Source organism: Candidatus Pelagibacter sp. IMCC9063, from assembly GCF_000195085.1.
Lineage (GTDB): Bacteria > Pseudomonadota > Alphaproteobacteria > Pelagibacterales > Pelagibacteraceae > IMCC9063.
The window spans coordinates 507,654-622,722 of the sequence record NC_015380.1; the positions used below are offsets into that span (position 1 = coordinate 507,654).

The 115,069-nt window shown below is 31.6% G+C and carries 120 protein-coding genes, 4 tRNA genes and 5 pseudogenes (2 of these 129 only partly in view); 67 read left to right on the top strand and 62 right to left on the bottom strand.

Features of this window, described 5'->3' with window-relative positions; translation table 11 throughout:
* The 6 genes from SAR11G3_RS02680 to SAR11G3_RS07270 all read left to right on the top strand — a co-directional run.
* Positions 1 to 1,214: the 3' portion of an FAD-dependent oxidoreductase gene (locus tag SAR11G3_RS02680; RefSeq protein ID WP_013695215.1), read on the top strand. The gene continues 130 nt to the left of window position 1, outside the view; the window shows 1,214 of its 1,344 coding nt (coding positions 131-1,344); its start codon lies off the left edge, out of view; it ends in the stop codon at positions 1,212 to 1,214.
* A gap of 185 nt (positions 1,215 to 1,399) precedes the next feature.
* Entirely contained in the window at positions 1,400 to 2,320 is a 921-nt protein-coding gene (rmuC, locus tag SAR11G3_RS02685) for a DNA recombination protein RmuC (RefSeq protein ID WP_013695216.1), read from the top strand.
* A complete protein-coding gene (locus SAR11G3_RS02690; protein WP_013695217.1) occupies positions 2,320 to 3,741 on the top strand; it encodes an exonuclease domain-containing protein in 1,422 nt (473 codons plus the stop codon). Before rmuC ends, SAR11G3_RS02690 begins: the two co-directional genes overlap by 1 nt.
* A 55-nt stretch (positions 3,742 to 3,796) precedes the next feature.
* Positions 3,797 to 4,120, top strand: coding sequence for a thioredoxin (gene trxA, locus SAR11G3_RS02695; RefSeq protein ID WP_013695218.1), 324 nt, complete (start codon positions 3,797 to 3,799; stop codon positions 4,118 to 4,120).
* Positions 4,121 to 5,470, top strand: coding sequence for a hypothetical protein (locus SAR11G3_RS02700; protein WP_013695219.1), 1,350 nt, complete (start codon positions 4,121 to 4,123; stop codon positions 5,468 to 5,470).
* 41 nt (positions 5,471 to 5,511) lie between these two features.
* Entirely contained in the window at positions 5,512 to 5,715 is a 204-nt protein-coding gene (locus SAR11G3_RS07270; RefSeq protein WP_013695220.1) for a hypothetical protein, read from the top strand.
* Here SAR11G3_RS07270 and SAR11G3_RS02710 read toward each other — a convergent pair.
* A complete protein-coding gene (locus SAR11G3_RS02710; RefSeq protein WP_013695221.1) occupies positions 5,708 to 6,400 on the bottom strand; it encodes a glycosyltransferase family 2 protein in 693 nt (230 codons plus the stop codon). The genes SAR11G3_RS07270 and SAR11G3_RS02710 overlap by 8 nt on opposite strands.
* A gap of 20 nt (positions 6,401 to 6,420) precedes the next feature.
* Between SAR11G3_RS02710 and SAR11G3_RS02715 the strand changes: the two genes are divergently transcribed.
* The gene (locus SAR11G3_RS02715) at positions 6,421 to 7,104 is read left to right on the top strand and encodes a methyltransferase domain-containing protein (RefSeq protein WP_013695222.1); all 684 of its coding nucleotides are present in this window, start codon (positions 6,421 to 6,423) and stop codon (positions 7,102 to 7,104) included.
* On the opposite strand, the gene SAR11G3_RS02720 is transcribed toward SAR11G3_RS02715, so the two are convergent.
* From SAR11G3_RS02720 to aroA, 10 genes and pseudogenes are all read right to left on the bottom strand, one after another.
* A complete protein-coding gene (locus tag SAR11G3_RS02720) occupies positions 7,094 to 7,651 on the bottom strand; it encodes a histidine phosphatase family protein (RefSeq protein ID WP_013695223.1) in 558 nt (185 codons plus the stop codon). The genes SAR11G3_RS02715 and SAR11G3_RS02720 overlap by 11 nt on opposite strands.
* Entirely contained in the window at positions 7,648 to 8,931 is a 1,284-nt protein-coding gene (locus SAR11G3_RS02725) for a bifunctional folylpolyglutamate synthase/dihydrofolate synthase (RefSeq protein WP_013695224.1), read from the bottom strand. The genes SAR11G3_RS02720 and SAR11G3_RS02725 overlap by 4 nt, the downstream gene beginning before the upstream one ends.
* Positions 8,882 to 9,823: an acetyl-CoA carboxylase carboxyltransferase subunit beta gene (locus SAR11G3_RS02730; RefSeq protein ID WP_013695225.1), complete on the bottom strand. Its 942-nt coding sequence runs from the start codon at positions 9,821 to 9,823 to the stop codon at positions 8,882 to 8,884. The genes SAR11G3_RS02725 and SAR11G3_RS02730 overlap by 50 nt, the downstream gene beginning before the upstream one ends.
* Positions 9,820 to 10,619: pseudogene (gene trpA / locus SAR11G3_RS07880) on the bottom strand (tryptophan synthase subunit alpha). Before trpA ends, SAR11G3_RS02730 begins: the two are co-directional and overlap by 4 nt.
* Positions 10,616 to 11,830 (bottom strand): tryptophan synthase subunit beta, encoded by a 1,215-nt coding sequence (locus SAR11G3_RS02740; RefSeq protein ID WP_041862342.1) that lies wholly within the window; start codon positions 11,828 to 11,830, stop codon positions 10,616 to 10,618. Before SAR11G3_RS02740 ends, trpA begins: the two are co-directional and overlap by 4 nt.
* 12 nt (positions 11,831 to 11,842) lie before the next feature.
* A complete protein-coding gene (locus SAR11G3_RS02745) occupies positions 11,843 to 12,454 on the bottom strand; it encodes a phosphoribosylanthranilate isomerase (protein WP_013695229.1) in 612 nt (203 codons plus the stop codon).
* Complete coding sequence (pyrF, locus tag SAR11G3_RS02750) at positions 12,455 to 13,156, bottom strand: orotidine-5'-phosphate decarboxylase (protein ID WP_013695230.1); 702 nt, start codon at positions 13,154 to 13,156, stop codon at positions 12,455 to 12,457.
* Positions 13,153 to 13,458 carry an HU family DNA-binding protein gene (locus SAR11G3_RS02755; RefSeq protein WP_013695231.1) on the bottom strand — a complete coding sequence of 102 codons (306 nt, stop codon included), beginning with the start codon at positions 13,456 to 13,458 and terminating at the stop codon, positions 13,153 to 13,155. Before SAR11G3_RS02755 ends, pyrF begins: the two co-directional genes overlap by 4 nt.
* Before the next feature lie 64 nt (positions 13,459 to 13,522).
* The gene (locus SAR11G3_RS02760; RefSeq protein ID WP_013695232.1) at positions 13,523 to 15,220 is read right to left on the bottom strand and encodes a S1 RNA-binding domain-containing protein; all 1,698 of its coding nucleotides are present in this window, start codon (positions 15,218 to 15,220) and stop codon (positions 13,523 to 13,525) included.
* Positions 15,217 to 17,190 (bottom strand): 3-phosphoshikimate 1-carboxyvinyltransferase, encoded by a 1,974-nt coding sequence (gene aroA, locus SAR11G3_RS06965; RefSeq protein WP_013695233.1) that lies wholly within the window; start codon positions 17,188 to 17,190, stop codon positions 15,217 to 15,219. The genes SAR11G3_RS02760 and aroA overlap by 4 nt, the downstream gene beginning before the upstream one ends.
* A 48-nt stretch (positions 17,191 to 17,238) precedes the next feature.
* Here aroA and SAR11G3_RS02770 point away from each other — a divergent pair, with 48 nt between their 5' ends.
* Positions 17,239 to 17,526 carry an FYDLN acid domain-containing protein gene (locus SAR11G3_RS02770; RefSeq protein WP_013695234.1) on the top strand — a complete coding sequence of 96 codons (288 nt, stop codon included), beginning with the start codon at positions 17,239 to 17,241 and terminating at the stop codon, positions 17,524 to 17,526.
* Here SAR11G3_RS02770 and SAR11G3_RS07145 read toward each other — a convergent pair.
* Positions 17,523 to 18,158, bottom strand: a complete 636-nt coding sequence (locus SAR11G3_RS07145) for an ATP-binding cassette domain-containing protein (RefSeq protein ID WP_237697309.1) — start codon at positions 18,156 to 18,158, stop codon at positions 17,523 to 17,525. The genes SAR11G3_RS02770 and SAR11G3_RS07145 overlap by 4 nt on opposite strands.
* Between SAR11G3_RS07145 and SAR11G3_RS07495 the strand changes: the two genes are divergently transcribed.
* Complete coding sequence (locus tag SAR11G3_RS07495) at positions 18,100 to 18,237, top strand: hypothetical protein (protein ID WP_237697298.1); 138 nt, start codon at positions 18,100 to 18,102, stop codon at positions 18,235 to 18,237. The two genes, SAR11G3_RS07145 and SAR11G3_RS07495, sit on opposite strands and share 59 nt — an antisense overlap.
* Before the next feature lie 58 nt (positions 18,238 to 18,295).
* Here the strand turns inward: SAR11G3_RS07495 and SAR11G3_RS02780 are convergent, their stop codons facing one another.
* Genes SAR11G3_RS02780 through SAR11G3_RS02795 form a run of 4 tightly spaced genes read right to left on the bottom strand, consistent with a single transcriptional unit; the run spans position 18,296 to position 20,681 of the window.
* On the bottom strand, positions 18,296 to 18,490 hold the full coding sequence (locus tag SAR11G3_RS02780; RefSeq protein ID WP_013695236.1) for a hypothetical protein: 195 nt from the start codon (positions 18,488 to 18,490) through the stop codon (positions 18,296 to 18,298).
* Positions 18,487 to 19,086: a hypothetical protein gene (locus tag SAR11G3_RS02785; protein ID WP_013695237.1), complete on the bottom strand. Its 600-nt coding sequence runs from the start codon at positions 19,084 to 19,086 to the stop codon at positions 18,487 to 18,489. Before SAR11G3_RS02785 ends, SAR11G3_RS02780 begins: the two co-directional genes overlap by 4 nt.
* Positions 19,087 to 19,090: 4 nt before the next feature.
* On the bottom strand, positions 19,091 to 20,062 hold the full coding sequence (locus tag SAR11G3_RS02790; protein ID WP_013695238.1) for a KpsF/GutQ family sugar-phosphate isomerase: 972 nt from the start codon (positions 20,060 to 20,062) through the stop codon (positions 19,091 to 19,093).
* A 1-nt stretch (position 20,063) separates the two neighbouring features.
* Positions 20,064 to 20,681 (bottom strand): ribonuclease D, encoded by a 618-nt coding sequence (locus tag SAR11G3_RS02795; protein ID WP_013695239.1) that lies wholly within the window; start codon positions 20,679 to 20,681, stop codon positions 20,064 to 20,066.
* Positions 20,682 to 20,723: 42 nt separating this feature from the next.
* Here SAR11G3_RS02795 and SAR11G3_RS02800 point away from each other — a divergent pair, with 42 nt between their 5' ends.
* Positions 20,724 to 21,674: a complex I NDUFA9 subunit family protein gene (locus tag SAR11G3_RS02800; RefSeq protein WP_013695240.1), complete on the top strand. Its 951-nt coding sequence runs from the start codon at positions 20,724 to 20,726 to the stop codon at positions 21,672 to 21,674.
* Here the strand turns inward: SAR11G3_RS02800 and SAR11G3_RS02805 are convergent.
* A complete protein-coding gene (locus SAR11G3_RS02805) occupies positions 21,664 to 22,443 on the bottom strand; it encodes an undecaprenyl-diphosphate phosphatase (protein WP_013695241.1) in 780 nt (259 codons plus the stop codon). The two genes, SAR11G3_RS02800 and SAR11G3_RS02805, sit on opposite strands and share 11 nt — an antisense overlap.
* Before the next feature lie 214 nt (positions 22,444 to 22,657).
* On the opposite strand from SAR11G3_RS02805, the gene SAR11G3_RS02810 reads away from it, so the two are divergent.
* From SAR11G3_RS02810 to SAR11G3_RS02820, 3 genes are read left to right on the top strand one after another with little or no spacing between them, the layout of a single operon-like run.
* Positions 22,658 to 24,100: an NAD(P)-dependent oxidoreductase gene (locus SAR11G3_RS02810; protein WP_013695242.1), complete on the top strand. Its 1,443-nt coding sequence runs from the start codon at positions 22,658 to 22,660 to the stop codon at positions 24,098 to 24,100.
* Positions 24,100 to 28,611, top strand: a complete 4,512-nt coding sequence (gltB, locus tag SAR11G3_RS02815) for a glutamate synthase large subunit (protein ID WP_013695243.1) — start codon at positions 24,100 to 24,102, stop codon at positions 28,609 to 28,611. Before SAR11G3_RS02810 ends, gltB begins: the two co-directional genes overlap by 1 nt.
* Positions 28,612 to 28,666: 55 nt before the next feature.
* A complete protein-coding gene (locus SAR11G3_RS02820; protein ID WP_013695244.1) occupies positions 28,667 to 29,458 on the top strand; it encodes a sugar nucleotide-binding protein in 792 nt (263 codons plus the stop codon).
* On the opposite strand, the gene SAR11G3_RS02825 is transcribed toward SAR11G3_RS02820, so the two are convergent.
* Entirely contained in the window at positions 29,429 to 30,187 is a 759-nt protein-coding gene (locus SAR11G3_RS02825; RefSeq protein ID WP_013695245.1) for an alpha/beta hydrolase, read from the bottom strand. The two genes, SAR11G3_RS02820 and SAR11G3_RS02825, sit on opposite strands and share 30 nt — an antisense overlap.
* Positions 30,188 to 30,217: 30 nt before the next feature.
* On the opposite strand from SAR11G3_RS02825, the gene SAR11G3_RS02830 reads away from it, so the two are divergent.
* The 8 genes from SAR11G3_RS02830 to lepA are packed head-to-tail and all read left to right on the top strand — an operon-like array spanning position 30,218 to position 39,752.
* Positions 30,218 to 31,351 carry a glycosyltransferase gene (locus SAR11G3_RS02830; protein ID WP_013695246.1) on the top strand — a complete coding sequence of 378 codons (1,134 nt, stop codon included), beginning with the start codon at positions 30,218 to 30,220 and terminating at the stop codon, positions 31,349 to 31,351.
* Between the two features lie 31 nt (positions 31,352 to 31,382).
* Positions 31,383 to 33,299 carry a threonine--tRNA ligase gene (gene thrS, locus SAR11G3_RS02835; protein WP_013695247.1) on the top strand — a complete coding sequence of 639 codons (1,917 nt, stop codon included), beginning with the start codon at positions 31,383 to 31,385 and terminating at the stop codon, positions 33,297 to 33,299.
* A 4-nt stretch (positions 33,300 to 33,303) separates the two neighbouring features.
* Positions 33,304 to 33,849 (top strand): translation initiation factor IF-3, encoded by a 546-nt coding sequence (gene infC / locus SAR11G3_RS02840; protein ID WP_041862345.1) that lies wholly within the window; start codon positions 33,304 to 33,306, stop codon positions 33,847 to 33,849.
* Positions 33,850 to 33,906: 57 nt separating this feature from the next.
* Positions 33,907 to 34,113 (top strand): 50S ribosomal protein L35, encoded by a 207-nt coding sequence (gene rpmI, locus SAR11G3_RS02845; protein ID WP_013695249.1) that lies wholly within the window; start codon positions 33,907 to 33,909, stop codon positions 34,111 to 34,113.
* Between the two features lies 1 nt (position 34,114).
* Positions 34,115 to 34,471, top strand: coding sequence for a 50S ribosomal protein L20 (gene rplT, locus SAR11G3_RS02850; RefSeq protein ID WP_013695250.1), 357 nt, complete (start codon positions 34,115 to 34,117; stop codon positions 34,469 to 34,471).
* 21 nt (positions 34,472 to 34,492) lie between these two features.
* Complete coding sequence (gene pheS / locus SAR11G3_RS02855) at positions 34,493 to 35,560, top strand: phenylalanine--tRNA ligase subunit alpha (protein ID WP_013695251.1); 1,068 nt, start codon at positions 34,493 to 34,495, stop codon at positions 35,558 to 35,560.
* Positions 35,557 to 37,947, top strand: coding sequence for a phenylalanine--tRNA ligase subunit beta (pheT, locus tag SAR11G3_RS02860; RefSeq protein ID WP_013695252.1), 2,391 nt, complete (start codon positions 35,557 to 35,559; stop codon positions 37,945 to 37,947). Before pheS ends, pheT begins: the two co-directional genes overlap by 4 nt.
* Positions 37,944 to 39,752, top strand: a complete 1,809-nt coding sequence (lepA, locus tag SAR11G3_RS02865) for a translation elongation factor 4 (RefSeq protein ID WP_013695253.1) — start codon at positions 37,944 to 37,946, stop codon at positions 39,750 to 39,752. The genes pheT and lepA overlap by 4 nt, the downstream gene beginning before the upstream one ends.
* Positions 39,753 to 39,767: 15 nt before the next feature.
* On the opposite strand, the gene SAR11G3_RS02870 is transcribed toward lepA, so the two are convergent.
* A complete protein-coding gene (locus SAR11G3_RS02870; RefSeq protein WP_013695254.1) occupies positions 39,768 to 40,436 on the bottom strand; it encodes a hypothetical protein in 669 nt (222 codons plus the stop codon).
* Positions 40,426 to 40,995, bottom strand: a complete 570-nt coding sequence (locus tag SAR11G3_RS02875) for a hypothetical protein (protein ID WP_013695255.1) — start codon at positions 40,993 to 40,995, stop codon at positions 40,426 to 40,428. Before SAR11G3_RS02875 ends, SAR11G3_RS02870 begins: the two co-directional genes overlap by 11 nt.
* Before the next feature lie 47 nt (positions 40,996 to 41,042).
* On the opposite strand from SAR11G3_RS02875, the gene SAR11G3_RS02880 reads away from it, so the two are divergent.
* The 4 genes from SAR11G3_RS02880 (at position 41,043) to SAR11G3_RS02895 (ending at position 43,930) form a co-directional block, all read left to right on the top strand.
* Positions 41,043 to 41,909, top strand: a complete 867-nt coding sequence (locus SAR11G3_RS02880; RefSeq protein WP_013695256.1) for an NAD-dependent epimerase/dehydratase family protein — start codon at positions 41,043 to 41,045, stop codon at positions 41,907 to 41,909.
* Positions 41,910 to 42,833, top strand: a complete 924-nt coding sequence (locus SAR11G3_RS02885; protein WP_013695257.1) for a glycosyltransferase family 2 protein — start codon at positions 41,910 to 41,912, stop codon at positions 42,831 to 42,833.
* 23 nt (positions 42,834 to 42,856) lie between these two features.
* Positions 42,857 to 42,946: transfer RNA gene (locus tag SAR11G3_RS02890), tRNA-Ser, on the top strand.
* Between the two features lie 15 nt (positions 42,947 to 42,961).
* Positions 42,962 to 43,930, top strand: a complete 969-nt coding sequence (locus SAR11G3_RS02895; protein WP_013695258.1) for an NAD(P)/FAD-dependent oxidoreductase — start codon at positions 42,962 to 42,964, stop codon at positions 43,928 to 43,930.
* Here the strand turns inward: SAR11G3_RS02895 and SAR11G3_RS02900 are convergent.
* Genes SAR11G3_RS02900 through aceE form a run of 4 tightly spaced genes read right to left on the bottom strand, consistent with a single transcriptional unit; the run spans position 43,912 to position 49,699 of the window.
* Positions 43,912 to 44,904 (bottom strand): serine hydrolase domain-containing protein, encoded by a 993-nt coding sequence (locus tag SAR11G3_RS02900; RefSeq protein ID WP_013695259.1) that lies wholly within the window; start codon positions 44,902 to 44,904, stop codon positions 43,912 to 43,914. The genes SAR11G3_RS02895 and SAR11G3_RS02900 overlap by 19 nt on opposite strands.
* Positions 44,889 to 45,032, bottom strand: coding sequence for a hypothetical protein (locus tag SAR11G3_RS07320; RefSeq protein WP_013695260.1), 144 nt, complete (start codon positions 45,030 to 45,032; stop codon positions 44,889 to 44,891). Before SAR11G3_RS07320 ends, SAR11G3_RS02900 begins: the two co-directional genes overlap by 16 nt.
* A complete protein-coding gene (locus tag SAR11G3_RS02905) occupies positions 45,033 to 46,355 on the bottom strand; it encodes a 2-oxo acid dehydrogenase subunit E2 (RefSeq protein WP_013695261.1) in 1,323 nt (440 codons plus the stop codon). It abuts the gene before it with no gap.
* On the bottom strand, positions 46,355 to 49,699 hold the full coding sequence (gene aceE / locus SAR11G3_RS02910) for a pyruvate dehydrogenase (acetyl-transferring), homodimeric type (RefSeq protein WP_081456284.1): 3,345 nt from the start codon (positions 49,697 to 49,699) through the stop codon (positions 46,355 to 46,357). The genes SAR11G3_RS02905 and aceE overlap by 1 nt, the downstream gene beginning before the upstream one ends.
* 113 nt (positions 49,700 to 49,812) lie before the next feature.
* Here aceE and SAR11G3_RS02915 point away from each other — a divergent pair, with 113 nt between their 5' ends.
* Positions 49,813 to 51,255 carry an NAD-dependent succinate-semialdehyde dehydrogenase gene (locus SAR11G3_RS02915; RefSeq protein ID WP_013695263.1) on the top strand — a complete coding sequence of 481 codons (1,443 nt, stop codon included), beginning with the start codon at positions 49,813 to 49,815 and terminating at the stop codon, positions 51,253 to 51,255.
* A complete protein-coding gene (locus SAR11G3_RS02920; protein ID WP_013695264.1) occupies positions 51,256 to 52,140 on the top strand; it encodes an NAD(P)-dependent oxidoreductase in 885 nt (294 codons plus the stop codon).
* A 3-nt stretch (positions 52,141 to 52,143) separates the two neighbouring features.
* Here the strand turns inward: SAR11G3_RS02920 and SAR11G3_RS02925 are convergent.
* Positions 52,144 to 52,219 (bottom strand) — tRNA-Thr (locus tag SAR11G3_RS02925).
* Positions 52,220 to 52,336: 117 nt separating this feature from the next.
* Between SAR11G3_RS02925 and SAR11G3_RS02930 the strand changes: the two genes are divergently transcribed.
* The 17 genes and pseudogenes from SAR11G3_RS02930 (at position 52,337) to SAR11G3_RS03005 (ending at position 61,574) form a co-directional block, all read left to right on the top strand.
* Positions 52,337 to 52,552: a hypothetical protein gene (locus tag SAR11G3_RS02930; protein WP_013695265.1), complete on the top strand. Its 216-nt coding sequence runs from the start codon at positions 52,337 to 52,339 to the stop codon at positions 52,550 to 52,552.
* A 118-nt stretch (positions 52,553 to 52,670) separates the two neighbouring features.
* Complete coding sequence (locus SAR11G3_RS02935; protein ID WP_013695266.1) at positions 52,671 to 52,877, top strand: cold-shock protein; 207 nt, start codon at positions 52,671 to 52,673, stop codon at positions 52,875 to 52,877.
* A 35-nt stretch (positions 52,878 to 52,912) separates the two neighbouring features.
* A complete protein-coding gene (locus SAR11G3_RS02940) occupies positions 52,913 to 53,113 on the top strand; it encodes a hypothetical protein (RefSeq protein WP_041862485.1) in 201 nt (66 codons plus the stop codon).
* A 111-nt stretch (positions 53,114 to 53,224) separates the two neighbouring features.
* Positions 53,225 to 53,779 carry a dCTP deaminase gene (gene dcd / locus SAR11G3_RS02945; protein WP_013695269.1) on the top strand — a complete coding sequence of 185 codons (555 nt, stop codon included), beginning with the start codon at positions 53,225 to 53,227 and terminating at the stop codon, positions 53,777 to 53,779.
* A gap of 6 nt (positions 53,780 to 53,785) precedes the next feature.
* Positions 53,786 to 55,048, top strand: coding sequence for a UDP-N-acetylglucosamine 1-carboxyvinyltransferase (gene murA / locus SAR11G3_RS02950; RefSeq protein ID WP_013695270.1), 1,263 nt, complete (start codon positions 53,786 to 53,788; stop codon positions 55,046 to 55,048).
* On the top strand, positions 55,041 to 55,487 hold the full coding sequence (locus SAR11G3_RS02955; RefSeq protein WP_013695271.1) for a DUF2948 family protein: 447 nt from the start codon (positions 55,041 to 55,043) through the stop codon (positions 55,485 to 55,487). The genes murA and SAR11G3_RS02955 overlap by 8 nt, the downstream gene beginning before the upstream one ends.
* Positions 55,487 to 56,785 (top strand): histidinol dehydrogenase, encoded by a 1,299-nt coding sequence (hisD, locus tag SAR11G3_RS02960; protein WP_013695272.1) that lies wholly within the window; start codon positions 55,487 to 55,489, stop codon positions 56,783 to 56,785. Before SAR11G3_RS02955 ends, hisD begins: the two co-directional genes overlap by 1 nt.
* A 5-nt stretch (positions 56,786 to 56,790) precedes the next feature.
* Positions 56,791 to 57,009, top strand: a complete 219-nt coding sequence (gene infA / locus SAR11G3_RS02965; protein ID WP_013695273.1) for a translation initiation factor IF-1 — start codon at positions 56,791 to 56,793, stop codon at positions 57,007 to 57,009.
* Between the two features lie 4 nt (positions 57,010 to 57,013).
* A pseudogene (locus tag SAR11G3_RS07150) lies at positions 57,014 to 57,591 on the top strand (Maf family protein).
* A gap of 45 nt (positions 57,592 to 57,636) precedes the next feature.
* Positions 57,637 to 57,712 (top strand) — tRNA-Phe (locus SAR11G3_RS02980).
* Between the two features lie 163 nt (positions 57,713 to 57,875).
* Positions 57,876 to 57,952, top strand: a tRNA-His gene (locus SAR11G3_RS02985).
* A 5-nt stretch (positions 57,953 to 57,957) separates the two neighbouring features.
* Positions 57,958 to 59,394: a histidine--tRNA ligase gene (gene hisS / locus SAR11G3_RS02990; RefSeq protein WP_013695276.1), complete on the top strand. Its 1,437-nt coding sequence runs from the start codon at positions 57,958 to 57,960 to the stop codon at positions 59,392 to 59,394.
* An 11-nt stretch (positions 59,395 to 59,405) separates the two neighbouring features.
* Entirely contained in the window at positions 59,406 to 59,687 is a 282-nt protein-coding gene (locus tag SAR11G3_RS07325; RefSeq protein WP_013695277.1) for an ATP phosphoribosyltransferase, read from the top strand.
* 32 nt (positions 59,688 to 59,719) lie between these two features.
* Positions 59,720 to 60,082 carry a histidine--tRNA ligase gene (locus SAR11G3_RS07330; protein WP_013695278.1) on the top strand — a complete coding sequence of 121 codons (363 nt, stop codon included), beginning with the start codon at positions 59,720 to 59,722 and terminating at the stop codon, positions 60,080 to 60,082.
* 29 nt (positions 60,083 to 60,111) lie between these two features.
* Positions 60,112 to 60,480, top strand: a complete 369-nt coding sequence (locus SAR11G3_RS07335; RefSeq protein ID WP_013695279.1) for an ATP phosphoribosyltransferase regulatory subunit — start codon at positions 60,112 to 60,114, stop codon at positions 60,478 to 60,480.
* Position 60,481: 1 nt separating this feature from the next.
* Positions 60,482 to 61,150, top strand: coding sequence for an ATP phosphoribosyltransferase (hisG, locus tag SAR11G3_RS03000; protein WP_013695280.1), 669 nt, complete (start codon positions 60,482 to 60,484; stop codon positions 61,148 to 61,150).
* 37 nt (positions 61,151 to 61,187) lie between these two features.
* Positions 61,188 to 61,574 (top strand): MAPEG family protein, encoded by a 387-nt coding sequence (locus SAR11G3_RS03005; RefSeq protein ID WP_013695281.1) that lies wholly within the window; start codon positions 61,188 to 61,190, stop codon positions 61,572 to 61,574.
* A gap of 1 nt (position 61,575) precedes the next feature.
* Here SAR11G3_RS03005 and SAR11G3_RS03010 read toward each other — a convergent pair whose 3' ends face one another.
* From SAR11G3_RS03010 to groES, 3 genes are all read right to left on the bottom strand, one after another.
* Positions 61,576 to 62,265: a gamma-glutamylcyclotransferase family protein gene (locus SAR11G3_RS03010; RefSeq protein WP_013695282.1), complete on the bottom strand. Its 690-nt coding sequence runs from the start codon at positions 62,263 to 62,265 to the stop codon at positions 61,576 to 61,578.
* A gap of 294 nt (positions 62,266 to 62,559) precedes the next feature.
* Complete coding sequence (groL, locus tag SAR11G3_RS03015) at positions 62,560 to 64,227, bottom strand: chaperonin GroEL (RefSeq protein WP_013695283.1); 1,668 nt, start codon at positions 64,225 to 64,227, stop codon at positions 62,560 to 62,562.
* Between the two features lie 27 nt (positions 64,228 to 64,254).
* Positions 64,255 to 64,545, bottom strand: a complete 291-nt coding sequence (groES, locus tag SAR11G3_RS03020) for a co-chaperone GroES (protein WP_013695284.1) — start codon at positions 64,543 to 64,545, stop codon at positions 64,255 to 64,257.
* Positions 64,546 to 64,665: 120 nt separating this feature from the next.
* On the opposite strand from groES, the gene SAR11G3_RS03025 reads away from it, so the two are divergent.
* From SAR11G3_RS03025 to SAR11G3_RS03050, 6 genes are read left to right on the top strand one after another with little or no spacing between them, the layout of a single operon-like run.
* Positions 64,666 to 65,541 carry a TIGR01459 family HAD-type hydrolase gene (locus SAR11G3_RS03025; RefSeq protein ID WP_013695285.1) on the top strand — a complete coding sequence of 292 codons (876 nt, stop codon included), beginning with the start codon at positions 64,666 to 64,668 and terminating at the stop codon, positions 65,539 to 65,541.
* Positions 65,532 to 66,434 carry a bifunctional riboflavin kinase/FAD synthetase gene (locus SAR11G3_RS03030; RefSeq protein ID WP_013695286.1) on the top strand — a complete coding sequence of 301 codons (903 nt, stop codon included), beginning with the start codon at positions 65,532 to 65,534 and terminating at the stop codon, positions 66,432 to 66,434. Before SAR11G3_RS03025 ends, SAR11G3_RS03030 begins: the two co-directional genes overlap by 10 nt.
* Positions 66,431 to 69,184: an isoleucine--tRNA ligase gene (gene ileS, locus SAR11G3_RS03035; RefSeq protein WP_013695287.1), complete on the top strand. Its 2,754-nt coding sequence runs from the start codon at positions 66,431 to 66,433 to the stop codon at positions 69,182 to 69,184. The genes SAR11G3_RS03030 and ileS overlap by 4 nt, the downstream gene beginning before the upstream one ends.
* 52 nt (positions 69,185 to 69,236) lie before the next feature.
* A complete protein-coding gene (gene lspA, locus SAR11G3_RS03040) occupies positions 69,237 to 69,659 on the top strand; it encodes a signal peptidase II (RefSeq protein ID WP_237697299.1) in 423 nt (140 codons plus the stop codon).
* Positions 69,656 to 69,979 (top strand): DUF3035 domain-containing protein, encoded by a 324-nt coding sequence (locus tag SAR11G3_RS03045; RefSeq protein ID WP_013695289.1) that lies wholly within the window; start codon positions 69,656 to 69,658, stop codon positions 69,977 to 69,979. Before lspA ends, SAR11G3_RS03045 begins: the two co-directional genes overlap by 4 nt.
* Positions 69,980 to 71,209, top strand: coding sequence for a glucose-6-phosphate isomerase (locus tag SAR11G3_RS03050; protein ID WP_013695290.1), 1,230 nt, complete (start codon positions 69,980 to 69,982; stop codon positions 71,207 to 71,209).
* On the opposite strand, the gene rsmD is transcribed toward SAR11G3_RS03050, so the two are convergent.
* On the bottom strand, positions 71,199 to 71,762 hold the full coding sequence (rsmD, locus tag SAR11G3_RS03055; protein WP_013695291.1) for a 16S rRNA (guanine(966)-N(2))-methyltransferase RsmD: 564 nt from the start codon (positions 71,760 to 71,762) through the stop codon (positions 71,199 to 71,201). The two genes, SAR11G3_RS03050 and rsmD, sit on opposite strands and share 11 nt — an antisense overlap.
* The gene (locus tag SAR11G3_RS03060) at positions 71,737 to 72,477 is read right to left on the bottom strand and encodes a pseudouridine synthase (RefSeq protein WP_013695292.1); all 741 of its coding nucleotides are present in this window, start codon (positions 72,475 to 72,477) and stop codon (positions 71,737 to 71,739) included. The genes rsmD and SAR11G3_RS03060 overlap by 26 nt, the downstream gene beginning before the upstream one ends.
* Here SAR11G3_RS03060 and SAR11G3_RS03065 point away from each other — a divergent pair, their 5' ends adjacent.
* Positions 72,478 to 72,936, top strand: a complete 459-nt coding sequence (locus tag SAR11G3_RS03065; protein WP_041862347.1) for a nucleoside deaminase — start codon at positions 72,478 to 72,480, stop codon at positions 72,934 to 72,936. It abuts the gene before it with no gap.
* Between the two features lie 3 nt (positions 72,937 to 72,939).
* Here SAR11G3_RS03065 and purD read toward each other — a convergent pair whose 3' ends face one another.
* Complete coding sequence (gene purD, locus SAR11G3_RS03070) at positions 72,940 to 74,202, bottom strand: phosphoribosylamine--glycine ligase (protein ID WP_013695294.1); 1,263 nt, start codon at positions 74,200 to 74,202, stop codon at positions 72,940 to 72,942.
* A gap of 23 nt (positions 74,203 to 74,225) precedes the next feature.
* On the opposite strand from purD, the gene SAR11G3_RS07340 reads away from it, so the two are divergent.
* From SAR11G3_RS07340 to SAR11G3_RS03085, 4 genes and pseudogenes are all read left to right on the top strand, one after another.
* Positions 74,226 to 74,582, top strand: a complete 357-nt coding sequence (locus SAR11G3_RS07340; RefSeq protein WP_013695295.1) for an exodeoxyribonuclease VII large subunit — start codon at positions 74,226 to 74,228, stop codon at positions 74,580 to 74,582.
* A gap of 47 nt (positions 74,583 to 74,629) precedes the next feature.
* Positions 74,630 to 75,421: pseudogene (gene xseA, locus SAR11G3_RS03075) on the top strand (exodeoxyribonuclease VII large subunit); the annotation flags it as partial.
* Positions 75,418 to 75,600 (top strand): DUF2093 domain-containing protein, encoded by a 183-nt coding sequence (locus SAR11G3_RS03080; protein WP_013695297.1) that lies wholly within the window; start codon positions 75,418 to 75,420, stop codon positions 75,598 to 75,600. The pseudogene xseA and the gene SAR11G3_RS03080, both read left to right, overlap by 4 nt.
* Positions 75,593 to 76,393, top strand: coding sequence for a M23 family metallopeptidase (locus SAR11G3_RS03085; protein ID WP_013695298.1), 801 nt, complete (start codon positions 75,593 to 75,595; stop codon positions 76,391 to 76,393). The genes SAR11G3_RS03080 and SAR11G3_RS03085 overlap by 8 nt, the downstream gene beginning before the upstream one ends.
* Here SAR11G3_RS03085 and SAR11G3_RS03090 read toward each other — a convergent pair.
* From SAR11G3_RS03090 to SAR11G3_RS07885, 7 genes and pseudogenes are all read right to left on the bottom strand, one after another.
* Entirely contained in the window at positions 76,390 to 77,268 is an 879-nt protein-coding gene (locus tag SAR11G3_RS03090; protein WP_013695299.1) for a lysophospholipid acyltransferase family protein, read from the bottom strand. The two genes, SAR11G3_RS03085 and SAR11G3_RS03090, sit on opposite strands and share 4 nt — an antisense overlap.
* Positions 77,255 to 78,187, bottom strand: coding sequence for a tetraacyldisaccharide 4'-kinase (gene lpxK, locus SAR11G3_RS03095; protein WP_013695300.1), 933 nt, complete (start codon positions 78,185 to 78,187; stop codon positions 77,255 to 77,257). Before lpxK ends, SAR11G3_RS03090 begins: the two co-directional genes overlap by 14 nt.
* A complete protein-coding gene (locus SAR11G3_RS03100; protein WP_013695301.1) occupies positions 78,187 to 79,422 on the bottom strand; it encodes a 3-deoxy-D-manno-octulosonic acid transferase in 1,236 nt (411 codons plus the stop codon). Before SAR11G3_RS03100 ends, lpxK begins: the two co-directional genes overlap by 1 nt.
* Before the next feature lie 5 nt (positions 79,423 to 79,427).
* On the bottom strand, positions 79,428 to 81,161 hold the full coding sequence (locus SAR11G3_RS03105) for an ABC transporter ATP-binding protein (RefSeq protein ID WP_013695302.1): 1,734 nt from the start codon (positions 81,159 to 81,161) through the stop codon (positions 79,428 to 79,430).
* Positions 81,161 to 82,480 carry a TldD/PmbA family protein gene (locus SAR11G3_RS03110; protein ID WP_013695303.1) on the bottom strand — a complete coding sequence of 440 codons (1,320 nt, stop codon included), beginning with the start codon at positions 82,478 to 82,480 and terminating at the stop codon, positions 81,161 to 81,163. Before SAR11G3_RS03110 ends, SAR11G3_RS03105 begins: the two co-directional genes overlap by 1 nt.
* Positions 82,473 to 83,330, bottom strand: coding sequence for a 4-hydroxybenzoate octaprenyltransferase (ubiA, locus tag SAR11G3_RS03115; RefSeq protein WP_013695304.1), 858 nt, complete (start codon positions 83,328 to 83,330; stop codon positions 82,473 to 82,475). Before ubiA ends, SAR11G3_RS03110 begins: the two co-directional genes overlap by 8 nt.
* 19 nt (positions 83,331 to 83,349) lie before the next feature.
* A pseudogene (locus SAR11G3_RS07885) lies at positions 83,350 to 84,023 on the bottom strand (haloacid dehalogenase type II).
* A 16-nt stretch (positions 84,024 to 84,039) separates the two neighbouring features.
* Between SAR11G3_RS07885 and SAR11G3_RS03125 the strand changes: the two are divergent.
* Entirely contained in the window at positions 84,040 to 84,756 is a 717-nt protein-coding gene (locus SAR11G3_RS03125) for an RsmE family RNA methyltransferase (RefSeq protein WP_013695307.1), read from the top strand.
* Here the strand turns inward: SAR11G3_RS03125 and tldD are convergent.
* Entirely contained in the window at positions 84,753 to 86,165 is a 1,413-nt protein-coding gene (gene tldD / locus SAR11G3_RS03130) for a metalloprotease TldD (protein WP_013695308.1), read from the bottom strand. The two genes, SAR11G3_RS03125 and tldD, sit on opposite strands and share 4 nt — an antisense overlap.
* Positions 86,166 to 86,267: 102 nt before the next feature.
* On the opposite strand from tldD, the gene coxB (SAR11G3_RS03135) reads away from it, so the two are divergent.
* Together coxB (SAR11G3_RS03135) and ctaD are read left to right on the top strand one after the other, a co-directional pair.
* Complete coding sequence (gene coxB, locus SAR11G3_RS03135) at positions 86,268 to 87,077, top strand: cytochrome c oxidase subunit II (RefSeq protein ID WP_013695309.1); 810 nt, start codon at positions 86,268 to 86,270, stop codon at positions 87,075 to 87,077.
* Between the two features lie 11 nt (positions 87,078 to 87,088).
* Positions 87,089 to 88,699, top strand: a complete 1,611-nt coding sequence (ctaD, locus tag SAR11G3_RS03140) for a cytochrome c oxidase subunit I (protein ID WP_013695310.1) — start codon at positions 87,089 to 87,091, stop codon at positions 88,697 to 88,699.
* A gap of 10 nt (positions 88,700 to 88,709) precedes the next feature.
* On the opposite strand, the gene SAR11G3_RS03145 is transcribed toward ctaD, so the two are convergent.
* Positions 88,710 to 89,339, bottom strand: a complete 630-nt coding sequence (locus tag SAR11G3_RS03145) for a CBS domain-containing protein (RefSeq protein WP_013695311.1) — start codon at positions 89,337 to 89,339, stop codon at positions 88,710 to 88,712.
* 70 nt (positions 89,340 to 89,409) lie between these two features.
* Between SAR11G3_RS03145 and SAR11G3_RS07240 the strand changes: the two genes are divergently transcribed.
* Entirely contained in the window at positions 89,410 to 89,655 is a 246-nt protein-coding gene (locus tag SAR11G3_RS07240) for a hypothetical protein (RefSeq protein ID WP_148225696.1), read from the top strand.
* A gap of 16 nt (positions 89,656 to 89,671) precedes the next feature.
* Here SAR11G3_RS07240 and SAR11G3_RS03150 read toward each other — a convergent pair whose 3' ends face one another.
* From SAR11G3_RS03150 to coxB (SAR11G3_RS03170), 5 genes are all read right to left on the bottom strand, one after another.
* Positions 89,672 to 90,007, bottom strand: coding sequence for a cytochrome C oxidase subunit IV family protein (locus SAR11G3_RS03150; protein WP_013695313.1), 336 nt, complete (start codon positions 90,005 to 90,007; stop codon positions 89,672 to 89,674).
* Between the two features lie 8 nt (positions 90,008 to 90,015).
* Entirely contained in the window at positions 90,016 to 90,720 is a 705-nt protein-coding gene (locus tag SAR11G3_RS03155; protein ID WP_013695314.1) for a heme-copper oxidase subunit III family protein, read from the bottom strand.
* 9 nt (positions 90,721 to 90,729) lie between these two features.
* Entirely contained in the window at positions 90,730 to 91,365 is a 636-nt protein-coding gene (locus tag SAR11G3_RS03160; protein ID WP_013695315.1) for a cytochrome c oxidase subunit 3, read from the bottom strand.
* Entirely contained in the window at positions 91,365 to 93,203 is a 1,839-nt protein-coding gene (locus SAR11G3_RS03165; RefSeq protein WP_013695316.1) for a cytochrome c oxidase subunit I, read from the bottom strand. The genes SAR11G3_RS03160 and SAR11G3_RS03165 overlap by 1 nt, the downstream gene beginning before the upstream one ends.
* Positions 93,204 to 93,363: 160 nt before the next feature.
* Positions 93,364 to 94,161 (bottom strand): cytochrome c oxidase subunit II, encoded by a 798-nt coding sequence (gene coxB, locus SAR11G3_RS03170; protein WP_013695317.1) that lies wholly within the window; start codon positions 94,159 to 94,161, stop codon positions 93,364 to 93,366.
* A gap of 310 nt (positions 94,162 to 94,471) precedes the next feature.
* On the opposite strand from coxB (SAR11G3_RS03170), the gene cyoE reads away from it, so the two are divergent.
* The 5 genes from cyoE to thrC all read left to right on the top strand — a co-directional run bounded on the left by cyoE (position 94,472) and on the right by thrC (position 98,905).
* Positions 94,472 to 95,392: a heme o synthase gene (cyoE, locus tag SAR11G3_RS03175; protein WP_013695319.1), complete on the top strand. Its 921-nt coding sequence runs from the start codon at positions 94,472 to 94,474 to the stop codon at positions 95,390 to 95,392.
* A gap of 116 nt (positions 95,393 to 95,508) precedes the next feature.
* Entirely contained in the window at positions 95,509 to 96,048 is a 540-nt protein-coding gene (locus SAR11G3_RS03180; RefSeq protein WP_013695321.1) for a cytochrome c oxidase assembly protein, read from the top strand.
* 2 nt (positions 96,049 to 96,050) lie between these two features.
* Complete coding sequence (locus tag SAR11G3_RS03185; protein ID WP_013695322.1) at positions 96,051 to 96,842, top strand: cytochrome c oxidase subunit 3; 792 nt, start codon at positions 96,051 to 96,053, stop codon at positions 96,840 to 96,842.
* A gap of 6 nt (positions 96,843 to 96,848) precedes the next feature.
* On the top strand, positions 96,849 to 97,499 hold the full coding sequence (locus SAR11G3_RS03190; protein WP_013695323.1) for an SURF1 family protein: 651 nt from the start codon (positions 96,849 to 96,851) through the stop codon (positions 97,497 to 97,499).
* 2 nt (positions 97,500 to 97,501) lie between these two features.
* Positions 97,502 to 98,905: a threonine synthase gene (thrC, locus tag SAR11G3_RS03195; protein ID WP_013695324.1), complete on the top strand. Its 1,404-nt coding sequence runs from the start codon at positions 97,502 to 97,504 to the stop codon at positions 98,903 to 98,905.
* Here thrC and rnhA read toward each other — a convergent pair.
* From rnhA to crtI, 8 genes are read right to left on the bottom strand one after another with little or no spacing between them, the layout of a single operon-like run.
* Positions 98,898 to 99,323, bottom strand: a complete 426-nt coding sequence (rnhA, locus tag SAR11G3_RS03200) for a ribonuclease HI (RefSeq protein WP_013695325.1) — start codon at positions 99,321 to 99,323, stop codon at positions 98,898 to 98,900. The genes thrC and rnhA overlap by 8 nt on opposite strands.
* The gene (locus SAR11G3_RS03205; RefSeq protein WP_013695326.1) at positions 99,323 to 100,282 is read right to left on the bottom strand and encodes a homoserine kinase; all 960 of its coding nucleotides are present in this window, start codon (positions 100,280 to 100,282) and stop codon (positions 99,323 to 99,325) included. Before SAR11G3_RS03205 ends, rnhA begins: the two co-directional genes overlap by 1 nt.
* Positions 100,282 to 101,244 carry a 4-hydroxy-3-methylbut-2-enyl diphosphate reductase gene (gene ispH, locus SAR11G3_RS03210; RefSeq protein ID WP_013695327.1) on the bottom strand — a complete coding sequence of 321 codons (963 nt, stop codon included), beginning with the start codon at positions 101,242 to 101,244 and terminating at the stop codon, positions 100,282 to 100,284. Before ispH ends, SAR11G3_RS03205 begins: the two co-directional genes overlap by 1 nt.
* On the bottom strand, positions 101,228 to 102,139 hold the full coding sequence (locus tag SAR11G3_RS03215) for a Brp/Blh family beta-carotene 15,15'-dioxygenase (protein ID WP_013695328.1): 912 nt from the start codon (positions 102,137 to 102,139) through the stop codon (positions 101,228 to 101,230). Before SAR11G3_RS03215 ends, ispH begins: the two co-directional genes overlap by 17 nt.
* Positions 102,140 to 102,186: 47 nt before the next feature.
* Entirely contained in the window at positions 102,187 to 103,323 is a 1,137-nt protein-coding gene (locus tag SAR11G3_RS03220) for a lycopene cyclase family protein (protein ID WP_013695329.1), read from the bottom strand.
* A complete protein-coding gene (locus tag SAR11G3_RS03225; RefSeq protein WP_315861712.1) occupies positions 103,310 to 103,945 on the bottom strand; it encodes a squalene/phytoene synthase family protein in 636 nt (211 codons plus the stop codon). Before SAR11G3_RS03225 ends, SAR11G3_RS03220 begins: the two co-directional genes overlap by 14 nt.
* The gene (locus SAR11G3_RS07675; protein ID WP_013695331.1) at positions 103,888 to 104,160 is read right to left on the bottom strand and encodes a squalene/phytoene synthase family protein; all 273 of its coding nucleotides are present in this window, start codon (positions 104,158 to 104,160) and stop codon (positions 103,888 to 103,890) included. The genes SAR11G3_RS03225 and SAR11G3_RS07675 overlap by 58 nt, the downstream gene beginning before the upstream one ends.
* Before the next feature lie 2 nt (positions 104,161 to 104,162).
* A complete protein-coding gene (gene crtI, locus SAR11G3_RS03230) occupies positions 104,163 to 105,629 on the bottom strand; it encodes a phytoene desaturase family protein (RefSeq protein WP_013695332.1) in 1,467 nt (488 codons plus the stop codon).
* Positions 105,630 to 105,661: 32 nt separating this feature from the next.
* On the opposite strand from crtI, the gene SAR11G3_RS03235 reads away from it, so the two are divergent.
* The gene (locus tag SAR11G3_RS03235) at positions 105,662 to 105,898 is read left to right on the top strand and encodes a CDGSH iron-sulfur domain-containing protein (protein ID WP_013695333.1); all 237 of its coding nucleotides are present in this window, start codon (positions 105,662 to 105,664) and stop codon (positions 105,896 to 105,898) included.
* Between the two features lie 4 nt (positions 105,899 to 105,902).
* Here the strand turns inward: SAR11G3_RS03235 and SAR11G3_RS03240 are convergent, their stop codons facing one another.
* From SAR11G3_RS03240 to SAR11G3_RS03275, 8 genes are read right to left on the bottom strand one after another with little or no spacing between them, the layout of a single operon-like run.
* A complete protein-coding gene (locus SAR11G3_RS03240) occupies positions 105,903 to 106,391 on the bottom strand; it encodes a F0F1 ATP synthase subunit B family protein (protein ID WP_013695334.1) in 489 nt (162 codons plus the stop codon).
* Complete coding sequence (locus SAR11G3_RS03245) at positions 106,391 to 106,963, bottom strand: F0F1 ATP synthase subunit B family protein (RefSeq protein WP_013695335.1); 573 nt, start codon at positions 106,961 to 106,963, stop codon at positions 106,391 to 106,393. The genes SAR11G3_RS03240 and SAR11G3_RS03245 overlap by 1 nt, the downstream gene beginning before the upstream one ends.
* A gap of 9 nt (positions 106,964 to 106,972) precedes the next feature.
* Positions 106,973 to 107,200: a F0F1 ATP synthase subunit C gene (locus tag SAR11G3_RS03250; RefSeq protein ID WP_013695336.1), complete on the bottom strand. Its 228-nt coding sequence runs from the start codon at positions 107,198 to 107,200 to the stop codon at positions 106,973 to 106,975.
* Positions 107,201 to 107,214: 14 nt separating this feature from the next.
* The gene (locus SAR11G3_RS03255; RefSeq protein ID WP_013695337.1) at positions 107,215 to 107,949 is read right to left on the bottom strand and encodes a F0F1 ATP synthase subunit A; all 735 of its coding nucleotides are present in this window, start codon (positions 107,947 to 107,949) and stop codon (positions 107,215 to 107,217) included.
* A gap of 13 nt (positions 107,950 to 107,962) precedes the next feature.
* Positions 107,963 to 108,250 (bottom strand): AtpZ/AtpI family protein, encoded by a 288-nt coding sequence (locus SAR11G3_RS03260; RefSeq protein ID WP_013695338.1) that lies wholly within the window; start codon positions 108,248 to 108,250, stop codon positions 107,963 to 107,965.
* Positions 108,251 to 108,258: 8 nt separating this feature from the next.
* Positions 108,259 to 110,904, bottom strand: a complete 2,646-nt coding sequence (locus tag SAR11G3_RS03265; protein WP_013695339.1) for a chromosome segregation SMC family protein — start codon at positions 110,902 to 110,904, stop codon at positions 108,259 to 108,261.
* 4 nt (positions 110,905 to 110,908) lie between these two features.
* The gene (locus SAR11G3_RS03270) at positions 110,909 to 111,511 is read right to left on the bottom strand and encodes a thioredoxin domain-containing protein (protein ID WP_041862350.1); all 603 of its coding nucleotides are present in this window, start codon (positions 111,509 to 111,511) and stop codon (positions 110,909 to 110,911) included.
* Positions 111,486 to 111,950 carry a DciA family protein gene (locus SAR11G3_RS03275; RefSeq protein ID WP_013695342.1) on the bottom strand — a complete coding sequence of 155 codons (465 nt, stop codon included), beginning with the start codon at positions 111,948 to 111,950 and terminating at the stop codon, positions 111,486 to 111,488. The genes SAR11G3_RS03270 and SAR11G3_RS03275 overlap by 26 nt, the downstream gene beginning before the upstream one ends.
* A 2-nt stretch (positions 111,951 to 111,952) precedes the next feature.
* Between SAR11G3_RS03275 and SAR11G3_RS03280 the strand changes: the two genes are divergently transcribed.
* Together SAR11G3_RS03280 and SAR11G3_RS03285 are read left to right on the top strand one after the other, a co-directional pair.
* A complete protein-coding gene (locus SAR11G3_RS03280; protein ID WP_013695343.1) occupies positions 111,953 to 112,990 on the top strand; it encodes an A/G-specific adenine glycosylase in 1,038 nt (345 codons plus the stop codon).
* A complete protein-coding gene (locus SAR11G3_RS03285; RefSeq protein WP_013695344.1) occupies positions 112,980 to 114,125 on the top strand; it encodes an FAD-dependent monooxygenase in 1,146 nt (381 codons plus the stop codon). Before SAR11G3_RS03280 ends, SAR11G3_RS03285 begins: the two co-directional genes overlap by 11 nt.
* Here SAR11G3_RS03285 and SAR11G3_RS07890 read toward each other — a convergent pair.
* Positions 114,115 to 115,069 (bottom strand): annotated as a pseudogene (locus SAR11G3_RS07890) (site-specific DNA-methyltransferase) (it continues 130 nt past the right edge of the window). The gene SAR11G3_RS03285 and the pseudogene SAR11G3_RS07890 overlap by 11 nt on opposite strands.

Below are 115,069 nucleotides of genomic sequence, written 5' to 3' on the forward strand. Positions count from 1 at the left end.
TCAGAGGTTGTGTGCCTAAAAAGCTATACGTATATGCCTCTAATTTTAAAGATTATTTCTCTGATGCTACAAGCTTTGGCTGGAGAATTTCAAAAGAGCCAACACACAATTGGAGTAAATTATTTTCTAGCAAAAATAAAGAAATAACAAGACTCAATAAAATTTATATTAAAAACTTAGAAAGAGTAGGAGTAACTATCATTCAAGAAGAGGGTAGTTTTTACAATTCCAATTCTATTGTTTTAAAGAAAAGTAAAAAAATTATTTCAGCAAAAAAATTTATTATTTCAACAGGTTCGACTCCATCCATGCCAAATATCCCAGGAAGAGAATTGGCTATTAATTCAGACCAATTTTTTGAAATGAAAAAAATTCCTAAAAATATCAGTATTGTAGGAAGTGGCTATATAGCCTTGGAGTTTGCATTTTTATTAAAAAACTTAAATTACAATGTGAATTTGATTGTGAGAAAAAAAACAATTTTAAATGAATTTGATAAGGATATCGGAACAAAAATTTTACAATCAGCTATTCGTAAGAAAATTAATATCTATGATGAGTCTTCTGTCCAATCCTTAACCAAAAAAGGAAAATCTATTGTTGTGGTGACTAATAAAAAAAAGATAACCACAAATTTAGTAATATTTGCAACGGGAAGAGTTCCCTGCATTCAGAGCCTGGGGTTAGAAAAATCTAAAGTGAAGTTGACTAAGCATGGTGCTATTAAAGTTAATGCTTTATCACAAACTTCTAATAAAAATATTTTTGCCTTAGGAGATGTAACTAATAGAAAAAATTTAACCCCAGTTGCTATTCGTGAAGCTGTATATTTGGTTAATTATTTAACTACCAAAAAGAAACAAACTCTAAATTATGATAAAATTGCCTCCGGCATTTTTACCCAGCCAGAAGTGGGCCACATTGGCCTTGGAGAAAATGATCTACAAAAAAGAAGCATTAATTACAAAATCTTACAAACTGAATTTAAGCCATTAAAATATGCCTTTTCTAATAAAAATAATCCTGTGTTTATTAAAGTTTTATACCAACCAAAAACAGAGAAAATTTTTGGTATTATCTACATTGGAGAGTCTGCAGCTGAAATCATTCAATCATTAGCCATCTCTTTTGCCAAAACATTTACCCTTAATGATTTAAGAAATACGGTCCCTGTTCATCCCACTTCATCAGAAGAGTTAGTTACCCTTGTGTGACAAACGAACCCAAATTATCCTTATTTAACAAGGCCTTTTTTTCTAAAAAGCCAAAAAAAGTCCCTTTATTATCAAGATAGAGAATCATGTTAAGCTCTAGTTAACTAAAATTAGTAAACATTGCATTGGGAAGCTAATTGTTAGAGATGATTTAATCTCCACTATTTTTCTCATGTATTTTATTTATGACAGATACAGTTCTTATTTTAACTTGCGTTGTTGTCTTAATATTTATTATTTACTCTTCTTTATCCAATCGAAAAAGTGCTTCTGGATCAGAAAATGAAGTTCTAAGCACACAGCTATCAAGTTTAATGGAGCGTTTTGTGAAGTTGGAAGAGGCTGCAAAAAATATGAATACCATGCAATCCTCAATTGATAGTACATTTAAAAATTTTCAAGGAATGTTAAATGACAGACAAGAACGTGGTGCTTTTTCTGAGGTGGAATTAGAAAAGCTATTGCGAGATCGTCTTCCTAAGCAATATTTAAAGTTTCAGGAAACCCTTTCCAACAATAAACGAGTGGACTGCTTAATTGATTTTGGAGACCCTAATTCTAGAATTTGTATTGACTCAAAGTTTGTTCTTGAAAACTTCAAAAATTATGTAGCTGCAGAAAACGATGAAGACATTAAGCGTTTTAAAAAATTGTTTGAAGAAGACGTAATGAAAAATGTAAAAAAAATATCAGAGGATTATATTATTTCGGGAGAAACGGCTCCTCATGCAATTATGTTCATAAGATCAGAATCTGTATACCGGTCTGTTATGGATAGCGATGTAGATTTGATGCAAAAAGCAAGAGAAAAAAATGTTTTAATTGTTTCACCCTCTTATCTGTGGGGATTGTTAAATACTTTACGTGTATTTTTAAAAGATTCAGAAATGACAAAAAAAGCTCAATTAATTATCAAAGAAATAGGATTGATCGGTAAAGATGTTGGAAGATTAGTTGAGAGAACAGAGGACGTTGAGAAAAAATTCAATCTAGTTGCAGATCAGTTTAGGAATATAAAAGTCTCTGCAGAAAAAATTCAACGTCGGGCTGACAAAATTGAAGAAATTGATGGAAACAATATAGAAAAAATAGAAGGAGATAAATAATGAATTATGCATTTTACGATTTTGAGACAACAGGCCGTTCTGGAACTTGGGATCAAATTATTCAAGTGGGGGCAGTTTTGGTAAATGCCGAATTTCAAGAGTTAGATAGATTTGAAGCAAAGTGTGGATTAAGGCCAGGATTGGTTCCAGAACCAGGGGCTCTTTTAGTCAATAAAACAACACCTGATATGCTCAGAAAGACAAACCTTTCTCACTATGGGTTGGTAGATCAAATGTTACAGACTTTTAAAAAATGGACGCCTGCTATTTTTATTGGATACAATTCTATAGGATTTGATGAAGAGTTTTTAAGAAAAACTTTATTTAAAACTTTAAATGATCCCTACCTGACGCAATTCAATGGAAATAAACGTGGAGACATTTTAGGATTGGCTCGCACTGCGCATTTGTATTATCCTGATTGCATAAAAACTCCCACCAGTGACAAAGGGAACCCTGTTTTTAAATTAGACCAGCTTGCACCCATGAATGGCATTGAGCATGGCAACGCACATGATGCTATTGGAGATGTATTGGCAACAATTGGGATCGCAAAAATTATTTCAGATAAAGCTCCCGCTGTTTGGAAAGCAAGCTTGATGACCACTAGCAAGGCGGAAGTAAATACCATCGTCCAAAATGAAAAATTATTTTGTTTTAACGAATATTTTTATGGAAAGGCAAGACCTTATGTAGTTACCTTTTTAGGCTTTCATCCAAAATATAGTTGGCCTCAATGTTTTGACCTTAAGGAAGATCCCAATACTTATTTTAATATGAGTATGGAAGACTTGAAAAAAGCAATGAAAAAAAGTCCTAAAATAATTAGGTCTGTCAAAAACAATAAGCATCCAATTATTATGAATCCAAAATTTGGAGAAAATTTTGAAGGATACAAACAATTAGGGATGGCTAAATTAATAGAGAGGGCAGAATTAATAAAAAATAATGAAGAATTTAAAAATAAAGTGGCAAGAATCTTAGAAGAAGAAGCCCAAGAAAAAGAAGATTTAGATTCTCAATTAGACGTTCAGGCAGAAGAGTCTATTTATTCAGGTGGGTTTGCATCAGAGCAAGACAAGTCAACTATGAAAACATTTCACCAATCTGACTGGAAAGATAAGTTATTAATTGCAGATAAATTTAAAGACCAAAGATTTAACTATTTTGCAAAACGTTTAATGTATGAAGAGAATCCATCTATTTTACCCAAAGATATGCATGATGAAATTCATCGTGCAATAGCAAAGCAAATCTTAAGTACTAATGATGAAAAATGGAATACCATTCCAAAAGCTTATAATGAACTTGATAATTTAAGAGCAAAATATGAAGAAGAGAATGACACAGAGCGCTTAGCTATGATGAATGATCTTAATAATTTTTTAGAAGAGATTGAAAAAAAATATCAAGACGCATAGTTGACAAATTAAGGTAGATGTTTAACTTTGTTTTTTTAACCTTAGGAGATTCTTTATGGCAACAAAACAAGTAACCGACGACAATTTTGAAAACGAAGTATTAAAATCAGAAAAGCCGGTATTAGTAGATTTTTGGGCTGAATGGTGTGGACCATGCAAAATGGTAGGCCCTGTTTTAGAGGAACTGTCAGATGAAATGGCAGATAAGCTTGTGATTGCAAAACATAATATTGACGATTCTCCCAACACACCAACAAAATATGGTGTTCGAGGAATCCCAACTATGCTTTTGTTTAGTGGTGGTCAATTAATTGACACTAAGGTAGGCGCAGCAAATAAATCAAATATTAAAGAGTGGTTAGATAGTAAAGTAAGATAATTGACTAAAATTATTTTAGATCTAATTTTATTTTATCTATTTTATTTATTTTTTTTTATTTCCTCTTCAGGATACGGAAAAATATTAATAAGTTTTTTATCCACTCAAAGCAAAAATGTTAATTATTTTGAGTTAAACTTATTTGGAAATATATTTTATTTAATAATAGGCTATTGTTTATATTTAACTTCTTCTTTTAATCCTATATTTAATATTATCCTGTTTTTTTTAGGAATTGGTATTTATTTTTTTTTCGAAAAAAATTTAAATATTATTTCATTAAAAAAAATTATATTTTATTTATCATTATTTTTTTCAGCACTTCTTATATCTAAACTGCATGAAGACTTTCTAACTTATCATTTTCCTGGGCTTCAAGAAATTTTTCTAAACAAACTAACTGTAGGATCTGGAAACATAAGCTTAAGGTTTGTTCATGTATCCTTGTTTAGCTATATTCAAGCTCTCTATATATTTCCCTTTTTTGAATATAAATTAATTAATATTCCAGTTTTTCATATATTTATTTCTACAGTTGGATATTTTTTTTTGAACTTTAAAAAATTAAACACTTCTAAAATAGAAAAGTTTTTTTGTTTTTTTATTTTAACATTTCTTATTATCAAATTTACTAGGCTGAACGAGTATGGTTATGATTATATTGCTCAATTTCTTTTGTTAATAATTTTTCATAAATTATTTTTTTTAAAAAAAAAGAGATGTGAAATATTTAAATCTATTGTTCTATTTATTTTCTCTATTTCTATTAAAAAAATATCACTATTATTTAGTCCATTATTTTTGCTACTGTTTTGGAGTAAAAATATTTTCGAGTTAATTAAAAGCAGTTTTCAGAAGAAATACTTGTTTTTAATTTTTTTACTGTTGATGATTATTTTCTCTAACAGTTTTATAAGGTCAGGGTGTATATTTTATCCAATAAATTACACCTGTTTATCTAAAGTACAAATTGACTGGGGAGTGAAAGAGGAGCTTAAAAAACATTCTGTTGAGATTGAATCGTGGGCCAAAGGTTTTTATCACCAGAAAATTTCAAAATATAAAAATATTAAAAATCAAAAAAAATACTTATCAAATTGGCATTGGTTCAAAGTTTGGATAGATATTCATTTCTTTTATAAAGTTTTTGAATTTCTATTAATTATCATCTCATTATACTTTGCGATGTATTTCATTATCTCAAAAAATAAAAAAATAATTTCATTTAAAACTAAAGAATTATTATCTATTTTAGCTTTAAGCTTAACTAGTATTTTTTTCTGGCTTGATACTGTTCCCCAATTTAGGTTTGGTTTTGCAAGTATAATAATTTTTTCTTTTTTTTATTAGTTCTTATTTGTCAAAAAGATTTTGAACTAAAAAAAAGAGGAGTGCTGGTAATAATTATTATTTCAATTATATTTTTTAATCTCAAAAATTTTAATAGAATCAATTCTGAGCTATCAAGGAATGACCTGTATCAATATAATAATTTTCCTTGGTTTAATGACGATGTTACTCAAAAAAATTACAAGAATGATAAATTGATTATTAAGGACAAAAAGTTTTATAGAATTGTTAGAGGCATTAATTAAAAAAGCTGTATCTAAAAATACATCTTAAGGCACTAAATGCATCCTTTAGGCCTATTTTTTTTCCTTCTGCGTAGGTTCTTCCTGAATAACTAATGCCCACTTCATATATTTTAACTTTTAATTTTGCAATTTTTGCTGTTATCTCTGGTTCAAAGCCAAAACGATCCTCTTTTAAAACAATTTTTTTTAATTCACTTTTTTTAAAAACTTTATAGCAAGTTTCCATGTCAGTTAAGTTCAAGTTTGTCATCATATTAGACAAAAGAGTTAAGCATTGATTTGCAAGAGTATGCCAAAAATACATAACCCTTCTTTCTTGGCCTCCAATAAAACGGGAACCAAACACCACGTCAGCTTTACCGTCCACAATTGGAGCAATAAGATGCTTGTAATCATCAGGATCGTATTCCAAGTCAGCATCTTGTATTAAAATAATGTCTCCCGATGACGAATCAATTCCTTTTCGAACGGAATATCCTTTACCTCGGTTTGTGGGGTTAAAAATTATTTTATCAACTTGATCGGAAATAGTGTTTAATATTTCCTTAGTACCATCAGTCGATGCGTCATCTATAACAATAATTTCAATTTGACACGTGCCTACATTTGATTTTTTTACTTTATCAATAATAGTTTTGATTGTTACTATTTCATTGTAAACAGGAATTATGATACTTAATTTCATATATTAAAAATATCATTTAAATGAAAAGTATCAAAGAAAAATCTTATTGGAGAAATTTTTATTTTTTAGACAAATATTTTGTTTCACAAGTAAAAAATAATAGAAAAAAATTTTTAAAAATTTTTCGAAAAACTGTATTTTACAACAAAGAATCTACTTTACTAGATGTGGGAACAACACCAAGTCTCGATGAACATGAAAATTACTTAATAAGAAAATTTCCTTACAAAAAAAGTATTACCTGCCTGTCCAATTTTGATTGTAAAATTTTAACAACAAAATTCCCACAATTGAAATGTGTGGTAGGAGACGGGTGCGCAATGTCTATAAAAAATAATTTATTTGATATTGTACATTCGAATGCCACCATTGAACATGTGGGTAGTTATAAAAATCAAGTCAATTTTATAAGAGAGTGCGTGAGAGTATCTAAAAAATATACTTTTATTACAACTCCGAACAGATTCTTTCCAATGGATTTTCACTCAAAAATTCCATTAATAAACTTGTTACCAAAAAATATCTTTCGAAAAATTCTAAAATTATTTGGAGATAATTTTTTCTCCAAAGAAGAGAATCTTAATTTATTAAGTAAAAATGAAATCAAAATGATGCTTAATGAACTCCAGATTAAAAATTTTAAAATTATTGAAAACCGATTCTTAGGTCTCGTTTCTAACTTTTTGCTAGTGGTTATAAAGTAGGTATCTTTGCTAGTACTTGAAATTTTTTATCTGTTATTACCATCTCTCCAGATGAGACAGTTTCTCCAATGGAGTTGCTGATAACTACTTGGTGGGTGATAAACACTAGGTTCTTGGTGCTGTTCCAATTTTTTACAAAGGATTTTATTTCTGCAAGCTGCTTTTTTGCATCCGCTCCAATTCCTTGTCTAAAAAAAGAATTAAGAGCTGGAAAGTCCTTATAATCTCCAAAAGCATACTTAGCTGTATCACGACATCTTTCAAACTGACTAGTCAACACTTGATCAATCTGAATACTATTTTTTTTAAACATATGACCTATTTTTTTACTTTGTTTTATTCCTTCATTGCCCAAATTTCTTTGAGTGGATCTATCGTCAATTTTTAGATTGTTAGGATCTCCACAACAAGAAGGAGTGGTAATTGCATGTCTAATCCAAACTATCTTCCCCCCATCTTCCAACAGATTCCATGCTTCATGTTCATTACGAGCATTAGAAATAGTTGATATAAAAAGCAAGAATAAAAAAATAATTATTTTTTTCATATATTTAATTCCAAAGCGGAGCCAGACAAATACAAACTGCCACAAACTACAATTATACTTTCAGGATCTTGAAGTGCAAGTTGCGCTAGCCCACTTGCGACATTTTTTGTTGGATTGGCATGAATGCCCAATTCCTTTGCTGCTTTTAGTACATCTGTTATTTCGTAGAAATTTTCTCTTAGTTTAACTACTTTGATTTCAGTTATAAGAGATGAAAAATTTTCCAAATAATCTTTCAAATTTTTTGAAGTTAACATTCCAAACACAAAATAGATTCTTTGTTTTCCTTGAATTTTTGACAGAAAATTGGCAAGTTCTTTGCCACCCTCTTTATTATGAGAGCCATCAATAAATAGTCTATTTTCATCGTGGACATGATTTCTTAAATTACCTTTAGTTATTTCTTGAATACGCGCTGGCAACTCTGTCTTGCTGATTGCATCAGAAGTTTTTTTATTATTTAAATCCAAACCTAAAGACCTCAGCGTTTGTATGGCGACTGCCGCATTCTCTAATTGGAATTTTCCTTTCATTTTAGGAAGGCTTAAATCCATTAGCCCTATATTGTCTTGATAAATCATATTATTGTTTTCCTCACTTACCTGAAAGTCTTCCGATAAAATAAATTTTTTAGATCTATTCCTTTTTAACTGCTCATCCATAAACTTCATTGCTTCCGATGATTGTTTGGAAATTATAATATTTGTTTTTTCTTTGATGATTCCACATTTATTTCTTACAATATCCTGAAGAGTTGGACCTAGATATTCTAAATGATCTAAAGAAATCGAAGTAAGCACTTGAGCTACTGGCTGCTCAAATACATTGGTACTATCTCCAATTCCTCCAAGCCCAGTTTCAATAATATGATAATCTGTTTTATGCTTTGAGAAAGCCAAAAATGCTAGCGCCGTAGTAAATTCAAAAAAAGTAATATCTTGATGGTTATTAGCTCTATCTACTTCATAGACTAACTGTTCAAATTCATCATCACTAATAAAATTTTCATTTAAAAAAATTCTTTCATTAAATCTTACTATATGAGGGCTCGTATAAACATTTACTGAATAGCCATGCTCTTTTAAAATATTTTTTAAATATTCGCAGGTACTACCTTTGCCATTAGTTCCAGTTACAGTAATTACATTAGATAGTTGTTGTTCAGGGTGCTTAAGATCTTTGAGTAATCTTTGTATTCTATCTAAAGTTAGTTCAATCCGATCAGGCGGGTTAAGCTGATATAATCTGTTGAGGAGAAACTGTATTTTGTTCGGCTGCATCTGTTGTATCTTCTGCCTTCTTAATTTCTAAGTTGAGCAGTATCGATAACAAATTACTTAACTCTTCTCTATGATTTTTTCTATGAATTATTCTATCTACAAAACCTTTTTTTAACAAATATCCCGCTGTTTGAAATCCGCTTGGCAAATCCTCGCCAATAGTTCTCTTGATAACACCAGGACCAGCAAACATAATTTTAGTATTCTCCGATTCTGCAAAAACAAAAACAGATGGTCCGTAAAACCAACTTGCAGTAACTCCACCTGCCACTGGACTAGTTGCCATTATAATAGCAGGAAGCCCTTTTTCTTCCAGCATCTGCAACCCAATAATAGACTTTGGCATCTGCATCAAAGCAAATGCGGAATGCTGCATCTTTTGTCCCCCTGTTTGAGGAAATGCAATAAAGGGTAGCTTATGTTCAACTGCATATTTGCAAGCAAATACAAAAGCTTCTCCTTCTTCAATTCCAACAGATCCGCCTAAAAATTTTTGATTCATACAATATACAACCGCTTGCATTTTATTTATAGATCCAACAGCTACTAAGGCTGCATGTCTTTGATTGAATTTTTTTCTGGCCTTTTTTACCTTGTCTTTATAAGAGCTAATATCGGACCAGTTTAAAGGATCAGAACTTAGTCTTGGTGTTTCCAGCTCTTCATATGTTCCCTCATCAAATAAAATCTCAAATCGTTTACGAGGAAGAATTTGTTGAGGTTCTTGGCAGTTAGTGCAACAATAAAGATTATTTTCAATGTCTTCTCGGTAAATAATATTGGAGCATGAAGCGCAATTAGTCCAAAGATTGTCTGGCAAAGTAGATTTTTTATTAAATAGATTCTCTAACTTCGGTTTAAGTTTCTTTGTGAGATCCTTGATCCAATTCATATAATTTTAGCTTTTAATTTTTTTACCACGTTCAGCACAGCCTGAACAGGGTTCTTTCTCTGCTCTAAAGAGCTTGATATTGCTTTACAAAGTGCTGAACCAACTACTAATCCGTCCGCTTTTTTTAAAGAACCAATCGTTTTTTCTGTTATTCCAAAACCAATTACTACAGTTTGTTTTGGATTAATTTTTTTAATTTTAGAATAATTTTTTAAGATTACTTTAGGAGACACCTTTAGTTTTTCACCTGTCGTAGATAGCATACTAATATAGTACACCATATCGTGCGAATCTTTTAAAATCTGTCTCATCCTTGTAGCTGATGTAGTGGGAGATAAAAGTTGAATAAAATTAATTGATTGTTTTTTGCATTTAACAGAAAAGACTTTGTTTTCAGGCCAAGGTAAATCAACTACGATTAATCCATCCACACCTGATTGTTTACATTCACGTAAAAAAGTATTTTCTCCTTGCTGGTAAATATTATTATAATATCCCATTAATATTACAGGCTTTGTGTTTTTGTTTTTTTAAACTGTTTTACGATTTGAAAAATATCTTTGATTTTAATCCCGTTTTTAATAGCTCGGTATGCACTACTTTGTATTTGTCCGCCGTCTGCTACAGGGGTATTATGCGGAATTCCAACTTCAATAATATCTACAAATGGTGCGATGGCATTTAAAATTTCTAATGATTTTTTCTTAGTATTGTCACCTGCCACCGTATAAGTGAGCAAAGCAGGTCTTTTTTCATTTTTGCATTTCTCAAAAGCTATCCTAATGTTTGATTTCATTTAAAAAACCCAAGTCTCTTTTTAATAATAGCCCTATCTTTTTTGGCATCTCCACAGCTATTTACACAAATGATTGTATTTTTGTTTAGTTTGGGAGCAATTTTAATTGCTTCTGCGAAAGCATGAGATGGCTCTAAAGAAGGGGATAGATTTTCTAATTTTGAAACTAGCTTATATGCCTGGAGTGCCTCTTCATCTGTTGCGGAAGTATACCTCGCTCTTCTGGCATCTTTTAAAAAACAATGCAGTGGGGAAATACCAGGATAGTCTAGACCCGCACTTATAGAAGATGTTTCCCCAATCTGCCCATCTTTATCTTGAATTACATATTGAGCAGCGCCATGCAAAATTCCAATTTTAGAACCATTGGTGAGAGGTGCTGCATGAAGCTTACTTTTCTTTGGGCCACCAGCCTCCACCCCAACAAACTCTACTTGTTGTTTGTTATAGTCCATAAATTCATTCCAAAATCCAGCAGCGGAGCTTCCACCACCTACACAATTAATTAATTTTAATTTTTTTGGAATCTGTCCAAATTCTTTATTCATTTGAATAATAAGTTCTCTTGATATTTGAGCCGTACTCCAAGCGCATATTTTAATAAAAATATTAGGCCCAACGGTGCTTCCTACTGCCATATGAGTAGTGTCACAATTAGAAACCCAATATCTCATACACTCGCTAACGGCATCAACTAATGTCTGGCTGCCTGAATATACTGGAATTATTTCGGCACCATTTTTTCTGATAGCATCACAGTTTGGTTTTTGACGTATAATATCCTTAGCTCCCATAAAGATCTTACATTTAAGACCAAATTTCTTTGCAGCCATACTAAGCATTTTCCCAGCATACCCAGCACCAGTATCTCCAACAATATATTTTTTACCAGCACGTTTGCAAATAAGAGCATGCACTACCGCATTGTAAATTTTATGAGCACCACCATTCGCTTCAGAAACTACCTTTGCATATATTTGAGCTCCACCTAGATGATTTGTTAAATGATTTAATTTGACAAAAGGAGTAGGGGCACCAACGTAATTTTTAAAATAAAAATCCCGCTTTTGAATAAATTTTTTATCATAACGCAGTTTTGCAAACAGGTTAGTAAGATCCTCAATTGGTTTTTTTAAAGTTTCCGGTATGAAATTTCCACCAAACTTTCCACCATATAAGTAATGCTTATCATGCTGATCTATGATGGGAATTTTTTTTTTATTTTAAGCATATTTTTTAACTTCTTCCATAAACTTTTCAATTTTCTCTAGATCTTTTATTCCCGGTTCAGATTCTAATCCACTTGAAATATCTAATTTAGATGTAAATTGCAAAGCTTGATGAGCATTATGAATATTAATTCCCCCTGCTAAAAAATAAGATGTAATATTTCGATTATCTAATAAATTGAAGTTAAATAACTCAGAATTCTCCATTGCAGGGGTATCCAGTAGCAATTCATCTGCATCCGGGTAGGAGTCAAGTTGTTGTAAATCCTCCTCTGACCCTATCTTAATTGCTTTAATTATTTTTAGATTAGATCTTTTTTTTATTTCTAGTATTCTTTGATTAGTTTCAGATCCGTGTAATTGTAAAAAGTCGATACTACCTTTGATAATATCAATTACAGTATCGTCTGGATTGACTGTTACCGCAACTTTGTATGCTTCAAAATGAGATATTTCTTCCATTAATTCTACTAGTTTGTAGGGAGAAATATTTCGGGGGCTTTTTGAATAATCACAAACAAATCCTAAATATTTTGCACCAGAATCTACAGACATTTTAATTGCATTGTAATCTCTCAATCCACATATTTTAATAGTAGATGTCATTTACTGTAGAGAGGTAATTAATTTTTGAATATTTTTTTTGATATTGCCATTGGTTATACTTCTTCCAATTACAATTTCTGTTGCACCGTTTTGAAAAGCTTGAGAGGGTGTCATAATTCTTTGTTGATCCCCCTTAGAATCTCTTTCTAATCGTATCCCAGGAGTAACGATCTGCATTTTTTTACAGATAGTTTTTATAGATTTCACTTCATGGCCCGAACATACAATTCCATCTAGTTTAGCCTTTTTTGCCAGAGACACTTGTTGTATGACAATTTTTTCAATTGATTTGGTATGCCCTGTTTGCTTAATGGATTTTTCAGAAAACGAAGTAAGGACAGTAACTGCTAAGATTTTTAATTTTTTATTAGTTTTTGCCGCCGCTTGTTTTGCAGCTTGCATCATTTTCATTCCACCTGAGGCATGAATAGTTAAATAGCGCACATTAGTTAAATCCTTAAGGGAGTGGATAGAAGATGCCACCGTATTTGGTATATCTTTCAATTTTAGATCTAACCAAATCACATGATGCTTTGGTAATTTAGAGATAAAACCTCTTCCATGCTTAGAATTAAAAAATTCAAGACCAAATTTATAGCCAATATTTAATGGGGTATTTTTAGTTAATCTTATTATCTTTTTTATCTTAGATAGACTGGAAGTATCGCAGGCAATAAAGATAGTATTATTTTTTTTGATCAATTATTAATCTCTTCGTTGATATTAATGTTTAATAGCTTGGAGCTTTTCCAACTTATCTTTCGTTTAGCAGGGACTTCAACAGATTCTCCAGATTTAGGATTACGTGCTGTCCTTGGCTTTGTAGCTTTAGTTTTTAACATTCCAAAACCTCTTATTTCAACATTGTGCCCAGAAGCTAATTGATTGGACAGATATTTAAAAATCCCTTCTACAGTTTTTTCTATATCAGCGTTTAAAATTTTTGGATATTTAGATTGTAACTCTTGAATGAGTTCTTTTTTAACAAAAGTCTTCTTTTCCATTAAGACTAGAATAGCCTATTGATTATAAAGAATAAAGTAAGAAAAAGGAGATTGGTTAAGAAGTTTACTTATCTTCTTTTTTCTTAAGAGCAGTTCCAAGAATATCAGCAAGAGAACTTCCTGAGGTAGCCGATCCATACTTTTCTACCGCTTCCTTTTCTTGCTGCTTTTCAAGTTCTTTAATAGATAGCTTCAATTTCCTTTGACTTAGATTAAGATCTGCAATCATTGCATCTAGAGAATCCCCAGGAGCAAAACGGTTTGGTCTTTGGTCTGCCTTATCTAAAGCAATGTCTGCTTTTTTGATAATAGTTTGAAATCTTTCTTCTCCAACATTTACTTTAATAGCATTGTCTAACACTTCAGCAACACGAACCGTAAGAACATCTCCTACTTTCTTGTCATCAAAGAAGTTGAAAGGATCTTTTTTAAGAGCTCTTATAGAGCCGTTTATTTTGTCATCTTTAATATCTATAATTTTTACCTTAACCTCATCTCCTTTGTTGTAATTCTCAAGATCTTTAGAGGTCTCAGCAAATGATATTTGTTTATAGTGTACAAAAATATCGATATCGTTATCTCCTGTATTCAGGAATAAACCAAAGTCTTGTTTGTTCACTACTTTTGTATCCGCAATGGTACCAACTGGATATTTGGAAAGAAAGCTTTCCATCGGATTTGGCTGCGTATCTTTATAGCTAAAACTAATTTTTCTCTTTTCTGTATCTACTTCTTTTAATCTAACTTTAGCAACATCACCCACTTTAAATATTGATTTTGGATTTACATTTTTTTGCATATGCTTCATTTCACTAGAATGAATTAAGCCAACCACTCCTTCATCAATTTCAGCGAAAGCACCAAAGTCAGAAAGTTTAGTAATTTTCACATCGTAGTCCGATCCTACTTGGTACTTTTCACCAATAGTTATAAATGGATCTGGCAACATTGCTTTAATTGAAAGACTAATTCTTTTTGTCTCTAGGTCTATGTCAATGATTTGAACCTTGACCGTATCACCCACACTAAACATTTCATTTAAGTTTGATATTTTTAAATGACTAACTTCACTGGAGTGAAGTAAGCAGTCTAAGTTTTCAATACTAACAAATAGTCCGTAGGAAGTAATTGCTTTAACATTTCCTTCAACGATATCGTTTAATTTGTATTTTGAAATAACCTGATCTTTATTTTGATTCTTAACTTCTTCTAGGATAGCTCTTCTAGAACTAATCACGTTCATTCTAACGTTATCAATTTTAATGATATAAAATTCTAAAGGTTTGTTAATAAACTCACTTGGACTTTTGATTGGGCGGTCACTTAGTTGAGAAGAAGGACAAAATGTGAATATTCCGAAAATCTCTACTATAAATCCACCCTTAACAGAATTTTTTACTAAGCCAGAGACTTTTTCCTTATCGGTAAATGCATCTTCAATTTTTTTCCACGATTTAGCTCTTCGAGCTTTTTCAACACTTAGTACAATGTCTCCAACCTTATTTTCTACTCTTTCAACATAAACCTCTAGCTCGCCATCAACTGCCAGATTATCCAGCTCTTCCTTAGAGAGTTCGGACTTGTCAATCATTCCAGACGACTTTCCTTTTACATCAATGGTAATAAATTTATCTTCAATTTTCTCAACTCGACCTTTTATAATAGTGTTTTCTTGAACAGTTCTTTGAGATAAGTCGTCGTTTAGCAAGGCTTCTAATTCAGCATTACTTTCGTTGTAAACTTTTAGCGGTTGTTGTATCAATATTTTTTACTCTGAACCTTTCTTATTAATCTTTGTATTTTTACAAAGGTAGATCTTATATTGCGTCCTGTATTATTAATCAAGACAGAGTCTTTAGTTTTAACTAAAGGACTATTAGACCTGTTTTTGTCTATATAGTCTCTATTAGCAACAGTTTTTAGCACTTCCTTAAAAGTAATATCTTTGTTTTTTGATTTTAATTCTAAGAATCTTCTCTGAGCCCGCATTTTTAATGGAGCATCTATATAAATTTTTAGATCTGCACTTTGAGCAACTTTCGAGTTAATGTCTCTACCGCTTACGAATACATGTTGGTAAGGATTATTAAAAATTATATTCCTTTGAACAGGCAATAGAGCGGACCTGATTTTTGGTATTTTTGCAATTGTAGATACAAGTTTATTTATTTTTTGACCATGTAAACTCGGAGATTGTAGCTGCTTTAACGTTATTGTTTGAGCAATTGCTATCAATTTTTTTACATTTATTTTCTTACTATTTTGATCAAGATGTTTTTTTGCAAGAAATCGATATAGCAAACCAGAATCTAAAAATAAGCTATTTTTTATTTTAGAAACTGCATATTTTGCTACAGAAGTTTTTCCGGACCCTACCGGACCATCCATACCAATAACAATTTGTTTAAATTTTTTATTTTTTATTTTTTGAATATCATTCAAAAAACTAGGATAACTGACATTGGCAGAATCAAAATCTTTAATTAAAATTCTTTTTGTAGACACCATGGCCAAGATAGCAAAACTTAAGGCAATCCTATGGTCTTTGTAGCTATCAATTGTAATTAGTTTGTTCGAGTAAAACTCTTCACCAAGGCCCAAGATAGTCATGTCATTATTTTTTCTTTTAGTTGTTATGCCAATTTTTTTTAAGTTGTTTTCCATGGCTAAAAGTCTGTCTGACTCTTTAATTCTTAATTCTTCAAGATTAGGAAAAAAAGTCTCTCCATTCGCAAAAGAAGCGGCAATCATTAAAATAGGAACTTCATCAATAATATTAGGAATAATTTTTTTATTCACTTTAATTCCTTTTAGCAAAGAGGACTTTATTTGTATTGTTCCCACTGTTTCTCCATGCTGTTTTTTTTTATTTACTATTTTAATAAAACCACCCATTTTTTTTAATATATTTAAAAAACCAATCCTTTTAGGATTGAGCAAAACATTAGGCAGGGAAAGACTGCTATTTTTGCTTAGCAAGGCAAGAACAATTAAAAATGCAGCAGAAGAAGGATCTCCTGGAACTACATATTTTTTTTCTGCTTTGAGGAATTGCTTTCCTCGAATTTTAATTATTTTAGAATTTTTTTTATTTTTTATTTTAATAGGGTATCTTAAGTATTGAAGCATCAGTTCTGTATGATCTCTTTGAAGATTGGGAGCCTTAATAGTTGTTATGCCATGACTATTCATTCCAGCCAAAATACAAGCAGATACCATTTGTGCAGATGGCTTATTGACCATCAGTTCAGATTGAGCAGAATCTGGATATCCTGTGATTTGTATAGGTAAATAGTTTTTATTTTTTGGATGAAATAGTGCAAAAAATTTTTCCATTAAAGGAATAATTCGCATAGGTCTTTTGGATAAAGACTGATCACCTATTAGTTTTACATCCACTTCTGACGTTGCCAGCAAGCCAGTGAGCAATCTTAATGTAGTTCCGCTATTATTAAAATTAATAATTCCTTTAAATTTTTTAAAACCAATGCCAAGTCCGAAAATACGATAATGGTTATGGTTTATTTTGTGAATTTGAACTTTAAGTTTTTTTATAGCTGCAATCGCAGTTTGGACATCCTCTCCACCGGAGATATTGTGTACATCTGAAATTCCATAGCTTTGTGAAAGAATTATAACTGATCTGATCCCAATGGATTTGTCACCGGGCAAATGTACTGTTCCATTAATAGAAATGTTATTTGAAGGTAAAAACCACTTTTTATTTGCCATTTAGAGTAGAATTATATAAACGCACAGCTAATAATACAAATTAATAATATGGCAGATAAAAATTGGGGAATAAAAATATTTTGCGAGTGTGGAGCTAAATATTATTCCATGAATAAAAAAGATAATATTGCCTGCCCAACTTGTTCTGCCACGTATGTCCCAGAAGATATAAATGCAAAACCAAGCCCAGCAATAATACCGAAGCCAGAAGTTAAGAAAACTGATGAACTTGCAAATATAGATGATGCTCCAGACGATTCATCAGATGATGACATTATAAGTTTAGATGATCAAAAAGAGATAGAGGAATCTGACGAAGAAAAAAAACCTGATTAAAACCTAAAGTTTCCGCCTAAATAATATTTAATAGCATTTTTATCTTTAGAAATTTTTTCAGTTGTTCCTTCAACTAATATTTCACCACCTTTTATAATATAAGCTTTATCCAAAATATTTTCTATTGCCCAATAGTTATGATCAGTGATTAAAATAGAAAGGCCTGCCTTTTTTAATTCAAGAATAAAATCTTTTAAAGAATTGATAGACAGCGGGTCTAAGGCCGCACATGGTTCATCTAAAAGCAAAGTGGTTATATTGGGATTGCATATTCTTTGAAGGATAGAAACTTTTTTATATTCTCCTCCAGAAAGCAAATCTGCCTTAGTGTTTTTTAAATAAGATAGATCAAAATATCCAAGTAAACTCTCAATTTTTTGATTAATTTTTTCTTTATCTTTCATATGAAGTTCTAAAATTGCGTACAAATTATCTCCAGCGGTCATATTTCCAAAAAGCCCCTTATGCTGTTCTAATAAGCTTATTCCACCTAAACTTCTTAGGTGGATCGGAATATTATGTATCACGTTGTTATCAAAAATAATGCTTCCATGGTCTGGAAATATTTTTCCAATGATCAAATTAAATAAAGTTGTTTTTCCTGATCCGTTAGGACCTAGTAAACCTACGATTTTTCCAGCTTCTAAAGTTAAAGAAATATTTTTTAAAATAGGTCTGCTCCCAAGGGATTTAGAAACTCGCTTAACTTGAAGTGTTTTATTTTTACTTTTATTTAAATCAAATACATTATTTTTATTTTTTTTGTTTTCTATAATACTAAATTTTTTTTTAAAATAAAAGGCTTACTTTTTAAATTCTGTGTTGGTGTATTTTTAATTATTTTTTGCACAGGTAGTACAAATTTTTTTTCTAATATTAATATATTAGAATTTGTTCTTTTATTTATTTTAACAAAATTATTTTTTGTCTCTATAGTGGCTTTAATAGATATTTTTTTTTTCATTTAATTTTTTTTGCGATTACTCTATCTTTTGATGAATTCATAGTTGCTATAGTATTATTCGTTATTGTATCAATTTCTATCTTATCACAATAAACAACATGAGATAAACCCATAGTTAAATCTTTCATCACTACAGATCCGGAAATAATAATAATATTTTTTGAAGAAAAATGTACTGCTTTATTTGAGGTTATTAAGTAATTTTTATTCTTTATAGTCACATTTTTTTTATACGTTACTATATTTTTTTTTTTATCGAATATCCCGATTTTAGATTTAATTTCAATTAATGAGTTATCTTTTTTTAGTTTTGTTACAGAGTGGGGAGCAATTAAATTAATTAATTCTGGCTTATTTGAATCAAAAAAAGACTTTTTAGCTTTCGTAGTAAAAATTTGTCCCTGAGTATTCTGACTTTTGTATTCAACATTTGTGAAAGTGTTCTTATTTTTAATTTCTTGCTCTGTTTCTTTAAAAGGTAAGCTCTTTACTTTTATGGATCCTTCATTTTTCCCTGGAAGATAATAGTAGCTATAGAAAAAAATAAGAGAACTTAAGCAGAGTAGAATGATTTGAATTTTTCTACCAAATCTCATGGGTTTATGAGTTTAGAAAAGACAAAATATCATGCATGTGAACTAAGCCATAAAGTTTTTTATTTTTTGCAACTAAAAGAATTGTAATTTTTTTTCTATTCATTATTGCTAGCGCTTCAGTAACCATGCAGGTATTAGAAATATAGGTCGGTTTTTTGGTCATAATATCTTTTGATTTTTTAAGAAATATGTTTTTAAATTTTTTTATTGCTCTATTGATGTCTCCATCTGAAATAAAACCACACACTTGCTTTCTTTTGTTTGTAACCACAACACCACCGAGCCTACCTGATGAAATCTTTATTACTGTTTTTTGTAGAGAAGAATCTTCATGGACAAAAGGAATGCTTTTTCTTGCAATCATTATTTGGGAAATATCAGATAAGTTTTTACCTATAGAACCGCTTGGGTGAAGCTTGCCAAATTCTTTTTTATCAAATTTGTTTTTAGTAGCCAGTGCAATAGCCATACAATCGCCAAGTGCAAGTAGATTAATGGAACTGCTAGTTGGGATCATATTTAAATGTTTATTACCTGCTTCAGCAACTTTAGGAATTAAAATTTTTACATTACTTAATTTTATTAAATTAGATTTTAAATTTGAGCTAATTCCAATTATTTTTATTTTATTTTTTTTGGCATAATCTAAAATACTGTTAAGCTCAGAGCTGTTACCGCTAAAAGATGCTATTATTAAAACATCCCCTCCGCAAATTGCACCTAGAGACCCATGTCCTGCATCCGTAGGATCTAAAGTAAAACTTGCAATACCAATTGAAGAGAGAGTACTTGATATTTTTTCTAGAATTTTAGCAGATTTTCCAACCCCACAACAAACAATCCTACCTTTGCTATTGTTAATTGTGTTTACGGCTTGAGCAAATGAGATATTTATAGATTTGGAAAGTTTTTTTAAACCTTCAATCTCAGTGCTAATTACTTTATTTGCAATATTTATAATATTTTTTTTATTCATATTAATGGCTGAATATATCCTCATCCCATCCATTAAGATCAAGCTCAGATCTGGTGCTTAAAAAATCAAAGCAATACTTTGCAAGCTGATCTCTTTTTTCTCGCCTTAACATTAAATCTAGTTTTTCCTTGAGCTTATGTAGATACAAAACGTCTAGGGCCGCGTATTGTTTTTGCTCTTCACTCAAATCTTTTAAACCCCAATCGGAGGACTGTTGTGACTTATTAAGAGTAATATTTAACAGCTCTTTAGTTATGTCATAAAGACCATGCTTGTCAGTGTACGTTCTTCCAAGCTTAGAAGCAATTTTGGTACAGTAAATGTTTTCTATTTTTGCATTTAGATAGTATTTAAGTATTCCCATCTCAAATCTTGCAAAATGAGCAATTTTTAAAATATTATTATCGTTAAGAATTTTACAAAGGTTAGGGCTTTTGTAATTATTTCTGTCAAACTGAACTATATAAACCTCATCATCACCAGAGCAGAGTTGAAGTAAGCAAAGCTTATCTCTACCTTTGTAATTAAGTCCTAAGGATTCAGCATCAATCGCTACACTTTGTGCATTAGTTAATTTGTGATTTTCAGGTAAATCGTTTTGATATAATGTAATATTCATTGTTATTGAAATCTAAATGTTCAATTGGAGATTGTATATAGTATGATTGAAAAAAATTACAGAAAAACCGTGGCTATATTTGGCGGAACAGGTTTTATTGGAGAAGAAATAGTTCAACATTTATCAAAGAATAGCTACAGAATAAAAATTGCTACAAGAAACACTTATTTAGCACAAAATTTGAAAGTTTTTGGAGATATAGCTCAAATTGAATTGCATCAGGTTAATTTAAAATCAAAAGAATCTATCGAAAAATTTCTAGAGGGCTGTGACGTATGTGTCAATCTGGTAGGGATTTTATTTGAAACAAGGTCACAAAAATTTAAAGAACTGCATACAAATTTTCCAAAAATGTTAGCAACAATTTTCTCGAAAAGTTCTAGCTCTAATTTACTGGTTCATTTTTCTGCGCTAGGAGTTAATTCCAATTCAAATTCAAGCTACATTAAAAGCAAATTTTTAGGAGAAGAAGAGGTTAAAAGCAATTTTTTAAATAGCACAATAATAAGGCCTAGCATTGTCATAGGAGCAAAAGACAAGTTCTTTAATATGTTTGCAAAGCTTGCAGGATTATTCCCTCTAATTCCGCTGGTTGGCTCTGAGGTAAAATTCCAACCTGTTTACGTTGGAGATGTTGCCAAAGCAATTGATAAAATTATTACGAACAACATTTCTAAAAAAACATACGAGCTAGCCGGAAAAAATATTTATACATTTAAAGAATTAATTGAATTACTTTTAAAAGAAATTAGAAAAAAGAGAATTATACTCCCCATTCCTTTCTTCGCAGGAAGAATTCAAGCAATGCTTTTTCAGTTAATGCCAAAACCTCTTTTGACACTTGATCAAATTAAAATTCTTGAGGAGGGAGATAATATTTTATCTGGTAAAAATAAAACACTTAAAGATTTAAATATTGAAGCTAAAAGTATTGAGACTATTCTTCCCACATACTTAAAAGTATACAGGCCAGCAGGACAGTTTACTGATTAGAGTAATAATAGATTAATAAAGCTACACCCAAGCATATTCTAAAAATTACAAATATATTTAGACTAAATTTTTTTAAAAAAATTAAAAAATATTTAATCGTCGTAATTGAAAACATAAAACTAAAGAAAAATGCAAATAGAGACACTAGGTTAAATGCCTCTTCATTTAGTTTAATAATTTCATAAGAGCTTAAAATAAATGCTGCAGATAATGTTGGAATGGATAATAAAAAAGAAAACTTTGCAGCATCTACTCTATTAAATCTTAAAAATCTTGCACCTGTAATAGTAATACCGCTTCTTGATGTTCCTGGAATGAGTGCTAAGACCTGATATAACCCAATAATAAATGCTTCTTTATTAGAAATCGAAGATATTAATTTTTTTTCTTGTTTGTTTTTGTCACTAATAAAAAGAAGAATACCAAAAAAAATAGTTGCATAACCTATCACGGCAATATTCATTATCTGTTCAATCACCTCAAAATATTTTAACAGCCCTCCAATTACAATCACAGGAAGGGTTGCTATAATTAAATTAATTAGCAGACGATGGTTTTTCCAAAGACCTAACAAATCTTTATAAAAAAAAATTACTACAGCCGCTAAACTACCACCATGCATGGTCGCATTAATTAATAGGTTGTTGTTTTTAATTTTTAAAATATTTTCAAACACAATCAGAAGGCCAGAGCTTGAGACTGGGATGAACTCAGACACTCCCTGAACAATAGATAAAAATAAAATCTTAATAAGGTAAATTTCAGTCATTAATTCATTCTTATGCTTTGCTCGATGTTTTGACTATTTCTAACTGTTTAAATCTAGTAAACTTATGCGACTTAATTGTGCATAAAATAAAAAAATATAGTATTTATTGAGATAAATGTAAAAAATAGGTATCAAAATGGTACTAAAAATCATTTTATTTATGCTATTTTTTTGGTAATTGTTGTAAATAAAGTGTTTAATCAAGAAGATTATTATGACAGAAAAAATGTTAAAATTTGTTGATATTTCCAAAGAAACACCGGGAAAAATAAAATCTTCTGAAAGAACTGAAAATTTTCATGAAATTTATAAGGAATTTATTGAAAATAAAGCTTCGGAGCAAGCAAGCCGATGTTCGCAATGCGGGACCCCCTTTTGCCAGGTCCATTGCCCTTTACATAACAACATTCCTGATTGGCTGAAACTTACAGCTGAAGGTAGATTGGAAGAGGCTTATCGCATTTCATCTTCTACAAATTCTATGCCAGAGGTTTGTGGCTCAATATGTCCCCAAGACCGTTTGTGTGAAGGAAATTGTGTAATTGAAAAGTCTGGACATGGAACGGTTACCATTGGTGCTGTAGAAAAATATATTACTAACACCGCCTGGGATAATGGTTGGGTCGAAAAAATAAATCCTCCTAGAGAATTAAAAGACACAGTTGGAATTATTGGTGCAGGACCAGCAGGATTAGCTGCTGCAGAACAATTAAGACAAAAAGGATATCAAGTAACAATTTATGACCGTTATGACAGAGCTGGGGGACTCCTAATTTATGGGATTCCAAATTTTAAACTAGAAAAATCAGCAGTACAAAGAAGAACAAAACTTTATGAAGATAGTGGCATAACCTTTGTTCAGAACTTTGAAGTGGGAAAAGATTCTACGCTAGAAGAATTAAAAGAAAAGCACGATGCTATTTTAATTGCAACTGGAGTTTATAAGCCTAGAGAAATTAATATTCCAGGAAAAAATTTAAAAAATGTTTTTCCTGCGATGCAATTTTTAACTGCATCTAATAAGAAAGGTTTAGGAGATAATGTTCCGGAATTTGATAATGGCACCTTGAATGCTGAAGGAAAAAATATAATCGTTATAGGTGGCGGTGATACAGCAATGGATTGTGTACGAACTGCTATCAGACAAAAAGCAAAATCTGTTTCGTGCCTATATAGAAGAGATAAGGTGAATATGCCTGGATCAGCAAGAGAGGTTCAGAATGCAGAAGAAGAAGGAGTTAAATTTATTTGGCTATCAAGTCCCAAAGAATTTGCAGGAACTGAAAAAGTTAATAAAGTTATTTATGATAAAATTAAACTAGGAGAGCCAGATTCTTCTGGTAGACAATCTCCTAAAATAATTGAAGGGGCTCAAGATGAGTTACCAGCAGATATAGTTATAAAATCTCTAGGGTTTGATCCTGAAGAAATTCCAAACTTATTTTCAGAGCCAGGACTTGAAGTTTCCAAATGGGGTACTATCAAGATAGATCTAAAAACTATGAGAACCAATATTAGGGGTGTGTTTGCCGCGGGAGATATAGTCAGAGGAGCATCTCTTGTTGTATGGGCAATTCGAGATGGACGAGATGCTGCTCAAGAAATTCATAAATATTTAAAAATAAAGAGCCAACAATTTCAAACTAAAGTCGCATAATGAAAAATTTATACCTAAAGAATAGGCAGTTTCTTCAAAATAATCATGTCAATATCGAAGAGCATGATGCTTGCGGTGTTGGTTTTGTTGCCTCTATGAATGCCAAGCCTAGAAGGGATGTAGTTGTTAATGGAATTAATGCTCTTAAAGCAGTTTGGCATAGAGGGGCGGTTGATGCTGATGGTAAAACAGGAGATGGAGCTGGCTTAAATATTGAATTCAATAAAGACTTCTTTGAAGATAAAATTGCTTCTACTGGACATGACATCAAAGACGATCAAACTCTTTGTATTGGAATGATTTTTTTACCAAGAAATAATTTTAGTGAACAGGAGCGTTGTCGAACGCTTATGGAGCAAGAGCTTCTTAAAAATGATCTTTATATATTTGGATGGAGGCAAGTTCCTACAAATCCAAAAGTACTAGGCCAGAAAGCCAACGATACAAGACCTGAAATTGAACAGTTGTTGTTTGCTACAGATAAAGATCTGTCTCCTAAAGAGTTGGAACGAACTTTGTTTTCTGTAAGAAAAAAAATTGAAAAAAGAGCAACCGAGGAACAGCTTAAGGATTTCTATATTTGTTCCCTAAGTTCTAAAACTATTATTTATAAAGGAATGTTTTTGGCTGAAAATATAAGCGATTTTTATCCAGATCTTTCAGACGAAAGATTTGTTTCACGATTTGCTATCTTTCATCAAAGATTCTCAACCAATACATTTCCATCATGGGAGCTTGCGCAACCTTTTCGAATTTTGGCTCACAACGGAGAGATTAATACTTTAAGAGGAAATGTTAATTGGATGAAGACTCATGAAGCTGGCATGGAAACAGATTTAATTGAAAATATAGAGGACTTAAAACCCATAATTAAATCTGGAAATTCTGATACAGCATCATTGGATGCGGCATTTGAACTTCTGGTAAGAACTGGAAGGTCTTTACCAATCGCAAAAATGATGTTGATACCTGAGGCCTGGTCTAAAAAAAGCAAAATTATTCCAAAAGCCCATAGGGAAATGTATAATTATTTAAATTCTTTAATTGAGCCTTGGGATGGGCCAGCAGCTATAGCGGCATGTGATGGTAAATGGTTAGTGGCAGCCTCTGATCGAAATGGTCTAAGACCCCTTAGATACACCATAACAAAAGACAAACTTTTTTTTGCAGGTTCAGAAACTGGAATGATCCCCGTATCTGAAGATAATATTTTATTTAAAGGTAGGGTTGGTCCCGGACAAATGATTTCCTTAGATTTGGATAAGGGGAAATATTATAATGATAAAAAAACAAAAGATCATTTATCAGCAAATCCTATTTATAAAAAATTTGCATCCAATCATATTGAGTTAAGCAAAACTTTAAATGAAATTAAAGAGAAACATTCATTTGAAGGATCAGATTTAAGAGAAAGACAGTTTCTAGCAGGATTTACCATTGAGGATTTGGAAAGCATATTGCACCCAATGGTAGCAGACCAAAAAGAAGCAATTGGTTCTATGGGGGATGATACCCCAATAGCGGTTTTGTCTAGTAAATTTAGGCCTCTTTCTAATTTTTTTAGGCAAAATTTTAGCCAAGTAACCAATCCTCCCATAGATTCTTTGAGAGAAAATAGAGTTATGTCCTTAAATACAAGATTCGGAAATCTGGAAAATATTTTAGATGATAGACTTACTGAGCAAAAAAGCTTTGTTTTGGAAAGTCCCGTACTATCAAATTCACAATTTAAAAAATTATTCGAATTTTTTGACCAAGACCAAGTTCAATTAATAGACTGTACCTTTGATAAAAATGATAAAAACTTAAATCTTAAATCAGAAATTGACCGAATTAGAGAAGAGTCAGAAATTTCTATAAGGTCAGGAAAAAAACATTTAATTATATCCGATAAAAATATTTCCAAAGATAGAATAAGCATTCCTGCCATTCTTGCTGTGGGAGCGGTTCAATCTCATTTAACACAAATAGGTTTGAGAAAATTTGTATCTATTAATGTTCAATCTTCAGAGTGTTTAGACACTCACTACTATGCAGTCTTGATTGGAGCAGGAGCCACTACTGTGAATGCTTATCTAACAATCGATTCTATTTATCAAAGATTTCAAAAAGGATTGTTTGATAAGTTAACTTTTGAAGAATGTGTTCATCGATATATTAAAGCCGTGAATGATGGGCTATTGAAAATAATGTCTAAAATGGGAATTTCTGTAATTAGTTCATACCGTGGGGGTTTGAATTTTCAATCATTGGGTCTTAGTCGGGGATTGGTAGCTGATTATTTTCCAGGGTTAGAATCTAAAATATCAGGAATTGGTTTGTCAGGAATTGAAGATATGATTAAAAAACAACATGACAAAACATATTCAGAAAATGTTATAACTTTGCCAATAGGTGGTATTTATAAATACCGTCATGGAGGAGAGACCCATGCCTATCAAGCAAAAACTATTCATCTTTTACAGACAGCAGTAGGAAAAGATTCTTACGAACTATTTAAGAAGTATTCTAATTTAATAAGTGAACTACCTCCAATTCATCTTAGGGATCTTTTAGATTTTAGAAAAAATAATAAAGCAATTCCTCTAGAAGAAGTGGAATCTGTAACTCATATTAGAAAAAGATTTGGTTCCGGTAGTATGTCTATGGGTGCACTATCAAAAGAAGCACATGAGACTTTAGCTATTGCTATGAATAGAATAGGAGGAGCCTCTTGTAGTGGAGAGGGCGGAGAAGATGAAAACAGGGCAATATTAAGAGAAAATGGAGATAATGCTAACTCTAGAGTTAAGCAAGTAGCTTCAGCAAGATTTGGTGTCACTGCGTCCTACTTAAATAACTGCAATGAAATTGAAATTAAAATGGCTCAAGGAGCAAAACCTGGTGAGGGCGGTCAGCTACCGGGATTTAAAGTTACAAAAGAAATTGCAAAATTAAGACATTCAACTCCAGGAGTTACACTGGTTTCTCCACCACCTCATCACGACATCTATTCTATCGAAGATTTAGCTCAACTAATTTACGATTTAAAGCAAATCAATTCTAAAGCCAGAGTTGGAGTTAAGCTGGTATCTTCCAGTGGGATTGGAACTATTGCAGCAGGTGTTGCAAAAGCAAAAGCAGATATTATTTTAATTTCAGGACACAATGGTGGAACAGGTGCTACACCTCAGACTAGCGTCAAGTACGTGGGCTTACCCTGGGAGATGGGTTTAACGGAAACTAATCAAATTTTAACCCTCAATAGCTTAAGACACAAAGTTGTTCTGCGAACAGATGGAGGAATTAAAACAGGTAGAGATGTAGTAATTGCTGCCATGATGGGAGCAGATGAGTTTGGTATAGCCACCACTAGTTTAGTGGCCATGGGATGTATCATGGTTAGACAGTGCCATTCCGATACTTGTCCAGTAGGGATTTGTACGCAAAACGAAGATTTAAGAAAAAAATTTACTGGCACACCAGAAAAAGTAGTTAATCTTTTTACATTTGTTGCAGAAGAGGTAAGAGAAATTCTGGCAGAACTAGGATTCAAATCATTAGATGAAGTTATTGGTAGAACAGATTTATTGAGACAGGTATCTAGAGGAGCTTCCAACCTAGATGACTTAGATTTTAATCCATTATTAGTCCAAGCAGATCCAGGTGACAATCCGAGATTTTGTAAAGACAAAATTAGAAATGAAGTTCCAGATACTTTAGATAAGCAAATTCTAATTGATACTTTGCCTCTAATACAGAGCGGTCAAAAAATAGAGATGAGTTACACAATTAAAAATACTGATAGAACCGTAGGAGCAAGACTGTCTTCTTACATCGTGACTGATTTTAAAAATAATAATTTTCCTGAAAATCATATTAAAATTAAATTAAGAGGGTCAGCTGGACAGTCTCTGGGAGCTTTTGGGGCAAAAGGAGTTAAGTTCGAAGTCATTGGAGATTGTAATGACTATGTTGGAAAAGGTCTTTCAGGTGCTACTATATCAGTAAGGCCTCCAAAAAGTAGTAATCTTGAAACTAACAAAAACACAATTATAGGAAACACCGTTTTGTATGGAGCAACATCAGGAAATTTATTCGCTGCAGGAGAAGCGGGGGAAAGATTTTCAGTTAGAAACTCAGGCGCTACAGCAGTGGTAGAAGGAGCTGGTACTAATGCGTGTGAGTATATGACAGGCGGATGCTCTGTCATACTTGGTGAATTAGGTGATAATTTCGCAGCCGGAATGACAGGTGGGATGGCATTTGTTTACAATCCGGAGGACAATTTAAGCGATGTAATCAACTCCGCTTCGGTAGTTTGGCAAAGAATTGAAACGAAATATTGGGATGATTTTCTTTATTCTCTTATTCAAAGACATATAGAAGAAACGCATTCAGACTATGCTAAAAAAATATTAGATGATTGGGAGCTGGCTAAAGAACAATTTTACCAAATTTGCCCTAAGGAAATGCTAGATAAGCTAGACAATCCTATTTCTTTAAGAGAGCCAGAAAAAAAAGCTGTTTAAAGATATTAAACTTTTTTGTTTTGGTTTTGGATTAACTGCTAAGCATTTAACCAAATTGCTAATAGATAGAAATATTAATTTTGATATATCAGGAACTTCTAGGTCTACAATTAAATTTTCTGACAAAACAATTGAATCTTATTTATTTGATAGTAGTAATTTTGATCCAGAGATTGAGAATAAGTTAAAAAATGTTACTCATGTTTTAATTTCTACTCCTCCGGAAGTAGAAAAGATTATAATTAAGAATTTCTTAACTACACTGAAGAATAATCAAAATTTACAATGGGTAGGTTATCTATCATCAACCAGTGTTTATGGAGACCACAAAGGTAATTGGGTTGAAGAAACTTCCAATACACAACCAACCTCCGAAATGGGACTGAAAAGAATTGAGGCAGAACAACTATTGTTAAATTCTAATTTGCCGGTGCGTATTTTTAGATTAGCTGGTATTTATTCTTTGGAGAGGAGCGTGTTTTCACGATTAAAAAAAAAGAAAGTAAAAATTGTTAATAAGAAAGACCAAATTTTTTCTAGAATTCATGTGGAGGATATTGCGCAGGTTCTGTTCTCATCTTTTTCCAAATCAAAAGATAAAGATATTTTTAATGTTAGCGATGATGCACCTTGCTCATATAAAGAAGTGGTACAATATGCAGCCGCACTTTTGCAAATAGAGATGCCAAAAGAAATCAATTTTGAAGATTTGGAAAATTCAAAAATGAAAGATTTCTATAGAGATAGAAAGAAAGTACAAAATTCAAAAATAAAATCGATGGGAGTTAAGTTAAAGTATCCAACTTTCAAAGAAGGATTAACAGCTATCTTTAATCAAATTAGTTAGTTGGTTTTTTATTTTTTTTAAATCTTCAGTTTGGGATAGGCTGTGATCACCATTCTTTTGAAAAGTTATTATAGTGTCATTAGATAGCAATGTTTTTGTTAATCGAATGGAAAAATTTACATCGACAACTGTATCTTTAAGCCCATGAAATAATCGAACAGGAAAATTGCATTTAATCTTTTTATTTAGAACTAAATACTTACTTCTATCGAATATTAATTTTTTTGATATAGGGTAAGGGTTTCCATAAGAGCTTGGCATATAATAAGTTTTTCCACTTTTGATCATGAATTTTGTTTTCTTAGAAAAATTTTTCCACATTATTTCTTTAGTAAAATCTGGAGCAGAAGCAATTCCAACAAAACCTTTTACAATTTTTTTTAACTTTGAGATAAGGGCAATGCCAATCCAGCCACCCATTGACGAACCTACTAAAATAATTTTTTTTGTTTTTACAACTTTTTCAATCAACTCTTTTGACTGATTAATCCAATCATCAATTCCATAGTCACTTAATTGACCAGAGGACTTTCCATGACCTGTGTATTCAAGAGTTAAAAAAGAAACCTGTTCTTTCTTAGATAGTTTACTCAGAACTTGAATCTTCTTTCCGGTCAAATCAGACATAAAGCCATGAAGAAAAATTATAGTTACTGGTTTTTTGCCTTGAATTAATTTATATCTAATTTGTTCTTTGTTTTTACTTAAAAAGAAATTAATTTTGCTCATAATGAATACTTAATTTTTATCACAAGTTGAATGAATAAAAAAATAAGATTACTTCAAGTGATACCAGACATGGGAACTGGAGGTGCTGAGACAGGTTGCAAACATATTGCAGAATACATTTCTAGTACATGTGAATTTTCTTCTATTATGACCTCTAGAGGTTCTCAATTAGATTCTATAAGCAAAAGCGTAAAAATATTTAAGTGGCCAACATCTAAAAATATTTTTTTTATTATATTTAATATTTTTTATATTTTATTTTTAATATCTAAATATAAAATTAATATTGTACATACTAGAAGCAGAGGTCCTGCTTGGTCTTGTTACTTTGCTTGCAAACTATCGAATACTAAATTAGTTAGCACTTTTCATGGAACGTACAACTTTAGATCTGACATTAAAAAATTTTATAATTCTATTATGATCAGATCAGACCGTGTTATTGCAGGATCAAATTTTATTTTTAATCACATTCACTCAAACTATAATTCAAAAATCAATATAGATCTTGTCAAAAGAGGAATTGATGAAAGTTATTTTAGTCCATCTCAAATACAAGAAATAGAAAAAGACAATCTAAGAAAAGAAATGGGATTTTCAGATAAGAATTTTTTAGTTTTGCTCCCAGGACGATTAACGAATTGGAAGGGACAAAAACTTTTTATTGAATCTGCAATTACTCTTAAGAAGCAAGATCAACTTTCAAATATTTTTTTTATCATTTTAGGTGATAGCCAAGGCAGAATTCAATACGAGAATAGCCTAAGGGATTTGATAGAATCTAATAAAATGATAGACAAAATTAGAATTGTGAAGCCGATGCAAAACATGCCCTTGGCTTATGCATTTAGTGATCTAATTGTTTCTGCATCCATAGAACCAGAGACCTTTGGCAGAGTTAGTGTAGAAGCCCAATCAATGGAAAAGCCAATACTTTCTAGTGCAATTGGAGGTTCTTTGGAAACAATAAAGCCTGAAAAAACAGGTTGGTTATTTGATCATAATAGCAAAGAAGATCTTGCAAAAAATATTTACAATATTTCTAAAATGAGCAAAGCGGCTCTTGAATCTTTAGGCAAAGAGGGAAGAAAAAATGTAATAGAAAACTACACTAAAGATAAAATGTGTCTGAAAACACTAGAAATTTACCAATCATTAGTTTAATAAATTCCTCAATGAGATCAGTACAACTTATATGCCAATAGTACAGCTACCAGACGGCAAAGAATTAACTTACAAAAATTCAGTAACTGGATTGGAAATAGCAAAAGATATTAGCATTTCTCTATCCAAGAAAGCCTTGGCTCTAAAGGTTAATGGAGAATATAAAGATTTAGACACTGAAATTGTCAAAGATTCAAAGATAAAAATTATTACTCTAGAAGATGAGTATGCTCTGGAATTATTGAGGCATGACGCAGCGCATGTTTGTGCGATGGCTGTACAGGAGCTTTTTCCAGGAACGCAAGTTACTATTGGGCCTGTCATCGAGAATGGTTTTTATTATGACTTTGCTCGAGAAGAGCCATTCACTGACGACGATTTAATTAAAATTGAAAAAAAAATGATTGAAATCGTTGATCGTAATGACAAGACCACTAGAGAAGTGTGGGATCGAAAAAAGGCAATTGATCACTTTAAGAGTATGGGAGAACATTATAAAGCTGAAATCATAGATTCAATTCCTGGGAATGAGGATATATCCATTTATTTTCATGGGTCTTGGCACGATTTATGCCGAGGACCACACCTTCCTAGCATTGGAAGAATCGGCAAGTCATTTAAATTAATGAAAGTTGCAGGTGCTTATTGGAGAGGAGATTCTAACAATGTCATGTTGCAAAGAATTTATGGAACATGCTGGAAAACAAAAAAAGATTTGGATGAATATCTTCATAACTTAGAAGAAGCGGAAAAAAGAGATCATAGAAAACTTGGAAAAACTATGGACCTGTTTCATTTTCAAGAAGAAAGTCCAGGTGCTGTTTTTTGGCACCAAAAAGGATGGGCTTTATTTCAAACGTTAGTTGATTTTATGAGACAAAAACAATTAGAAGCAGGATACCAAGAGGTAAACACACCCGAAATTATTGATAGAGTTTTATGGGAAAAGTCTGGTCACTGGGAAAAGTTTCAAGAATACATGTATACCACCTCTACACCTGACGAGAGAACGTTTGCAATTAAACCAATGAACTGCCCAGGGCATTGCCAAATATACAATCAAGGTTTGAAAAGTTATAAAGATCTTCCTTTAAAGTTATCTGAGTTTGGAAAAGTCCATCGATATGAGCCCTCGGGTTCTTTACATGGGTTAATGCGTGTCAGATCCTTCACCCAAGATGATGCCCATATTTTTTGTACAGAAGATCAAATCACGGAAGAATCTGTTAAGGTTACAAAACTTATATTGGATATTTACAAAGCATTCGGATTTGAGAATATAACTTTAAAGTATGCGGATCGTCCTGCAAAAAGAGTTGGAGACGATTCAGTATGGGACCAGTCTGAAAAGGCATTGCTAGAAGCCATTAAGGCTTCCAAAGTTGACTATACAATTAATAAAGGTGAGGGAGCATTTTATGGACCAAAAATTGAATTTGTCTTAAGAGATGCTATTGGTAGAGATTGGCAGTGTGGAACTTTGCAGGTCGATTTAAATTTACCAGGCAGATTAGATGCAACGTATGTTGATAAAGATGGTAAGAAAAAAACTCCGGTCATGTTGCACCGTGCATTATTTGGCTCATTAGAAAGATTTACAGGAATTCTAATTGAACATTATGCTGGCAAATTACCTCTTTGGTTATCTCCAGTTCAAGTTGCCATATTACCAATCAATGATGAGCACCATGACTATGCAAAAGAAATATTAAATCAGCTTGAAAAAATTTCAATAAGACCTATTATTGATTTAAGAAATGAAAAAATTAACTATAAAATTAGAGAACACTCCGTTGGAAAAATTCCCATCTTAATGATTTGCGGTTCAAAAGAAGTTCAAAATAAAACAATTACTTTAAGAAGGTTGGGTCAAGAAGACCAACAAACCGAAAGCTTAGAAAAAATAATTTCGAGTTTATCTAAAGAGTCTCAAGCTCCAAAAATCTAGAGGTATTCTTATTAATAAAAATTTTCAATATAATAGAAAGCCTAGAGATCGCGGTCCAAAAACTAACAACAATATTAGAGCTTCAGAAGTCCAGCTCATTGGACATGATGGAGATAACATAGGAATTGTTCCTTTAGGAGAAGCCATCAATAGGGCACAAGAAGTAGGACTGGATTTAATTGAAATTGCAGCAAATACAAAGCCACCCGTCTGTAAAATCATGGATAGTGGTAAGTATAAATACGAGCTACAAAAAAAAGCTAATTTAGCAAGAAAAAAACAAAAAGTTATCTTATTAAAAGAAATTAAATTAAGGCCTGTAACAGATGTGCACGATTATGATTTTAAAATTAAAAATGCAGTAAAATTTTTAACGAATGGAGATAAAGTAAAATTTACAATCAAATTCAAAGGTAGGGAAATGGAGTTTATAAAAGCTGCTTACGATTTAGTTAGAAGAATAATAGAAGATGTTAAGGAAGTAGGTAAGGTTGAGCAGTCTGCAAAGATGGAAGGTCGTCAAATGACCCTAATAATTCAGGCCTTATAGACAATCGATTTCTGTTGTTTTCAAATCACAATCTTTGTATAACCCCGTTACATTTTTATGGCAAAATTAAAAACTAAAAGCTCTGCAAAGAAACGTTTCAAATTCACGGCTACTGGAAAAGTAAAAGCTCCACAAGCTGGAAAAAGACATGGAATGATTAAAAGAACAAATGCGCAGATTAGAAAATTAAGAGGCACTACGGTTTTATCGAAGCAAGATGCCAAGATAATAAAATCCTTTATGCCCTATGGTGTAAGAGGATAGTATGGCAAGAGTCAAAAGAGGTCAGGCAAGTCACCAAAAGCATAAAAAGGTTTTTAAACAAGCTAAAGGCTTCAGGGGAAGAAGAAAAAATACAATTAGAGTAGCAAAACAAGCTGTAGAGAAATCTCTTCAATATGCCTACAGAGATAGAAGAAGAAATAAAAGAATTTTTAGATCTTTGTGGATTCAAAGAATTAACGCTGGAGTTAGAGCGGAAGGTTTAACTTATTCTAAATTTATAAATGGTTTAATTAAGTCTAAAATTAAAATTGATCGTAAAGTATTGGCGGATATTGCCTACCACAATCCCGAAACCTTTAAATCTATTGTAAAAAAGGTACAATCACATCTAAATTAAATTAAAACTTTTAATTTTTAGATGAACAATCTGACCACACTAGAACAAGAAATTTTTGCTAAATTTTCTCAATTAGAATCTAAAGAAAGTTTAGAAAAGTTAAAAATAGAAATTCTTGGAAAAAAAGGCACTCTTTCAAAACTGTTCCAGGACTTGGCAACTATTGATAAGGAGAAAAAAAAGGAATTTGCCTCCCAACTAAATATTTTAAAAACCAGGGTTCTAGAGCAATTTAGTATTCTTCATACAAAATTTGAACAAGAGGAGATTCAAAAAAAATTAGAAAACCAGACTATAGATATTAGTTTATCAGCACCAACAAAACCTCAAGGAAAGATTCATCCAGTCTCACAAGTAATTGATGAGCTGACTTGTATATTTGCAGAGTTAGGTTTTTCAGTGGCGGAAGGGCCGGATATTGAAAATCAATACAATAATTTTACAGCCTTAAACACACCACCCAATCATCCAGCACGCGATATGCATGATACTTTTTATTTAGACGAACAAAAAGAATTATTGATGAGAACTCATACTTCGCCTGTTCAAATTAGAACAATGTTAAATGAAAAGCCGCCCCTAAAAATTATTGCACCCGGAAGAACCTACCGATGTGATAGTGACCAAACACACACTCCAATGTTTCATCAGTTAGAAGGTCTGTATGTTGACCAAAACATAACCATGGCAGATTTAAGAGGATGTTTGGATTATTTTCTAAAAAAATTTTTTGAAGTAGATCAAATTAAAATGCGTTTTAGACCTAGCCATTTTCCCTTTACAGAACCTTCTGCTGAAGTGGATATTGGATATGAAATCAAAAATGGAAAGATCACCATAGGACAGGGTGATCAATGGTTAGAAATTTTAGGTTGTGGCATGGTGCATCCAAATGTTTTAAAGAATGCAAAAGTAGATACCAAAAAGTACCAAGGCTATGCTTTCGGAGTCGGAATTGACCGATTGGCAATGTTAAAATATGGCATAAACGATTTAAGATCATTTTTTGATAGTGATGTGAGATGGTTAAAACACTTTGGATTTAATGCAAATGATGTACCCACTAATTACAGGGGTTTATCAAAATGAACATCACCCTAAATTGGTTAAAAAAATATTTAAAAACAAAATCTACCACAGAACAAATTGGGGAAAAACTTACATCTATTGGTCTTGAAGTTGAAAGTATTAGCTCAGCTAAAAGTAATTTATCTAATTTTAAAATTTGTAAAATATTAAAGGCCATTAAACACCCAGATGCAGATAAGTTAAAAATTTGTGACGTGGATATTGGAGATGGAAAAATTACTAAGGTTGTGTGTGGAGCCACCAATGCACAAGATAATTTAATTACAGTTTATGCTTCTCCTGGCACGGTTATTCCTTCCAATGGTATGAAGCTTTCTGTTGCAAAGATTAGAGGAGTAGAATCTTTTGGAATGCTATGTTCAGAATCTGAACTAAACATCTCAGATAGTAGTGATGGAATTATGGAGCTAGATTCCAAACGCAAAATAGGTAAAAATTTTTTTAAAGAAAATTTAGATCCCATGATTGATATTTCCATAACCCCCAATAGGTCTGACTGCCTTGGAGTAAGGGGTATTGCTAGAGATTTGGCAGCATCTGGAGAAGGTACTTTTCTTAAATCTAAAAAGGAAATAATAAAAGTTACATCAAAAAAAGCTATTTCAGTTGAAGTTAAAAAGGATTCTGGGTGTTACCAATTTGGGAGCTGTTATATCGAGGGTGTTCAAAACAAAGAAAGTCCAGACTGGTTAAAAAAAGATTTAGAGTCAATCGGTCAAAAGTCTATTTCTGCAATTGTAGATATTACCAACTATGTAATGATAGACATGAATAGGCCGCTACACGCTTATGATGCCAATAAGATATCTGGCAAGATTATTGTCAGAAGGTCAAAAAAGAGCGAACATTTTGAAGCACTAGATAATAAAAAATATGAACTTTCTGCTGAAGACTGTGTTATTGCCGATCAATCAAAAGTTCTTGGACTTGGAGGAATTATTGGAGGAGTCTCTACTGGTACAGAGATGTCAACAACTGACATTATTTTAGAAGCTGCAAGCTTCGATCCAATCACTATTGCAAAATCTTCTAAGAAACTTGGATTGTTAACAGATGCAAAATATAGATTTGAAAGAGGAGTTGATCCTATGTCTATAGAAGAAGGGCTGGTCAAAGCTTCAAAGCTAATACATGAAATTTGTGGTGGAAAAATTAGTTCCATTAAAGTGGCTGGAAAGTCTAATTATAAAGAAAAAAAAATTGTTTTTACCATTGCTAACTTCAAAAAATTAATAGGTTTTGAGATTTCTAGCACAGAAAGCAAATCTATTTTAGAGGATTTGGGTTTTGGGGTAAAGAACAAAAAAAATACATTAGAATTGATAGTACCTAGTTTTCGACCAGATATAAATCAAGAAGTAGATATTATTGAAGAACTTATTAGAATTAAGGGCTATGATAATATTCCTCTTACCGAACCTGACAGAGACATTTTAAAACCTACTTTAAACTTCCATCAAAAAATATTTCACCACACTCAAAGATCTATTGCTTCTTTAGGATATTTAGAGACAGTTACCTGGTCTTTTACCAACTCAAAAATAGATGATTTTTTTTCAGATAAGAAATTACGATTGATAAATCCAATATCTTCAGATCTTGACACTTTAAGAACATCTATATTTTCTAACTTATTAATTCATGCAAAGAACAATGTAGATAGGGGACATAAAGACTTAATGCTTTTTGAGGTTGGCCCTGTGTTTAAAGGAAAGCAGCCAGGACAACAAAATATTTTTGCTTCAGGTATTGTCATGGGAGATAAGATAGAAAAAAATTGGATGATGAAAATCCAACCTTTTAATGCTTATGACTCTAAGTCCGATGTGGTTCAAATTTTGATAGATCTTGGGATAGATAGTTCTAATCTTATTGTTGAAAGCAAAAGCAATTCATCTTTTCATCCTGGTAGATCTGGTTCTTTTTATTTAGGATCAAACAAAGGACCATTACTTGCAAGCTTTGGAGAAATTAATCCAATTATTGTCAATCAATTAGAGTTGGATCATTATTCGCCCTGTGGGTTTGAAGTTTATTTAGACAACATTTCCGAACCAAAAAGAAACCAAAAAGATGCAAAACAAAATTATGTAGTATCAAAGTTTCAAGCGGTTGATAGAGACTTTGCTTTTATTGTCGATAAGAGCATTAGTGCCAATGAGATCATCAAAGAGGTTAAAAAGTGTGACCCATTATTAATAACCAATATTAATATTTTTGATGTATATGAGGGCGAGAATATTGAACAAGGAAAAAAATCAATCGCTTTTAGTATCAAACTGCAATCTATGGAAAAAACTTTAGATGAAAAAACAATCGAAGAAACCAGTCAAAAAATTATATCTGCAGTTCAATCTCATGTAGGTGGTACTTTAAGGAGCTCATGAGCTCTACAGAACTAATAAGAAATTTTTCTATTGTAGCTCATATAGATCACGGAAAATCCACTCTTGCCGATCGACTTATTCAAACCTGCGGTGGATTGCAATCTCGAGAGATGAAAGAGCAAGTTTTAGATTCTATGGATATTGAGCGTGAAAGAGGAATTACCATCAAGGCTCAGACAGTTCGCCTGAATTACAAGCATAAGGATGGAAAAACTTATATTTTAAATATCATGGACACACCAGGCCATGTAGACTTCAGTTATGAAGTTAGCCGTTCATTAGCAGCGTGTGAAGGTTCTTTATTGATAGTAGATAGTACTCAGGGAGTAGAAGCCCAGACACTTGCAAACGTTTATCAGGCCATGGATAACAATCATGAAATCGTAGTCGTTTTAAACAAAGCTGATTTGCCAGCCTCTGAACCTGAATTAGTTAAGCAAGAGATTCAGGATGTTATTGGTCTAGACACCTCTAGTGCAATTTTAGCATCAGGAAAAACAGGGATAGGAATTGAAGATATTTTAACTGCTATTGTTGAAAAATTACCGGCGCCAATAAGTGAAAGCAATGATCAGCTAAAAGCTTTACTGGTAGATAGTTGGTATGACAGTTATTTAGGTGTCGTAATTTTAGTGAGAATTATAGATGGCTACATTAAAAGAGATGATGAAATTCTTATGATGTCCAATAGTGCAAAATATAAAATTGACAAGGTTGGAGTTTTTACTCCGAAGCCTATAAATAAAGATGCTTTAGGTCCTGGAGAAATGGGTTTTATAGTTACAGGAATTAAAAGCGTTTCAGAAACAAAAGTAGGAGATACCATTACATTGTCAAAAAATCCTATTACAAAAGCGTTACCAGGATTCAAACCAAGTAAGCCAGTTGTGTTTTGCGGTTTATTTCCCGTAGACAGCTCAGATTATGGGTTGTTAAGAGATAGTTTGGGAAAACTATCCCTAAATGATTCTAGTTTAATTTATGAAGCAGAATCTTCCTCTGCCCTTGGGCTTGGTTTTAGATGCGGATTTTTAGGATTGCTACACCTTGAAATTGCAGTTCAAAGATTAGATAGAGAATATAATTTAAATTTAATAACCACTACACCGGGCGTGGTTTACAAATTAGAAAAAACAGATGGAACTAAATCAGATTTGCAAAATCCTAGTAGCATGCCAGAGCCTAATTTTATTAAAACTATTAAAGAGCCTTGGATAGATGCAACATTAATTACACCGGATGAATATTTGGGTTCTATAATCAAGCTTTGTGAAGAAAAAAGGGGCTTACAAAAAAATCTATCTTATTCTGGAAATAGAGCAGTTTTAAAATATGAACTACCATTAAATGAGGTGGTTTTTGATTTTTATGATCGTTTAAAATCTATTTCTAGCGGTTATGCTAGTTTTGATTATGAAATTAACGATTATAAAGATGGAGATTTAATTAAACTTTCAGTTCTAGTAAATGCAGAGCCTGTAGACGCATTATCTATGATTATCCATAGGGAATTTGCAGTAAGACAAGGAAGATTAATATGCGAAAAATTAAAAGAGCTAATCCCAAGACATCAATTTCAAATACCCATTCAAGCAGCTATAGGAGGAAAAGTTATAGCTAGAGAAACGATACAAGGTTTCAAAAAAGATGTTCTAACCAAAATTCATGGTGGCGGAGCAAGAGATAGAAAAAGAAAATTATTAGATAAGCAGAAAAAAGGAAAGTCCAGAATGAAGCAATTTGGCAATGTGGAGATACCTCAAGAAGCCTTTATTGGAGTATTAAAGATTAACAAAGATACATAAAAAAATTTAAATTTTTTAGGAATAAATTTGAGCTACCAATGAATCTTTTTGAATTTTTAATTTATAATCAGTAGAAACTTTTTTCATTTCTTTTAAAATTTTTTCATAATTATTGCAAATATAGACAATTTCCTCGGCATATTCTTTTATTGTTGATGCATCTCTGTACGAATTAGAAATTAAATATGATTTTAATTGAGAGGCTTCTCTTGGAATAATCATAGGTATTTCGTGAGTGATGCATGAAAAAAACAATCCTGAACCTACATGATTTACTTGATCAGAATCATATAAAATTGGCATAATATTAATTTTTTTTAAAAGATTTCTATAAAATTGAAAATCAAGATATCCTTCAAATATATCAATGTCAGAATACTGTTTTGCCAATTCTAAAATTCTATTCTTTGCATTTTTTGTATTTGGGTATGTTTCTTTTGAAAACTGAATTGTAAAGGAAATATTTTTATTTATTTTTTTTAAAATTTCTATTAAGTCAGGAATTTTGTTAAAACCTTTATTTTCTCTAGATTCACCCAAAAAACCAACATTAATAAAGCTTGGAGTTTTGCGTTCATGAAAACAATAAATTTGAGTAAAGTTTTTTACTTTTAAATCAGAGGTATTGGAGATTATATTTTTTACAGAATCTACTTCAGTAAATAAATGCAATTTATTTTTCATGGACGCATTTTTTAATATGCTTTCGGTAAAATAATAAAAATTTTTTTCTTTTTTTTTTAGGGGGGTATAAAATTCTTATGATAATTTTTGGCAAAATTCCTTCAATTGACAATAAGAAATTAATTAACTCAACATCTTTGGGTCTACAACTTTGAATTATAATAATGTCATTAGGATTTATTTTTAATTTTTTATAGCAATTGTAAAAATTAAAAAAATATTCAGGTATGGAAAAATAATTTTTAAAGAATGCTAAAAAATATTTTTTTAATATTTTCTTTTTAAAAAAAAGTATAGATAGTTTAAAAAAATTTAAAATCTCAATAAACATCTTCATAATTTTTTCGAAAAGATTTTTTGATTTATAAGAATCTATAATTCTAAAATTTTTAACAAAATTAGGTAGCCACAAATTGGGGGCGTCAAACTTGTTATTAACAAGCCAGATTATTTCATGATTTTTTTCAAAATATATTGACGATTCAATTAAATTATCAAGATGATGACCCTTACCACCCATCATTTCTGGTTCAAAAAAAATTATTTTCTTTTTGTTCATCAAATATCTACCTGTACTTGTTTGCAATATTAAACTATATAAAAAATATGAGAAAAAAAGTACTTATATTAGGTTCTGAAGGGCAGGTTGGGGCTCATTTAAAAGACTATTTAAAGAATAAAAATTATTCTGTTTTAGAGTTTGATATAGCAACATCCAAATTCCAAGATCTTAGAAAGTTTAGAAACAAAAAACTGGCTAACTTGATTAGACAGTCCAGTTTTATTTATTTTTTAGCTTTTGATGTGGGTGGTTCTCGCTATTTAAACAAATATCAAAATACGTTCGGCTTCGTATCCAATAATATTTTACTTATGCAAAATACTTTTGAATTAATCAGAAAATATAAAAAAAAGTTCATTTTTGCTAGTAGCCAAATGTCAAATATGAATCATTCTAATTATGGTGTTCTCAAGAGCGTTGGTGAAAAATATACCAAAATCTTAGGTGGTATAACTGTAAAGTTTTGGAATGTTTATGGAATTGAAAAAGATTTAACCAAGTCACACGTTATTACAGATTTTATTATTAAGGCATTAACCAAGAAAAAAATATCAATGCTCACAAATGGTAATGAAGAAAGGGAGTTTTTGTATGCAGAAGATTGCTGTAGAGGATTAGAAATTATTATGAAAAAATTTGATAGTATTATTAAGCAAAAAAATTATATTGATTTAACAACATTTAAGTCAACTAAAATTATTAATATTGCAAAAATTATCAAAACATTGTTAAAAAAAATGAACTTGGAGATTTCAATCGTACCTTCAAAAAACAAAGATATTGTTCAAATGAATAAAAAAAATAAAGCAGATAAGTATTTTCTAAAATTTTGGAAACCTAAAAACTCTATCCAAGAAGGAATTGAGGAAGTTTTAAAATACTATATTACGCAATATAAAAAAAATATCTAATTGCAAAATTTAACTAACAAAAACTGCACTGTAGTTCTACCCACTTATTTTCCGGGTGATGAAATATTTGATAATATTAAAAGTATTCCTAAAAATATTAAGATTTTAGTTGTAGATAATAGTTTTGACGACCGACTTTTACATAAGATTAGTAAATTTTCTAATTGTGCATACTTTAATATTGGTGATGTTGGCTTAGGGAAAACTTTTAACTTCGCATTGGAGAAAATAGAAACAGATTATATGTTACTAACACAACCAGATGTTGTTTTAAGAGAGAATTGTTTAAGCAACTTAATTTTAGGAATGCAAAAATACCCAACTGCAGGAATGGTTGTGCCAATTGTCTATGATCTAGGAAATTATAGCCAATATGATTTTTATGACTTAAAGTATTCTAAAAAAAATAAAAAATTCAATCAGGACAAATTGAAAAATAAAATAAATATAGAGCCGGCAGGAGATTTTTGCGTAGATGCTGTTAATGCCACTACCATGCTTATCAGAACTGAAGTTATGAAAAAGATTGGTGGATGGGATAGTAAAATATATGTTTATTTAGAAGATATCGATATATGCCTAAGGCTGCATCTTAACAACTATTCTGTAATTAAAATAAAGAATGCAGTTGTAGACCATAAGGGCTGGAGTTCACATTTTTCAGAAATTAAAGATACTATGAACGTAACAAGAATATGGCATTTTGCATGGTCATCAATGTATTTTAATTTTAAATTCTGCAATAAATTGATCGCTCTCAGTTTTTTATTTAAGATGATTTTAAAATCTTCAGTCAAACTTTTGTTTAGCCTCATTACGGCAAACAAAGAAAAGTATAAAGTAAATAGGACTAGGCTATCTGCGTGCCAATCTATAATTTTTAAAAAAGGTTCTTATTTTAGAATAAAACATAAAGTTGATTAGTTTTTTGTGATTTTTTTACTTATGGAGAGATGTGAGAGTGGTTTAATCAGCACGCTTGGAAAGTGTGTAAACTGTCAAAAGTTTCGAGGGTTCGAATCCCTCTCTCTCCGCCATAAATATAAACAATTATGATTAAGACGATAATTATTGGGTCTGGGTTTTGTTCCGCAGTACTAACTAAGGTATTAAATCCAAATAATAACTTTTTGATATTTGACAAAAGTAGAGGTCCAGGTGGAAGATCATCCACGAGAAGAGTTGATGATGTGGGGTTTTTTGATCATGGTCTTCAATACATCTCTCCAACAACAAAAGAATTTGATTTTTTTTTAAATCAGTATTTAAAATCTTCAATTAAGGAGTGGAGTGGGGACTTCCGTTGTTTTGAAGATGGCAAAACAATGGATAGCAAAAAGTACATTGGAAAATCAGGAAACAATTGTTTTGTAAAAGATTTGGTGACTACAAAAGTAGAATATTTAAAAGAATTAGTGACAATTGACAGAAAAAATAGCAAATGGATTTTGCGATTTAAAGATAAGGAAGTTCAAGAGTGTGAAAGGCTAATTCTAACTATACCTTTGGAGCAATGTCAAAAGGTCACGAACTCTCTGAACTTAGAGCTAAATTTTGAAGGTTCAATGGAGCCAAACCTTACTGCAATGATTGCATTTAATAAGCCTTTAAAGCTCTCATCTTGTGGAATAAAGTTTCAAAACAATTCTACCTTGAGGTGGGCTGGAAATGAGAGTTCCAAGCTAAGAATAGGAAACAATGATAATCTTGAGCTATGGACCCTGCAAAGTAGTTTAGAGTTTGCAAAAAAATATTGTCACACTTATAGAGATCAAAAAGAAGAGGTTTTAAATTTTATGATACAGGAATTTACTACTTTACTTGAGATTCAAAATGTAGAAATATCTCATAAAGATATACATGGTTGGCTTTATGCATTTAAAAACAAAGATTTTTCAAGAAAATTTTATTGGAACAAGGATATTAATCTAGGTATTTGCGGGGATTGGATGTGTGGGCCAAAAGCGGAAGACGCTTGGAGAAGTGCAACATTGTTAGCCAATCAAATTAACAACTCATAGAATTTTTTAACTAAGGCCAAAGCTCTTTGATCCATTCCCATGGTAGGGTTAATTTCTTTTGTTACGTAAGATATGCCTAACCCATTGATCGGATCTGCAAACCCCAATGATCCACCCCAACCGTTATGTCCAAAGGATTCTTTGTGTTTTCCAAACATCCACCCACCCCTCAAAATGAATCCTAGGTTGGTCCACCTAATTGGAAAATTTAAACTTAAATCTATTCTAGATTCTGTCTCTTCTAAACATTTAGTTAACAAATTATGGCTAATAATATTTTTTTGATCACTTCTAAAATCATTAGCTAGATAATCATAAATAGAGGCAATAGCATCTGAATTGCCATGACCGCCCATTGATGGTATTTCAGCTTTTCTCCAATCTTGGCTATTATAAAATTCAATGTTTTGTTCTGGATTATTAAAGGCGTTAAAATCTTCATTGTCATATTTATTATTTTTTTGATTAGATTTTTGTAAAGAAAGGTCAGCAATATTTTTTATTTGAGAATTGTCCACACCAAAATAAAAATTTAAATTCTCCTGTTTTGTAATATTTTTTCTTAAAAATTGACCAACACCTAGTCCGCTTACAATTCTAATTAAATTTCCTATTAGATAACCATGAGTTTTTGCATGATAATATGTTTTTTCCCCAGCATTATGGTCTGGTTCTTGGTTTTCTAAAATAGAAATAATTTTTTTCCAGTCTAATAAATCTTTATTTTCTAATTTTGTTTTAAAACGATACATCCCAGATTGATGAGAAAAAATATGCTTAATTAAAATAGAGGACTTGCTTGAGTGTTTAAAAGAGGGCCAATAATAAGAAACTGGTTTTTCCAAGTCTAGCAATTGTTCATTAATTAGTTTTGCAGCACAAGCCTCATAAATTCCCTTGCTCGCAGAAAAGGTGTTAACAATTGTCTTTTCATTCCATGGACTATTTTGAGAATTAGTTACTCCGCCATACAAACTAATAATTTTTTTTTATTTTGAACGATCGAAAATGCAGCTCCTGTTTCTGCAAGGTCTTCAAAGGAATTGTTAAAAATTTCCTTAATCTCTAAGAATTTTTTCTCACAAAATCCTTTTACCAACATCTAGATAGCCAGATTCACAGCAAAGTTTCTTCCAAGACTAATCTTTAAGTCCTGACAAAATTTTGCAGCTTCAGCACCATCAATTATTCTGTGATCGTAAGATAAAGAAATTGGCATCATCATTCTTGGCTCGAATTTTCCATTAATAAATACTGGTTTTATCTCGGATTTTCCCATTCCTATTATTGCGACTTCAGGAGAGTTAATAATGGGTGTAAAAAAACTTCCTCCGATACCTCCTAGACTAGAAATCGTCATCGAACCTCCAAAAAATTCCTTTTTATCAATCTTTAATTCTTTACAAAGTTTACTTACGGACCTCACTTCTTTACTCAAGTCGGAAAGGCTTTTTGTGTTCACGTCTCGAATTTTTGGTACCATCAAGCCATGTGGAGTATCAACAGCAACTCCAATATGAAAATATTTTTTATAAACAACTTTATCTTGGTCTAGGGAGCTATTGAAGTTTGTAAATCTTTGCATACCATTAACCAAGGCTTTCATCATAAAAGCTAATGGTGTTATTGAAATTTTCTCTCTTGTATTTAAATTTACCAATCCTTTTCTAAAGCTTTCCATTTCTGTAATATCTAGCTCGTCGTGTTGAGTTACATGTGGAATTGTATTCCAGGCCCTAACCAAGTGTGGACCGGACATTTTTTTAATTCTAGGAATCGTTTGAACATCAACATCACCAAATTCATTATGTTGATATGGAAGAGCATCTGAATCTACTTTTTCAGTTTTTGAGCTCAAAGTGTCATTTTCTTCAATTTTGTTTTTGTTTAAATTTTGGCCAACATAATTTTTAATATCCTGCTCTAGAACTCTTCCTTGTCTACCACTTCCAGAAATATCATTGACAGAAATTCCCAGCTCTCTTGCAAACTTCATAATTTTTGGACTTGCTCCAGAAACACCTACACCATTATTAGAGAATACAACTGATTGGGCAGAAACTGTTCCCCCCCCAATCACATTTGTGGTAGGCTGGGTAATAATTGAATTTTTTAACTCATCTACTTTATCTTTATCTTCTATATTTTTTTTATTTTCGGAATCGGGTAGATTTATTTTGGTAGATTCTATAGTACCTTCTAGCGAAGCTACTAAACTTCCTTCAGAAACCTTGTCACCAATTTTTATATGAACGACTTTGACAATTCCAGAAATATTTGAAGGAACCTCTACACTTGACTTGTCACTTTCAAGCGTAATAACAGTATCTCCTTTTTCTATTTCTTGACCTTCTTTAATTAGAACCTCAATAATTTCAACATTATTAAAGTCACCAATATTAGGAACTAAAATATCATTAGACATTATAATTTTGTTGGTATCGGTTTTGTTTGATCAATATTATATTTTTTGAAAGCGTCTTGTGCAACTTTAGATGCTATTTTTTGTTCTTTTGCTAAAATACTCAAGGTATTTGCAACTATATATTCTTTATTAACCTCAAAGAAATCTCTTAATTTTTTTCTAGTATCACTTCTGCCGTATCCATCTGTTCCAAAAGCATAGTAACTTTCTTTGATATAAGGACTAATCTGTTCTGCATGAATTCTCATATAATCTGTTGCAGCAATGACAGGACCCGATCTTTCGTCCAAACATTTTTCTACAAAAGATTTCTGCTTTTCTTCAGTGGGGTTAAGTAGATTTTTTCTTTCAATTTCCATTCCATTTTTTTTCAACTCATTGAAGCTAGTTACGCTCCATACATCAGAATCGACCCCATATTCATTGCTAAGAATTTCAGCTGCTTGCAACACTTCATTAAGAATAGTACCTGAACCCATGAGTTGAACTTTAGTTTTTCCCTGATTTTCGAATTTTTTTAACAAGTACATTCCTTGTAATACATCCTCTTTTTTTACATGATTTGGTAATTCAGGATGAATATAGTTTTCATTCATGGTGGTAATATAATAAAAAATGTTTTCTTGTTTTTCATGCATTCTCTTCAAGCCATCTTCAACAATAATTGCAAGCTCATAAGCATAAGTGGGGTCATAAGAAACACAATTTGGAATCATGGATGCCATAATTAAACTATGTCCATCTTGGTGTTGCAAGCCTTCTCCTGCTAATGTAGTTCTTCCAGCAGTTGCTCCTATTAAAAATCCTCTTGCTTGAGAATCTCCAGCAGCCCAAATGAGATCCATAACCCTTTGAAATCCAAACATAGAATAGAAAATATACAAAGGTAGCATTTCAATATCGTGATTAGTGTAAGCTGTACCAGCTGCAATAAAAGAAGACATTGCACCGGCCTCATTAATACCCTCTTCTAAAACTTGTCCTTTTTTATCTTCCCTATAAGAACTTATTTGCTCAGAATCTACAGGTTCATATTTCTGACCTTCACTTGCATAAATTCCAACTTTTTGAAAAAATCCTTCCATACCAAACGTTCTTGCCTCATCAGGTATAATGGGAACTAATCTAGCAGCTGTGTTTTTATCTCTTAATATTTTAGTAAGAATGGCGACCAAAGCCATGGTGGTTGAAATTTGTCTTTCTCCAGACGACTTGTAAGAAGACTCAAATACAGATTTATCAATTTTAACAGGAGTAGCATTGGAAGATCTAGAAGGTATAGAGCCACCTAGAGATCTTCTTCTTTCTTTTAAATATTGAATTTCTTCTGATTTTTCATCAGGTTTATAAAATTCTAAATTCTCAACCTGCTTATTAGTCAATGGAATATCAAACCTATCTCTAAAGTAGAACATGTCATCTAGTCCTAATTTTTTTTGTTGGTGAGTGGTATTGATACTCTCTCCAGATTTACCCATCCCATAACCTTTAATTGTCTTTGTTAAAATTACAGAAGGTTGTCCTTTATGTTTTGTGGCAGAGTCGTAAGCTGCATATACTTTGTTTGGGTCATGTCCTCCACGATTTAGACGCCATATATCCGAATCTGACATATTGGAAACTAGATTCGTTAATTCAGGGTATTTACCAAAAAAATTTTCTCTCACATAGGCACCACCCTTTGCCTTAAACGCCTGGTATTCACCATCAACACACTCGTTCATTCTTTTCATTAGAAGACCTGATTTGTCTGCTTTTAACAAAGAATCCCAATACGATCCCCAAATTACTTTAATAACATTCCAGCCTGCACCTCTAAAAGTACCTTCTAGCTCCTGAATAATTTTTCCATTTCCACGGACAGGACCATCTAATCTTTGCAAATTACAATTAACAACAAAGATTAAATTATCTAATTTTTCTCTAGTGGCTAAACCAATTGCCCCTAAGGTTTCCACTTCATCCGTTTCTCCATCTCCAATAAAACACCAGACTTTTCTATCTTGATGTGGAATCAGGCCTCTGTTTTCTAAATACTTCATAAACCTTGCTTGATAGATGGCTGTGATTGGACCAAGACCCATAGAGACAGTTGGAAACTGCCAGTAGTTTGGCATTAACCAAGGATGTGGATAGGAAGACAAGCCTCCACCTTTAGCTTCTTGTCTAAAGCCAATTAATTGTTCTTCAGAAATTCTTCCTTCAAGAAAAGATCTTGCATACATCCCAGGAGCAGCATGACCTTGATAGTAAATCATATCACCTAAAAAATTTTCATTTTTAGCTCTCCAAAAATGATTGCATCCAACATCATACAAAGTGGCAGCTGAAGCAAAAGTTGCAATATGCCCACCAAGTTCAGAAGAGACCTTGTTTGCTCTTACTACCATTGCAGCAGCATTCCATCTAACTAGAGATCTTATTTTTTTTTCAATTTCTTGGTTTCCTGGAGACTTTGCTTCTAGCTCTGTGGGAATAGTATTTACGTAAGGTGTTTTTTGAGTAAATGGAATAGTGGATCCAGCAATATACGCCTGATCAATTAATTGGGTTAATAAATAGTGAGCTCGTTCTGCCCCATCTCTTTTAACCACTCCTTCCAAAGACTCAATCCATTCATTTGTTTCTTCAGGATCAATATCTTTACTGTTGGGTATTCCAGTATAAATTTTTTGGTTTTTAATTTCAATTCTTGGAGCTCTAGCTGTAGTTTTAGTCGAGACTGGATCAATCAATTTCTCTTTTTGATTATGTTCTACTTTTAAAACTTGATCTCGGCTTTCTGCAGTTCCTATTATACTTCCTTTAGAAACCTTATCTCCAACTTTTATTTTTATTTCTTTAACAATTCCAGAAATTGGAGACGGAACTTCCATGCTTGATTTGTCACTTTCTAGTGTAATGATAGGATCGCCTTTTTTAATTTCATTTCCCTGTTTTACAAGAACTTCTATAATTTCAATCTCTTTAAAGTCACCAATGTCCGGCACTTGAATTTCAACAATTCCAGATGAAGATTCTTGCGTTAAATTTTCTTCAGCATCTCTAATAATTCTTTCTGTTTCGGGTAAGACCTTCTCTGCGAGTGTAGACTTGCTTTCAGCTTCACCCTCAATACCCATAAAGCCAACTAAATCACCTTGAGAAATTTTATCTCCAACTTTGATTTTTAGCTCAGATATTGTTCCAGAAAAGGGTGAGGGTACTTCCACACTTGATTTATCACTTTCAAGAGTGATGATAGGATCATTTTTATTAATTTGATCGCCTTCTTTCACCAACACTTCGATTATTTCTACATTTTTAAAATCACCAATGTCAGGAACTCTAATTTCAGTACTCATAAGATCATGGTTGTTTATTAATTTATTAAGCAACTGTAAATGCTTTAAAAGCTACAGCTATATTAGCAAATTTACTTTGAGTTGGGTATTAATTGCTTATATATAAGGCATTCATGTATCAAAATTTTGGACAATTTATAGATGGCAAATGGACACCTTCTTCGGATGAGGGCGTTTATGAAGTGGTAAACCCTTCGAATGAAGAAATTTTAGGTAATGCCTCAAAAGCCACAAGCAAAGATGTCGAGCAAGCCCTGCATTCTGCAAAAAAAGGATTGGAGATATGGAAAAAGACTCCTGCTTGGGAGCGTTCTGCAAAAATAAGAAAAATTGCCGATTTAATTAGAGACAAGAAAGATATTATTGCCAATTGGATCGCATTAGAAGTGGGGAAGCCTTTTGCCCAAGGACAGGGCGAAGCGATGGGAGCAGCAGATATTTTTGAATGGAATGCGGAAGAAACAAAAAGAATTTACGGGCAAATTGTAGAAAGTAGGTTTGCAGATACTAGAGTTCAAATTAAATATGAACCTGTAGGAGTAGTTGCTGCTTTAACACCATGGAATTTTCCAACTATTTTAGCTGCGAGAAAAATATCTACAGCTTTGGCTGCTGGATGTTCAGTTATTTGCAAGCCTGATATGGTTACCCCAGGCTCTGTCATGCAACTAGTTGATATAGCAAGAGAAGCAGGAATTCCTGCTGGTGTAGTAAATTTGTTGTCAGGAGATCCTGCTTCTATTTCTTCTCAGCTTCTATCATCAGATATTGTAAAAAAAATATCGATCACAGGATCTACAAGAGTGGGAAAAATAATTTTAAAACAAGCTGCAGAAAAAGTACAAAGAGTTACGATGGAACTTAGTGGTCACGCACCTTTTATTGTTCATGATGATGCCAATATACAAAAAGCAACTGATATGGCCATCATGGCAAAATACCGAAATACTGGACAGGTTTGTATTTCTCCTAGTAGATTTTTTATTCACGAAAGTAAAAAAGAAGAATTTACAAAATTATTTGTAGAAAAAACATTAAAACTAAAAATAGGAAGTGGACTAGATAAGAATACCGACCTAGGTCCAATCACTACCCAAAAAAGATTAAACGAAATTGAGGAGCTAGTAGAGCATACTAAAAAAGAAGGGGCTAAAATTTTGTGTGGAGGGAAACGACCTGCAGAATTTAACAAAGGTTATTTTTATGAAGCTACAGTTTTTGATAATGTAAAAGATGATTTTAAAATTATGACCACTGAACCTTTTGGCCCCCTGTCTCCAATTCTTTCTTTTAAAGATTTTGATGAAGTAATTGAAAGGGCTAATAATCATGACGCAGGCTTAGCCGCTTATGTAGCTACTAGCTCTATGGAGAAAGCACACAAAACTTCAGATGCCCTGGAAACAGGAATGGTTGCAATCAACACTCCATTTGTTGCTTTTGCAGAAACTCCATTCGGAGGAATTAAGCAAAGTGGCTACGGCAGAGAAGGTGGTTCGGAAGCAATTAAGGATTATCTTAACATCAAGTATACACACCTAGGTATTTCAGGCTAAATGCCAGATCCAAAAATCAATGTAGCGTTTATCGGTACAGGATTGATGGGCTTGCCTATGGTTAAAAACCTTTCTAAAGGCGGCTATAAGATTAAGGCTTTTAATAGGACTCTATCTAAAATGGATGAGCTAAAGAATAACAATAATATTATTATCTGTAGTTCTTTAAATGAGGCAATAACAGATGCTACTGTAATTATAACATCATTACCGGACGATGATTCTGTTGAAAAAATAATTAACGAAATTATTAACAAAGACCTACTGAATCAGGAAAGTATATTTATAGACACAAGTTCTACAGAGTACGCGAGTGCAAAAAAATTTTATAATATTTTAAAAGAAAAAAAAATAAACTTTCTAGATGCCCCTATTTCAGGAGGACCTGAGGGAGCCAAATCAGCTAGCTTAGCAATTATGGTTGGAGGTGATAACGAAATATTTGATAGAGTAAAAGATATTTTAAAAACTATGGGCAATCCTACATTAGTTGGACCAGCAGGAAGTGGGCAGGTAGCAAAACTATGTAACCAAATTATTGTCGGAGTAACTATAGGAGCTGTTGCAGAAGCTATTATTCTTTGTGAAAAAGTTGGAGCCAATCCAGAAAATTTTATTAAAGCAGTAGCGGGAGGATTTGCAGATAGTAAAATATTGCAAAATCATGGTTCAAGAATGATAGAAAAAGATTTTGCGCCAAGAGGAAAGTCTATTACTCATTTAAAGGATATGAATAATATTTTAAAGTGCGCAGAAGATGTAAGTGTGAATCTTCCTATCTCCAAACTTATTCAAAGTATGTATCAAAGCATAGTAGATCGAGGGCTAGGCAACGATGATCATTGTGCTCTTTATAAAGAAATCCTAGAAAAGAATAAAAAATAGTTTTGGTGCCCACAACCAGAATCGAACTGATGACCCCGTCCTTACCATGGACGTGCTCTACCAACTGAGCTATGTGGGCTTCTTTGTGACTTTTTAAATTTATAATAGGTTTTTACAACTTTTTTATTTGAGAGCGCCTGAAATAAGTCTTTTTTTAAGCTAATGCTGATCGCATTTGTATTTTAAATGTACATCTATGAAAAAAATATCACTTATATTTGTTATGTTTGCTCTAATTGCGCTAACTAACTGCACAACCCATACTGTTAAACTAGGAAAAAAATGTACTCAAATTGCTAGTGACAGTACATATGAAAAATCATTTGTTTGGGTTGTTAAAAAAGAAACCGTTTCTGCTTTTGACAAGAAAATAAACAAAAGCAATTGCTCAAAAATTGAAGGAAAAGCGTAGGAATTTTTTTAATAAAAAAAACAAAACAAGAATTCTTGACAAAAATAGTGCTCATCTATTAAAATATTACCAACATTTAGATTGTATTTAAATGTCTTAATAATAATAGAAAGTTAAAATGAGCATAAAAGGAAAAGTAAAATGGTTCAATGGCTCAAAAGGTTATGGATTTATTGAAAGAGATGACAAAGAAAAAGACGTTTTTGTTCACATGTCAGCAGTAAAAGATTCTGGCGTTGATTATTTAGATGAAGGAGATGTTCTTTCTTTTGATATCGAAGATGGGCAAAAGGGTCCATCTGCTGTAAACTTAAAAAAAGAATAGTTTTTTAAGAAATATTAGTTTTGGGAGGCTCTGCCATGGGTATTCATTATGATTATAAATCTAAGCGTGGTGAGAGAGCAATGTTAAAAGAAGCAAAGAAAAAAGACCGTCTTGCTTTAAAAAAGGCAAAAAGAGCCCCTACTAATATTGTAGAAAAAAAAATTGAAGAATCTTCTGAAATGCATGATATTAGTAAGCCAATCACTCTTGATGATTTAACTAACCCTAATAAATAATTAATAATATTTTTCTGATGGTTAATGAGACTAAAAATAAGAAACTTGCTAATGCGTTAAAAGAAAACTTAAAAAAAAGAAAAGATTTTCAAAAGAAAGAGAAAGAAAAAAATGAGCGTACTGTCGGATAAATGGATTAAAAAAATGTCTCTTGAAAAAGAGATGATAGCCCCATTTGTAGAAAATCAAAATAGAGGGGACAATATTTCTTTTGGACTTTCTTCTTATGGTTATGATGCTAGAGTTTCTAATGAATTTAAAATTTTTACCAATGTGCACTCTACGGTAGTAGATCCCAAAAATTTTTCTCAAGAAAGCTTTGTTACTAAAAAAGAAGATGTTTGTATCATCCCTCCTAACTCTTTTGTTTTGGCGAGTACTGTAGAGTATTTTAAAATACCAAGAGATGTCCTTGTCATTTGTCTTGGCAAAAGTACATATGCAAGATGTGGAATTATTGTCAATGTCACTCCTCTTGAGCCAGAGTGGGAAGGTCACGTTACATTAGAATTCTCTAATACAACGCCTTTACCAGCTAAAATTTATGCAAATGAAGGTGCTTGTCAGTTTATCTTTTTAAAAGGAGATCAATCCCCAGAAGTTTCATACGCCGATAGGAAAGGCAAGTACATGAAGCAACTAGGAGTTACCCTTCCAAAAGTTTAACCTTCAATGAAACAACTAATTATTCAAGGGGGTAAAAAACTCTTTGGCACTATTAATATTTCAGGATCTAAAAATGCTTCCCTGCCCATTCTGGCAGCTACATTGCTCGTAGACGAAAAGATAACTTTAAAAAATATCCCGGATGTAAAAGATATTTCAACTATGATTAATTTATTGGAGAGTATTGGTAAAAAAATAAAGTTTTCAAATTCTAGAAATCAGATTGTTATAACTTCTAAAAAAAATAAAAAATTAATAGCACCATACAATCTCGTTAAAACTATGAGAGCAGGTGTCTTGGTGTTAGGACCTTTGCTAGCAAAATATGGGCAGGCTAGAGTTTCTTTGCCAGGAGGATGCGCTATCGGATCTAGGCCAGTTGACTTGCACATAGAGATGTTAAAAAAAATGGGTGCAAAAATTAAAATTGACAAAGGATATATCGTTGCAAAAGTAATTAAAAAACTAAAACCAAATAAATTAAAATTTGAATCTATATCGGTAGGAGCAACAGAGAATTTAATTATGGCTGCTACATTGTGCAAAGGAAAAACAACTATTAAAAACATTGCAATTGAGCCTGAAATTATAGATTTGATAAATTTTTTAAACAAATCTGGGGCAAAAATATTTTTTAACTCAAAACGAATTATAACAATTGAAGGTGTTGAAAGTCTTAAGGGTAGCACTCACTCCATTATTCCAGACAGAATAGAAGCAGGAACATATGCGGTTGCAAGTCTTATTTCTAATGGAAAAATTACATTGAATAGAATTGACACAAAGGCAATGAAAAATATATTTGATGTTTTAAAATTATCAGGAGCCAAATTAAATTCTAATAAAAAAAACTCCGTCACAGTTTCTAGAAAAAAAATAAAATCATTAAACGCCAAAACGATTCCTTACCCTGGCTTTCCAACAGATATGCAAGCTCAGTTAATGAGCTTATTGTGCTTAGGTAACGGGAAATCTATTATCAAAGAAGATATTTTTGAAAATAGATTTTTGCATGTATCTGAGCTTAAAAGAATGGGTGCTAATATTAAAATAAAAAATAAAAGCGCATATATACAGGGTATAAAAAATTTCACAGGAGCTGAAGTTATGGCAACAGATTTGAGAGCGTCTGTTTCCCTTGTTTTGGCTGGATTGGCTGCAAAAGGAATTACCATTGTGAATAGAATTTATCATTTGGAAAGAGGTTATGAAGATTTGGTAAAAAAATTAAAGAAATGTGGAGCATCGATTATTACAAAGAATGTCTAAAATACAATCTAACTTAAAATTATTAGCTAATGACGAAAAAGACCTCTCCGTTTTTTCTGCTTACCTTCAAGATGCTATAATTATTGCGCAAGATATTAAATTCCTATTAAAGAATAAAACATTTGCTTGTATTTTTAATCGGTTCATGTGGGAAGATGCCGAACAGGGAGTATTTAGAGACAATCGAAGAATTAGGTCTGCTCTAGTCTTTAAAAATGTACTTAATGTTAAATCTCAAAATATTAATGTAAAAAAAAAATCAACAATACTAGAGTTTTTGGCAATTAAGATTAGTAAATTAAAAAACGATAATTACAATTTGAAGTTGATATTTTCTGGTGGAGGAGTAATTTCATTGGAAATAGAATTTATCGAATCAACTCTTGAAGATTTTTCTAAAAGTTGGACAACAAAGCACAAACCAAAACATAAGATTTAATGAAATATATATTAAGCACTAAAGATAAAAATTTTCAAAATAATTTTAAAAAAGTACTAAATTCAAAACGCCGGCAATCAGAAATAAACAGAGCTGTAGTTTTAAAAATTATAAAAGATGTTCAAAAAAATGGAGATCAGTCTTTAATTAAATATTCAAAGAAATTTGATAAAATTTCATTAAATAAAAAAAATATTCAATTAAGTCAAAAAGAAATAGTTTCAATAACGAAAAAACTAGATCCTAAAATTAAACAAGCTATTAACCTTGCGTACGCTAGAGTTAAGTCATTTCACTTAAGGCAAGTTAATAAGTCTTTTAAATTTAATGATAAATATGGAAATCAATTAGCTTACAAATATACACCACTAGACAAGGTAGGAATTTATGTTCCAGGTGGAAAAGCTAGTTATCCAAGCACTGTAATTATGAATTCGGTTCCAGCGATTGTGGCGGGTGTTAAAAATATTTATGCAACCGTACCAGCTCCTAACAATACAATTAATGCTGGAGTGATTTATGCTGCTAAAGTATGTGGAATTAAGAAAATTTTTAAAGTTGGAGGAGCACAGGCTATTGCTGCCTTGACTTATGGAACTAAGACTATTGATAAAGTTGATAAAATTGTTGGTCCTGGCAATATATTTGTAGCAACGGCTAAAAAAGAAGTATTTGGACAAGTTGGAATTGACATGATTGCAGGACCGTCAGAAATAACTGTAATTGCAGGACCAGAAAATAATCCCACATGGACAGCCCTTGATCTTTTATCCCAAGCAGAACACGATGAATTATCTCAAAGTATTCTGATAACTAAAAACTCATCATTTGCAAATAAAGTAAATAATGAAGTTAAAAAAATTATTCAAATTTTACCTAGAGCTAAAATTGCAAAATTAAGTATAAAAAATTATGGAACAATCGTTGTCTGCAAAAGTGACAAAGAAATAATCGATATTACTAATCAAATTGCTCCTGAGCATTTAGAGATAAAAGTTAAAAACTATAATTCGATTGAAAAAAGAATTATTAATGCTGGATCTATTTTTTTAGGAGACTACAGTCCGGAGGCAATCGGAGATTATATAGCTGGTCCAAATCATGTACTACCCACATCGGGAACAGCCAGGTTTGCATCGGGGTTGTCTGTTGCTGACTTTTATAAAAAAACATCTGTAATCAAGTGTTCTAAGCTTGGTATAAAAAAAATAGGACCAGCTGCTATAAGACTTGCAAATTATGAAGGCTTGCAAGCCCACGCTCTTTCAATTAAGACACGTATTATTAATAATAAGTAAAATTTATGGCAAAAGAAGAAATGTTAGAATTTAATGGGGTAGTTACAGAGCTACTACCCAATGCTACATTTAGAGTAAAATTAGAAAATAATCATGAGATCCTAGCACACAGTTCAGGAAAACTTAGAAAGAACCGAATAAGAGTTTTAACAGGAGATAAAGTTTTAGTTGAAGTTACCCCTTACGATTTAACTAAAGGTAGAATTACTTTTCGACTTAAATAAGCAAATGGTTGAAATCACCAAGGGACTCATTTTAGCTAGCGCATCCCCTCGAAGATTAGAGCTTTTAAAAAAGATTAATATTATTCCAGAGAGAGTTGAGCCTGCAGAAATAGACGAAACCCCAAAAAAAAAGAAAAACCAACTGAATATTGCAAAAGACTTGCAAAAGAAAAAGGAGAGTTAATTTTTAAAAAATTTCCTGAAAAGACTATTCTTTCAGCTGATACGATTGTTATTTGTAGAAATAAAATTTTTGGAAAAGCTAAAACAGAAGATGAGGCAAGAGAGTTTTTAACGTTTTTTTCTGGAAGGAAGCATAAAGTGTTAACCTCCATTTATATTAAAAACAAAGATAAGAGTAAATTGATACAAGCTACTACCAAGGTTACTTTTAACAGACTTGAAAAAAGGGATATTGATCTATACTTGAAAACAAAAGAATGGGAAAATAAAGCAGGGGCTTATGCGATACAAGGCTATGCCGATAGGTTTGTTAAAACTATAAATGGATCTTATTCAAATATTGTTGGATTATCTCTCAATCAGGCTTTCAATTTGCTCAAAACTGTAAATTTAGTTTAGTTTTTAATTGATTATTCAAATAAATTGTGGAAAAAGACTGTGCGTGGTCTGATAGCTCAGTTGGTAGAGCAGAGCCCTGAAAAGGCTTGTGTCGGTGGTTCAAGTCCACCTCAGACCACCAGTTTTTGTTTGCATTTTTATTGTCGAATTGCTAATCAACCTGAAATTGAAATGAAATATATATATATATCTACACACAGATACCATCCTCATGCTAGGCATGTGCTTAGCTAATTGAATTATATATTTAAAACAAAAATACTATTATAAACAAAAAATATTATGCAGCTGTAGCTCAGTTGGTTAGAGCGCTGGTTTGTGGAACCAGATGTCGGTGGTTCGAATCCACCCAGCTGTACCAAAACAATGAATAAAAAATTTTTTAAACCCACTTGTGAATTACCCAATGGGTTTACAGATAGACAAGAAGAAGAGCTTTTAATTCGTGATCTTTTAATTTCGAATATTAAAAAAATCATGTCTAAATATGGATTCCAATATCTCGAGACTCCGAGCTTTGAGTATACGGATAGTATTGGAAAATTTTTGCCTGACAAAGATAGACCGTCCGAAGGAGTATTTTCGTTTGAGGATGAAAAAAAATGGCTTTCTTTAAGATATGATCTAACAGCCCCTTTAGCTAGATACGCCGCTAAAAATTTTGATAGTCTTCCAAGACCCTTTAAGAGATTTCAATTAGGAACTGTTTGGAGAAATGAAAAGCCAGGTCCAGGTAGATTTAGAGAGTTTTTACAATTTGATGCAGATTATATAGGAACTAGTAATTTATTTTCCGATGCCGAACTTTGCTTTCTTATTTCAGAAATTTTAAAAAGCTGTGGTTTAGGGACAAGTGAGTTTAATATAAAAATTTCAAATCGAAAACTTTCTAAAGGGCTATTAGAAAAATTAAATATTACCGACGAACAAAAGCAATCAATCACGCTAAGAGCGATAGATAAGCTAGATCGAGTAGGAGCTGAAGGTGTTCAGTATTTATTAGGAAAAGGAAGAAAAGATAAGTCAGGTGACTTTACCAAAGGAGCCGAATTAGAAGAGGCTCAAATAAAAGAAATTATAAACTTTTTAAATATTAAAAATCTTTCAGAAAAAAATTTTGAGAGAATAAGGGAAATTGCTGCAGATAATGAAAGTATGAATGATGGAATTAAAGAACTTGAATTAATGGAAAAATATTTTTCATTATTTAATTTTACAAATTATATTTTTGATCCTACGGTGGTTAGAGGGTTGGAGTATTACACTGGGCCTATCTTTGAAGCTAATTTAACTTTTGGAGTAAAAAATAACAAAGGACAAGAAATTGAATTTGGATCTGTCGGTGGTGGGGGTAGATATGACGATCTAGTCAAGAGGTTTAACAACCAAGACTGCCCTTCCACAGGAATATCTGTTGGATTAGACAGATTAATTTATGCAATTTTACAAAAAAATACAATTAAAGCAGAGAAGAAAAGTCCAGTTTTAATATGTGTATTCGATGAAAAATATATGGATTTTTATATAAAAATTCTAAATATGCTTAGGTCTGAAAATATTAGTGCTGAAATTTACTCAGGATCTTCCAATATTAAATCACAATTTAAATATGCAGACAAAAGAGGCTGCGACTTCGTAATTTTATGCGGAGATGACGAGGTAAGTAAGAATGTTGTTACTATCAAGAATTTAAATATTGGAAAGCAGATGTCTGAAAATATTAAAGATAGAAGTGAATGGAAGCAATCTACAGACGCTCAAAAAACAGTAGCTTTTGATCAGCTTTTAAACGAAATTAAATAATGAAGGAGGGCTTGGAAAAAAAGAAATTAAAAGAGAACTTTTCTAAAGAAATTTTAAATTTTTTTAGAAAAAGAAAATTTAACTTTACTGATCTAGATTTGCTTATTGACACCAATCTACTAACCGAAAGATCAGGAGAGCAATTTAAAAAATCTGCTTTAACTTATAAAGATTTATTAGGTAAAGAAATCAGCTTAAGACCAGATCTTACCGTTTCAACTGCTTTAAAATATATCCAGGAAAAAAAGTCAAAGAAGAAAAATATTGTTATTATGGAGCAGCGTATCGACTAGATAAGAAGGGAGACCTGAATGTATTCGATCAATTGGGTTGTGAGATAATTAATCCATCTAATAACAACTCTTCATTGCTTTTAATTGATTCAATACTAGAACCAATAAAAAAAATTAAAAGGTTAGAAATTATTGTAGGTGATATTGGTTTGTTTAAAATTTTAATAGATGGATTGGATCTCCCTGAAAGATGGAAATTAAGATTAGTCAGACACTTTTCAAGAAGAGAATATTTTATAGATTTGTTAAAAAGATTAGAAACTAATTATGATTTAGATCAAGAGACAATCGATGTTGATACTAAAAGACTTCAAGATCTAATCAAAATAGACCAAAGTAAGATAATTGGAGGGCGAACTGTTGCTGAGATAGTAAAAAGGTTTAAAAAAAATTAAAAGATCCCAGAGATGACTATAAAGGAAAATTGAACGTTAAAATTATTAAGAATTATTTAAAAATAAACCTTCCCTTACAAAAAGCAGAAAAAACGATCATTGCATTTTTTAATAAAAACAAATTACCTACTAAAAATATTAAAAACTATTTTAAAAAAATTATTTTAATTGATAAAAAAATTGGAAAAAAGTACTCTATTTCTTTCAAAACTGATTTCGGAAGAAATGCAGAATATTACACAGGAATCGTTTTCTTGGCTTATACAAAGAAAAAAGGCCAAGTAGTTGAGCTAGCTAGGGGAGGTGAGTATAGTAACTTACTTAAAACCCTCGGCTATAAAAAAGATATTCCTGCACTAGGTGGTGCAATTAACCTAAATCAATTAATTAATTTATAAAATGAATAAAATTAAAATAGGCTTGCCTAGCAAAGGAAGATTAAGAGATGATTCTATCAATTTTTTTCAAAGTAAAAATCTAAAAGTAGTAAACTCTTTTGGTGATAGAAATTATTTTTTTAACATTGAAAAAAATAATGAAGCAGAAGGAATTTTTTTACATGCCAGAGAAATCATTGAAAGAATTAATGATGGAACCCTAGATATGGGAATATCTGGACTAGATCTACTAAAAGAGTTTCCAGAAGTTTATTCTGAGAATGTAAAAACTTTTCAAAAATTAGATTTTGGTTTTGCTGATTTGGTAGTAGCTGCGCCAAAAGATTGGTTAGATGTGCAAAATATGGCTGATCTTGAGGAGGTTAGTTTTGATTTCAGAGAAAAGTATGCCCGTAGAATGAGGGTCGCAACTAAGTATCCAAATTTAACGGAAAGTTTTTTTCTGTCTAAAGGAGTTAGTCAATTCAGAGTAGTACCAAGTTTAGGAGCAACAGAATCTTATCCATTTACAGGATCTGCAGAATTAATTACGGATATCACTTCAACAGGATCCACTTTAAAAGCTAATAATTTACGCATTATTAATGATGGAAGTATTCTCAAAAGCTCTGCCTGTATTTTTGTTTCTAAGAAATTTTTAAAAAATAAATTTCTTAGAAATTTTAATTAATTGCGATTAATTTTTTTTTTGTTAAAAGATTGTTATAATGACATCTTTTTACGCTTCTTTAATTTCTATATGGTTAATTATTTTGTCCACCAGAGTAATTGCACTAAGGGGGAATCCCATATTTAAATTTTTTAAATTTGAAAAAGATGATGAAAATTCGACGGAAAGAGCAATTAGAGGTCATTCTAATTTAATTGAATATTCACCAATATTTTTAATACTTTTCTATCTAGCAGAAATAAGTAGTTTTAATATTATCTATATGCATTGCTTAGGTTCTGCCTTTTTTTTAGGTAGATTAATGCATGGTTTTTGTTTTGCTTTTTTAAAAAGTAATATGTTTTTAAGAGTGGGCGGAACAGCTATTACTTTGGGAACACTTGGAATAATATCAACTCATTTATTGGTCAATTATATATTTTAAATTATTCAAATCTATGCTCATAATAATGGGTAAAATATTTTGACAATAATTGATCTATTTTGTAAGCATTTGGAACTTTAAAAGGTCTTCTTGCATGAATTCTATCATTAACCCAATAAGGCGACCATTCTTTAGTAGTCTCAATGCATTGATTTGCAAAATTTTTAATTTTATATTTTGTTTGAATTTGAATGCATCCATTCATAAAAATATCTACATATGATTGTGCAATAGGATGGTTTTGGCTTGGAATCTTTAATCTTTTAGGATTAGCTGCATAAACCCAAAAATTAGAATTATTTATTTTAATTTTTTTATTATAAAAATTCAAATCTTTAGGAAGAACTTTTATCCTACAATAACTACTCTCTCTTTCATCTAATTTTTTTAATCCCTTGATAGATATTGGATAATAAACAGCATTAACCTTTGAATTTTTTCTTTTGATAATTGTTAAGAAGGTAATTTTGTAATTTCCACCATTATGACCCCAAGTTCTTTGGAATCCCTTAACCATTATAGGCTTTGCGATGTAAGCTGTTGGATTAGTTCTTGTTCTAGATTCTTTCTCCATTAAGGACCCATAACCGATAATGTAGTTCTTTGATCCTTGAAGTGGGTCTAAATTACAATTATCTGCATATGCAAAAGATGCATTAAGAAAAAAGATAAAAAAAAATATTTTTTTCATTTCCTTAATTAAATCATATATCGGTGTGAAATATATCCTAGCATACCTAAAACAATTATTAGAACAAAGAATACTTTAAACCAAAATTTTACTAAAAATGTAAAAGGTGATTTAGTAAAGTTTTCCCAGGGTATTAGATAATAACTCAAAAGTGTAACTAAGATTAAAAAAAGTAATAAATTTGTCATCATCATAACTTAATTATCCTACATTTTTTTAGTAAAAAAAAAACCCTCGAAATTTTTGTTCCGAGGGTTTAAATTTTTCTAGGTAACTAGACTGTTTGGAAGGGGATTACATTCCCATTCCACCCATACCGCCCATACCGCCCATACCACCCATTGGAGGCATACCACCACCAGCTGGACCAGCATCTTTATCGTCAGGCTTATCTGCAATCATTGCTTCTGTTGTAATTAACAATCCAGAAATAGATGCAGCATCTTGCAAAGCAGTTCTTACCACTTTAGTGGGATCAATGATTCCTTTAGCAATCATGTCTACGTACTCTTCATTTTGAGCATCATAACCATAATTACCTTTTTTACCTTCTAGCAATTTACCAACAACTACTGATGCATCTACACCAGCATTGTTAATAATTTGTCGAATAGGAGCCTGTAGAGCTTTTCTAATTAGCTCAACACCAGCTTTTTGATCATCACCCTTAACCTTAATGGTATCAAGAGCATCCAGAGCATAAAGTAATGCACATCCACCACCTGTAACAACACCTTCTTGTACTGCTGCTTTGGTAGCATTTAATGCATCATCCACCCTGTCTTTTCTTTCTTTAACTTCAACTTCTGTTGCACCACCAACTTTAATAACTGCAACTCCCCCTGCTAATTTAGCAAGTCTCTCTTGAAGTTTTTCTTTATCATAATCAGAAGTACTCTCATCAATTTGCTTTTTGATAGAAGCGCATCTTGATTCAATGTCAGCTTTTTTACCAGAGCCATCTACAATAGTAGTATTGTCTTTATCTACTTTAATAGACTTGCAAGAACCAAGGTCTTTAATAGTTACGTTTTCAAGTTTAATTCCAAGATCTTCAGAAATCACTTGTCCACCTGTAAGAATGGCAATGTCTTCTAACATTGATTTTCTACGGTCACCAAATCCAGGTGCTTTAACAGCACAAACCTTTAGACCGCCTCTTAATTTATTAACCACTAAAGTTGCAAGAGCTTCTCCCTCAACTTCTTCAGCAATAATCAACAAAGGTCTAGAAGCTTGAACTACAGATTCTAACAAAGGAACAATTGATTGTAAGTTTGATAATTTTTTATCGCACAATAAAATCAAAGGATTATTTAACTCTGTAGTCATTTTATCCGCATTAGTAATAAAGTATGGAGATAAAAATCCTCTATCAAATTGCATACCTTCAACCACATCAAGTTCAGTTTGAAGACCTTTAGCTTCTTCAACTGTGATAACTCCTTCGTTACCAACTTTTTGCATTGCTTTAGCAATCATATCTCCAATTTCTTTTTCACCATTTGCAGAAATTGTTCCAACTTGAGCAATCTCTTCGGTGGTTTTGACTTTTTTGGAGTTATCTTTGATTCTCTGGATTACAGCTGTAACCGCAAGATCCATTCCTCTTTTCAAATCCATTGGGTTCATTCCAGCCGCAACAAATTTACAACCTTCTTTTGCAATTGCTTGCGCTAAAACAGTTGCAGTCGTAGTTCCATCACCAGCTTCATCATTTGTTTTGCTAGCAACTTCCTTAACCATTTGAGCTCCCATATTTTCAAATTTATCTTCAAGCTCAATTTCCTTTGCAACAGTAACACCATCTTTTGTAATTCTTGGTGCTCCATATGATTTATCTATTACTACGTTACGTCCTTTAGGACCCAAAGTAACTTTTACTGCATTCGCCAAAATATCAACACCTCTTAGCATTGCATTTCTAGCTTCAGTATCAAATTTTACTATTTTACCTACCATTTTTATTTCCTCCTAAATTATTTAATATTATTTTCCTACCACGCCCATGATGTCACTTTCTTTCATGATGCTATATTCTTTGCCATCCACTTTAACTTCAGTGCCTGACCACTTTCCAAAAAGAACTCGATCACCAACTTCAACATCCATAGGAATAGCTTTGCCATCCTCTGACTTTGCTCCAGGTCCAACAGCAATTACCTTGCCTTCCTGAGGTTTTTCCTTTGCTGTATCTGGAATAATGATTCCACCAGCTGTTTTTTCTTCGCTTTCCAGGGATTCTATCAATACCCTGTCATGTAAAGGTCTAAATTTCATAATAATGCTCCTTGTATCGTTAATTGTGGGTTGTTATATGACTATCAATTATAAAATTTCAAGACCCTAAAAAACCTAAAAACCTATGTTTTTCAAAGGCTTTATTGTAAATACCTTTGTATGAACTCAAACGAGCCTCAAAAACTTAAAGGAATAAGTAAAATATCTGACAAGTATGATGTTTATTTTGTAGATTTATGGGGAGTTGTTCATAATGGTGTGCAGTGTTATTCAGAAGCATTAAAGGTATTAGAAAAACTTAAAGAACAAAATAAAAAAATTGTTTTAATTTCAAACGCTCCAAGACCTTCAGCAGTAGTTAAAGTATTCTTGGAAACTATCGGCCTTCAGAGTTCTTGTTATGATTTTTTAGTTACCTCTGGTGACATAACTAGAGAATACATTTCGCTAAATTCTAGTAAAAAAAATTTTTACCATTTGGGCCCAACTAAAGATATTGATTTATTTAAAGATTTAAATGTTGCACTAACTAGCAAAGAAGAATGCGATGAAATTATTTGCACAGGACTTGTGTCGGATGAAGAAGAGACATTACAAGATTATAAAATTCTATTAGATTTTTTCTTAAATAAAAAGATACCGCTCATTTGTGCGAATCCAGACGAGGTAGCCGCAAGAGGAGAAAAGATAATATTTTGCGCAGGAGCGTTAGCCAACCAGTACAAACAAGAAGGGGGAATGGTTCGCTATTTTGGAAAGCCCTATTCAGATATATATAGTTTTGCTTTAAAAAAAGTTAGAGCCCATAAAGATTTTAAAGACAAAAAAGAAATTAACACACTAGTAATTGGAGATAATATAAAAACTGATATCAAGGGAGCTAATTTGTTTAATTTAGATTCTGTTTTGATATTAAACGGTATTTATAAGGATTTTTTTAGAGATGGCACTGTCAATTTTGACCAATTAAGAGATTCTGTTAATTTAAAAAATGTCAAGATTAATTACTTTCAAGAAGAGTTAGCATGGCATTAAATAAAATTGTTAGAAATGCAGTTATTGCTATTGGAAACTTTGATGGAGTTCACAAAGGTCATCAAAGTATTTTTAAGTTAGGAAAAAAAATTGCAAAACGTAATAAACAGAAATTTGGCGTTATTACCTTTGCTCCCCTACCTTATGAATTCTTTCAAAAAAATAAAAAAAATATTCGTATAACGCTTGACGATTTGAAAGTTGATTTAATTAAAAAAAATGACGTAGATTTTGTTTTTATTTGCAAATTTAACAAAAAATTTTCAATGATATCAGCAGAAAATTTTATTACAGAAATTGTGATTAAAAAATTAAATCCAGCTCACATTATAGTAGGTAAAAATTTTAGGTTTGGAAATAAAAGAAAAGGTAATATTGCTTTATTAAGAAAGTTTGGAAAAGTACATAACTTTAAGGTAAGTGATTTACGCTTAGCTAAAGAAAACAAAACCAAGATATCTTCGACCAGAATCAGGCTTGCTATAGAGAAAGGCAATGTGGATCTTGCAGGTCGCTTACTGGGAAGAAATTGGAGCATTAGAGAAAAAGTTATACCAGGAAGAAAAGTTGGAAGGCAGCTGGGGTTTAGAACTGCCAACATTATCATTAAAAACAATATTGCTCCAAAAACAGGAGTGTATGCAGTTAAAGCTAAGATTAAGAATAAAATTTATAATGGTGTTGCCAATTTTGGCTTAGCCCCAACATTTTCTAGAAACAAGCTAGTATTAGAAATAAATTTATTTAAAAAAATACCTTCATTCTATGGGCAATTCGCCGAGATTGCATTTGTAAAGAGGTTAAGAAATGAAAAGAGTTTTAAAAATAAAATTTTATTAATTAGACAGATAAAAAAAGATATAACAACTGCAAAAGAAATTCTTAAAAAATGAGCGAAACAAAAGTAAATCTTCCTAAAACCCAATTGGGAATGAAAGCAAATCTGCCAACGAAAGAGCCAGAGTTTCTAAAGCTGTGGAGTGATATAAATTTATATGAGCAGCAACGATCTCAATCTCTAGATAAAGAAAAATTTATTCTTCATGACGGACCCCCTTACGCCAATGGCAATATTCACATTGGAACTGCGCTTAATAAAATTTTAAAAGACGTAATTATTAGGTATCAGCAATTACTTGGAAAAAATGCAGTTTATGTACCAGGTTGGGACTGCCATGGCTTACCCATTGAGTGGAAAATAGAAGAAGAATTTAAAAAAAAAGGAAAGGATAAAAAAAATATTTCTATTATTGAGTTTAGGAAAGAATGTAGAGATTTTGCATCCTCTTGGATTTTAAAACAAAAAGAACAATTTAAAAGATTGGGTGTAGAGGGCGATTGGAATAATCCATACACCACTATGAGCACGGAGGCGGAAGCACAAATCGCAGTTGAGATATTAAAATTCTTAAAAAATGGAGGTTTGTATAATGGTTTTAAGCCAGTTCTATGGTCCGTGGTAGAGGCTACTGCATTAGCGGATGCAGAAGTTGAATATGCAGATCATAAGTCTAATACTATTTTTACTAAATTTCCCATCCAAGGAACATTTGAAAGTTTAGACAATGTGAAAGTTGTTATTTGGACAACTACACCATGGACAATACCTTGCAATCGGGCTTTAGCATTTAGTAGTAACTATGAGTATTCATTAGTTGAAGTCACACAGCATGGAGAAAAAGACACAGTTGTTCTTGCTACCAAATTAATAAGTGAGGTGATGAATTCTTGTGAAATCGAAGATTTTAAAATTATCAAATCATTTCTAGGATCTAATCTTAAGAATGTAAAATGTTCACATCCTTTTCAATTGTATGGATACGATTTTGATGTTCCATTGTTAGAAGCTGATTTTGTAACATTAGAGCAGGGAACGGGAATTGTTCATATTGCTCCCAGTCATGGACCTGATGACTTTAATTTAGGATTAAAAAATAATATCAAAGCAGAAAATACAATAAATGATCATGGCCATTACACAAATGTAATCAAAAAATTTGAGGGTATTCATATATTTAAAGCTGATAAAATTATTATCGAAGAGCTGAACCTTAATAAAAAACTTTTAGGGTCTGGAACTTTAGTACATAGCTACCCTCATTCATGGAGATCTAAAGCTCCATTGGTTCATAGAGCAACGCCTCAGTGGTTTATCTCTATGGAGTCTAATGATTTAAGAAATGTTGCCTTAAAAGCTATAGACAACACAAAGTTTTACCCCCCTGTCGGTCAAAACAGATTAAGATCTATGATTGAAACAAGACCAGACTGGTGTATTTCACGCCAAAGATTCTGGGGAGTTCCAATACCCATTTTTGTAAATAAAAAAACGCATGAGCCATTAATTGATGAGGATGTATTTAAGAGAATAGAAAATATTTTCTTAAAAGAAGGAAGCGATGCTTGGTTTGTAAAAAAAGATGAAGAGTTCTTAGGACCAAAATATAAAAGAGAAGATTATAAAAAAGTTAACGATATTGTGGAAGTTTGGTTTGATAGTGGTTCTAGCCACTCTTATGTTCTTGAAAAAAGAAAAGATTTAAAATGGCCTGCAGACATGTACCTTGAAGGATCAGATCAGCATCGAGGTTGGTTTCATTCCTCTTTGCTACAATCGTGCGGTACTAGAGGTCAAGCACCCTATAAAAGCATTCTATGTCATGGATTTGTTGTGGATGGGAAGGGGCAGAAAATGTCTAAGTCTTTAGGGAATGTAGTTTCTCCAGATGAAGTAATTAAAAAATACGGCGCGGATATCCTAAGACTCTGGGTGATCGCATCTGATTACTCAGATGATTTAAAAATTGACAATGCAATATTAGAACAACACTCTCAATCTTATAGAAAAATTAGAAATACCTTTAGGTTTTTGCTAGGTAATTTAAATGACCAATTAAATTTAGAAGAAACAGTAAAGCTTTCAGAGTGTGAAGAAATTGAAAAATATATTTTGCATAAAATTTCATCTTTAGATTCCGAGTTTAAAAATTTGAACAAAAGCTACGACTTCCATAAAATTTTTATAGATATATTAAATTTTTGCACTATTGATCTTTCAGCTCTCTACTTCGATATTCGAAAAGACAGTTTGTATTGCGATGATCTAGATTCTGCCAAAAGAATTAATTGTACAAAAGTTCTTTCAATTGTAGCAAGATTTCTCTTAAAGTGGCTTTCCCCAATCCTAGTTTTTACATGTGAAGAAATATATCAAATTGTAAAAAAAGAAAAATTTAAAGAAAGTATTTTTCTTCATGATTTTGGGACATTTCCCCAAGAGTGGGTTGATGAAAAAGTTCAAGAGAAGTGGAATTTTCTAAAGAAAATAAGATCAGAAGTTAACAATGCAATTGAATTAAAAAGAAATAAAAAATTAGTTGGGTCTGGTCTTGATACGAATGTGCATATTTCTTTAGACGAGAAGCACTTGTTTAATTTTAATAAGATCAATCTTTCAGAGCTACTCATTTGTTCTAGTAGCTCATTAAATCAAAAAAATTTAAATTTTGAAGACTTTCAAATAGCTAACAGTTCATTAGAAAGTTTAAAAATTATTGTAAATAAAGCAGAGGGATTTAAGTGCCCACACTGTTGGAAAATTTTACCTAATAAATGCGACCGGTCTAATTGTGGAATTAATTAAGCAAAGAATAAAAGAAAATTGGATTTTTTTAGTTATTATTATAATTACGTTTTTGACTGATAGGACAAGCAAAAACTATGTAATTAATTTTTTTTTAACTCATGGATCTGATAGTTACTATTTTAATTCATTCTTAAACTTTGTTTTATTATGGAATACCGGAATGGCCTTTGGTATTTTTGAAAGCGACAGTTACACATATCATGCGTTTAGTTTTTTAATTTTTTTAGTTATTATATTTCTAATAGTTTGGCTATTTAGATCGAACAGAAAATTCGAAAAAATATCAATAGCCCTTATAATTGGAGGGGCGTTAGGAAATTGGTTTGATAGAATTGTTTATAATGCAGTACCAGATTTTATAGACTTGCATTATTTGGATTTTCACTGGTTTGTGTTTAATGTATCGGATATTATAATCTCTGTAGGGATTTTATTATTAATATTAAGTGATTTTTTCTTAAAAAACAAATGAACAATAAAAATTTATTTATCATCGTACTGTTGCTTATATTTGGTCTTAGCTCATGTACATCTGTTAAGAAAACGCTAGGTTTAGAAAAAGATGTTCCTAACGAGTTTTTGATTGAAAAAAGAGATCCTTTAACTTTGCCTCCAGATTATAATATTTTACCTCCTGACAGCAATGCTAAGATTAACGAAAATAAAGAGCCTACTAGCTCTCTAAAATCAATTTTTGACAAAAGCCTTGGTAGTCAAAAAAAATCTTCTAGTGCAAACGTTCCTAGCAATACAAGAAGTATTGAAAATGATATTTTAAAACAAATCAAATAAATGAGTCTTGATATTAATCTAGAATATTTTGTTGATGGAAGCATGGGATACAATTTAAAATCTACAGAAGAGTATAAAAAAAATATAGATCTTTGCAGTGTAGCCTCTGAAAAAGTATCTAAAGAAATAAAAGAACAGTCTAATGAAATCTTTAACTCCTTTACTCTTAACTACCAGAATTCAACAAAATTAATTAGAGATAAAATTATTAAAAAAAAATACCAATTAGTAGTTGGTATGGGAGGATCTTCTGCGGGAGCCAAAGCAATCAACATGCGTATTGAAGGCAATGTTTTTTTTCTCGATAATTACGATCCCGCATATCTTCAGAATTTTTTTATGAATTATAATTTAAAAGACTTTACAATTTATATTATTTCAAAATCTGGGAATACTTTCGAGACTTTAGCAATGTGTAATTTGCTGTTCCAGTATTTGCTAAAAATATCTAGGATTGAAGAAATTGTAAAACATGTAATTGTTATAACGGAAGAATCCCAAAGCATGTTAAGTGATTTTGCTAGAAAAAATAATCTTCAAATAATTCATCATAATAAAAAAATTGGAGGAAGATTCTCTGTTTTTTCAGAGACTTCTATGATTTTATTTGATTTTGATCCTGATACAATTTCTAATAGCGCTCAGTCTATAGTTCTAAAATTAACAAAAAAAAATCTAGAGGATGATACCAATCCAACGATTAATGCGGCGGTCATATTAACCTTACAAGAACGATACGGTATAAATTACAATATTAATCTTTTGTACGATTATACTTTAAAAAACTATTCTTATTGGTTTCACCAGTTGTTTGCAGAAAGTTTGGGAAAAAATGAAAAAGCTCTTACTCCAATGACCTCTATTTGCCCAAAAGATCATCATAGTTTAATGCAGCTGTTTATCGATGGATCCAAAAACAAATTATTTAATATTTACCAACCTCTTTTAACAGAAGACTCTTTAAAATTTTCTTCTTTAGGGTTAGGCAGCATTGAAACAAAAACCCCCAACGACCTTTTAAAATCACAGTTTTTAGGTGTTATTAAAACTTTTAAAAATTTAAAAATTCCTCATAGAATCGTGACTAGCACAGGTGATAAAATTTCAAATATTTTTGAACTTTTCTCTTATAATATTTTAGAAACAGTAATTCTTGGATATGCTCAAAATTTAAATCCATACGACCAGCCAGCAGTTGAACAAATTAAAGTAAATACTTTTAGTTCTTAATTTTACCAAAAAGAACAATGGATCGACCATATTTTTTTCTTAAAATTTCATCTAGGTAATCACTAAAATTAAATTTCTCTCCTTCTTCGTAATGAATCATTATTATAGAATCTGACAAATTTTTCTTATTTTCAGATAACTTTTCAAATACTTGTCTCAAAAATTTAAACTGAAAAGGTGGGTCTAAAAATATCAAATTAGGTTTTGTTAAAGAAAAGTCTAATTGAATTTTTAAAAAATCTCCAAAAATTAAGTTACCTTCATTTAGAATTGAAAAATTTTGAATATTATTTTTTAGTACTTCAAATGATTTTTTATCATTTTCTATAAATGTTACATGTGAAGCGCCTCGTGATAAACATTCTATTCCAAAAGAACCGCTACCAGAGAAAATATCAAGAATAGAACTTTTTCCAAACTGGAATTGTAATAAAGGAGAGTGTACTAGCAAATTGAACAAACTCTCTTTTACATAGTCTCTTAGAGGCCTGGTAATTTTGGGGTCTGGCAATATAAGCTTTTGTTTTTTAAATTTTCCGGAGATAATCCTCATATTGTCTTATTTCTTTAGGTTCAGCTGTTTTTATTTCACCAGGTTTTAAGTTGGAAATTTTAAAAGGTCCAAACTCTAATCTGGTAAGTTTGTTTACTCGCAAATCAATACTCCGCATCAATTCTCTTATTTCTCTATTTTTTCCCTCCTTTAGTTCCATTTCTATCCAGAAATTTTTTTTATCTTTGTTAAATAGCTTATAATTAAATGGTCTATATTGAATTCCATCAATCTTTCTTCCTTTGCTCAAATTGTCAATTTTTTGCTCTTCACAAACTCCATAGACTCGTACTCTATATTTTCTTACAAATTTATTTTTCGGCAGCTCCAGACTTCTTGCCACCTCTCCATCATTGGTAACAATCAGCAGTCCTTCAGAGTTTACATCCAATCTACCCGCAAAAATAAAATTTTTAAATCTTTTTGGAAGGAGATCGTAAACAATTTTTCTCTCATCTTGTTTATTCTTAGAACAGATACAATCAGTTGGTTTGTAAAATTTATAAATTTGTTTGAATTTTTTGAAAAGCAACAATTTACCATCTAACTTTATAGAATCAGTCTTATTCACAAAATGAACAGGTGTGGTAAGAATCTCTCCGTTTAAGTAAATTCTCCCATTTTCAATCATTCGTTCGATTTCTCTTCTAGATCCTACATTGTAAGATGCTAAAAATTTTGAAATTCTAACTTTTTCAGGTAATTCTTTCTTCATATGAATAGTTTTAAACTCTACATAGATACTCTATTGAAATTGTGCAACCAAGCAATAAAGAGAAACGAAGTGCCAGTTAGTGCTATAATTGTAGATCCTAAGAGTAAAAAAATTATTGCCAGAGCTCACAATCTATCTATTCGCAACAAAGACCCATTAGCACACGCGGAGATATTGGTTATTAGAAAAGCGCTTAAATTTTTAAACAAAAAAAGACTAGACGGCATGGATATTTATTGTTCACTTGAACCTTGTGTTATGTGTACGTCAGCCATTGCCTTTTCGCAGCTGAGAAATATTTATTTCTGCGCCGAAGATAAAGCTAGTGGAGGTTTGATTAATGGTCCAAAATTGGGTTTCTCCAAATACTTAAAATATAAATTTTCTTTTTACTATGGCTTTGAAGAAAATAAGTTTTCCAAAATATTGGTTGATTTTTTTAAACAAAAAAGAAAATAGTATTTACCTAATTGCTCTCCAAGCAATATCTCGTCTAAAGTATTTATCTTCCCAATCCACAAGATCTAACATTTGATGAGCTTTATCTCTTGCCTCCTGCAAGCTAGACGCTACCGCAGTTGCGTTGAGAACTCTACCACCATTAGCTAAAATTTTTTTATCTACCTCTATAGTTCCAGCATGGAAAAGTTGTTGTGTAAAATTATTCTCAATATTCTCTAAATTTTTAATATGCGTTTTAGTTTGATATTCTTCTGGGTAACCCTTCGCTGAAGCTACCACTGTAATGCAAGGGTCTTTTTTCCAAAAAATTTTTTGATCATCTAAATTTTTATTTTTTACTGAAAGAATTAAATCAAGTAAATCGTTTTCTAATCTCATCATAATTACTTGGCATTCGGGATCCCCAAACCTGATATTGTATTCTATAAGTTTTGGTTCATTATTTTTTATCATCAACCCCGCATATAATATTCCAACAAAAGAACAGCCAATTGTATTAAGACTTTTTATAGTTGGTTCAATAATCTTTTTATTTATTTTTTCTTGCATATCATTGGTAATTAATAATGATGGAGAGTATGCGCCCATTCCCCCTGTGTTAAGGCCGGTATCATTTTCACCAATTCTTTTATGGTCTTGAGCAGTGCCAATGGGTAAATAATTTTCTCCATCTGTAATGACAAAGTAGCTAGCTTCTTCACCCTCCAAAAACTCTTCAATAACCACTTTACTAGATGTTTTAAATTTTCCTTCTAATATTTCTTTGGCGCATTTAGTAGATTCTTCTACATTGTTAGATATGGTAACACCCTTTCCAGCAGCCAAACCATCTGACTTAATAACAAGCGGATGTTTGGATTTTTTAATAAAATCCTGTGCCTTTAAAAGATTGTCAAAACTTTCATATTCCGCAGTAGGAATATTAAAATCTTTACATAGTTTTTTCATAAAATCTTTTGATCCCTCAAGCTGAGAAGCTTCTTTACTAGGGCCAAATGTAAAAATATTTTTTTCAGATAAAAAGTCGACAATCCCCTTAACCAAAGGAATTTCAGGACCTACTATTACGGTCGAAATATTCTTTTTCAACAAAACTGAATAAAGCAAATCAAAATTTAAAGGATCAATTTCTATATTTTCGCAGATAGAATCGGTTCCAGGATTGCCGGGAATACAAAAAAGTTTAGATATTTTTTTGGATAAGCTCAATTTAAAACAAAGAGCATGTTCTCTTCCACCACTTCCAATTACAGCTACGTTCATGTTAATATATTTAGTATATTATAATGCAAAATATTCCAGAGTTTTCAGTATCGGAGATTACTAACTTAACCAAAAGTATTTTAGAAGATAATTTTGGCTTGATAAGAGTTAAGGGTGAAATATCAAAGGTTAAAGATTTTAAAGGTCATTACTATTTTTCACTCAAGGACGAGAATTTTGTTTTAAATTCTGTATGCTGGTCAAGAAACGTCCCATTTTTAAATATGAAGCCAGAAGAAGGAATGGAAGTATTTGCCCAAGGTAAGCTAACTACTTACGCCAAGGGAAGTATTTCTAATTACCAGTTACAAGTTGATCAAATTGATGCCCAAGGCGAGGGAGCCCTACTAAAAATTTTTGAGCAAAGAAAAAAAAATTAAAAGATGAGGGTTTATTTGATGATCAGCATAAAAAAAAACTACCGTTTCTTCCAAAAAAAATTGGAGTGATTACATCTCCCACAGGAGCCGTTATTATGGATATTGTGGATCGTATTAAAAATAGATTTTCTACACATTTAGAATTATTTCCAATTTCAGTTCAGGGCGCTAAGTCTGCAGAAGAAATTGTCCTAGGAGTTAATTTTTTTAACAATCATTCCGATGTGGACCTTGTCATTATTGCAAGGGGTGGTGGAGGGGCAGAAGACTTTCTTCCCTTTAATGACGAGAATGTAGTTAGAGCAGTTTTTCAATCTAAAATTCCAATTATATCAGCTATTGGACATGAAACAGATTTTACTCTTCTGGACTTTGTCGCTGATGTTAGAGCCGCAACTCCAACTGCAGCAGCAGAAATGGCAGTACCCGAAATGAGAAATTTACAAAGACAACTTAATGATTTATTTAAAAATTTAAAATTTACTATTGAGTTAGTGTTTAAAAGTGCAAATGAAGAGCTTCATGGCCTGAGTAAGTTTTTAAATAAAAAATCATTAGAAAATTTTATTAAAGATAATAAAAAAACATTACTGATGTTATCTAAAAACTTACAATATTTTGCTCACAATTTAATAAAAGAAAAAAATGTAAAAATTAATAATTATTTTTTAAGATTGGATAATTTAAGTATTCAAAAGGTTTTAAAAAGAGGATTTGCAATAGTAAGAGGCGCTAAAGACAAAAAGATAATAAAATCTAGCAATGTTAACAAAGAGCATCTTGTAAATATTGAGTTTTGCGATGGGGTATTAACTGCTAAAATACAAAAAAAACAATGAAAGAAGCTAAGTTAAAATATTATGCAGGTGGTTTTGATGTTATCACTCAAGGAAATTATGTTCTTTGTGTTATATCCAAAAAAAAAATTGACTTGCAAGATTTGAGGTATTGGAGTGTTGAATTGCAAGAGGCGTATTCTTCTCCAATAGAAGTAGCTAAAAAAATTTCAAATGATTAAAAAAATATTTTTATCTTGTTTTGTATTGTTTTATTTAAACACAGGCGCACTTGGTATTGAGTTTTTTGGAAAATTTACCGAAGGAGGAATCATCAAAGGAAAAACTTCTTTTAATAGTAAATTGTTTTTAGATAAAAAAAAATTAAAAGTTTCAAAAAATGGTTACTTTATTTTTGGTATTAAAAAAGGAAGGACCAAAGATATTGAAATTAAAGTTTTAACTAAGGGAGGATCTCAAATTTTTAATAAAAAAATTGAAAAAAGGGATTTCTTAATCCAAAAAATTAATGGACTGCCAAAAAAAATGGTTACACCAGGAAAAAAAGCACTAGAACGAATTAAAAAAGAACAGGTTTTTTTCAATCAAATGAGATCCGTAAATTCTAATAATGAATTCTTTTATTCTAAATTTTTGAAGCCAACAACTGGAATTACTTCAGGAAAATACGGAAGTCAAAGAGTCTTAAATGGAAAGCCTAGAAGGCCCCATATGGGATTAGATATTGCAAATAAAAAAGGTACTAGTATTCTAGCAACGGCAGAAGGACTTGTAACCCTTGCCCAAAAAAATTTATATTTTACTGGTGGTACAATTGGTATTGATCATGGGCATGGCATAACATCAGTATATTATCATCTTAATTCTCTAAATGTAAACAAGGGTCAGCAAGTTTCACAGGGGGAGGTGATAGGAACCATGGGATCTACAGGAAGATCAACGGGAGATCATTTGCATTTTGGAATTTATTGGAAACAAATAGCTCTAGATCCTGAGCTGGCTTTAAAAAACTAGACTTTCCACCTGTTGTGAGTCCATATCCACTGCCCGGGATTTTTTAAAATTATCTCTTCTATTTTTTCATTAATTTTTTTTCCAATAGAAAGTTCATCATCTTTTTTTTTATCTATAGAAATAGGATTAAAAATATCCATAGTGAATTCGTACTTTTTCACTCTTCTAATGGCAATGGGAACAATTTGATAATTGTACTTTAGGGCTAATTGAGAAGGTATCGAAGTGGTAAATGCCTTTTCACCAAAAAAATCAATCCTTTTACCTTGTGTAATGCTTTGATCTACCATTACCGCTATATTAGTTTGAATTTGAATAGCTTTTATAAATTGACGAGTACCATCAGCACTCTTTCCAGGTATTTTTTTTGGAATTTGAAAATTGCAAATATATTTTTTTCTCCAGTATTCCATTAGCGGGTTAAGAAAAAAGTTATTTAAAGGTCGGTAAATAGCAGCTATGTTAAGATTTTTTCTATCTAGCTCCATTGCCATTAATTCAAAATTAGCAAAATGACCCGAAACAAAAACTGTAGGTACATTGCTTGATTTAATTAAGTCTAGAATTTCACTACCATTAATTACTATATGATTTTTTTTATTCTCTCTAAATTCTTTTAAATAAACATATTCAGCAAAAGTTCTTCCAAAATTACACCACATTTCTCTAGTATATTTATTTTCTTCCTCCTTACTCAGTCTTGGAAAGGCTTTTTTAAAGTTAGTTGATATTCTTTTTTTAGATCTAAAATTAAATCCTACGTAATTAGAAATTAGACACGCTAAATCAGAAGATAATTTTCTACCCAATAACTTAAATACAAAAAATAAAAAAATTATAATAATAAATTCAAAAAAATATTTAATTATTTTCATAAGACATAATTTGCTTCACTAGCTTTTCTTCATCATTAATAATTAATTGAATCTTAACATGCTCTATATTTTCTTTATTTTGTTCGCTAAGTCTCGAATAGTCTTTTTCTGTTGTTAGTAAATGTAACTTATTTTTTAGAGCATGATTTTTGAGTTTACTAATATCATGATCGCTATAATCGTAATGATCAGGAAAAAATTTATAATCACTTACGTTAATTTTGTTTTTTTTTAAAAGATTTAAAAAATTAATATTATTTCCTATCCCAGAAAATACAAAATAATTTTTACCTTTAAAATAATTTTCATCTAATAAATGATAAGTTGAGTAAAATATTTTTATATCCTCTTTGTAAAATTTTATTTTTTTCTCTAACTCAGGATTCAAATCTCCATTAATACACACAATATCTGAAAATTTAATTCTATCTAAGCTCTCTCTTAAAGGACCACTAGGAATTACGAATCCATTTCCTACAGATTGGGCTGAACTAAAGCACAGAATAGAGACATCTTTTTTAATCTCCTCATCTTGAAATCCATCATCCATTATAGCAAGATTGTAATTTTCTTTTATAGCTTGTTCGATGGCTGATGATCGTGATTTGTGAGTAATGACTTTACAATTATGTTTGATCATAGCTATCTCATCTTTTTGATCTGAGTATTCTTTTTTAACAATTACTAAATTAAATTTGTCCTGCAATAGAGAGGCCATCTTAATTGCTAAAGGGGTTTTTCCAGTTCCTCCTAAGTAAATATTTCCAATACAAATAGTTTTGATATTGAATTTCTTAGAGCTTTTAATCACTCTTCTTGCAGCTAAGATTAAGCAGTACAATGCTGTCACAGGCAACAGTAGCATAGCCCATAGAGATACTTGCTTAGAATCCCAAAAGGCAGGCTTGTTAAGATTCATTATTTAATGAAAGAGTTAAGATAATTGATGTGATCCAGCAATATTTTTTGACTGTATTCCTTCATAATTGCTTTAAGTTTATCATTATTTTTGATGTTTTTAAAATTTGAAATTAATTCTTGTGATAGCAATGTCTCGGAAGTTACAAGCTTAGAGACATTATTCTTTGTTAAAAATTCAAAAATTTCAGTAAAATTGTAAATGTTAGGACCGTGAAATAAATAACATCCCTCTCTTGCTGGCTCTAGAGGATTTTGACCCCCATGAGGAATTATTGATCCTCCCAAAAAAACTAGATTTATTTTTTTAAAAACTTCTCCAGCATCACCGAAAGAATCCACAATATAAAAGTCTTTACTTGCAAGCGGTAGAGCTTCTTTGCTTTTTAATTGGTAGGTTAGATTGTTAGCTTTAATTATATCTGTTAATTCTTTAATTTTATTAAGATGCCTAGGTATCCAAATGCACTGAGATTCAATTTGTTCTTTTTTAATTTTTTTGACCGTCTCTATAATAAAAGTTTCTTCTCCCTTGTGAATACTCATTGCTACCCACGAATTTTCAGCTGCTTTTTTAAAAACAAAACTATTGTTATTTGAAATATTGTCAGGAGAGATAAATTTAAGATTTCCTAAAAAATTTACATTTTTTATGCCAAAAAATTCTATAAAAGATTTAACTTCCTTGCTTTGTACTGTAATTGAATTAAATTGGTTCAAAAGTTTTTGAGCAACTTTTTTTACTAATTTCCATCTTGAGAATGACTTGTTAGACAACCTTGCATTTAGCAAAATTAATTTAGATATTTTTTTGGTCTGCAAAATAAGATTAGGCCAAATTTCAGATTCTACAAAAATAGATATTTGGGGCTTCCAGTGATCTAAAAATTTTTTTACTATCATGGGGGTATCAAGGGGAGCAAATTGATGAGTAATATTTTCTGTGTGTTTGAATATTTGATGGCAGTATTCCGAAGAACTGAGAGTGACTGTAGTAATTAATATTTTATAATTTTTATTTTTACTAAAGTAAGAAATTAATGGTACCACAGATTTAATTTCGCCTAGGCTAGAAGCGTGAAACCATACTGTCGGATTATTATTTTTAACTTCATATAATCCTAACTTTTCTTTAAATCGTACTGGGTGTTCTTTTTTTTTTAAAACTCTTATATTTAAAAAAATATTAGCAAAAAAATGAAATACGTAACTTGCGTATATATAAAAAGTAAGCATAGAAACTAGCCAGCAATTTCTTGAGTGTATAATTTTTTATAAGTATCCGATTCAGCCAAAAGCTCTTCATGATTTCCTTCCCCAACCAAGGACCCTTCGGAAAGAACAATGATTTTATCAGCATTCTTAATAGTAGATAGTCTATGAGCTATAACAATTGTTGTTCTATTTTTAATTAAATTATCTATGGCATGTTTAACTTTTGCTTCTGACTCCGAATCTAAAGCAGATGTGGCCTCATCTAATAAAATAATAGAACTATTTTTTAGCATGGCTCTAGCAATAGATATTCTCTGTTTTTGGCCCCCTGATAGTTTTACACCATTTTCTCCAACGATAGTGTCGTAGCCATTTGGAAGTTCTCGAATAAACTCATCCGCAGCTGCATTTTGGCTAGCTAAAATTACCTCTTCTTTGGTAGCATCTACTCTTCCATACGCTATATTAGCTTCAATAGTATCGTCAAATAAAATTACCTCTTGAGAAACAACAGCAATTTCTTTTCGAAGAGAAGCAAGACTGACTTCATTAATATTTTGCGAATCGATAGTAATGGATCCGTTATTAATATTGTAAAGTTTTGGAATAAGATTGATAAAGCTAGATTTTCCAGAACCACTTTTTCCTACTAGTGCAGTTGTTTGGCCTCCTTTAATTTTGGTAGAAAGATTTTTTATTGCTTGAGTGCCATCAGGGTATTGGAAGCCCACATCTTTAAATTGGATATCTTTATTTTGAATAATTAAATCTTTTTTATTAGAATTTTCAGAAATATTATCTTTGTTATCGAGGAGTTGATAAATTCTTTGTGCTGCGGTAAGTCCTTCATTGATTGCAATATTAACACCGGACAAGGCTCGGACTGGTTGATACGCAAGCATCAGAGCGGTCAAAAATGAAAAGAAACTACCTATTTCAATTTCATTTCGAATACTTAAATAGCCACCTGCCAAAACAACAATACCAATAGCCATTCCTGTAATTGTTTCCATAATTGGATTGGCACCAAATCTAGTTCTTTCAACCCTGGTCAATTTGTCGATTCTATTTTCTATAACTTTCCTAAATTTATTTAATTCCTCGTCCTCTTTCTGGAAAATTTTAATAACAGAGGTAGCCTTCAGAATTTCAGATAAAAATTTTGTAAATACCTCGCTAGCTTGCAAGCTTTGATTTACGATTTTACCCATTTTTTTACCAATTCTTTTTGAAAAGTAGCCTGCCACAGGAATCATTATTATTGCTAAAATACTTAATTTCCAATTTTGGTAGAACATTAGACTCATTAGAGCAATGAGTGTAACGAACTCTTTTATTACTGAAATTGCCGTACCATTAATTACGTTTAATAGGATTTGCGTATCATTTGTAAAATTGGAAATAAACCTTCCAGAATGTTTATTAGCCAAGAAAGCCGTATCAGATTTTAAAATCTTTTCAGCCATAAGAATTTGAATATTTTTAGTAACGTTAAATGAAATTTTAATTGTTTTAATTCTTATGATGTAAATTGAAATTGATTTAATCACAAAAGCCAAGACAATTAAGCCAGGTATTACAAATAATAATGTTACATCTTTTTCGATAAATATTTTTTTAATAGCTGGGTCTAGTAACCAGGCCACACCAGCAGTCGCTATAGCAGAGATAAAAATAAATAAAAAAATTACTAAAATTTGAGATATGTATCTTTTAACTTGTGTTCTAAAAATTCTTTTAATTAGCTCTATTTTGTCCATTATTTACCAGCAATAGTCATTTGATTAATAATTATAGAAGGGGCATTGGTAGTGTAAGTGAATTCAAGATCATTAGCCAAATCTAAATTTTTGTACATATCCAAAAGGTTTCCTGCAATTGTTATTTCGTTAACGGCATATCCTAACTCACCATTTTCTATAAGAATACCAGAAGCACCCACGCTATAATCTCCAGTAATTGTGTCAGAACCACGACCAATTAGATCTGTTATATAAAGTGTTTTTTTTTGTGCTTGAATTATTTCCTTAAGTGTATTTTTTCCATTTTCAAAATATAAATTTGTGCTACCCCCACTTCTGCCATTAGTTTCTACTCCTAAAATATTAGAATTGTAGGTATCTAAAAAAATATTTTGCAATTTTCCATTTTCAACCAAAGACAATTTATTGCTAGTCACTCCCTCAGAATCAAAAGGCTGAGATCCCAAACCCTTTTGAATTAAAGGGTCATCAAATACATTTATGGAACTTGAAAAAACTTCCTCTTTTAGTTTATTTTTTAAAAAAGTGGTTCCTCTCGAGAATGCGGAGCCTGAAATTGCACTAGCAAAACTTGACAATAAGCTTTTTGAAATACGCTTATCGAATATAACTGGAATTTTTGTACTTTCTATTTTTTTTGCATTAAGCCGCCTGACTGCTCTGTTAGCAGCCGAAGATCCAATTTTTTTTGAGTTTAGTAACTCATTTGAAAATCTTTTTGTTGAGTATTCATAGTCTGTTTCCATTAATCCCTTGTCTTCAGCCACTACCGCACAACCAGCGGAGAACATGGAGGTTTCATACCCTTTTGAAAAACCCAAACTATTAGTTAGAATAAAATTAGACTTTGCCTCTGAAAAAGAACATCCATTTGAATTAGTAATTTTGCTATTAGAAAAGGCTTCCTCTTCCATTTCTTGTAAAAAATTAATCTTATAGTTATTATCGAGCTCTATTTTGTCAAATAAATTTAAAGAAATATCCTTTGTCGCTAGAAAACTTTCTTTGGGCATAGAAGAATATTTATCTTCAGGAGTTATTTTTGTCATTGCGATACATCTTTCAATCAGTTCGAAAATATCATCCTTTTTTATATTGGAGGATGACACATTAGATTTTTTATTGTCAATATATGTAGTTAGGCCAATAGAAAAATTATCGGATCTGTCAGATTGTTCAACTTGCTTATTACGATAAGAAATACTTTCTGAGATAGAATTGCCAACGGCAATCTCACAATCTGTTGCACCAAGTTTTTTTGCCTTATCTAGACAAAATTGAGAGATTTTTTCTAAAAATGCTTTGTCTTTAATCATTGTTTATTGTTACCATTAACGTCAAAAAGATAGATAAACCATAATAATTATTTAATGCAAATAATTTAAAATTTTTTTCTGGCTTGTCTTTTTCATATACCAAAATTTGAAAAAATAAGATTCCAGAGGACAATATTGCCAATATATAGGTATAAATATTTGTATTTAAGACTTTTAGTGAAACTAATAAAAAACTAATCGAAGTCAGGTAGCAAAATAATAAAAAAAATTTTATTTTTTTTTCAAATTTAATTGATGTAGATTTAATCCCTATTTTGAGATCATCTTTAATATCCTGCATCCCATAAATAGTGTCGTAGCCTAAAGTCCATAAAATTGCCGAGATGTATAATAATACAGGAGCAAAAGAAAATTCGCCTTCAAAAGCAAGCCAGGCTAAAATCACACCCCAATTAAAAGTAATACCTAAAAATAATTGAGGCCAGTAAGTTATTCTCTTCATAAAAGGATAGATGGCAACCAAAATTCCAGAGCTTAGTCCAAAAATAATAGAATTTAAATTAAATTGAAAAAGTATAATTAAAGATAAAAAAATTAATAAAAAAATTACAGACCAAGCCTGAGAAACTGAAACACTTCCTATGGCTACAGGCCTTGCACTAGTTCGTTTTACTTTTTGATCTATTTTTCGATCAATAATGTCATTATATACGCAACCAGCGCTTCTCATCAGAACAGATCCAAAAAAAAATAAAATTAAATATTTGTAAAATAATATGTCATTATTGATACTAGAGTTGGCTATAACAAGGCCCCAGGCGCAAGGCCAAAAAAGTAGAAAAATACCAGCAGGCTTATCTAAGCGAATAAGTTTAAAATATTTTCTCATTAGATACAATTGCAGCCTATTAAATTAATTTTTTTAACTGTGCTAAGTCAGAAATAGTTTTTTTCGGCTTGAAGTCCAAAACATCAAAATTTTTATTTATACGATTGACCCATATAGACTGAAATCCAAACGATCTTGATCCTACCACATCCCAACTATTAGAGCTTAAAAAACAAACTTCACTTGGTTTGCAAGAATATTTATTTGTTACGAGTTTGTACACTCTTGGGTCGGGCTTATAAATTTTTATTTTTTCAATAGAGATTAGAGAGTCAAAGAGCTTTTCTACTTTTGCTTTTTTTGTCAGCTGATCTAATAGTTTTGGAGTGCCATTAGAAAGAATACAGGTTTTTATTTTTTTTTCTTTAGATATAAAAGTGTTTCTTTTAATTCAGGATACACCTCTAACTCTTTATAAAGTTTCAAAAGTTCATTTGTGTATTTCTTATTAATATTGTGTTCTTTCATTGCGTAATTTAAAGAATCTTTAGTAATTTTCCAAAAATCAGCATGATTCCTCATTAAGCTTCTTAACCATGTATATTCAAGCTGGGTAGCTCTCCAAGTATTTGAAAACGCTAGCCATGACTTTCCAATTTTATTTTTAATAACTTTAGCGGCAGAATTAATATCAAAACACGTGCCATAAGCATCAAAAGCGCAGACTTTGATATTTGTAATTTTACTTTTCATATATACAGTTTAATTTATGCAGAAAAAAATTAGAATATTTCTGAGTGAAAGACTAGAAGAAAATAATAAAATTGAACTAGGTAAGGACCAGTCTCATTATATATCGAATGTGATGCGTTTAAAAAGTGGAGATGAATTATTGTTATTCAACGGAATAGATGGAGAATTCCTTGGAAAAGTTGCTGGGAGTGAAAAAAAACAAACAATCATTCAAGTTCATGCAAAACAGAGAGATCAGTCTAAGCCTTCAAATATTTCCTTAGCCTTTTGTCCACTCAAAGGACAACGACTAGATTTTTTAATTCAAAAATGCACAGAAGTGGGGTTAAAAAGTTTTATCCCTGTCATTTCAGACCATACTATTGTCAGGAATGTTAATGAAAATAGATTAAAAAAAATTATTATAGAATCTAGCGAACAGTCAGATCAACTACATATTCCTCAGGTATTAAGTGCTTTAAATTTAGAAGAATTTTTACATTTCTTGAAAAAAGAGGATGTGGTTTTGTTTGGGGATATTAGCTCTAAAAATAATGATTTAACCCAACTCATAGAAGATAAGAGTAAAAACTATATTTTATTTATAGGTCCTGAAGGAGATTTTTCCCCAAAAGAAAGAGAGATCATTTTAAAAAATGTTAAGTTTAAAAGTTTCTCATTAGGCAAAAATATTTTAAGATCTGAAACTGCTGCAATAGCAGGTTTAGTTTTGCTAAATTTCTTATTAAATTAAAGTTGAGTTCCACCCACGGTTATTTCATCTACCAATATAGAAGGCTGACCAACACCGACAGGAACCCATTGCCCATTTTTTCCACAAGTTCCAATTCCCGGATCTAGCTTCATGTCATTTCCAACCATGGATACTTTAGTTAAAATGTCCGGCCCATTTCCAATAATTGTAGCACCCTTCACCGGAGAACCTATTTTTCCATTATTAATTTCATATGCCTCTGTGCATGAAAAAACAAATTTTCCATTTGTTATATCTACTTGCCCACCACCAAATGAAACTGCAAAGATACCCTTGTCTACTGATTTGATCATATCTTCCTGGGAGTGTTTTCCGTTAAGCATAAAAGTATTGGTCATTCTTGGCATTGGTGCACATTCAAAACTTTCTCTTCTGCCATTTCCAGTGGATGTTGTTTTCATTAAACGAGCATTAAGTCTGTCTTGCATATAATTTTTTAATATTCCATTCTCTATAAGAACCGTATTGGAAGAAGGAGTTCCTTCATCATCAATTGTAATAGACCCTCTTCTGTTAGAGATTGTTCCATCATCTACTATTGTGACATGTTCACTTGCTACCTTTTGATTCATCAGATTGTGAAAAGCTGAAGTTTTTTTTCGATTAAAATCTCCTTCCAATCCATGACCGATTGCTTCGTGTAATAAAATTCCAGGCCATCCAGGTCCTAATACAACTTTCATTTCCCCGGCAGGAGCCTCTTTACTTTCCAAATTAATCATAGCTTGTCGGTAAGCTTCATCACAAACTTTTTTCCAATCATTATTCGCAATGTAATCATCGTAATTCATCCGCCCGCCTGTTCCGTAGGATCCAGTTTCCCTTCGACCGTTTTTCTCAACCATAACAGTAACATTAAATCTTATTAAGGGCCTGACATCCTGAAAGCTTTGTGAATCTGATTTTATAATTTCAATTTCTTGATACTCACCTGAGATAGATGCAGAAACTTGCTTAATTAAAGAATCTTTTTTTCTCAAATATTCGTCAACATTTTTTAAAATAGAAACTTTTTCCCCAAATGGTTTTGCTTCAATTGGATTAACGTCAGAATACATTTTAGAATTAGATCTTTGTGGAGAGGTAGAAATTTTTCCATTTTTATTTTTTAAACTTGAAAGCAAACTCTTAGAAGCCTCAGTAAGAGATTTTTTTGAAATCTCATTCGAATGTGAATAGGCAGTAACATCATCAGTAACAGCTCTTAATCCGTAACCTAAAGAGGTGTCGTAACTAGTATTTTTTATCTTGTTGTCGTCGAGAACAAACGACTCATTTTTAGAGCTTTCAAAAAACAGCTCACCATCATCACAATTTTTTAGAGTTTCTGACACCAGACGGTCAGCTTCTTGTCGAGTAAGGTCTGTATCTTTAAAAAAAGTACTCATTATTTCTATAATTTTTTTTTATTTTTGTTTAAGTTGTATACTTTTTGTCAAAGTGTCGCAAAGTTAACATTGCTAAATTTTGATACAAGGTTGATTACAATTATGAAACATTTTTTATTATCTATCTTTACTTTTTTGCTTGGGAGTAGTGCATTGGCAGAACAGCCAAAAAATTGGCAACTAGGATATCAAAACAGCGTAACACCTGTCATGAACGATCTTGTTTTTATGCATGATTATATTTTACTTCCTATCATTACAGCAATTTCAGTATTTGTTTTGTTTTTAATTCTGTATGCTGTCTGGAAGTTTAGGGCTTCTAAGAATCCAAACCCCTCAAAGACTTCTCACAATACTTTAATAGAAGTTTTGTGGACAGTGATACCATGTTTAATACTGGTGGTGATTGCAATTCCTTCTTTTAAGCTATTGTACAAACAGGATATAATTCCGAAAGCTGACATTACAATCAAAGCAATTGGCTATCAGTGGTATTGGGGCTACGAATATCCTGATCAAAAAATAGCTTTTGAAGCTTCAATGATTGAAACAAAAGATTTGAAACCAGGTCAACCTAGATTATTAGCTACGGATAGACATGTAGTTGTCCCCGTGAATAAAGTTGTAAAAGTTTTGATTACTGCAAATGATGTCTTGCATGCTTGGGCACTACCTGCATTTGGAGTGAAAAGAGATGCGGTTCCGGGACGAATAAATGAAACTTGGTTTAGAGCTGAAAAAGAAGGAATTTTTTACGGACAATGTTCAGAATTGTGCGGAATAAAACATGCTTTTATGCCAATTACAGTTGAGGTTGTTTCTGAACAAAAATACAAAGAGTGGGTGGAGATGGCAAAAGTAAAATACGCAATGTACCCAGAGAAAAAATTTTTAGCTAAAAAAGAACAATAGGATTTTAATTAATGTCAACTTACACAACAGCTGCTAACGAACATCACGAATCTCATCCAACTGGATGGAAAAGATGGGCATTCTCAACCAATCATAAAGATATCGGTACTATGTACTTAATCTTTGCAATTATTGCAGGAGTGATTGGTACTACATTTTCAGTCTTGATGAGAGCTGAGTTAATGTATCCAGGAGATGGAATATTAGGTGGTGATTACCATCTTTATAATGTTTTGGTTACAGGTCATGGGTTGATTATGATTTTCTTTATGGTGATGCCTGCAATGATCGGTGGATTTGGAAACTGGTTTGTTCCACTAATGATTGGAGCACCGGACATGGCATTTCCGAGAATGAATAATATTTCTTTTTGGCTTTTACCTGCAGCATTCATACTTTTATTAGCATCTATTTTTGTTGAAGGACCTCCAGGCCAAAATGGCGTAGGGGGTGGTTGGACTATTTACCCACCCTTATCTTCAAAAGCTGGACAACCAGGACCCGCAATGGATCTTGCAATTTTTAGCTTACACTTAGCTGGAGCGTCTTCCATCTTGGGTGCTGTGAATTTTATAACTACTATTTTCAATATGCGAGCACCGGGTATGACGATGCATAAAATGCCTTTATTTGTTTGGTCAATGTTAGTTACAGCTTTTTTATTATTACTTTCTTTACCAGTTCTAGCAGGGGCAATTACTATGTTGCTTACGGATAGAAATTTTGGGACTTCTTTTTTTAATCCTGAGGGTGGGGGAGACCCAGTTCTTTTCCAACATTTATTTTGGTTTTTTGGTCACCCAGAAGTTTATATTATGATCCTTCCTGGATTTGGAATTGTTAGTCAGATTGTATCTACCTTTTCAAAGAAACCTGTTTTTGGTTATTTAGGCATGGCTTACGCAATGGTTTCTATCGGAGTGGTTGGATTTATAGTTTGGGCCCATCATATGTATACCGTTGGAATGGGAGTGGATACCAAAGCATATTTTGTTTTCGCAACTATGGTTATTGCAGTTCCTACAGGTATTAAAGTTTTTTCTTGGATAGCGACTATGTGGGGAGGGTCAATTACCTTGAATACTCCTATGTTATGGGCTTTAGGATTTATATTCTTATTCACAGTTGGAGGAGTTACAGGAGTTGTTTTAGCTAACGCAGGTGTCGATACATCTTTACATGACACTTATTATGTAGTGGCTCATTTTCATTATGTATTATCTTTAGGAGCTGTATTTTCTTTATTTGCCGGTTTCTATTATTGGTTTAGCAAAATGACTGGATGGGAATATTCAGAGTTTTTAGGGAAATTGCATTTTTGGATAACATTTATCGGTGTAAATTTGATTTTTTTCCCTCAGCATTTTTTAGGACTTGCAGGTATGCCAAGAAGATATGCTGACTATCCAGATGCTTATGCAGGATGGAATTATGTGTCTTCGATTGGATCTTATATTTCTGCTTTTGGAGTGTTGATATTTTTCGTAGTTTTAATTCATGCCTTTGTGAGAAGCAAACAGGTGGGTAATAATCCTTGGGGAGAGGGAGCCACTACTTTGGAATGGACTTTAACTTCACCGCCTCCTTTCCATCAATTTAACGAGTTACCACAAATTAAATAAATTTAATAATTTAATTAGGGGTGATCTTGTCGTAATCAACATCTTTTTTTGCAGTTATTACTGTAGCTATACCTATCGTTAATAAGGCAAATGATAAAACAACATAGAGGTATTTTGAATCAAAAAGATTAAACGCATACATAAATACTGCTGTAACTATTAATGTAGTTGGAATTAAGAGCTGTAGTCTAACAATTTTGGACTGTTTTTTTATAAGATCTTTATTTATCTCCAACCCAGCGACTAAAAAATCTCTAAGTGATAGAAAGTTAATTACCTTTTTATCTTCAGACAGGATTGTAATATGCCTAGCTTTCTTTTGTTTAATTTGTTCTATTGCATAATCAATTGAATGATGTTCATAAGCATGGGCTAAATTTTCCGTTCTCATTATTTCTTTTGCCTCTACTAAATCCGAATCTCTTCCTGCAGCAACAAGTTTAATAGCCATATCTCTCTCTGAGAGCACTCCTAGAAAGTTATTATCCTCATCAACTATTGGTGTAGACCCGATATTTTTATCTTTAAAACTCAGGGCTATTTCAGAAATGGTAGTATTTGGTAAAAATCTTATTGGCCCATTAGGTCTTTCGTCTATTATTCCGAGCTTAGCTAAATCACCAATTGCTATTTTTTTCATAAATACTTAATATTTAAAAGCTATTTAACAGTAGCATAATCTATGCTAATATCGCATAGCAATTTAAATTATGAGCTCTGAATACAGTGTTTTATCAACAATAATCATACTCCTCGCCTTATTCCTGTATTTTTCTTGGTTTATAAGTTCTGTGAGATTTAATACTCAAAAACTTAAAGAAAGAAATTTAAATGAAAAATTTAAAGAAAAATCTTTTTTAAAAAGTTTTATAGATCCTGACCTAAGTAGCAAAAGTATTTCATTTTTTTTAATTATGCTAAGTCTTTTTTTGATTTATAAATTTGTCTTTTTATAAAAATTTTATAAAATTATTAGCTGCTTCCTGCGACAAAATAAAATAATCTTGTAAATACAGTATATTGAGATTCAGCAGCCATCATAAAAATAAATGCAGCAATAGCTGTCATCGGCCATAATAAAACATTAATTAATGCATATCTTTCCCAAAGCAAATGCATAAAAAAAGCCATAATCAATCCGGCCTTAGCAAACATAAAGAATATTATTAATGACCATCTCAACAATCCTTGAAATTGATAATAGTCAACTGCATAAGAGAAACCACTTATTATAAATAAAAGACCCCAAATCCAAAGGTAAGTGCCCAGTCCGTGAGTTGTTGTTTTATTTTTAGTTTCTTCAGCCATAATTCAAATTACCATAAGTAAAAAAATGCAAAAATAAAAACCCATACCAAGTCCACAAAGTGCCAATACAGTCCCAATATTTCAATTGCTACATAATCGGATTTCATACTGGTAAAGAATCCTCTTTTCCCGGATTCAAAATCACCCCTCCAAGTTTTTCTTGCAAAGATAAATAGAAAAATTACTCCAATAGTAACATGCGTTCCATGAAAGCCTGTTACCATAAAAAAAATTGCACCAAACTGATTTGCCCCCATAGGGTTAGACCATGGTCTAATCCCTTCCTCAAAAATTAATTTTGACCATTCAAAAGCCTGCATGCCAACAAAAGTAAGTCCACCTATTGCAGTTAAAAAAATAAATAAGGCACAAAGTTTTCTTTTTTTTTCATAGCCAAATTTAACAGCAAGGGCCATAGTTCCACTACTTGTAATTAATACAAAGGTCATAATTGCAATTAGCAAGAGAGGAACGTGCACTCCAAACACCTCAAGAGCAAAAACTTCGCTGGCATTAGGCCATGGTATGGGTGTTGAGCTACGGGCCGACATGTAAGAAATTAAAAAACAACTAAAAATGAATGTGTCGCTAAGCAGAAATATCCACATCATTGCTTTCCCCCACTTAACACCCTTAAAAGTAACTTGATCAGATGAGAAATCGTGAGTCAGACCTTTAAAACCTTTTGGTAAATTAGATAGGTTATTGCTCATTTTTTTTCATCAGCTGTTAATCATAAGTCCAAATAGCACTACCCAAACTAAAAATAAAAAATGCCAATAAATTCCGCACAGTTTAACACTACTCTGTATAGATGGGGCTCTAATATTTTCATTGTAAACTTTTTGAGTTGCTTTTTTTAAAAAAAATAAACCACCAACTAAATGCAACACATGCAAAGTTGTAAAAAGATAGAAATAGGAATTTGCAATATTAGAATTGAAAAAATAACCTTGCGCTATTAATTGTCTCCATGCAATTACTTGACCAATAATAAAAACGACTGCAAGAAAGGCAATTATAAGAAGTAAAAATTTAACTTTCTTAAAATCTAGAATGTCAGATTTGTTTTTTGCCAAGTGAAACAATACGCTACTTAAAAACAATACAAAAGTATTAAACCATAATAGTTTTGGTTCTGGCATTTTTTCCCAATCATGAAGCAACATTCGGTCTGCATAAGTCACTATAAATAATGAAAAAAAAATTATACTAACTGTCATTATTCCTTTAAGTCCCAAATGAGCTTTCGTTAAATTTATAGTTTTTCCACTATGTAAGTTATCTTGATTTGATTGTTCTAGGTCCCAAGGTTTTTCACTCAAAAGGTCAAATAAATTTTTTTCTTTTTTAATCATCAAGTCTTCTCTACTTTTGCTCCCAAAACCTCACTCGGTGGAACATTTTGGGGAATGTAATCTTCTTTTGCTCCTGGAACACTATAATCATAAGCCCAGCGATAAACTATGGGCAAGTCCTTACCAAAGTTCCCATGCTGCGGGGGAACATGCTCTGTTTGCCATTCTAAGGAGCATGCTTGCCAAGGATTTCTACCAGCAACTTTTCCAAGACGGATGCTAGAAATAATATTATACAAAAATATCAATTGGGCAAATCCAACAACTAATGCTGCTATGGTAATAAATTGATTCAATCCTTCTGCAGAAGTTGGAATATAAGGGCTATTGTACATTTCGTAATATCTTCTAGGAACTCCTATAAATCCTAGATAATGCATTGGAAAGTAAATCGCATAAGATCCTAAAAAAGTTACCCAAAAATGAAATTTACCCATAGCCTCATTTAAAAACCTACCAGTTACTAAAGGATACCAGTGGTAAATAGCACCAAAAATTACAAGCACAGGAGCAATTCCCATTACCATATGAAAGTGAGCAACAACAAAATATGTATCAGATAAAGGAACATCGACTATAACATTTCCCAAAAAGAGACCAGTTATTCCACCGTTAACAAATGTTAAAATAAAAGCTAGAGAGAATAACATCGGTAAATTGAGTCTTATATTCCCCCTCCATAATGTTAAAATCCAATTATAAACTTTAATAGCAGTTGGGACTGCAATAATTAATGTGGTAGTGGCAAAGAAAAAGCCAAACCAAGGATTCATTCCACTTACATACATGTGGTGAGCCCAAACAAAAAAACTTAACGCTCCTATAATTACAATTGCCCAAACCATCATTCTATAGCCAAAAATATTTTTCCTAGCATGAATCGAAATTAAATCTGAAACGATTCCGAAGGCAGGAAGAGCAACAATATAAACTTCTGGATGTCCAAAAAACCAAAAAAGATGCTGAAATAAAATAGGACTTCCTCCTCCATATTTTAGATGCTCCCCCATTTGAACCATGGCAGGCATAAAAAAACTTGTGCCAAGCAAGCTATCAAGAGTCATCATTATACAACTGACAATTAAAGCGGGAAAAGCCAACATAGCTAAAATAGTAGCTGTAAAAATCCCCCAAATTGTTAAAGGCATTCTCATTAAGGTCATACCCCTAGTTCGCGCTTGAAGAATTGTTATAATATAGTTAAGTCCACCCATAGTGAATCCGATAACAAAAAGAGAAAGTGACAAAAGCATTAACACTATTCCACTTTCAGAACCGGGTGTACCAGATGTTATTGCTTGTGGTGGATAAAGAGTCCAACCAGCCCCTGTGGGTCCTCCAGGAACAAAAAAGCTTGCTACCAAAACTACAACAGCAATAAAATACATCCAGAAACTAAGCATGTTTAAATAAGGGAAAACCATATCTCTTGACCCAACCATCAGAGGTATTAAAAAATTTCCAAAACCACCTAGGAATAAAGCAGTCAAAAGATATACAACCATAATCATTCCATGCATGGTTACAAATTGATAATACCCAGCTGGACCTAAAAATGAAAAAACTTCAGGAAACCCAAGTTGCAGTCTCATTAGCCAAGACAACACCAGAGCTAACAATCCAATAGAGATTGCTGTTATGGAATACTGAATGCCAATTACTTTTGCATCTTGGCAAAAAATCCATTTTGTTATGAAACTTTTGGGATGATATAAATCCTGTTCTGGAATTTCAGATTCAACTTGTTCTTCTGTTTTTGACGTAATGTGCCCACCGTCGGATACTTCAGATGACTTGGCCTCAATCCCAAACTTTTGTTCAGGAAAATCGTCAGACATTGATTCCTCCCTCAAAGCTAAACATAACCCAGATAAGGCTATCTATGCAAATATTAGATAGTTTTAAAAGCAATGGAAAATATAAGAATTTTTATATAGTTAGAGCTTTATTGACACATGTTATGACAACTTTTTAAAAAATTACTTAAATTAATAACTTTTAAGATTTCGAGGCAATTTGCTCGTATGATTTTTGCTTGGAAAGCCATTCGTTGTAATTTTTTTGATCAACCACCACCACTTTACCTCTCATGGCATAGTGTCCTGTTCCGCAAAACTCAGCACACAAAACTTCAAACGTGCCTAATTTAGTTGGTTCAAACCAATAATAAGTTATTGAACCAGGAAGCATATCCATCTTTGCCCTAAACTGAGGAATGTAAAAATTATGCAAAACATCCGTTGACCTTAAAAGAACTTTTACAGGTTGGTTTTTTAAAAGATGAAGAGGACCATTTGCAATAACAATATCATCGTTACCATTTTTGTCCTTTGAGCTAATTCCAAATGGATTTTTATCGTTAATATTTTTTATATTTGTTTTTCCAAGTTTACCGTCTTTACCAGGAAGTCTATAGCCCCAACCCCACTGATAAGCTAGCACTTCAATTTTATAAGCATTTTTTGGAACAGTGACATATTGATTCCATACAAAAAGTCCAGGAGCAAGGAGAGCTGCAATACCCAATGTGGTAATAAGAGTTAGTCTGAACTCAAGCTTACTATCTTCGGGTTTGTACTCTGATCTTTTTTCTTTTTGATATCTAAACTTCCAAACGCAGTAAACCATAAATAATCCCACAGCTATAAAAACAAATCCAGTAACCCAGAACGTTAGAATTATTGTATCGTCAATACTCCCCCAGTTTGAAGCAATAGGAGTCCACCACCAAGGCGTTAAAATATGAAAAACAACTGAGCCAATTAAAACTAAAAGAAAAACAATTACTACTGTCATAGATTCTTTCTATTAAAATATTTGTTTAAATATTCTTTAAAATATTTTTGGTAGTAGTATTTCGCAAAAAAGAAAAAAATAAAAGAAAAGCATATGACCGCCACTGCAATCTTTGCTCCAGAATTGTCACTGACACAAACTGCGCACATACTTAACCTCCCCATGTACTCTAGAATTTTGAGACCATTAGTCTTACTTATTCTTTCAGCAATATATGCTAAATTGGTCTTACTTGTAAATTTTAGTTATTGTTATAATTATTGAACTATTGATGTGCTATTATGTAGCGTATTTTAAATAAGGAGTGAATTTGTCTAATATTAAGAGCGCTTATAAGAAGAAAGAAAAGTTTGATTTCTTTTTTTATATAAATTCACTTTTTTTGTTAATGAAGCCAAGAGTTATGTCTCTTGTTATCTTCACTTGCCTTGTCGGGCTTATTATTGCTCCTGGAAATATAGATTTATATAGAAATTTTGTATCCTTAATTTTAGTAGCAATTGGGGCAGGAGCTTCTGGCATGCTTAATATGTGGTATGATTCTGACATTGATGCGATTATGTCCAGAACATGCTTAAGGCCAATTCCCAGTGGAAAGTTAAAAAGACAAGAAGCTTTATTTTATGGAATTGCACTTTCTGCTTTTTCTGTTTCATTCCTGCATTATTTTGCAAATTTTTTATCAGCAGCACTGTTAGCTTTTACAATTTTTTTCTACGTATTTATTTATACAATCTGGCTAAAAAGAAAAACTCCACAAAATATAGTTATTGGAGGTGCGGCAGGAGCTTTCCCCCCCGTAATTGGATGGACTATTTCTACCAACACTATTGGCATTGAGCCAATCATTCTATTTTTAATTATTTTTCTTTGGACCCCATCTCATTTTTGGGCCCTTAGTTTATATAAAAATGAAGATTATAAAAAAGCAAAAATACCCATGCTTTCGGTTGTAAGTGGAGAAGAGGTAACAAAAAAAAATATTTTATTCTATTCGATAATTCTATGGCCATTTACGCTAGCACCATATTTTTTAAATTTTGCTAGTTATTCCAATTTCGTATTTGTGGTAATTTTTGGATTTTTTTATATTTTTTTATCTTTTAAACTTTTAATTACCAAAACAAAATCTGCTTCTAATAAAATAGCTAGAAATATTTTTATATATTCAATATTTTATCTTTTTTTTATTTTCTCAACTATTTTAATAGATAATTATTTCTTTATATAAACTATGAAACTTAAAACAAAAAATAAATTAGTTGCTTGGGTACTGGTTGGGTGTATGATTTTTTTCTTCCTTTATACCATTCACAATATTACTGGCGGAATTTTTAATCGAGTATTATGATTAAAATAAAAGAAAGAAAATTAAACCCCTGGTATTTGGTTGGAATTTTTTTTATTATGCTTGGATTATCCTTTGCATCTGTTCCTCTTTACGATCTTTTTTGTAGAGTTACTGGATTTGGCGGCACTACCCAAAAATCCACTCAATTACCAAAAGTAATTATTAATAAAAATATTAGCATGAGGTTTGATACAAATGTTGGAGGAAACCTGCCGATAAGTTTTGAAGTAAAAAATAATAAAACAGATATTAAGCCAGGAGAGCTTAAAAATAGTACTTTTGTTGTAACCAACGAAAGTAATTTGCCTTTAAAAATGGTTGCTACTTTTAATGTTACCCCCGATTCGGTTGGTAAGTACTTTAATAAACTTGAGTGTTTTTGTTTTGAACAGCAGCCGCTTTCAGGTGGAGAAATAAAAGAATTCAACCTATCTTACTACATAGACCCCGAAATAACCAAAGACCCAGCGACGAAAAATGTCAAAGATATAACTTTATCTTATACTTTATTTGAGTTAGATAAGTTTCAAAAATAATTATGTCATCAGCAGAAAAAAAACACGATTACCACTTAGTTGACCCAAGTCCTTGGCCAATCTTTTGTTCCTTTGCTAGTTTAATAGTATGTTTTGGAGCTGTTTATTATTTCACGACTAAAAATCTTTGGCTAACTTTTGTTGGCTTGGCTGTCCTGTTCTACGGGGTATTTATGTGGTTTCGAGAAGTAGTTATTGAAGCAGAGCATAAGGGAGATCACACGCCTGTTGTTCAAATCAGTCATCGTTATGGAATGGTTTTGTTTATCGCTTCAGAGGTAATGTTTTTTGTTGCTTGGTTTTGGGCATATTTTGATGCTAGTTTATTTCCAGATCAAGCGATCGGCGGAGTGTGGCCTCCAAAAGATATTCAAACGTTAGATCCTTGGCATATTCCACTAATTAATACGCTTATTTTATTGTTATCAGGAACAACTGTTACTTGGGCGCACCATGCGATGTTAGAAAATGACAGGAAGAGTTTAGTTCAGGGTCTAGTGCTAACAGTAATTCTTGGTGCAATTTTTACTATGTTTCAAGCATACGAATATATGGTGGCATCATTTACAATGAGTAGCGGAATTTATGGATCTACTTTTTACATGGCCACTGGTTTTCATGGGTTTCATGTATTAATAGGTACCATCTTTTTAGCAGTATGTTTATTTAGAGCTAAACGTGGTCACTATACACCAGACCATCATTTTGGATTTGAGGCGGCTGCTTGGTACTGGCATTTTGTGGATGTGGTTTGGTTATTTCTTTTTGCATCAATATACATCTGGGGAAGTTAATTCTCTTTGAAAAAATTTTTTTTTAACCTTTTTTCTATCTCAATTATTTTTTTACTTCTAAGTCTAGGAACATGGCAGCTTATTCGCTTGCAATGGAAGCAAGAACTTATCTTTGAAATTGAAAACTCTGCAAATAAAAAAGCTAGAGTTTTTCAATCACGCAACCATAAAAATTTTCAAAAAGTAAAATTGGAAGGAAAATTATTAAAGCAGAATTATTTTATTTACCGCTTAAGCGAAAAAGGAAAGTATGGTTTTGATTTACTATCAATTCTTCAATTAGATTCTTCAAATTTGATACTTATAAAAAGAGGCTGGACAAGAAAAATAGACGATACACTAAAACTTAACAATACTGAGGAAACGTCTGTGTTTGAAGGAGTGCTGTATCCATTAAAAGAAAAAGGCCTGTTTACTCCTGATAATAGTCCCAAAGAAAATTTTCTTTATTATTTTGATAAAAAAAAGTTGGAACATGAGCTAAATAATAAGTTTTATCCCTATATATTAGTACAAGACCAAAAAGACCTAAAATTTTCAAATCTAGAAAATAAACAAATAGTAACAATATCTAATAATCACCTTCAATATGCAGTCACTTGGTTTGTTTTGGCGATTGGTATAATAATTGCTTTTTGGTTTTATAAAAGAAAGTAGCTATGCTGTATTTTAGTACAAGAGACAAACAAAGAACTTTTTCATTCAAAGAAGTGTTCCTTAATGCTTTGGCGTCAGATGGTGGTCTTTATGTACCAACAAGTATTCCTAAATTCAGTCCAGAAAAAATTCAATCAATGAAAAATTATACATTTCAAGAAATGTCGTACGAAATTTTCAATGTATTTGTTGGAGATGCCTTTTCCCCAGAGGAACTTAAAGGCATTATCAGTAAATCATATTCAGTTTTCAGAAACGAAAAAATTGTTGATCTAAAATTAATAGATAATATTTCTTGTGTAGAACTCTTTCATGGACCAACTCTCGCATTCAAAGATATCGCAATGCAAGTGCTAGGTAATATGTATGAGAATCTATTGAATAAAAGTAAAAATAAAATGAACTTAATTACAGCCACTTCTGGTGATACAGGAGCTGCAGCTATTGATGCCCTGAAAAGTAAAAAATATTTAAATATTTTTGTTTTGCATCCTGAAAATAAGATTTCAGAAACACAAAGAAGACTTATGACGACAGTGCTAGACAAGAATGTCTACAATATTGCAATTAAAGGAACATTTGATGATTGCCAGTATTTGGTCAAAGAAATGTTTAATGATCAAAAATTTAGAAGCAATATTCAGATGTCTGGAGTTAATTCAATTAACTGGGCAAGGATAGTAGCTCAAATAGTTTATTATTTTTTTATTTATTTAAGTCAGAAAGAAACAGAAAAGAGAATGGTAGTTTCTGTTCCTACAGGAAACTTTGGTGATATTTATGCAGGGTATATTGCCAAACAAATGGGGCTTCCTATAGAAAAGTTAATCATAGCAAGTAATCATAACAACTTATTAGAAAAGTGTTTAAGTACAGGATTGTATCAACCTTCCAAAGTGAACCCCTCCGTTTCACCTAGTATGGACATTCAAGTGGCGAGCAATTTTGAAAGAATATTATTTGAAATATGCAATCAAGATGAATCTAGAGTAGTAGCTCTGATGAAAAACTTAAAAAATAAAAAAGAATTTCAATTGAATAAAACTGAACTTTCTAACCTTCAGGAAAATTTTTTAGCGCACAGTGTATCTGAAGAAGAAACATTACAAACAATTAAACAGGTTTATCAAGAACACAATTCTGTTTTAGATCCACATTCAGCCATCGGATTTAAAGCATTAAAAAAGTTAAGTAGTTTATCTAATAATTTTTCATATTTTTGCTTTGAAACAGCCCATCCTTGCAAATTTCCTGATGCAATCGTGAGTGCTATAGGCAAGGAACCACCCATGCCAGATTTTGTGAAAAAAATATTTTCAAAAGAAGAGAGTTTTGTAGTCTTGGACGGTAATTTAGAAATATTAAAAAGTTATATAGAAAAAAAAGTTAGCAACAACTCTAGCTGATAGCTTTTCTAGCCGCTTCATCCACAATAGTATTGTAGTGGTCGTTAGAATGACCCTTGACCCACTTCCATCCAATTGCCTTTTCGCTTACCAGAGTGTCTAGTTCAAGCCACAAATCTTTGTTTTTTACAGGTTGTTTTGCAGCTGTCATCCATCCATTTATTTTCCAATTTTTAATCCAGCTTTCAATTCCATTTTTTACATACTTCGAATCTGTATAGATATCGAGTTCAGCTGAGGCAACTTCTCTTAAGGCATTAATAACAGCGGATAATTCCATGCGATTATTGGTAGTTAGCTGTTCAGACCCAGAGATAGTCTTTTCGTTTTTGTCTTCTATAATCACAGCTGCCCACCCACCCTTACCCGGGTTTCCAGAGCATGCCCCGTCTGTATAAATAGTAATTTTTTTTCCCATTAATAAAATAATTTATTCACACTATTTGTATTAATGTAAAATTGTATTCTCTTTAAGAATTCTTTTGGGTTTTTAACTTTAACAATGGCACTTTTTTGCCTATTAATAGAATCGTGTAATCTCGTTAGAAAAAATCTAATCGACGCTCCCAATAATAGCTGAGGTAAAGCAGTAAATTCTTTTTTCGAAATTTTTCTTTGTGAAGAGTATCCTTTAAGTAAAGCGTTTGCTTTTAATTTATTAAACTTAATTTTTTTATTAAAGCACATGGCATTTATACAAATTGCAATATCGTAGATTAAAAAGTCTGAGCAGGAGAAGTAGAAGTCAATAAAACCAGCAAATTTTGTTTTATTAAAAAAAATGTTATCAGGAAAAAGATCACCATGAATAATTCCTGTAGGAAGTTGAGACGGCCATTTTTTTTTCAAATCCAATAAAAGAGTATTGATAAAACCATAAATATTTGGAATTTTTTTATTAGCTTTAGTTTTGATAGATTGATTAAGAGCAATCCACGATTTTATGGAAAGATTATTTACTCTGTGTAATTTTATTTTTCTCCCAACCATATGTAGTTTAGCTATATTTTTTCCAATTAACCGACATTCAGAAAGTGTGTGATTGGTTTTTTCTTTGCCATAAACAAAGCTACAAATAGCTGCTTGTCTGTTTTTAATTTGAAATAAAGTTTTTTTATTTTTATTTTTTATAGGCTTTGGACAAAGAATTTTTCTATCATTCAAGCTAAGCATTAAGTTCATAAAAAAAGGGAGTTCTTTTGTTTTAACTCTTTTTTCAAATAGTGTGAGAATGAATTTTCCAGTAGTAGTAATTAATAAGTAGTTTGTATTTTCAATACCTTTCTTGATTCCTTGAATTTTTTTCAATTCCCCAAGATTAAAATTTTCAAGAATAGATTTAGCCTCATGAGTATCGACTTTAGTATAAATGGCCATTACTGCAGATCTCTTGGAAGTTTAAATGATACATTTTCTTCAACGGTAGAAATCTCCTCTACCTTTGTGCCCCTTACTTTGTTAATCTGGACAATAACATTCTCGACTAAAATTTCAGGCGCAGACGCTCCTGAAGATAATCCAAGTTGTTTACATGTCAAAATTTTATCAATAGGTAGGTCGGCATTTTCATGCATCAAAAAACTATTGGTGCAGCCACTTTTTTTTGCCACCTCCACCAATCTTTGTGAATTTGATGAATTTTCACTTCCTATAACCAGAAATAAATCACATTTTTTCGCAATGGCTTTCACCACATTTTGTCTATTGGTTGTTGCGTAACAAATATCTTCTTTAATAGGACCTTTTATGTTCGGTATTTTGGTTTTAATTTCTTTGATTATTTCAGCAGTGTCATCTACTGATAGAGTTGTCTGTGTGATGTATGCAAATTTTTGCTCGTTGTTGGGTAGGACGATATTATAAACGTCTTTCTTAGTTTGAATTAGGTCTATACTGCCATCATCTAACTGACCCATGGTACCAATTACTTCTGGGTGGTTCTCGTGACCAATGAGATAGATATGGTAGCCCTGCTTATTAAGCATTTCAGCTTCTCTGTGAACTTTGGATACTAGTGGACAGGTAGCGTCGATAAAAGTGAGGTTTTGTAACTGAGCGTTTTTAACAACCTCTTTAGAGACACCATGGGCTGAAAAAATCACAGGTCTTGTTTTGTCTTTAATCTCATCTAGCTCTCCAACAAAAATAGTTCCAATTTTTTCTAGCTCTTTTACTACATGTTTATTGTGGACAATTTCATGACGCACATAAACAGGGGTTCCAAATTTTTTTATACTTTTCTTTACAATCTCAACTGCACGATCCACTCCAGCACAGAATCCTCTTGGGCTAGCCAATAAAATAGTTAAAGGATTGTTTGATTTATTTGTATTTTCCATAAATATATTCAAGTATTATGTGTGGCAATGTGAGAGCAGCCAAGCCAATAAAAATTATTTTTAATATTGATTTATCAACTGAAAACTCTTTGCTTAAATAAAATAACATTATTAAAGACATTGCAAAAGTAATAATTGTTAGTGGGGCAGCTTTTTTGGCAAACGACTTTATCCCCGCATAGACATTACTGCCATTCAGCTCTACTGCTAATGATAAAATGTGTTTAGTGGAGTGCATAAAGCAAAAATACATTGTAAAAGCTAATATTAGAGGTAAATATTTAAAAACAATCACTATAGAAAAAACCTCAAAACTTATAATAAAAAAATCTTTAAGATTAATATTTTTTATAATCCAAAATAGTAAAGTCAGAAAAAAAATTAACACTAGGTTAAAATAAAAAATATAAGCGTAAATAGTAGTTTCTAGATTTATCCATTGTTCTCCTAATAATAAAATATTAATAAAATTGACCGTCTCTACATTGTTCAAATACAAAGGGGCTGAAATAATAATTAGGCCACGAAGAAAATAAAGAGGAGTCTCTAAAATAAAATTTTGACTAAAAAACATTTCTAAATCTTCGTACCCAAAATGAAATGAGGCTACTAAAAAAAATATACATAGGCTTATTAGGGGCGAATATATCCATACCAACAAAACAAATGCAGAGGTAAGTAGGTAAGTCACATAAAATACAAAAGACCAATACCTTGGAAAATACTTTTTAAAGATGAGTTCCCCCTTGTGATTATCTAAAGAGCCATGCGAAATACCTACTGTAGCAATGATAAAAAAACAGAAGAATAAATATTGTTGTTCTATTAAAAAATTTTGATGGTGCAAGCCAATAAAGCATGTACTTAAAAATAAATAAAAAAATAACTGAATCATGTATATTTTTTTATACGGGCTATTTTGTGTAGAAAACTTGCTCATTATTATTTAATAATTTTTTTATATATATTTAGTATTAAGGTTTTTATAAATATTAATTTTGGCATTGAAAGAATTACTTTCAGGTCTTGAATCCAATTGCTTCGGTCTGATAAGAAACTAATAGTAGTAATGCTATCGCTATTTTTAAATAAGTTAAAAAAAATAATTGGCATACTTTTATGCTCATACTCCATAACTGATAAAAAAATTTCATCTAGAAAATCATATTTTTTATGCCTTATATTTGGAACTGTTAACTTACGATCTAATTTAAGGTTACTCGCCAATTGTTCGCTGAAGCTTTGAATGGCCTGAAATGTGTACCCAGTGCTAGCTCTAGTAAGTCCACCAGCTGACCCTATTTTGATATAATCTTTTGATGAACTGCTTTCTTTGTTATTTTTCGTTAGGTTTAGAGGAATAGCTCCGTACTCAGAGTAAGTAATATTTCCTTTGATATTTTTCTCTCTTAAATAATGATCAATCTCATTTTGGTACTCACTTTGTTTTTTTATTGTTTTAGAATACCAGGTTGTTTCAATAAGAGCTTTATTCTTTGAAAATGGCAGTGTGTAAAAAAAATGCAAACCTCCATCTTGGGGACAATCAAAATTCATTAAATCTACGATATTTTCATTAAAACAATCGCTATCTGTTTCTACTTCGCATCCCAAAAAGTGCTGATACATAGTTGGAGTTTGATAACTTAAATCAATAAGGCTATCGTAAATAACCTTGCCAATATAACCTCCTTTGTTTGTGCGGATAACATGACTCTCAATAGTTTGAATGTCACAATTCATAATTGTTGTAATGTTATTATTGTTTCTGAGCTGCTCAGTTACAAAGTCATAAAATTTTTTTGAATCAATAGTTCTATAGGGACTTTGAGGGCAGGTAATATTTATTGTTTTTTGATTAAGCGTAATAGAAAAGCTATCCCAACTTCCAATCACACAACTTGGAAATTTATTATTTTCAAAGTCCCAGTAAGACCAGCTTTTGTCCCTAGAGTATTCTTTCCTTTTTTCTAGAATACATAATGTTTTATTTTCTAGACAGCCCTGTTTGTTTAGCTCGTAGGCCAAAGTTAGTCCTGACAAGCCACCTCCTAATATAATGTAATCAAATTCTTTCATATAAATTAATTTTTTTTTTGATAATTGAGTAAAGATTAGAATTTTTCTGCCTTTTTGTTTTTGTACAAAGTATTTGAACAAAATCTATAAGCGAGAAAAAAGTTTGAAAACATTTTTTTATTTTTGATACATAAATCTTACCAGCTTTGTTATAATTGTGAATATTTTTTTCTTTCAAGATTTCATATCCTATTTGCCTATAAATCCTTCTTGCCACTAAAATAGAAAAACGAAAACCTATTGGAATATTTCGAATTGAGTATAATGAATAGAGATAAAATTTATCTGCCATTTGAATATTTTTTTTAATCGAATTGAAGTCATGGTTAATATAAAATCTTTTATTTTTTTTATCTTCAATCACATCTCTTGCAATATTGGTTAGTTGCATTGCTACGCCCAAATTAATAGCTCCTATTAGTGAATATTTCTCTTTTACTTTTAGAATTTTTGCCATCATCAACCCTACAGTTCCAGCAACCCTATAAGAATATAAAAGTAAATTATTCTTACCTGTTACTCGAACTGTTTTTTTTAAATCACTTTCTATTCCATCAAAAAGATCTAAAATAATTTTTTTAGAAATATTTTCTTTTTCAATGAGTCTCCATATATTTTTAATAACGGGTAAAGAGCTATTTTTTTTTTAAATTTTGTTTTAAAAATTTTGAATTGTTTTTTTTTAAAGGACAACTCCTTTTTTTGATCAGCAATATCATCTAGTGTTCTACAAAAATCATATAAGTGAGAACATTTTTTTAAAGCATCCTTAGGCAGAAAAAGTCCAGCCCAGTAGAAGGTTTTTGCGTGCTTAGATAGTAAACTATCTTTTCTCATGATTATAAAAGCTCATCTAGTACTTTTGCAGAAGACAACACTCCAGGCATACCAGCCCCAGGATGAGTTCCCGCTCCTACAAAATAAAGATTCTCAAAAATTTCTGATTGGTTATGAAAACGAAAATACGCAGATTGAGTAAATTTTGGTTGGATAGAAAAACCAGATCCGTGCAATGTCGATAGTTCTTTCTCAAAGTAATCAGGAGTTAGGTAAAAATCATTTACTATATTTTCCCTTAAGCCAGGTAAGGTAGTCTTCTCCATATTATCAATGACAAGATCTCTAAATCGGTCTCCTTCTTTAGACCAGTCAATTCCAGATAAATTATTTGGTACTGGGACTAGCACATAAAATGCATCGTGGTCTTTTGGGGCCATAGATGGATCAGTCGCTGAAGGTCTATGCAAATAATAACTGATATCATCTGATAGTGTTTTTTCTTCAAAAATCTTATTTAGATGTTCTTCGTATGATTTTCCAAATGAAATCGTATGATGAGCAACTGTCTCATATTTTTTTTTAGACCCAAAATAATAAACAAACAAACCCATAGAATAATTCATACGCTTAACTTTTTGATTAAATAAAAAACCAAATTTTTTCTTTGTTTTAATTAAATTTTTATAAACGTTAGGAGGGTCTGAATTGCAAATTACATAGTCAGAATTAATTATGGATCCATTTTTTAATTTTACGCCTGTAATTTTTGAATGTTCACTTAGAAACTCAATAACTTCTGCATCTTTTATAATCTGGACACCTTCTTCTTTCATTAATTTTTCAAGAGCCTTCACTACATTCCCAGTTCCTCCCATAGCATAGTGAATGCCCCATTTTTTTTCTAGGAATAGAATTAAAGCGTAAATTGAAGTTGTGGAAAATGGATTGCCACCAACCAACAGCGGGTGCATACTAAACACTCTTCTTAGTTTTTCATTTGAGATATAATTGCACACTAAGCTATATACAGATTGATAACTCTTCAGTTTGAATAAAGCAGGTATTTGCCTTATCATGAAAAGAATACTATGGAATGGTTTTGCTGCAAGGTCAGTAAAGCCTTTATCAAAAATTTTTTCAGTAAATTTAACTAGCTTTGTGTACCCTAAAAAATCTTTGTTAGAAAATTTTTTAATTTCCGATTCCATTTTATTTGGACTACCCGAGTAATCAAAAGTTGAACCATCTTCAAAAACAAACCGATACCACAAATCCAAAGGAACAATTTTTACATAGTTAGCAATGTCTTTGTTAAATAAGGAAAATAGTTCCTCAAATAGATAGGGCGCTGTTATAACAGTTGGTCCAGCATCGTAAATAAAATCGCCCTTTTTAAACACTCTAGCTCGACCACCTAGATCGGGATGTTTTTCAAGCAAGGTTACTTCGTATCCTTTAGAGCGCATTCTGAGTGCAGCAGCCATTCCTCCGAATCCAGAACCTATAACAATTAATTTTTTCTTCATTTTTTTCTCAATTTAAAGTAAATACTTTTACTATGAATCAAGTAAAAACAACAAAAAATTATCCGGAAAAAGTATCTTTAGAAAAAGACAAAAAATATTTCTGGTGTACCTGCGGTCTTTCCGGGAACCAACCATTTTGTGATGGAGCGCATAAGTCTTCCAACGAATTTAAACCCCATCATTTTGAAGTCAAGGAAACAAAAGAGTATTATTTATGTAATTGCAAAAAAACTAAAAATTCACCTTTTTGCGACGGATCTCACAATTAAGTCGTTAAATATCTTTTTTTAAACTTTCTAAATTTTCCTGAATGCTTGTGTAGTTTATGGAGTCTATTTTTTCCTTATCGATAGTTTGAGTGATAATTTTTTTAGCACTCTCTACAGCTATTATAGTAGCTATTTTTTTCATTTCTTTAATTGCCCCATTTTTTGCTTGATTAACTTTTTCATTAATATTTTTTTCTTTTAAAGCCATCATAGAATTCATTTTTTCTTTCATTGTAGAGCTCTCACTCTCATTAATCTTTGATGCCCTTTGTAAAATTTCTTCACATTCTTTTTTTGATTCGTCTAATTGCTTTTGGTACTTTCCAAGAAGATGATTGCTTTCTTTTTTTAAATTTTCGGCATCTTCTAATTTATTTTTGATTTCTTTAATTTTGCCTTCGAGGACATTGTTGATAATTCCCGGTACTTTTTTATAAACTAACAAAAGTACAAATAAACAAAAAGATATACCTACCCAAAATGTTGAATCCATTAGTTTAAGCCTTTCAAGTATTTTTTAGATACCTCTTCTACTATGCTACTTGCGCTAGCATTGTTGGTATCAATTTTAGAAACTGTTTTAACCAATTCTTTTGCGATTTCTGTTGAAATACTACCCATCTTACTGGCAGCACTCTTTTTAAAGTCCTCAATTTCTTTACTCACTTGCTTCATTTTTTCTTCTAATTTTTTATCAATTTCTTTTTTTTTATTTTCAAAATTGTTTTGTAAATTTTGTTTATTGACATTAATTAAGTTTTGAGCTTCTCTTTTGGAATTAGATATGAGGCTTAGGTATTCTTGGTATTTTTTTTCTGCCTGATCTTTTATAGAATTTGCTTCATCAATGTTGTCACTTACATGATCATTTCTTTGTTCAATGCTATCAGATAGTCTTGGAAAAACTATTTTTTCTACAATCAAATACAAAAAACCAAAAGTTATAAGTAGCCAAAAAACTTGCGGAAACCAAGTTGTAGGATCCAATTGAGGCATTCCCACTTTCTCTGCTGCTTGTGCAGCAGAGGTAAAAAAAATAGATAATGATAATAAAAATTTAACCATTTTCTAAAATTAAAAAGCGAAAAGTATAATTAATGCAACAACCAAACCAAATAGGCCAGTTGCTTCAGCAAGTGCAAATCCCAACAATAAATTAGGGAATTGTTTTTGTGCTGCAGATGGGTTTCTCATTGCTGCAGATAGATAGCTACCAAAAATATTTCCGATACCCAATCCAGCTCCCGCCAATGCTATGCAGGCTATTCCTGCCCCGATCATTTTTGCTGCTTCTACTTCCATTGTTTCCTCCTTTGTTAATGATGTAAATTGAGTGCATCATTTAAATAAATGCACGTTAATATTGCAAAAACATAAGCTTGAATAAACGCAACTAGTAATTCCAAGCCAGTCAAAGCAACCGCAAAACCTAGTGGCAACCAGCCACCAAGAATACCTAAGCTAACAACAAACCCTCCAAACACTTTAAGCATGGTATGGCCTGCCATCATATTTGCAAACAATCGAACGGATAAACTCACTGGTCTACTTAGATACGAAATCACTTCGATCACTATAATCAGTGGTAGTAAAAAAATAGGAACTCCAGAAGGTACAAAAAGTTTCAAGTAGGAAATCCCATGTTTTGCAAATCCAACTACTGTCACTCCTATGAAAATAAAAAAAGCTAAAGCAAAAGTTACTATAATGTGACTTGTTACAGTAAAAGAGTAGGGTAGCATTCCTAGCAAATTTGCAACCAAAACAAATAAAAACAAACTTAAAATGAAAGGAAAGTATGGTCTGGCATCTTTTCCAGCGGTTTCGCTTATCATTTTGGAAACAAACTCAAATGCTATCTCTGCAATAAGCTGCATTTTATTTGGTACCAAGGATTTTTTTTGAGTAGCCACGATGAAAAACAGAGATATTACTGTTACGGTGAGGACCATAAATAGGCTTGAATTAGTAAAAGAAAGATCAAAGCTTCCTATTTGAATTTTGGGACCAATTGAATAAACTTCAAATTGGCTCATTGGGTTTGCGGCCATAAATATAAAAAATTTACTCTTTATTAATCATTTTAGAAGTTCGTACAACATTTAAAATTCCAGTAACTGCACCTAGAAAAAAAAGAAAAATTAAGAAAAATGGCTCTGTTTCTAGCCATTTGTCCAAGTAATAACCAATCAAACTTGCGACAAAAACAGCAGCAACCATTTCACTACTTAATTTCATTGCCATACCAAGAGAAGAGTTGGAGGATGGCTCAGATTCAACTTTTCTTGTTTTTTCGCTCAAGTCTTTAATTTTTGAATCTAACTCTTTGATGTCTTTCATCTTAAAAGCCATTGAATGGCCTAAGCTACCATTCCTTCTGCTTTTTCAAGATCCACAGCTACTAATTGGCTTACGCCTCTTTCAGCCATAGTAACACCGTACAATCTATTCATCCTAGACATTGTAAGAGCGTGGTGAGTGATTACTACAAACTTTGTATCAGTAACACTTGATAGCTCATCTAGAAGAGAACAGAATCTAGTTACGTTTGCATCATCCAATGGAGCATCTACCTCATCTAAAATACAAATTGGAGAAGGGTTAATTAAAAAAACAGCAAATATTAAAGCCATTGCAGTAAGTGCTTGCTCACCTCCAGAAAGCAAGGTGATAGACTGTAGTTTTTTACCAGGAGGGCTCACAAGCAATTCCAACCCAGCTTCTAAAGGATCGTCAGATTCTATCAATTCTAATCTTGCATTTCCTCCGGCAAAAAGCTTTGTATACACATCATTAAATTTTCTACTTACTTTTTCAAAAGCATCTAACAATCTTTCTCTTCCTTTTTCATTTAAGTCATTAATAGAGCTTTTGAGTTTTTGAATACCTTGAACTAAATCTTTTCGGTCGTTCATCATTCTATCTATTTGATCTTGTAGTTCTTGTGTCTCATTGTCAGCTCTTAGATTAACAGCACCCATCCTTTCTCTTCGATCTTTTAACTTTTGAATTTGATTCTCAATTTCGCTAGTTTTGACTTTCTCATCGACATCAATCTCCGCAAAAGTAGACAGTTCTGCAATTGGGTGTTTAAAATCAGTTAAAGATTTTAGCTCTATTTCTTTTTTCTTTTCCTTAAGCCCCTCAATAATTGTTTGAGCTCTAACTTTTCTTTCCGTAATTCCTAGGACAGTAGTATTGATATCATATAACTTTTGATTAATAGATTGAACAGAATCTTCTTTAGAAATCAGCTTTTCATTTATTTGTAGAACATCTTCTTCAATGTTTTTAATATTCTGAACGTAGGTACCTTTTTTTTCAGCAATACTTCCTGGCTTTGCCTCTTCCTGACTTAAGGCATTTTCATTTTCTTTAAATCGTTCATTTAATTCTAAAAATTTTTTTTCAGAGTTTTCTTTTAGGTCAATCCAGTTTTTTATTTCACTTTCAATAATGCTTAGTCGTTCTTTTCTTTTTGTTACCTCTTGCTTAATAGATTCGTATTTACTTAATCTAGAAGCATACTTTTCCTGCAGCTCAGAAATAGTTTTTATTTTTTCAATAAATTCATTTTTAAGAGCATTTGTTGTGTCTGAATTTAAGTTAGCTTGTGGAGCTGCTGCCTCAAGATCAAAATTAATTTTATCTGCCAAATCTTCCATTTTTATAAATTCATTTTGAATTTCATCAATACGATTTTTTATCGCCCCAGAATCTAACTCGTCATTTTCTCCTGATAGCTTTTTCAATCTTAGGGCCACCTCTTTAATGGAAGAGGAAAGTTGATCTGTTTTGTTTTTAATAAGGTTAAAATCAAACCCACCAATTTGGGAAAAAATTTTATCTGACAGCTTGTTTAAAAGATCTTGCTCTTGGTTAAGTTCTTTTAAAGATTCTTGATAGGAGTTATTTGCTTTTTCCTCTATTTCAGAAGAATTTTGATTTATCTCCAAGATGTCATTTTTCTCAGCCGACAATCTTTTTTCATTAGAGGTCGCGTCATTTACAATTTGTTTTTCTCTATCAATATCAATATTAATCTGCTTAATTTCTTTCTTAATTTTCTCTATTTCATTTTTAGCCCTATTTTCCTCTTCACTAATTTGTTCAAACTCTAAATTTAGTCTTTGAAGTTTTGAATTAAGTTCAGCATTTTCATCTCGCAGAGGCTTAATTTCTTTACCCTCTTCTTTAAGGGCATTTTCATTAAAGTTTTTATCAATATTAACAGCACTGATTTCATCTTCTACTTCACTAAGCTCTTCTTGTGCTCCAAGAATTGAACCCTCAATTTCTTGAGACTGAAAGTAAACTAATTTTGCTTCCAGACTTCGAATATTATTGGACATATCCTTATATTTGGTAGCCTCCTCAGCTTGTTTTAATAAGTTCTTAAGCTGGTTTTCAATTTGCTTCATAATGTCATCAGCTTTTTTTAAATTATTTTCTGCTGCAGTAAGCCTAAGCTCTGCTTCATGCCTTCTGACATGCAGACCGCCGATTCCAGCAGCTTCCTCTAAAATTGCTCTTCGATCTGTTGGCTTTGCTGTAACCAAGGAGCCAACTCTTCCTTGACTAACCATGGAAGGAGAGTGGGGCCCTGTTGAAAGATCTGCAAAAAGAATTTGCACGTCTTTTGCCCTAACCTCTCTTCCGTTCAAAAAATATTTTGAACCCTTGTCTTTTTCTATTTTTCTCCTAACCTCAATTTCGGGCATATCTTTAAATTGAGGAAGTCTATTGTCATTTTCTAGTTTTAAAGCTACTTCACTCAAGTTTTTAGATGGCCTAGAAGTAGTTCCAGAGAAGATGACATCTTCCATGCCAGAACCCCGCAAACTTTTTGCGGAAGTTTCTCCCATGCACCACCTTAAAGCCTCAACTATATTTGATTTTCCACAACCATTTGGTCCTACTATTCCGGTTAGACCATCCTCAAAGTAAAAAGAAGTTTTATCCGCAAAAGACTTAAAACCTACCACCTCGAGCTGTTTAAATTTCATCTTTTTATTTTATTTTATTTATATATTTGGAAATATCTTTAACAGAGAAATTTCCAGTGTATTTTTTATTATTAATTATAATAGTTGGAGTTGAATCAATGTCGTGAAGATTTTTTGCTTCAATTCGACTTTTTAAAACCATTTCCTCATTATCTTTATTGGCCAAACAAGAATCAAATTGCTTGTCGTCAATTCCAAAACTAGAAGCAATTTTTTTTATTTTCAGATTAACTTCATCGATGTTATTACCGCGCATCCATTCTGATTGCTTAGAATAAATATCATCATGAAATTTAAGCACGCTATCAGTTGCAATGCATTTTGATATTTTGGCGGCATTTAAAGCAGCAATATCTAGTGGAAAATCTTTCAAAATAACTTTGGCTTTTCCATTCTTAGTAAAATTATCAATGATACCCGGAAGAACCTCTAAATGTACTTTTGCACAATGCGGGCATGTCATTGATGCAAATATTTCAATTGTTATATTCGCATTTCTTTCCCCAATTACATGACCCGAATCTTGTTTCGCTAATACGGGATTTGAAAAGGCAAACAAAACCAATGCAATTTTGAGTAATTTATTTATCATTTTTAAAAAATTCATTAAACGCATTTTGAAGTTTTTCATTTTTTATTAATTTTATTTTTTTTGACAATTCTTCATTTAAGATAGGGGCTTTGTTTACAGTATCATTTTTTGCTTTACTAACCTTAAAAGAGTTAATAATTACCTTGTTAATAAAGCTATAGCCAAAATATGAATTAGTTTTTTCAACAATATAGTCTCTAGAATAGTCAATTTCGATAATATGCTCTTTTGGAACGTTTAAAAATAAGACCTTTTCATTGTTTATAGAACTTTGCTTTAATTTATCAGGCTTGCAAAGCAGGGCTATTTCATTGCCAACAATGGTATTCCATTTTGACTTAAGATCATCAAAAGAATTTTGGTGAGAAGAAATTAATTTACGAACATCTTTTGGAAGAAGCGATTTGATTGGCTTTAATCCTTGATATACTTTGTATTGATTAAATTTATTCATGAATGGATATGGGCCAAACAATATCAAAAAAAATTATCACTTGGTATAAAAAACACCAAAGAAGCCTACCTTGGAGAAGCTATACTAGCAGTTCAGATAGGGATTATAAGGTGTTGTTGAGCGAGTTTATGCTTCAACAAACCAAAGTATCCACAGTCGTACCCTATTTTAATAAGTTCTATAAAAAATTTAGAACTATTAGGGCTCTTTCAAAATCTCGTATTACGAGTGTGCTGAAGTTATGGGAGGGCCTTGGTTATTATCGTAGAGCGAGAAATTTACACCAAACTGCAAAATTAGTGCTCCAAAAACATAATGGCAAGCTGCCAGATTCTTTTTTAGATCTAAAGAATTTGCCAGGGATAGGGGATTACACAGCGTCCGCTATTCTTTCAATAGCAAAAGACCAACCTTTTATTGGAATAGATGGGAATGTAAAAAGGGTTATTTCTAGAGTTTTTAATTTGAAGCACAATAAAAAATTGCTTCTTAGTATTGAAAAAAAATTAAACTCAATGAAGGTAAAAAAGGGTTCTAGTGAATTAATGCAAGGAATTATGGAGTTGGGCGCATTATTGTGTCTTCCTATAAGACCAGGTTGCACAAAATGTCCAATTAAATCACATTGCATATCTTTTAAAAAAAATACATTTAAGGATCGGGCTAAAAAAAAATCTTATCAAATAAAATATTTTAATGCTTTTTTTATTACCAAAAACAACAAAATTTTATTTTCATTCAATAAAAAATTTAATTTTCTTCAAGGACTTGTGAACTTACCCTTGGTGGAAGTTGCTACCAACAAGCATAATGTTACTATAAATAAAGTTTTTAAAAAAGCCCTGATCGGCTCATCATCGGTACCTTTGGTGAAGTATAAAATGTCTAATTTTTTAATGCATATAAAAGTTATTTCATTGAGTAATGTTATTTTTAATAAAACAAAGTATTTTTGGTTGGGGCAGAAAGATATTAAAAAATTTACTATTTCCACTTTAGCTAAAAAACTTTTACAAGTATCTAGCAATCATGAAAAATAAAATTACAATTGGAATTATTGGTGGAGGAATTGGAGGATTAGTTTTTGCTAACTTTTTAAAAGATAGCAGTAAATTTAAAATAAAAATTTTCGAAAAAAAAGAATTCATCATCAGGCCTGTAACAGGCATTCAGATTTCTAATAATGCAAGAAGAATTTTGAATAAAATTAACTTCAACCAGATAGATGCAGGGCAGTTCAGCGAAGTGCACAAAGTAAATATTTTTCAGTATGAAAACAAAAACAAAATTGCTGAACTAAATATAAACTATTTTAACAACGATAAAGAAGAATATGTTTCCCTGGATAGAAACTATCTAATTACTTTTTTATTAAGTGAGTTGAAGGAAAAAATAGAAGTATGTTATGAAGAGGTTATTTCAATACAAAACAATACAATTCATTGTGCAAATAAATTAGATGAAAAGTTTGATGTTATCATAGTTGCGGATGGTATTTTTTCAAAATTTGGAAATAAGGTATGGGAGAGCTCATTAAAAAAAATAAATGCACTAGCTTATCGTGGCGTTATTAAGGGGTACGACTCAGGCAGAACTACAAATGTTGATCTTTTTTTAGGAAACAATAAGCATTTTGTTTTTTATCCTATTAACAAAAGTGGTGATTTTAGTTTTACTTCAATATTTGCAAGTAATTCCAATTCTTTATCTGCTGATTACAGCTCCGCTTCTAGTTCGGAAGAGCTTTTGAGCATCTCTAACAATGCAAATGACGAAATAAAGAAAATAATTTCTTCTGCAAGTAATGTTTATAAATGGCCCATTTACCATCGTCCAACCATTAACTTCGGACAAGACCAGGTTTTTATAATAGGGGATGCCTCTCATGCTATGCCTCCCTTTCAAGCGCAGGGTGCAGCCCAAGCTATAGAAGACTCTTTTTGCCTTGCTCAAATGTTTGAAAAAAACATTTTAAACATTAGCCATTTTAAATCTATTAGAGCTAGCAGGGTAGAAATGATTTCATCCAAATCCTACAGAAATTTATTTATTTATCACTTAAGCAATTCTTTTTTAAAGACAGTGAGAAATATTTTAATTAAAATTATTTGCAAGTACCCAATGTTAAGTAAATTTTATTTTGGAAAAATTTATAATTACAAATTTAAAAATTAGCTTTTGATCTAATTTTCTGTCTCAATAAATCGATTGGTTGAAGCTTTCCTTCAATATTAAAATGCCAGTAAGACCAGCCGTTACATGATGGTGCGCCTTCCAATTCTGCCCCCACTTTATGAATGGAACCAGTAATATTTTTACAGCCGATGCTTCCATCGGCCATAACTTTTGCTGTGTATTTTTTTTGTTATCATAGAGACTAATACCAGGTTCTATAATTCCACTTTCAACTAGCATTCCAAAAGGAATTCTTTTTTCGTTCCGCTTTTTTTGAATTGTTTTTAGGTACTCATCTTCTATAGGTCTAATTTTATCAATTCTTTTTTTAGCTACTTCAATGTATTTTTTTTCTTTTTCTATTCCTAAAAAATTTCTTCCCAATTTCTTCGCTACAGCGCCTGTAGTTCCAGTGCCAAAAAAAGGATCTAAAATTAAATCATCTTTATTTGTTGTGGAGAGTATTACACGGTAGAGCAATGCTTCAGGTTTTTGAGTACTATGTGCTTTAGTTCCGTTTTTTTTACACCTTTCATTTCCACTGCATATAGCCAATTCCCAATCAGAACGAAGTTGCTTATCGTCATTAAAACATTTTAAAGAATTGTAATTAAAAGTATATTTTGACTTTTGTTCTTTTGCTGCCCAAATTAATGTTTCATGGGCATTAGTAAAACGTGTTCCTTTAAAATTTGGCATTGGGTTTCTTTTATTCCAAACTACATCATTTAAAATCCAAAAGTTTAAATCCTGAATTTCTTTCCCCACCCTAAAAATATTATGATAACTTCCTATGACCCAGATAGTTCCATTTTTTTTTAATACTCTTCTGCATTCTCTTAGCCACTGATTGGTAAATAGGTCGTAAGCTTTGAAGGATGAAAACTGATCCCATTGATCGTCCACAGCATCTACTTTGCTGTTATCAGGTCTTTCAAGGCTTT

Coding starts and splice junctions, on each gene's coding strand:
- ubiA (WP_013695304.1), bottom strand. CDS start 83,330: ATGAGAAAATATTTTAAACTTATTCGCTTAGATAAGCCTGCTGGTATT.
- SAR11G3_RS02825 (WP_013695245.1), bottom strand. CDS start 30,187: ATGAGCAAAATTAATTTCTTTTTAAGTAAAAACAAAGAACAAATTAGA.
- SAR11G3_RS02780 (WP_013695236.1), bottom strand. CDS start 18,490: ATGAAAAAAAAAATATCTATTAAAGCCACTATAGAGACAAAAAATAAT.
- SAR11G3_RS03205 (WP_013695326.1), bottom strand. CDS start 100,282: ATGGCCATTTATACTAAAGTCGATACTCATGAGGCTAAATCTATTCTT.
- lpxK (WP_013695300.1), bottom strand. CDS start 78,187: ATGAATCTTAACAAGCCTGCCTTTTGGGATTCTAAGCAAGTATCTCTA.
- SAR11G3_RS03215 (WP_013695328.1), bottom strand. CDS start 102,139: ATGATTCAGTTATTTTTTTATTTATTTTTAAGTACATGCTTTATTGGC.
- SAR11G3_RS02870 (WP_013695254.1), bottom strand. CDS start 40,436: ATGAAAAATAAATTGCATTTATTTACTGAAGTAGATTCTGTAAAAAAT.
- SAR11G3_RS07495 (WP_237697298.1), top strand. CDS start 18,100: ATGATCAAATTAAATAAAGTTGTTTTTCCTGATCCGTTAGGACCTAGT.
- SAR11G3_RS02955 (WP_013695271.1), top strand. CDS start 55,041: ATGTCTAAAATACAATCTAACTTAAAATTATTAGCTAATGACGAAAAA.
- SAR11G3_RS03105 (WP_013695302.1), bottom strand. CDS start 81,161: ATGGACAAAATAGAGCTAATTAAAAGAATTTTTAGAACACAAGTTAAA.
- SAR11G3_RS03100 (WP_013695301.1), bottom strand. CDS start 79,422: ATGCTTACTTTTTATATATACGCAAGTTACGTATTTCATTTTTTTGCT.
- SAR11G3_RS03045 (WP_013695289.1), top strand. CDS start 69,656: ATGAACAATAAAAATTTATTTATCATCGTACTGTTGCTTATATTTGGT.
- rsmD (WP_013695291.1), bottom strand. CDS start 71,762: ATGAGGATTATCTCCGGAAAATTTAAAAAACAAAAGCTTATATTGCCA.
- rpmI (WP_013695249.1), top strand. CDS start 33,907: ATGGCAAAATTAAAAACTAAAAGCTCTGCAAAGAAACGTTTCAAATTC.
- SAR11G3_RS02830 (WP_013695246.1), top strand. CDS start 30,218: ATGAATAAAAAAATAAGATTACTTCAAGTGATACCAGACATGGGAACT.
- SAR11G3_RS03065 (WP_041862347.1), top strand. CDS start 72,478: ATGAATAGTTTTAAACTCTACATAGATACTCTATTGAAATTGTGCAAC.
- SAR11G3_RS03050 (WP_013695290.1), top strand. CDS start 69,980: ATGAGTCTTGATATTAATCTAGAATATTTTGTTGATGGAAGCATGGGA.
- groL (WP_013695283.1), bottom strand. CDS start 64,227: ATGGTAGGTAAAATAGTAAAATTTGATACTGAAGCTAGAAATGCAATG.
- aroA (WP_013695233.1), bottom strand. CDS start 17,190: ATGGCAAATAAAAAGTGGTTTTTACCTTCAAATAACATTTCTATTAAT.
- rmuC (WP_013695216.1), top strand. CDS start 1,400: ATGACAGATACAGTTCTTATTTTAACTTGCGTTGTTGTCTTAATATTT.
- hisG (WP_013695280.1), top strand. CDS start 60,482: ATGAATAAAATTAAAATAGGCTTGCCTAGCAAAGGAAGATTAAGAGAT.
- SAR11G3_RS02880 (WP_013695256.1), top strand. CDS start 41,043: ATGAGAAAAAAAGTACTTATATTAGGTTCTGAAGGGCAGGTTGGGGCT.
- thrS (WP_013695247.1), top strand. CDS start 31,383: ATGCCAATAGTACAGCTACCAGACGGCAAAGAATTAACTTACAAAAAT.
- SAR11G3_RS02785 (WP_013695237.1), bottom strand. CDS start 19,086: ATGAGATTTGGTAGAAAAATTCAAATCATTCTACTCTGCTTAAGTTCT.
- SAR11G3_RS03080 (WP_013695297.1), top strand. CDS start 75,418: ATGAAAGAAGCTAAGTTAAAATATTATGCAGGTGGTTTTGATGTTATC.
- SAR11G3_RS02795 (WP_013695239.1), bottom strand. CDS start 20,681: ATGAATATTACATTATATCAAAACGATTTACCTGAAAATCACAAATTA.
- SAR11G3_RS02940 (WP_041862485.1), top strand. CDS start 52,913: ATGGGTATTCATTATGATTATAAATCTAAGCGTGGTGAGAGAGCAATG.
- SAR11G3_RS03240 (WP_013695334.1), bottom strand. CDS start 106,391: ATGGATTCAACATTTTGGGTAGGTATATCTTTTTGTTTATTTGTACTT.
- SAR11G3_RS02930 (WP_013695265.1), top strand. CDS start 52,337: ATGAAAAAAATATCACTTATATTTGTTATGTTTGCTCTAATTGCGCTA.
- ctaD (WP_013695310.1), top strand. CDS start 87,089: ATGTCAACTTACACAACAGCTGCTAACGAACATCACGAATCTCATCCA.
- SAR11G3_RS03250 (WP_013695336.1), bottom strand. CDS start 107,200: ATGGAAGTAGAAGCAGCAAAAATGATCGGGGCAGGAATAGCCTGCATA.
- SAR11G3_RS02935 (WP_013695266.1), top strand. CDS start 52,671: ATGAGCATAAAAGGAAAAGTAAAATGGTTCAATGGCTCAAAAGGTTAT.
- SAR11G3_RS03245 (WP_013695335.1), bottom strand. CDS start 106,963: ATGGTTAAATTTTTATTATCATTATCTATTTTTTTTACCTCTGCTGCA.
- SAR11G3_RS03270 (WP_041862350.1), bottom strand. CDS start 111,511: ATGAATTTTTTAAAAATGATAAATAAATTACTCAAAATTGCATTGGTT.
- SAR11G3_RS03110 (WP_013695303.1), bottom strand. CDS start 82,480: ATGATTAAAGACAAAGCATTTTTAGAAAAAATCTCTCAATTTTGTCTA.
- lepA (WP_013695253.1), top strand. CDS start 37,944: ATGAGCTCTACAGAACTAATAAGAAATTTTTCTATTGTAGCTCATATA.
- SAR11G3_RS02715 (WP_013695222.1), top strand. CDS start 6,421: ATGAAAAGTATCAAAGAAAAATCTTATTGGAGAAATTTTTATTTTTTA.
- SAR11G3_RS03160 (WP_013695315.1), bottom strand. CDS start 91,365: ATGATTAAAAAAGAAAAAAATTTATTTGACCTTTTGAGTGAAAAACCT.
- SAR11G3_RS02755 (WP_013695231.1), bottom strand. CDS start 13,458: ATGGAAAAGAAGACTTTTGTTAAAAAAGAACTCATTCAAGAGTTACAA.
- SAR11G3_RS07320 (WP_013695260.1), bottom strand. CDS start 45,032: ATGTTGGTAAAAGGATTTTGTGAGAAAAAATTCTTAGAGATTAAGGAA.
- SAR11G3_RS03085 (WP_013695298.1), top strand. CDS start 75,593: ATGATTAAAAAAATATTTTTATCTTGTTTTGTATTGTTTTATTTAAAC.
- SAR11G3_RS03180 (WP_013695321.1), top strand. CDS start 95,509: ATGATTAAAATAAAAGAAAGAAAATTAAACCCCTGGTATTTGGTTGGA.
- SAR11G3_RS02895 (WP_013695258.1), top strand. CDS start 42,962: ATGATTAAGACGATAATTATTGGGTCTGGGTTTTGTTCCGCAGTACTA.
- rplT (WP_013695250.1), top strand. CDS start 34,115: ATGGCAAGAGTCAAAAGAGGTCAGGCAAGTCACCAAAAGCATAAAAAG.
- murA (WP_013695270.1), top strand. CDS start 53,786: ATGAAACAACTAATTATTCAAGGGGGTAAAAAACTCTTTGGCACTATT.
- SAR11G3_RS02725 (WP_013695224.1), bottom strand. CDS start 8,931: ATGCAGCCGAACAAAATACAGTTTCTCCTCAACAGATTATATCAGCTT.
- SAR11G3_RS03235 (WP_013695333.1), top strand. CDS start 105,662: ATGAATCAAGTAAAAACAACAAAAAATTATCCGGAAAAAGTATCTTTA.
- SAR11G3_RS03125 (WP_013695307.1), top strand. CDS start 84,040: ATGCAGAAAAAAATTAGAATATTTCTGAGTGAAAGACTAGAAGAAAAT.
- SAR11G3_RS02915 (WP_013695263.1), top strand. CDS start 49,813: ATGTATCAAAATTTTGGACAATTTATAGATGGCAAATGGACACCTTCT.
- SAR11G3_RS02810 (WP_013695242.1), top strand. CDS start 22,658: ATGACAGAAAAAATGTTAAAATTTGTTGATATTTCCAAAGAAACACCG.
- aceE (WP_081456284.1), bottom strand. CDS start 49,699: ATGAGTACTGAAATTAGAGTTCCTGACATTGGTGATTTTAAAAATGTA.
- SAR11G3_RS03060 (WP_013695292.1), bottom strand. CDS start 72,477: ATGAAGAAAGAATTACCTGAAAAAGTTAGAATTTCAAAATTTTTAGCA.
- SAR11G3_RS03010 (WP_013695282.1), bottom strand. CDS start 62,265: ATGAAAAAAATATTTTTTTTTATCTTTTTTCTTAATGCATCTTTTGCA.
- tldD (WP_013695308.1), bottom strand. CDS start 86,165: ATGAGTACTTTTTTTAAAGATACAGACCTTACTCGACAAGAAGCTGAC.
- SAR11G3_RS03005 (WP_013695281.1), top strand. CDS start 61,188: ATGACATCTTTTTACGCTTCTTTAATTTCTATATGGTTAATTATTTTG.
- hisD (WP_013695272.1), top strand. CDS start 55,487: ATGAAATATATATTAAGCACTAAAGATAAAAATTTTCAAAATAATTTT.
- trxA (WP_013695218.1), top strand. CDS start 3,797: ATGGCAACAAAACAAGTAACCGACGACAATTTTGAAAACGAAGTATTA.
- SAR11G3_RS02920 (WP_013695264.1), top strand. CDS start 51,256: ATGCCAGATCCAAAAATCAATGTAGCGTTTATCGGTACAGGATTGATG.
- SAR11G3_RS03030 (WP_013695286.1), top strand. CDS start 65,532: ATGGCATTAAATAAAATTGTTAGAAATGCAGTTATTGCTATTGGAAAC.
- SAR11G3_RS02720 (WP_013695223.1), bottom strand. CDS start 7,651: ATGAAAAAAATAATTATTTTTTTATTCTTGCTTTTTATATCAACTATT.
- SAR11G3_RS02800 (WP_013695240.1), top strand. CDS start 20,724: ATGATTGAAAAAAATTACAGAAAAACCGTGGCTATATTTGGCGGAACA.
- SAR11G3_RS02710 (WP_013695221.1), bottom strand. CDS start 6,400: ATGAAATTAAGTATCATAATTCCTGTTTACAATGAAATAGTAACAATC.
- rnhA (WP_013695325.1), bottom strand. CDS start 99,323: ATGGGAAAAAAAATTACTATTTATACAGACGGGGCATGCTCTGGAAAC.
- SAR11G3_RS02770 (WP_013695234.1), top strand. CDS start 17,239: ATGGCAGATAAAAATTGGGGAATAAAAATATTTTGCGAGTGTGGAGCT.
- SAR11G3_RS03155 (WP_013695314.1), bottom strand. CDS start 90,720: ATGAGCAATAACCTATCTAATTTACCAAAAGGTTTTAAAGGTCTGACT.
- thrC (WP_013695324.1), top strand. CDS start 97,502: ATGCTGTATTTTAGTACAAGAGACAAACAAAGAACTTTTTCATTCAAA.
- purD (WP_013695294.1), bottom strand. CDS start 74,202: ATGAACGTAGCTGTAATTGGAAGTGGTGGAAGAGAACATGCTCTTTGT.
- SAR11G3_RS03285 (WP_013695344.1), top strand. CDS start 112,980: ATGAAAAATAAAATTACAATTGGAATTATTGGTGGAGGAATTGGAGGA.
- crtI (WP_013695332.1), bottom strand. CDS start 105,629: ATGAAGAAAAAATTAATTGTTATAGGTTCTGGATTCGGAGGAATGGCT.
- SAR11G3_RS03150 (WP_013695313.1), bottom strand. CDS start 90,007: ATGGCTGAAGAAACTAAAAATAAAACAACAACTCACGGACTGGGCACT.
- SAR11G3_RS07240 (WP_148225696.1), top strand. CDS start 89,410: ATGAGCTCTGAATACAGTGTTTTATCAACAATAATCATACTCCTCGCC.
- SAR11G3_RS03265 (WP_013695339.1), bottom strand. CDS start 110,904: ATGAAATTTAAACAGCTCGAGGTGGTAGGTTTTAAGTCTTTTGCGGAT.
- SAR11G3_RS02745 (WP_013695229.1), bottom strand. CDS start 12,454: ATGACATCTACTATTAAAATATGTGGATTGAGAGATTACAATGCAATT.
- SAR11G3_RS02790 (WP_013695238.1), bottom strand. CDS start 20,062: ATGAATAAAAAAAATATTATAAATATTGCAAATAAAGTAATTAGCACT.
- ileS (WP_013695287.1), top strand. CDS start 66,431: ATGAGCGAAACAAAAGTAAATCTTCCTAAAACCCAATTGGGAATGAAA.
- pheS (WP_013695251.1), top strand. CDS start 34,493: ATGAACAATCTGACCACACTAGAACAAGAAATTTTTGCTAAATTTTCT.
- dcd (WP_013695269.1), top strand. CDS start 53,225: ATGAGCGTACTGTCGGATAAATGGATTAAAAAAATGTCTCTTGAAAAA.
- ispH (WP_013695327.1), bottom strand. CDS start 101,244: ATGGAAAATACAAATAAATCAAACAATCCTTTAACTATTTTATTGGCT.
- SAR11G3_RS03260 (WP_013695338.1), bottom strand. CDS start 108,250: ATGGCTTTTAAGATGAAAGACATCAAAGAGTTAGATTCAAAAATTAAA.
- SAR11G3_RS03275 (WP_013695342.1), bottom strand. CDS start 111,950: ATGAATAAATTTAATCAATACAAAGTATATCAAGGATTAAAGCCAATC.
- SAR11G3_RS02805 (WP_013695241.1), bottom strand. CDS start 22,443: ATGACTGAAATTTACCTTATTAAGATTTTATTTTTATCTATTGTTCAG.
- SAR11G3_RS02690 (WP_013695217.1), top strand. CDS start 2,320: ATGAATTATGCATTTTACGATTTTGAGACAACAGGCCGTTCTGGAACT.
- SAR11G3_RS03165 (WP_013695316.1), bottom strand. CDS start 93,203: ATGTCTGACGATTTTCCTGAACAAAAGTTTGGGATTGAGGCCAAGTCA.
- SAR11G3_RS03255 (WP_013695337.1), bottom strand. CDS start 107,949: ATGGCCGCAAACCCAATGAGCCAATTTGAAGTTTATTCAATTGGTCCC.
- groES (WP_013695284.1), bottom strand. CDS start 64,545: ATGAAATTTAGACCTTTACATGACAGGGTATTGATAGAATCCCTGGAA.
- gltB (WP_013695243.1), top strand. CDS start 24,100: ATGAAAAATTTATACCTAAAGAATAGGCAGTTTCTTCAAAATAATCAT.
- SAR11G3_RS03185 (WP_013695322.1), top strand. CDS start 96,051: ATGTCATCAGCAGAAAAAAAACACGATTACCACTTAGTTGACCCAAGT.
- SAR11G3_RS03090 (WP_013695299.1), bottom strand. CDS start 77,268: ATGAAAATAATTAAATATTTTTTTGAATTTATTATTATAATTTTTTTA.
- SAR11G3_RS07675 (WP_013695331.1), bottom strand. CDS start 104,160: ATGAGAAAAGATAGTTTACTATCTAAGCACGCAAAAACCTTCTACTGG.
- hisS (WP_013695276.1), top strand. CDS start 57,958: ATGAATAAAAAATTTTTTAAACCCACTTGTGAATTACCCAATGGGTTT.
- SAR11G3_RS02905 (WP_013695261.1), bottom strand. CDS start 46,355: ATGTCTAATGATATTTTAGTTCCTAATATTGGTGACTTTAATAATGTT.
- SAR11G3_RS07340 (WP_013695295.1), top strand. CDS start 74,226: ATGCAAAATATTCCAGAGTTTTCAGTATCGGAGATTACTAACTTAACC.
- SAR11G3_RS03280 (WP_013695343.1), top strand. CDS start 111,953: ATGGATATGGGCCAAACAATATCAAAAAAAATTATCACTTGGTATAAA.
- pheT (WP_013695252.1), top strand. CDS start 35,557: ATGAACATCACCCTAAATTGGTTAAAAAAATATTTAAAAACAAAATCT.
- SAR11G3_RS03145 (WP_013695311.1), bottom strand. CDS start 89,339: ATGAAAAAAATAGCAATTGGTGATTTAGCTAAGCTCGGAATAATAGAC.
- SAR11G3_RS03220 (WP_013695329.1), bottom strand. CDS start 103,323: ATGAAAGAATTTGATTACATTATATTAGGAGGTGGCTTGTCAGGACTA.
- coxB (WP_013695317.1), bottom strand. CDS start 94,161: ATGACAGTAGTAATTGTTTTTCTTTTAGTTTTAATTGGCTCAGTTGTT.
- SAR11G3_RS02875 (WP_013695255.1), bottom strand. CDS start 40,995: ATGAACAAAAAGAAAATAATTTTTTTTGAACCAGAAATGATGGGTGGT.
- coxB (WP_013695309.1), top strand. CDS start 86,268: ATGAAACATTTTTTATTATCTATCTTTACTTTTTTGCTTGGGAGTAGT.
- SAR11G3_RS02730 (WP_013695225.1), bottom strand. CDS start 9,823: ATGAATTGGATCAAGGATCTCACAAAGAAACTTAAACCGAAGTTAGAG.
- SAR11G3_RS03025 (WP_013695285.1), top strand. CDS start 64,666: ATGAACTCAAACGAGCCTCAAAAACTTAAAGGAATAAGTAAAATATCT.
- infA (WP_013695273.1), top strand. CDS start 56,791: ATGGCAAAAGAAGAAATGTTAGAATTTAATGGGGTAGTTACAGAGCTA.